This is a genomic window from Cupriavidus oxalaticus (assembly GCF_038900635.1).
In the GTDB taxonomy this organism is placed as follows: Bacteria; Pseudomonadota; Gammaproteobacteria; order Burkholderiales; family Burkholderiaceae; genus Cupriavidus; species Cupriavidus oxalaticus_B.
On the sequence record NZ_JAYMRX010000001.1, the window covers coordinates 622098 to 735347 of the forward strand.

Below are 113250 nucleotides of genomic sequence, written 5' to 3' on the forward strand. Positions count from 1 at the left end.
AGGATCCCAAGCCGGCGACCAAAATCGCGTACCGCACGCGCAATCGGCCGAGCCCAGTTCATGTTGTGCTTTTGGATCAGGTATTGATGGTGCAGGCTCTGGATGCGGGCTTCTGTCCTCTGAAGCACGTCCGATTGCGGCGATTGCATCGCAAGTCGTTCGCCGGCATCGCGCACGACCTGGCACATGCGTTCGATATCCGGCCGTTGGGACAGGCGATGCAGGGCCGAATGCGTCAGCGCCGCAACATCAAAGACGTCTTGCGATGGCTCGCGCTGGCCCAGTACGGCGGCAATATTCTCCGCACAGATCAGCACCAGGCGCTCCATGAACGGATTCGGCCCAGTACGTGACATGCTCGCCGGCACCTCGCGATATATCAGCAAGCGCTCGGCCAGGTTAGCCACTCGTCCGCGCCGTGCCATGCGCGACCAGAGTTCGTAGTCCTCGGGCGGTTGCCGCGCCGCATCGGTCGTGTATCCGCCAACTGCCTCGACGGTGGCTTTGCGCATCATGATCGAGCTATGCACAAACGGATTGTTGAACAACAACTCGAAGCTGAGTGCGCCATGCTCGGTCGGATGATCGTGGGCACGCTCCGTCGGCGTATCGCCAACCCAGATCTGTGCAGCAGTACCCAGCAACCCATGCTCGGGATTGTTCTCCAGGAACTCCACCTGGCGCGCAAAGCGCTCGGGATGAGACAGGTCATCCTGATCCTGCCGAGCAATATAGCGCCCGCGTGCCAGCTCGATGCCTCGGTTCAACGTACCGGCCAGGCCCAGGTTGTCCTGGTGGAACAACCTGATACGCGGATCGCGCAGGGATTCGAGCACGCTGGCCGAATCATCCTTCGAGCCATCATTGATGATGATGAGCTCGTAGTCGGTAAAGGTCTGCGTCAGAATGCTTTCGACAGCCTTCTCTACGTCGCCGGCACCGTTGTAGACTGGCAGTACCACGCTGATCAAGGGCGTCGTCATAGTCGGGTCCAGGTAGCCGGGATCAGGTCGCTCGTATCGTGAGAGGCACCGCTGAACCAGCGCTCGGGCGCTACCACGATCTTGTCTGCATGAGGATTGAGCCATGCGCCCCACCAGCTGAAGGAGCTGTTGGCGATGACGTGGTGGCGGCATGATTTCATCAGCGCCATGTCCCAGACGCCACGATCCGCTCCGTTCACGTCGACCAGCGTTACGGTATGGTCAAGCCGAAAATTCTCGCTCACCCATGCATGGTCATCGGAGAAGACAAAGAAGTGTGGGGACGAAACTCGTGCCGCGACGTAATCGACCGCGGCGCGGTAGTAGTCGAGCGAGCACACACCGTGGTATTGCGCGGTTTGCGGATTATTCACGTAGTCGCCGCGGCGGATATGCAGTGACACTGCGCTCGCGCCCGCCTCGCTGATCTGAGCACCGATACGAGAATTTGCCGCGTCGGCAGGCTCCTTCAGCATGAATTCCTGCCGCAGCAAGTCCGCAATCTGAACGAAATAGCGTTCGCTTTGCCAGTAGCCATCGAGGTAAACGGGCGGCGTCACCTGCTCGACGCGTGCGTCGTAGGTAAACGAAGCTTCCTTAAGCTGGTTTGCCGGCCGATCGATACCCAGCGCCTTGCTGACCCGCTTGAGCAGCGTTGGCGCACACGGCTTCACGCCGGCACGCGTGAGTTCATCCTCGGTCGCCACCGTAGCCCGGATCGAAAGTTCGCCCAGTTCATAACGGCGCAGATCGTAATGGGCGAATCCGCTAGCATCAAGCAACAACGGCACACCGTAGCGATGCGCGACGGCCCGGCCTGTGGCGTACTGGAACATCTGGTTTCCAAGGCCGCCGATGAGGTTGGCAATGATCATTGGTTCACGTTTAAGTTGGCTTCCTGAAGGTGACTCAGGATGCTTAGTCATTCACACGCTTGCGAGCCTCGACAAGATAGCCCACCGTGAACTGTTCAACAAAACACTTATCGTCCATTTCACTGAGCAATCGCGGCAGCCATTCCATCATCACGAATCGTTGCGCTGGTGACATTGCTTGCTGTGCCGCTTCCATCGTCCGCGCTACCCTATGGACTTCCTGAGCAACGTGGCGTAGCAATCCCCCGATGGGCTTTATTTCGACGACTTCACAGCCAAATTCGGCCAAATACTTTCGGTAAAAATACGGCGAGAATCCACCATAAAAATGGTATGGCTCCTGATGGATGCCGCTACCAAGCGGCGCGGATAGGAACAATCGCCCACTGGGGCCAGTGACACGACAGAGTTCGCGCAATGCTGCAATGGGATCCGGCACATGCTCGAGAACCTCGGTGCACACCACAGCATCGAAGCTGCCGTCTTCAATCGGAAGCTGCGTTATGTCGCAAATATAATCGAGCTTTGCATAGTTCCAGCTCTCCTGCAGCGGTCCTTGCTCCGTACCTTCGTACTGCGCGAAATCCTGCGCGTGATATTTTGCATGAGCAAACAGTGATTTGTACTGACACTGCCCAGCTCCTGCGTCAAGGACTTTTGCGCCGGCTGGCAAGGTTGCGGCCTTTTCGGCAATCCATTTATTGCGCCAATATGCTGAGAAATTTACAATCTCGTCGATATCGTTGTGCGAAGTAGGAGAACCCTTGGAGTCCCCAAGCAAATGTTGAAGTACTGCAGTGCAGTCTTCGGGATGGGTCTTGACGAGTATATCCACAACAGGCGCAGCGTCCGCATAACGAATTCGCGTTTCTTCACTCAGCGACTTCGTCAGCAATTTCAACAGGAAATGCTGAAATAGCCCGCGTGATCTCCGGAACATCGAGCTTCTCTCTCTATTCAATTTGATCCCGATCATATAAATCAAGTACACCCAACGCTTTTATCCTATGCTTCCAGCATAGATTAGAGCGACATAAACCATCGTGGCACCAAGGCCCGGCGCCAAAACCGCCAAACCTGCCTTACGAGGAGGGGACGAGGATCGCCACAATTCTCATGATGCCTGATGAGTCCATATATGGTCTGATTAAAAGCCTTTAGGGCTTCCAGCCTTTCTCGCAACGGCAAGCTTCGCGTCAACAGCATCAGCGCAGCAGTCCGCAGATAGAAAGGAGCATAATCAAATTTCTTAGCGTGGGCGTCGACATACTTGATCTCATAAGAAACTGCATCCACCCCCGCAGTGTATAGCACATCAGGAATCGTCTTGACACCCGGCCCTAGAATCTGTCGGAATACAAAATAACAGTCCACGAAGTCGAACGTGGGCAGTTTATTGAAATACTCTAATGAAGCCCGCTTATGCAAGCCGTAAATCAAACTGGGCTGCATGCATTGGAGAAATTCCTTGACGTTAGCGAGCGCACTGCAGGCCGGATTCAGTGTCGGCACGGGATTGCTTTCGCGCCGATCGGCGACTCGAAAGAGCGTGTCGAACTTACAGGCAACGGTCTCCCCTTGCGCGGACGCCGAAAGACATTTCTCGATAAACAGAGGCGACCACTCGTCATCGTCCGCAGCCCACATGAAATAGTCGCCAGTCGCACTTTGCAATACATACTTAAAGTTTGGCATTGCACCGATATTTGCTGGCTGACGGATATATCGAACCCGACCGTCCTTCGCCGCGAACTCCATTCCGACTAGTTCGACCTCCGGGTTAGTCGACGCGTTGTCCGAGACGATTACCTCGAGATTCCTGTGTGTTTGAGCGAGGATCTGACATAAGGTCCGCCGCAGGCCTTCCGGACGATTGAAAGTCGGAATTCCCACGCTCACCAATGGCCGGTGTGCATGCTCAGGCGAACCTTCTCCGATAGACATACTAGTTGACGACCTTTTCTTTGCAAAAGTTGGAATATCTCAGACCCTCTACACAAAAGCGATCCGCATGCATCAACGTCCCGACACCGCCGGGGGATGGAAACCCACCGACTCTATCGAGCGATCCGCTTCAGAAAACCGTCAGGTGCCACAGTAATAAGCAGTTTGTTTTCAACGCCCTTGTCAATCTCAAACGCTAGCGGCGCTCCGTCTTTGCCCATCTCCTTCCCTAAATCAAGTCGACGCAGATACTCGTAGACGGCAGTCTTCGGGTTATTGCCCTTGCCCCACGGTCGGTTGACAGAGGCCATGTCCGGCAAGTCTTCAACCACGGTATCGAACACCACGCAATAGCTGCCCATACTGGTCAGCGGCGCGTAGGCCTCCAACTCCTGCAGCACATGATCATGAGTGTGGTTCGAATCGAGGCACACCAGCACCCGCTCGTATCCCTTGGCCATATCGTGCACCTGACGCACGATGGCCGGATCCACCGACGACCCCTGGATCATGTCGATGCGATGAGCCATCGGATGGGCTTCCATGGCCTGCCGGTTATGCTGGCGAATATCGATGTCGATGCCAATGACACGCCGACGGCTGGCCTTTGGATCAAGTACCGTGCCCTTCTCCACTGCTTCGCAATAGTCAAGCAACGCGAGCATGGATGCGCTCATGATCAACGAGCCGCCGTGCGCAATGCCGGTCTCGATGATCAGGTCCGGCTTGACCTGCCAGATGATCTCCTGCATTGCAACGATATCCTGCGGATACTGGATGATAGGGCGCGACATCCAGGCATAGTGGTACGAATACTCGTACGTATTCGCCAGATCGAACCACTGCCGCGTCAGCCGCTGCAGCGACTCATCCGCCGCGCCCTTTTCGATCAGCTCTGCATTGCGTCGCTGGAATTCTTCAATCGGCCCCATCTTTCACCTCTTTGATTGATATACGCACTTCATATTTCTTTCCCCCCTCATGGAAATAACAGGAGGGATTACCTGCGAAGGTCCGCGCCCGCAGAAGGTTCAGCAACTCGCGCCCCTGGTAGCTCCTGTCGAGAAATATCTCGCTTGCCGGATCCAACTCCCTGGCCAGGTGAAAACTCCCGCACTTCAGGTCTTGCGGTCGTGCGACGTAGTTACCGGTAACCAAGTCTTCGTAGTGCGATTCGAACAGTGTCACCATCGCCTGCTTGGCGGCGCGATAAAGCGAGCCGCCATCATCCTCCCACGTCTTCTCGATCCGGCTCTGGAAGAGGATATCGCCCTGGTCCACGCCTTCATTTACCAGATGCAGCGACACGCCAAACGGAGTTTCTTCTACGATCGTCCAGAAGTTGTAATGCTTGCCGCGGTTGTACGGCAGCAAGCTGGGATGGAAGTTCACGACGCCGCGGCGAGGGATTTCTATAAGTTTTCTCGTCAGAATTCTGGGCCACCAGGCAAGGACCAGCAGATCGACATCGCCTAGCTGCTCCACTGCCGTCGCGTCCGTAATCTCGTCAACGTAGATCACCTTGCACCGGTGCATCCTGCACAATGCCGCGATGTCGTTGTCACCAATCGTGACTACATAGCGGATGTCTCGCGGGTGCGTCTCCAGCACGTAACGGACGGCTGCTAGGCCAACGTCCTGGTCTGCGAAAAAACCCACCGAACCGTTACGTGTGAGATTATCTGGCATAGAAATTCTTCAGCACCGTTGCGACGCGGTCCACCTCGGCTTCCCCCATGTCGTGGTAGCTGGGCAGGTTAATGGCGCGTGGGGAGATGCTATGCGCGAGCGGCGTCGAGACATCGGTAGGGACGCCCTCTACACCCAGCTTGCTTAACGGCCAGAAGAAGACCCGGCCATCAATATTCTCCGCCTTGAACTTACGCAGCAACGCGTCGCGATCCAGATCGGCATGTTGATCGAACACCAGCGTCGGCATCCAGTAGCAGTTGGTCGTACCGGCATGCTCTACGTTCATCTGGGTCAGCGGTACCAGAGACGCCAGGGCAGCCTTGTACAGCGCAAAAATGCGCCGCTTCTTCTCCACCAGTTCGTCGACGCGCTCGAGCTGCGCGCAGCCTATGGCGGCCTGGATGTTCGACATCTTGTATTTGAAGCCAACACGCTCAGACCAGAACTGCCGGGACTCGCCCCTGGCCCGCCCGTGATTGCTGAGAGTGAGCACGCGCTCGTACAGCGCGGGATCGTTCGTCACGAACATCCCGCCTTCACCGGTCGTCATGGTCTTGGTGCCGTGGAACGAGAACGTGCCAAAGGCGCCGATTGAGCCGGCACGCTTTCCGCGATAGACCGATCCAAGTGCCTCTGCGGCGTCTTCAATCACCGGAATCCCATGGCGACAACCGATCTCCAGCAGCCGATCCATGTCGCAAAGGCTGCCGTAGATGTGTGTGGCAATGATGGCTTTCGTCCTGGGCGTAATGGCTGCCTCGACCTTCTCCGGATCCAGACACCACGTATCCGGCAGGATGTCGACAAGGACCGGCTTCGCGCCCAGGTGCACGACCGGCGACACTGTCGCAATCCAGTTGATGTCCGCAAGAATGACTTCGTCGCCAACCCCAATACCGAGAGCCGCCAGCCCCATGTGCATTGCTCCCGTACAGCTCGACGTAGCAATGGCGTAATCCACGCCGAGGTACCCGGCAAAATTGCGCTCGAACCGCTCGATATACGCATAGCACTGATCGCCCCAGCCATTGGCAGCGGCATCGCTTGCATATTTCACCTCGAGTTCGGTAATCGAAGGCTTGGTGTAGTAAATACGGGACACGAGATTCCTTTCAGAAAACGTGAATCGCAGGAACCGCCACCGCGAACTTCCCGCCCCAGTTGCGGATAAACGCAAGCTGGGCGGCCACTTCATCGGCGATGTTCCACGGCAGGATCAGTACGAGGTCCGGCTTTGCTTCGGCCAGTGCGTCGGGGGATACGATCGGTATGTGGCTACCCGGCAGGAACTTGCCTTGCTTTGACGGTGCCGCATCACAGACGAAGGGCAACAGGTCCGGCTTGACGCCGGCATAGTTCAGCAGCGTATTGCCCTTGGCGGCCGCCCCATAGGCGGCCACCTTCTTGCCTGCTCGCTTTTGCTCGATCAGGAAAGTCAGCAAGCCGTCCTTGACCACGTTGGCACGAGTCTGAAAAGATCGGTAGGCTTCGCCCCCGAACTGATCAATGCCACTACGGACTTCCGCTGCAAGGATGCGAGCCGGCGCATCGGTATCCTGCCGCGGGTCATCAGCATGGCAACCGTAGATGCGCAGGCTGCCACCATGCGTGGGCAGTTCTTCCACATCGCAGATGCGCAAACCCGCAGCCCGGAAGATCGTGGCGACGGTACCAAGAGACAAGTACGAGAAATGCTCGTGGTAGACCGTGTCGAACTGCACCTCCTCGACCAGGCGCATCAGGTGGGGAAACTCCAGCGTAATCGTGCCGCCAGGCTTCAGCGCCAGTCTAAGGCCGGTCGTGAAGTCATTGATATCCGGCACATGCGCATAGACATTATTGCCGATGATCAGATCAGCACGCCGTCCCTGCTCTGCCAGCTGACGGGCAACGTCGGCGCCAAAGAACTCGCGCAGCACCGGGATGCCGAGTTGCTCGGCGGCTTCAGCAGTACTTGCAGTCGGCTCGATACCCAGACAGGGGATACCCGCCGCCACGAAATTGCGCAGCAGATAGCCGTCATTGGCAGCGACTTCGATCACCAGGCTTTTGTCGTTCAGCTTCAGCTGGCCGGTAATCATGTCGGCATACTTTTCCGCATGTGCAAGCCAGCTGCGGGAGACAGAAGAAAAATACGCATAGTCACCGCTGAACAACTGGTCGGCGCTGGCGTAATCCTCAGTCTGAACGAGGCCGCACTGGTTGCAGACAAACAGCTTTAGGGGAAAGCTCGTTTCAGGCGCGCAAAGCGCAGCTTCGCTCAGGTAAGCATTGCTGGGCGGTGCAAAGCCAAGGTCCAGAAAGACGTTGGTCAGGGAACTTGCGCAATGGCGGCACTTCATAGCTTGATTCCGGAGAATTCGCTGTTCAAAAGAGGATGCGAGCGGTCGCGCTGCGAAAGATCGGCAACAGGCAGCGGCCAGTCGATACCCAGACGCGGATCGTCATGGCGCAGACCGCCCTCTGCCTGCGGCGCGTAGTGCGAGGTATGCAGATACAAGAGCTCCGATTCGGGCTCAAGCGTCTGGAAGCCGTGAGCGCAGCCCTCGGGTATGACCAGCAAGCGGCCATTCTGTGGCGACAGTTCCACGGCGTGCCAGTGCAAAAACGTGGGTGATCCCTCGCGCAAGTCGACCGCCACATCCCACACCCTGCCGCGCAGGCATCGCACCAGCTTCATTTCTGCATGGGGAGGAAACTGATAATGCATGCCGCGCACGGCCCCTGTCAGGACGGTCCGCGAGTGATTGACCTGCACGACGCGCCGGCCGCCCAGCACGCCGGCCAGCTCTTTGTCACAGTAAAGGCGTTGAAAGGCACCGCGGTGATCTGAAAAAGCCTGGCCACTCGCGACCATCACACCATCGATCGATGTCGCTTCGATATTCATGGCTGACACCACGCCAGGCCAGCATTGCCAGCCGCCTGTACATACTGGTCCAACTGATGCTCACTAAGCACCGTGCCGTCGGCCAGGAATGACCGATACCACGTCGCCGTTGCCGCCAGCGCCGCGTCGAAGCGCCATACCGGACGCCAGTTCAGCCCTGCGCGTGCCTTGGCGCTATCGAGGTAAAGCAGCTGTGCTTCATGCGCGCCGTCATTGCGGGCGACATGCCAACGCAACTCCGGCCAGAGCGCAGCAATGCGTTCCATGACAGCCTGCACGGGACGGTTTCCTTCTGCTTCCGGCCCGAAATTCCATGCCGCTGCGACATCTTTCTGCCCGCCTAGCAGACGCTGGCCAAGCAACAGGTAACCGCTTAGGGATTCAAGGACGTGCTGCCACGGGCGCGTAGCGCGGGGCGAACGGATCTCTACCTCGGCATGATTACCGACGGCGCGGACGATGTCCGGAATCAGGCGATCTTCGGACCAGTCCCCGCCGCCGATCACGTTACCGGCTCTCGCCGATGCCAGGGCAGCAGCTCCGTCTGCTTGGAAAAACGAGTCACGGTAGCTTGAAACGACCAGTTCCGTGGCTGCCTTCGAAGCACTATACGGGTCGTGGCCGCCCAACCGGTCATTCTCACGATAGCCCCAGGCCCATTCCTGGTTCTCGTAGCACTTGTCTGATGTGACGACGAGAATGCCCCGCACTGACGAGATCTGCCTGCAGCACTCGAGCACATTAGCCGTCCCCATGACGTTAACTGCCCAGGTGTCGATGGGTTCACGATAGGAACGCCGCACCAGCGGCTGCGCTGCAAGATGAAGCACCAGTTCCGGTTGCGTTTGCGCCATCACACGTGCCAGAGCTTCCTTGTCACGAATGTCAATGAGGTGAGAGGCCATGTCCAGGCCGAGCAAGTCCCAGTGATTCGGGACAGTCTCCGGCGCCAGCGCAATGCCAGTGACGTCCGCGCCAAGCCGCGAAAGCCATAGCGCCAGCCAGCTTCCCTTGAATCCCGTATGCCCGGTCAGCAGGACACGCCGGCCACGATAGACATCACCAAACTGGATCATGCCCACACCTTCCATGGCGGGTTCGACGCCCACAGGTCTTCCAAGTGGTTCTTGTCCCGCAAGGTATCCATGGCCTGCCAAAACCCGCTGTGCTGATATGCCATCAACTCGCCCTCTCCGGCGAGCCATTGCAACGGTGTGGATTCCCAACTGGTTCGATCGCTCTCGATGTAGTCGAACACCTTTGGCTCGAGTACAAAAAAGCCACCATTGATCCACGCACCGTCGCCGGCAGGCTTCTCCTGGAAATTGCTGACCGCGGCGCCGTTCAGGTTGAGCGCGCCATAACGGCCGGGCGGCTGGATAGCCGTCACGGTCGCCAGCTTGCCGTGGTCACGGTGAAATTCGATCAATGCGCCGATATCGAGGTTGGTAACACCATCGCCATAGGTGAAGCAGAACGTCTCATCGCCGATATAGTCGCGCACGCGCTTCAGGCGCCCGCCGGTCAAAGTCTCGGCTCCGGTATCGATCAACGTCACCCGCCAGGGCTCGGCATAGCGCTCATGCACCTCCATGTGATTGCGCGCCATGTCAAATGTCACATTGGACATGTGCAGGAAGTAATTGGCGAAGTACTCCTTGATAACGTAGCCCTTGTAACCGAGGCAGATCACGAAGTCGTTGATCCCATAGTGGGAATAGATTTTCATGATGTGCCACAGGATCGGCTTGCCACCGATTTCAATCATGGGCTTCGGCTTCAGGTGCGATTCCTCGCTGATACGTGTGCCCAAGCCGCCGGCCAGGATGACGACTTTCATGCCGAAGCTCCGATGTGCCATTGCAGGCGGGGGCGGACAACGCCTGGTATCGCCTGCAAATAACCGTTGCGATAAGACACATCCGAAAGATCGTCGACCACCTCAAAAGTCAGCGCATTTGGCAAGTTCGCATGTACCGTCTGTCCGCAATTGAACGACGTGATGGCAGCCTGGACGGTAAATACTCCGTTATTGAGCAAGTTTGCCGGCAGCGTGCAATCCGCAAAATAAGTGCCCGGATCTAGTGGGCGAACCTCACTACTGGGAGGCGTTACGACCGAAACGTACGTACCATCGATCGTGCGCACGTGAAGATTGGGAACCAATATGTGTTCCGATTTCTCAAGAACGCGAAACGATAGGCGGATTGAAACCGGAGCATCAATCGGCACAGTGCCATTGGCACGCTCTCCGGGCGTCACAACTTCAATTGCCTCAATTTGCACCAATTCATCCCCCGCTGGCTGCTCCAGCACTCGGCTGCCAACAAGTTCGGGCCCGGCTTCCTCCATGCCCGAAGTACTTTGCTGCGTGTACTCTTCGACAACCTCCTGAGCAGGCCCCATCTGTTTGATTCGCCCTTTTTCAAGATAAATTGCCGTGCTGCAAAATTGACTGATCGCCGCAGCGCTATGGCTTACGAACAAAATCGTGCGACCATCCTCACTGAACCGACGCATCTTGTTCATGCACTTCTTCTGAAAGCGTGCGTCGCCGACAGCAAGAACCTCATCAAGAATCAATACCTCCGGATCGAGGTGAGCTGATACGGAAAACGCTAGCCGAACATACATGCCACTCGAATAGTGTTTGACCGGCGTATCCAGAAAGCGCTCAACTTCCGAAAAGTCGACAATCTCGTCGAACTTCTTCCGGATTTCGCTACGAGGCATGCCCAGGATCGCACCGTTCAGGAAGATGTTCTCGCGCCCTGTCAGCTCCGGATGAAACCCGGTGCCAACCTCCAGCAAGCTGGAAACTCGGCCGCGGATCGTGATGCGTCCCCTGGTCGGTTCGGTAATACGACTAAGAATTTTCAGTAGCGTCGATTTGCCGGCGCCATTGGCACCGATGATGCCCACGCGCTCGCCCGTCTTCACCTCGAACGAGATGTTGTTCAAGGCATAGAAGTCTTCGGTTGGCTCGACTTCGCTATCCGGTAGCAGAACTGACGTCTTTCCGTTGCGCCCCAGCATTCGTGCGCCGATGGCGCGCACGCTGCGCTCGAGCGCCACACGCAGCGACTCATCGCGATTCGTGCGCTGGTGCGCAATCGTGTAGCACTTGGAGACGTTTTCGACGTGTATTGCAATAGTCATGGTTCAAATCACATCCGCAAATGTGGATTCCGTTTTGCGGAAATACCAGATGCCAGTCGCGACCAGCGTCACGCTTGTTACCGCGGACACCAGCAGCCCGGGCCAGTAGAGTGTGTATTCACCACCAAGTATTGCCCAGCGGAAGCCGTCGATTACCCCGACCATGGGATTCAGCGAATACACCAGTCTCCATTTTTCGGGGAGGATCTGGCTGCTGTAGCCCACGGGCGAAACATAGACGCCAAGCTGAAGCACGAAGGGAATAAGGTGGCGGAAATCGCGAAATCGCACATTAAGCGCCGCTGTCCACAAGCCGAGCCCGAACGAGACCAGGATCGCCAACAGGATAAAGAGCGGCACGAACACAATATGCCAGGGCGGCAGGAAGCGATGCCATGCCATCACCACGAACAGCAGTACGAACGTGATCAGAAAGTCCACAATCGACACCGCGATCGACCCTACGGGCACGATCAGCCGCGGAAAATAGATCTTCGAGATCAGATGCGAATTGCCAACCAGACTATTGCTGCACTCACTCAGGGCATTCGCAAAGAAGAACCACGGCAGCAGGCCAGTAAAGACGACCAGCGAGTACGGTACGTTGCCCGACGCCAGATTCGCGACTTTGCCAAAGACAAAGGTAAATACCAGCATCGTCAGGAACGGCCGGATCAACACCCAGCTGGTGCCCACCACGGTCTGCTTGTAGCGGACAATAATGTCGCGCCAAACCATGAACATCAGCAGTTCGCGATGGCGCCAGAAATCCCGCCAGTAATCCTTGGCAGCGCGTCCGCTTTCAAGATAGGTAACGTTTTCTACCGTACTCATATTGCTCGTTTTTCAGCGTCGGGAGCCGAACCGGGCGTTCCCGGCCAGCATCAGGCTTTGCCGTAGTGTTCGACAAACCAGGCGTAGGTTTGCGCCACGCCTTCACGGAGGTCGACGCGCGCCTGCCAGCCAAGGCTATGCAGCCTGCCGACGTCCATCAACTTGCGCGGCGTACCGTCCGGCTTGCTCAGATCCTGGACGATGCGGCCCTGGTAGCCCGTAACTTCCTTGACGATATCGGCGAGTTCACGAATGGACACGTCGCTGCCCACCCCTACATTGACGAATGCCTCGTCGGAATATGTCTCCATCAGGAAAACAGCGGCAGCGCCAAGATCGTCCACGTGCATGAACTCGCGACGCGGCGTGCCGGTACCCCACACCACCACCTCCTCGTCGCCACGCACCCTGGCCTCATGAAACTTGCGCAGCAATGCCGGCAGGACATGCGAGTTCTGCAGGTCGAAGTTGTCGCCGGGTCCATACAGATTCGTCGGCATCAAGGAGATCGCATCAAATCCGTACTGGCGGCGGTAGGCCTGGCACATCTTGATGCCGGCAATCTTGGCAATGGCATACCACTCATTGGTCGGCTCGAGTTCCCCAGTCAGCAGGCAGCTTTCCGGCATCGGTTGCGGGGCAAACTTCGGGTATATGCACGACGAGCCGAGGAAAAGCAGCTTGCGCGCGCCATGCGTCCATGCCGAATGGATGACGTTGGTCTGAATCGCCAGGTTGTCTCGAATGAATTCGGCCGGATATGCGTTATTGGCGTGGATTCCGCCCACCTTGGCGGCAGCAAGGAACACATAATCGGGCCGTTCGCTCGCGAAGAAGCTGTCCACGGCAGCCTGATCGGTCAGGTCCAACTCCGCATGGGTACGTTGCACCAGGTTGTCATAGCCGCTCGCGCGCAGACGGCGCACAATGGCGGAGCCTGCCAGGCCGCGGTGCCCCGCCACATAGATCTTGGCTTGAGGATTCATGGCGTCTTATTCGTGGTAGTTGAATGCCTTGAAGCCAGCTTCCTTGACCAGGCTGTCGCGGCGCGCCAGGTCAAAATCGGCCTCCACCATTTCACGCACCAATTCCGCAAAGCTTGTACGAGGTGTCCAGCCAAGCTTTTCGCGAGCCTTGGTGGGATCTCCCAGCAGCGTCTCCACTTCCGCTGGGCGGAAATAGCGCGGATCGACGCGGACAATCTCCTGGCCTACGGCCACCTTCAGGCCCGCGGCGCTTGCCTTTGGCGCGTCCACGCTGTCGACGATGCCGATTTCATCGACGCCTTCGCCTTCGAAGCGAACACCGATACCCAACTCGGCTGCGGCAGTACGAACGAAATCCCGCACCGAATACTGAACGCCCGTTGCGATGACGAAGTCTTCCGGCGTCTGCTGCTGAAGCATCATCCACTGCATTTCTACGTAGTCCCGGGCATGCCCCCAGTCGCGCAGGCTGTTCAGGTTGCCGAGGTACAGGCAGTCCTGCAAACCCAGTGCAATACGGCTGATGGCGCGAGTGATCTTGCGGGTGACAAAAGTCTCGCCACGCAGCGGCGACTCGTGGTTGAACAGGATGCCATTGCAGGCGTACATGCCGTACGACTCGCGGTAGTTGACGGTAATCCAGTAGCCATAGAGCTTGGCTACGGCGTATGGCGAACGCGGATAGAAAGGCGTGGTTTCCTTTTGGGGAATCTCCTGCACCAGGCCATACAGCTCAGACGTGGACGCCTGGTAAAAACGCGTCTTCTTTTCCAGCCCGAGAATGCGGATCGCCTCGAGCAGGCGCAACGCACCCAGCGCATCGCTGTTGGCCGTGTATTCCGGGCTGTCAAACGACACCGCCACGTGCGATTGCGCACCGAGGTTGTAAAGCTCGTCAGGCTGAACCTGCTGGATGATCCGGATCAGGTTCGTCGAATCGGTCAGATCACCGTAATGCAGGATGAAATTGCGGTGATCGATATGCGGATCCTGATACAGGTGGTCGATACGATCGGTGTTGAAGAGCGAGGCACGGCGCTTGATGCCATGCACTTCGTAACCCTTGTCCAGCAGAAACTCTGCAAGGTAGGCACCGTCCTGACCGGTAATGCCCGTAATAAGCGCGACCTTCTTCATTGCGTATCCTGTTCTTAGGTTCTGCCATAGGAGTCCTCGAAGCGGACGATATCGTCTTCTTCGAGATAGTCTCCGCACTGGACTTCGATCATGACTAGCGGCAATTTGCCGGGGTTCTCAAGCCGATGGCGGTTGCCGGCCGGAATGTAGGTGGACTCGTTGGTATTGACCAGCAATTCCTTTTCGCCATTGATGACCTTCGCCATGCCGCTTACCACGATCCAGTGCTCGCTGCGGTGGTAATGCATCTGTAGCGACAGGGACGCACCCGGCTTGACTTCGATGCGCTTGATCTTGAAGCGCGTTCCACCTTCGAGCACCGTGTATGTGCCCCAGGGGCGATGCACCTTGCGGTGGATCTTGCTCGCCGCGTGGCCCTGGGAGTTCAGCTGGCGGACAATTTCCTTTACCTCCTGCGCTCGCGCCTTGTCAGCCACCAGCAAGGCATCGGCCGTGTCGACCACGATCAGGTCATTGGTGCCGACAAGGGTGACGAGCCGGTCTTCGCTTCGCACATAGCAATTCGCCGAATCGTGAAGCAGCGCCTCGCCTTCGACCTTGTTGCCGCACGAATCCGCATCGGACATATCGCTGATGGCAGACCATGACCCCACGTCGCTCCAACCGATTTCGCAAGGCACCACCGCTACAACGGCTGACTTCTCCATCAATGCGTAGTCGATCGAAATATTCGGCGTCGGCTCGAAGGTGTGCGGGTCCAAAGTACGTTGGACCCGCTTGTCCCCGCGCAATTGCTGTGAAGCTGACATGCAGGTCCGCATCGCTTCCAGCACGTCGGGGGCATGCTTTTCAAGCTCGGACAGGACGGTCCCAGCGCGAAAGCAAAAGATGCCCGCGTTCCAGAAATATCGGCCGCTTGCGCAATACTCTGTAGCCTTTTCCAGCGATGGCTTCTCAACAAAGCGACAAACCGTCGAGCCATCGGCCTCAATGTAGCCATAACCGGTCTCAGGACCCTCCGGCTGGATTCCCAGCGTAACGAGGTGCCCACGATCGGCCAGCAAGCGGGCCTGCGCAATTGCATTGGCAAACGCTGCCTGATCCTTGATGACATGGTCGGCCGCCAGGATCAGCAGCGTCGCATCGTCGCCATGACGCTCGGCGACGTCAAGCGCCGCAGCTGCAATAGCGGCAGCGGTATTCCGCCCAAACGGTTCGAGGAGATAAGACGTGGCAATGCCGGAGTCATTCACCTCGCGATACTCATCTTCGGTCTTGAAGAACAGTTCACGGTTGGTCACCGTCAGTACTTCAGTGACGTCGGGCAATGCCGCCGCCCGCAGGAATGTCTTCTGCAAAAGACTATGAGCCCCAGAGAGCCGAAGAAAGGGCTTGGGATGAAGCTCACGAGACACCGGCCAAAGTCTGGTACCCGCTCCACCCGAGAGAATCACAGGAACAAAAATCATAGAGGTTGCAAGCTCCGGTGTCCGGCTAGTATCCAAATCCAACATGTGTCCATGCCATACCACTGGTCAAATTCGCGGTCATACTGTCGCGCCCTTGCACTAGACCAGTGCATGAATCACACTCCGATAATGCTCAATGATAAATTTCTCGTCGAAATTCGATTGCATCTTGGCACGAGCCGCGGCACCCATCCGACGCCATCCTTCCCAGTCGCGCTGTACCATCGCCTCCATTTTCGCGGCGAGGTCTCGTGCGTCCCGTTCCCGGCACAGCAATCCCGTCTCTTCGTGATCGACTACATCCACACACCCCGGCACCGCAGTCGCTACCACCGGCCGCTCCATGGCAGCGGCCTCAAGCAGTGCCCGGGGAATGCCCTCGCGATAGGAGGGCAACACCACACAACTTGCCGCACCAATAACCGGGCGAATATCGCTGACGGTGCCTAGGTATTCGACTATGCCTTCTCTTATCCACGCTTCGACCTGGCTTTGCGGGATCGCGCTGGGACTGTCTCCACCCGCCGGGCCCACCATCTGAAATCGCACATGGTTGTACTTGGCCTTCAACGCACGCGCAGCGGCTACGTATTCGCCAACGCCCTTATCCCACAGCATTCTGGCGATCAGGACGAAACAGAATTGAACGGGCGCGGTTTCATTTGCCCCGACAATCGGAGCGTAGAATTCAAGATCGATTCCCTCACCCGGCAAAACCGTGCACTTCTTGCCGTCTACGAGGCCTGCCGATACAAAGGCCAGACGGTCATCCTGGTTGAGGAACCAGACCTGCCCCGAAAACCGTAGCGCGATGCGATACAGCATTTTGCTGACGATCGACACCACCCCCTTGTTGATGAAAACGTATCCCAGTCCGGTCGTGACCGCTATCGAGCGAATGCCTGCCAGACGCGCGGCCATCGAGCCATAGATGTTCGGCTTGATGGTGTAGTGAAAAATCAGCGCCGGCTTGACACGTCGATAGAGTGCCAGAAGCCTGGCGACCAGGCCGATGTCCTGGAAAGGATTGCGCCCCTGGGCGGACATCGTCATCGTATGGACGACACACCCCATTGCCTTAAGCGCGGCAACCTCGGGGTCCTCAGGCGCAACCACATGAACTTCGTAACCGTCGCGGATCAACGCGGCAAGCAGGCCCCGGCGGAAGCGGTACATCGACCAGGCCGTGTTGGCGCAGAACAGGATTACGCGGCGCGCCTGCACGTCACGAGTCGCACCATGCGCAAGTGCTCGATGTCCATCGCCGGGTTGTCGCAGGCAATCTTGCGTCACGACGTCACCTTAGTAAGGACTCGCGACATCGCGCAGCAGCGGCGCCGCGGCATCACGATCGTGCAGGATCAGTTCTTCGGTCGCTGGCCAGACTATGCCGATATCAGGATCGTTCCATGCAATCGCACGTTCGTACTCCGGATCATAATAGTCCGTCATCTTGTACAGCACGTCGGCATAGTCGGACGTCACCATGAAGCCGTGTGCGAAACCCTCCGGAATCCAGAGCTGGCGGAAATTCAGCGCCGACAATTTGACACCTACCCACCTTCCAAATGTCGGCGAAGCCTTGCGCAGGTCCACCGCAACATCCAATATCTCGCCGGCGATTACATGCACCAGCTTGCCTTGCGGCTTGCGAGACTGATAGTGCAGCCCCCTGAGCACGTTGCGCACGGACCTGGATTCATTGTCCTGGACGAACTTACGGCGGATACCGGTTGCGCGCTCGAAGACGCGCTCGTTGAAGCTTTCGAGGAAGTGACCGCGTTCGTCCCTGAACACGCAAGGTTCAAGGACCAGCACATCGGGAATCGAGGTAGGCGTAGCCGTCAGGCCGGGCCGCTGTGCCATTACCTGTACCTCTCCGCCAGCAGGCTGTGCAGATACTGGCCATACGAGTTTTTCGCCAGGGAATTGGCCATCTGCTCGACTGCTTCCGCGTCAATCCACTTGTTTCGGAAAGCAATCTCCTCCGGGCACGCAACCATCAGTCCTTGCCGCTTCTGCACAGTGGCAATGAAACTTGCTGCCTCCAGCAAAGAGTCATAGGTGCCCGTATCCAGCCAGGCGTAGCCGCGGCCCAGGACTTCCACGTCGAGTTGAGCCATCTCGAGATAGCACTTGTTGACGTCAGTAATCTCCAGTTCACCGCGCGGCGACGGGCAAATATCGGCCGCGATATCGCAAACCTGGTTATCGTAAAAGTACAGTCCGGTGACCGCGTAGTTGGAACGGGGTTCGGTGGGCTTTTCCTCGAGCGAGATGGCACGGAATTCGTCGTCAAACTCGACCACTCCATAACGCTCCGGGTCGTGCACGTGATACGCAAACACAGTGGCACCCGACTGCCGCGACGACACTTCCTTCAGTTGCCGGATCAGGGCATGACCATGGAAAATGTTGTCGCCGAGAATCAGCGTCGACGGATCGTTGCCCACGAAGTCGCGACCAATGATGAAGGCCTGTGCCAGGCCATCTGGCGACGGCTGGACCGCGTACTGGAGATTGAGCCCCCATTTGGAGCCGTCCCCGAGCATCTCGGTAAAGCGTGGCGTGTCTTCCGGCGTGGAGATGATGAGGATGTCGCGAATACCCGCCAGCATCAGCGTCGACAGCGGGTAGTAGATCATTGGCTTGTCGTATACCGGCAGCAGTTGCTTCGAGACCGATCGCGTGATCGGGTAGAGACGCGTGCCGGAGCCCCCGGCCAGAATAATTCCTTTGCGCATGGGTAGTATCAGGAAAGAATCTGATCGATGAGGTAATGAACGCCCGCCTGCCACTCCGGAAGGTGAATGTCGAACGTGTCGTGCAGCTTGCGTGTATTCAGGCGCGAATTCGCGGGCCGCTGCGCGGCACGTGGAAGCGCCATGGCAGGGATCGCCTCGATTCGATCCGGATCAACTCGCAGTACTACGCCTTTGCGCGCCGCGTAGCGCAACACTTCGGTGGCATAGCCATGCCACGATGTCTCGCCTGCGGCTGCCAGGTGGTAGATGCCCGACGGAAACGCGGCGCGGCTTCCGTGGATCCACGCCCGGTCGATGATGCGTGCCGTCACGTCGGCAATCAGCGACGCCGTTGTGGGCGCGCCGAACTGGTCGTTCACCACGCGCAACGTATCGCGCTCGCGTCCCTGCTCAAGGATTGTGCGCGCAAAATTGGTGCCGTGCGCGCCGGCAACCCAGCAAGTGCGCAACACGACTGCCGAAGCATTCGTGCCGGCAATGGCCCGCTCACCCGCGAGTTTGCTCTTGCCGTAAACAGACAGCGGGCCGACTTCGTCAGTCTCCTGATGCGGTGTGTCGCCGGAGCCTGCAAACACGTAATCTGTGGAATAGTGGACCAACAGGCTGCCCAGCGAGCATGCTTCCTCGGCGAGGACACCGGGAGCAACACCGTTGACCGCAAAGGCCAACTCGCTCTCGAACTCAGCCTGATCCACCGCGGTATAGGCTGCCGCATTGACAATCACATCAGGCCGTAGCCTGCGCACCACGGCACGGACGATATCCGGCGCGCCAAGATCACAATCGGCGTGGCCCAGGGCAAACACCTGGCCCAACGTGGCCAAGCTGCGCCGCAACTCGAAACCGATTTGCCCGTTGCTTCCCGTTACAAGAATGCTCGGCGCCTCAGGTCGTTTATGCAGCATATTGCTTGGCCACCCAGGTCCGATATTCGCCGGAGATCACATCTTGTACCCATGGCTGGTTCTCGAGGTACCACACCACGGTCTTGCGCAAGCCCGATTCGAACGTCTCTGCGGGTCGCCAGTTCAGTTCGCGCTCGAGCTTGCGGGCATCGATTGCATAACGACGGTCATGGCCCGGCCGGTCCTTGACGAACGTGATCTGATCGCGATAGGAGCCAACCGCCTTGGGCTTCAGCTCGTCGAGCAGATCGCACAAGGTATGCACCACCTCAAGGTTCGTTTTTTCGTTCCAGCCGCCAACGTTGTATGTTTCCCCGAGCCGGCCTCTAGCAAGCACTTCGCGAATGGCGCTGCAGTGATCCCCGACGTAAAGCCAGTCGCGCACATTCTGCCCGTCGCCATACACAGGCAACCCCTTGCCCGCCAGGGCATTGGTGATCATCAGCGGGATCAGCTTCTCAGGGAAGTGATACGGGCCGTAGTTGTTGGAGCAATTCGTGGTTACGACTGGCAACCCGTAGGTGTGGTGATAGGCACGGACGAGATGGTCCGAAGCTGCCTTCGACGCGGAGTAAGGGCTGTTCGGTGCATACGGCGTCGTTTCGGAAAACTGGGGATCCTGCGGTCCCAAGGATCCGAAAACCTCGTCCGTGGACACATGCAAAAAGCGGAAGCGGGCTTGTTCGCCCTTATCAAGACTGCTCCAGTAGGCGCGCACGGCCTCCAATAGGGTAAAGGTCCCTACGACATTGGTCTGGATGAACTCAGCTGGACCATGGATAGACCGGTCAACATGGCTTTCGGCAGCGAAATGGACGACGGCACGCGGCTCGTATTCAGTCAGCAAGCGATCAAGGGCAGCACGGTCGCAAATATCCGCTTGGGCAAAGACGTGGCGCGGATCTCCGGTCAGTGAGGCCAGCGTCTTGAGATTCCCGGCATATGTCAGCTTGTCAACATTGACAAGGCTGTCTGCCTCAGGCCGGGCCAGCCAGCTGAGAACAAAATTGGCGCCGATAAACCCCGCCCCTCCCGTGACCAAAATGTGCGACAAAACGCTTGCTCCCTGTCCTTCGATATGTTTCGAGTAGCCGACAAAAGCCGACCGTCCGCCAGTGCCTGTGGAAGCTGGCGGAATCCTTAAGTCCTTGTGGAAGTGGCGGTATTCTATCTGAGCCGAGCCGCCTGACCCGGATCAATACCTAACTTTTTGTAGCGTCTTGTAACGCTTCGCCGAATCGATTATGCGATGCTATGTGCATTTCCTGCCGAACTTTCCCGACCATCTGCATATATCGGCGACTTCCCAATGTTCGTTAATCGACTCCACTCCGAATCAGAATCAGAATCAGAATCGCCCTTCGCCATTGGGGATCTTCAGGGCTGCTCCCCCTCCCTCCGCGACCTCCTCGGCCATCTGCCATCCGAGGCACCGCTTCGCTTCGTTGGCGATGTCGTCAACCGCGGCCCGGCCTCAATGGAGACATTGCGTACCGTTCACGCCATGCGCATACGCGCCGAAACTGTCCTCGGCAACCACGACATCCACCTCCTTGCCGTAGCCGCCGGCGTCCGCAAGAGAGGCAAATCGGACACCCTGGACGACATCCTCGCCGCATCCGACTGTGAGGAACTCCTGACCTGGCTCCGCCACCGCCCCCTTGCCCTCAAGGAAAACAACTTCCTCCTAGTCCACGCCGGCGTCCTCCCCCAATGGACCGCCACCCAGGTCATCGATCTCGCCCAAGAAGTCGAAGCCCAACTCCAAGGCCCCAACTGGCAAGGCTTCCTCGCCGACATCTTCGGCAACACCCCTGACCGCTGGCACGACGGCCTGCGCGGCATCGAACGGCATCGCGTGGTGGTCAATGCCCTTACCCGACTGCGCTATTGCACCGTCGATGGCGTGATGGACTTCAAGACCAAGGAAGGGCTCGGCAAGGCGCGGGATGGCTTTATGCCATGGTTCGATGTGCCGGGACGGCGCACCGGGGATGTCACCGTGGCGTGCGGTCACTGGTCGACGCTGGGCCTGGTGATGCGGCCGGACCTGATGGCGCTGGATACCGGCTGCGTCTGGGGCGGCAAGCTGACGGCGGCGCGCATGGCGGCGGATCCGGCCGAGCGGACCGTGGTCCAGGTCGATTGCCCGCAATATTGTGATCCGCTGGCCTGAGGCGCAATCCCGAGTTGGCGGGGAGGACAACCGCGCTAGCTGATGGCAGCGGAGGCTGCCGTGGGTTCGGCGGCAGGGGTGGCCGGCCGATTCACCCGCTCGGCCGTTGCCACTGCCTCGTCACCGGCACCCTGCGCGAGATGCTCCACGACATCGCGGGCGGCGCTTGCCAGCTCCCGGCGGTCGGCCGACGCCGGCGCCAGCGCCGGGCCGATGACCACCCGCGCCTTGATGCGGGGGGCGCGCAGCACGGCGTTCAGCGACTGCAGCAGCGTGGTGTCGTCGATGTAGGCGGCGGCCAGCGTCGGCTTGCCGGTGGCCGCGTCCAGGTAGTTCAGTCCGATCGGCTGCACTGGCAGGCCGCCGGAGATCGGGGCCTGCATCAGGTTGGCGTGGAACGGCAGCACCCCGGTACCGTCGGTGGTGGTGCCTTCGGGGAACACGCCGACGAGGTCGCCCTGCAGCATGACGTCGGTGATGTCGTGCAGGACCCGGTGGGCGTCGCGCTTGCGCGCGCGTTCGATGAAGATGGTGCCGGTCTTGTCACACAGCCAGCCGATCAGTGGCCAACTGCGGATCTCGGACTTGGCAACGAACCGTACGGGCTGCCAGCTATGGATCACATAGATATCCAGCCACGAGATATGGTTGGACACGACCAGCGCGCCCTGGCGCGCAGCACCGTGGGGGGCCGCGCCGCGGACGTCGACGACTTCGATCTCCACCCCGCAGATGCGCAGCAAACGCCGCGACCAGCGCCGGATGTGCCATGCGCGCGAGCGTGCGCCCAGCCACGGAAACAGCACCGCGCAGGTCAGCACCCCGCGCAGCAGGTGCAGCACCAGCGCGGTCTTGCGCAGCCAGATCATGCGTTCGCGTGGTGGTTGCCGTTACCGTTGCCGTAGACGATCTGGCCGCCGACCAGCGTCATCCGCACCTTGCCTTCCATCTCGTAGCCGAGCCACGGCGTGTTCTTGCCCTGGCTCTTGATCGAGCGGCGATCGACCTTCCACAACTGCTTGGGATCGAACACGCAGACATCGGCGGCGGCGCCGGCGGCCAGCGTGCCGGCCTTCAGGCCGCTCACGCGCGCGGGCTCCGAGGTGATCCGGGCCAGCGCCTGCGCCAGCGATACCTTGTGCTCGGCGGCCCAGCGCAGGGTCAGCGGCAGCAGCAGTTCCAGGCCGGTGGCGCCGGGGGTGGCTTCGGCGAAGGGCAGCAGCTTCTCGTCGTCGTCCACTGGGGTGTGGTCAGAGCACAGCGCATCGATGGTGCCGTCGGCCAGCGCGGCGACGATGGCGTCGCGGTCGCGGGTGCTGCGCAGCGGCGGCGAAAAGCGCATCTGCGAGTTGAAGTAGCCGATATCCATGTCGGTCAGCGAGACGTGATGGATATTGACGTCGCAGCTGACCGGCAGGCCTTCGCGCTTGGCCTGGCGCACCAGTTCCAGCCCGGCGGCGGAGGACAGGCGGCACAGGTGCACGCGGGCGCCGGTGGAGCGCATCAGTTCGAAGATGGTGTGCAGGCGCACGGTCTCGGCAATCACGGATACGCCGGACAGGCCGAGGCGCGACGCCACGGGGCCGCTGGCGGCGACGCCGCCACCCAGGAACGGGTCTTCCGGGCGCAGCCAGACCGTGAAGCCGAAGGTCTGCGCGTACTGCAGCGCGCGCAGCAGCACCTGGGTGTTGCGCACCGGCTGCTCAGCCTGGCTGAAGCCGACGCAGCCGGCTTCGGTCAGCTGGTTCATTTCGGTCAGCACTTCGCCTTTCAGCCCCAGTGTCAGCGCGCCCAGCGGGTAGACGTGGGTCTGGTTCAGCGTGCGGGCGCGGAACTTGAGCATCTCGACCAGGCCCGGCTCGTCCAGCACGGGATCGGTGTCGGGCGGGCAGATCAGGCTGGTGACGCCGCCGGCGGCGGCCGCGGCGACTTCGGATTCGAGGGTGGCCTTGTATTCGTAGCCGGGCTCGCGCAGGCGCGCGGAAAGGTCGACCAGGCCCGGGCAGACGATCAACCCTTTGGCATCGATGACCTTGTTGGCGGTGAAGTCCGCCGGGGCGCTGCCGACGCCGACGATCTTGCCGGCGGCGACATAGAGGTCCTGCACGGCATCGGTGTTGCTGGCGGGGTCGATCAGCCGGCCGCCCTGGATGTGAATCTTCATAGCTTGGCTTGTCGTATCGGTCGTATCGCTTGGCGTGTTCAGTAGGTCTTGGCTATGCCGCATCGTTTCAGTCGTTGTTCCCTGCCACGATGCCCATCACGGCCATGCGCACGGCGATGCCGAAGGTCACCTGGTTCAGGATCACGGACTGCGAGCCGTCGGCCACGGCGGAGTCGATCTCCACGCCGCGGTTCATCGGGCCCGGGTGCATCACGATGGCGTCGGGCCTGGCCAGCGCCAGGCGCTCCGGCGTCAGGCCGTACGCCTTGAAGTATTCCTGTGCCGACGGCAGCAGCGCGCCGCTCATGCGCTCGTTCTGCAGCCGCAGCATGATGACCACGTCGACGCCCTTCAGGCCTTCTTCCATGTTGTGGAAGACGCGCACGCCCATCTGCTCCAGGCCGGACGGCAGCAGCGTGCGCGGGCCGATGGCGCGCACTTCGGGCACGCCCAGCGTGGTCAGGGCGTGGATGTCGGAACGCGCCACGCGCGAATGCAGGATGTCGCCAACGATCGCTACTGTCAGGTTGGTGAAGTCCTTCTTGAAGTGCCGGATCGTGTACATATCCAGCAGGCCTTGCGTCGGGTGCGCATGGCGGCCGTCGCCAGCGTTGATCACATGCACGTGCGGCGCGACGTGCTCGGCGATCAGGTAGGGCGCGCCCGAGCTGGCATGGCGTACCACGAACATGTCGGCGGACATGGCCGACAGGTTGTTGATCGTGTCGAGCAGCGACTCGCCCTTGCTGGTCGACGACGCATTGATATTCAGGTTGAGCACGTCCGCCGACAGCCGCTTGGCCGCGATCTCGAAGGTGGTGCGGGTGCGGGTGGAGTTCTCGAAGAACAGGTTGAACACGCTCTTGCCGCGCAACAGCGGCACCTTCTTGACATCGCGGTCTGAGTCGGACAGCGATACGAACTGGCTGGCGGTATCGAGGATGTGCGTGATCATGTCACGCGACAACCCCTCGATCGACAGCAAATGCTTCAGTTCGCCGTTCTTGGTGAGCTGCGGGTTGCGGAACGTCTTGGTCATGGCAGGTCGGGCGCGGGCAAAAAACGGGGTGGTCTTGGTCGTCTCGTGGCAGGCGGCAGGCGCGCGCTACAGTGCATTGCGGCGCCTGCATGCAACGCCGGGTCAGCCGGCGGCGGTATCGGCAGGTTCGGTGGCGAAGGCGAAGCGCGCGTCGGCGCCCTCGCCCTGGCGCGACAGCACCAGCGTGGTGCCGCGCGGCAGTTCGATCTCGGCGGCCACCAGGTCGGCGGCGATCGGCAGCTGGCGCCCGCCGCGGTCTGCCAGCACGCCCAGCGCCACGCGCGCCGGGCGGCCGTAGTCGAACAGTTCGTTGACGGCGGCGCGGATGGTGCGGCCGGTGGCCAGCACGTCGTCGATCAGCAGGATGTTGCGGTCTTCCACGGCAAACGGCAGCGTGGTCGACTGGGCCTGGCTGTGCAGGCCTTTCTTGGCATAGTCGTCGCGATGGAAGGCAACGTTGATCACGCCATGCTCGGGCAGGTTCAGGTCCCGGGCCAGGCGCACGGCGATCCACGCACCGCCGGAATGGATGCCTGCCACCGACCAGCGTTCACGCTCGGCGTCGGGGATCAGGGCGCGGGCCTGGTCCAGCAGCTTGCGGTACAGCGCCTCGGCGTCGGGTGCGGAAATCTGCGTCATAGCGGGAATTGGTCGAAATACTGTTGCAGGATGATGCGCGCGGCTTCGGCGTCGAGTTCACCGCGGCGCGCGCCGGCCATCGAGGCGGCGCGCGAGGAATAGCGCTCGTCCACCCATTCCACCGGCAGGTTGAAGCGGCCGTTGAGCTGGTTGCCGAAGCGCCGCGCCAGCCGCATCATCGGCTGCTCGTCGCCATCCGGGTTGACCGGCATGCCAACGATCAGCTGCACCGGATTCCACTCGTGGATCAGCGCTCCAACGGCCTCGAAGCGGCCTTCAACGGTGATATTGGGAAGGATGGTCAGCGCGCGCGCCTCGCGCGTAATGAAGTTGCCGAGGGCAACGCCGATCTTTTTCTCGCCGTAGTCGAATGCCAGGACCGTGCCGTCGCGGGGCAGTTCACGCCCCACGGCGTCAGGCATGCCCGGCCTCGCCCGACAGCATGTTGACGTCGACGCCCAGCAGGCCGATGGCCGCGGCAAAGCGTCCTTCGGGCGGCACGCTGAAGATGATCTCGGGATCGGCCTGGACCGTCAGCCAGCCGTTGCGGCTGAGTTCTTCTTCCAGCTGGCCGGCACCCCAGCCGGAATAGCCCAGCGTCAGCAGGAAGCGGTGCGGGCCGCTGCCGTTGGCCACGGCCTCCAGCACGTCCTTGGAGGTGGTCATTTCCAGCCCGCCCGGCACCGCCAGCGACGAGACATAGACGCCGACCGGGTCGTGCAGCACGAAGCCGCGCTCGGTCTGCACCGGGCCGCCGAAGTAGACCGGCTGGTGCGCCACTGGCTGGATTTCAAGCTTGAGGTCGATCTTGTCGAACAGCGTGGCCATGTCGATGTCGATAGGCCGGTTGATCACCAGCCCGAGCGCGCCACGCTCATTGTGTTCGCACATATAGACGACGGAACCCGAAAAGGTCGGATCGGCCATGCCAGGCATGGCAATCAGGAACTGATTGGTCAGATTGATGGGTGCTTCGGGCTTCGCCATGCCTTGCATTTTATCAAATCGCCGGGGGTCTTCCGGAAAAGATTAGCGGGCGTTGCAGTGCAGCAATGGGCGCCCGCGCAGGCCGCTTGCCGGATGTTACCGGCCGATGATACGGCCTTTGTTCATGCCTTGCGGGTCAGCGCTGCGAGCTCGTCCGCTGTCAGCCAGCGCCATTCCCCTTCAGCCAGCTCCGGGTCCAGCTGCAGGCTGCCGAGCGCGCTGCGGTGCAGGGCGCTGACGTGGTTACCAGCCGCGGCCACCATACGCTTGACCTGATGGTACTTGCCCTGCAGCAGGGTCAGGCGCAGGCTGTGTTCGCCGGTGATCTCGCAGGCTTCTGCGGCGATCGGCGCCGGTTCGTCCAGCAGTTGCACGCCAGTAACCAGTGCCTGCGCCTGTTCCGGCGTGACCGGCTCCGCAGTCGTCACTTCATAGACCTTGGGCACCTTGCGCTTGGGCGAGGTCTGGGCGTGGATAAACTGGCCGTCATCGGTCAGCAACAGCAGGCCGGTGGTGTCGTGGTCGAGCCGGCCCACGGCCTGGACGTCGCGCTGGCGCAGCGGGACCGGCAGCAGGTTGTAGACGCTGGGATGGTGGCGCGGGCGCTGCGAGCACTCATAGCCGGCGGGCTTGTTCAACATCAGGTAGGCCTTGGTGCAGGCGATCCACTCCTCGCCGTCGACGGTCAGGTGCAGGCCGTCCACCTCGAACTGGGCGCGCGGATCCTCGCACGGCTCGCCGTTGACTTCGACCAGCCCGGCGGCGACCAGGTCGCCGCAGTAGCGGCGGGTGCCGAAGCCCTGGGATTGGAGAATGCGGTCGAGTGTCATGTGCTTTGTTGCTGTATTCGTTGTTTGGATGGCGGATCGGTGCCAACCGCTATGTTAGGGTATTGGCGCGACGCAACCCCGCGACAGCCGTTTCCTTCGACGCCATCACGCAGCGAGCATGCAGCCAGCAGACCCTTCGCCATCGGGCCGCAAACCTTACCGTATCGGACAGGATTTCGAGCGCGGGCTGGTCTGGTTCCGGCGCGACCTGCGCGCCAGCGACCACGCGGCGCTGCATTATGCCCTCAGGCACTGTGCCCGGGTATGGTGTGTCTTCGTGTTCGACCGCGACATCCTGGATCCGCTGCTGGCGCGCGGCCTGCAGGCCGACCGGCGCGTCGAATTCATCCTCGATTCATTACGGGAGCTGGCCGAGACGCTGGCCGCGGCCGGAGGCGGGCTGATCGTGCTGGACGACCGCGCCGTCGACGCCGTTCCCGCGCTGGCGCAGGCACTGGACGTCCAGGCGGTCTTTGCCAACCATGACTACGAACCTGCCGCCATGGCACGCGATGACACCGTGCGCCAGGCTCTGGCGGCACAGGCGCGCTTGCTGTTCACGTTCAAGGACCAGGCCATTTTCGAATGCGACGAGATCCTGAACGGCCAGCGCAAGCCCTTCTCGGTGTTCACGCCCTACAAGAATGCCTGGCTGCGGATAGTGCAGCCGTTCGACCTGCGTCCGTATCCGATCGACCCGTACCTGCAAGCGCTGGCGCCGGTACCGGAGGCGTATCGCCAGCCGTTGCCCACGCTCGAGCAACTCGGCTTTCGCACTAGCAACCTTGCCGAGATCGCCATGCCGACCGGGGCCGCCGGTGCGCAAGCCCTGTTCGAGGAATTCACCGAGCGCATCGGCGACTACGGCCGCCGCCGCGACTACCCTGCCCTGCGCGGCCCCAGCTACCTGTCGGTGCACCTGCGCTTCGGCACCATTTCGATCCGCACGCTCGCACGCGCCGCGCATGAAGCCGTGCTGCGCGGCGGCGCCGACAGCGCGGGCGCGGCGGTGTGGCTGTCGGAGCTGATCTGGCGCGATTTCTATTTCATGATCCTGCACCACCATCCGCGCGTGGCCGACGGTGCGGCCTTCCACCCGGCTTACGAAAAGATCCGCTGGCAGGACGGCGCAACCGGCGAGCGCTATTTCCGCGCCTGGTGCGACGCGGCCACCGGCTATCCGCTGGTCGATGCCGCCATGCTGCAGATCCGGCAGAGCGGCTACATGCACAACCGGCTGCGCATGGTCACGGCCAGCTTCCTGGTCAAGGACCTGGGCGTGGACTGGCACCGCGGCGAGCAGTACTTTGCCGACCAGCTCAATGATTTCGACTTGTCCGCCAACAACGGCGGCTGGCAATGGGCAGCGTCAACCGGCTGCGATGCGCAGCCGTGGTTCCGCATCTTCAACCCCGTGACCCAGTCGGAGAAGTTTGACCCGCAAGGGCGCTTTATCCGCAAGTACCTGCCCCAGCTGGCGGCGTTGCCGGACAAGTACCTGCATGCGCCATGGACCGCCCCCGACCATGTGCTGGCGGATGCCGGCGTGCGCCTGGGCGAGGACTACCCGCGTCCGCTGGTGCAGCACGATGTGGCACGCAAGGAAACGCTGGCGCGCTATGCGGTGGTGAAGGAAGCCGGCAAGCGCGGCGCCGCCGGCATGGAACAGGACGGCCCGGACGAATGAACGCCGGTGGCGGCTGCTCAGGCCGCCAGCATCGCGCTTTCGCGATAGTGCCGCTGCGCCTCCTCGAAACGCTCGGTTTCCTCGAACATCCGCGCCAGCGCCAGGTGGGTGCGCACGCGCAGCCGGCGCTGCTGGTCGATATCGGCATACTTCAGCGCGCGCTCGAAGCTGGACTGGGCCTTGCCCCACAGCTTCTCGCCCAGGCACAGTACGCCCAGCGTGTAGTAGAGGTCGGCATCGGCGGGATGCTCCGCCAGCCATTTCTCTGCCTGCTGGATCTGCGGCAGTGCGTGGCCTGGCACCGCGCAGTCGGCGTAGCGCAGCACCAGCCGGCTGTCCCAGTTGGCCTTGAGCGCGTCCTCGACGATGCGGCGGGCTTCGTTCTGACGGCCCAGCGCGGCAAAGTAGCGCGCGGCGGGCTCGGCGATGCGTGTGGCCCGGCGCTCGTCGGCGGACAGCGAGCGCCAGAATTCGCCCAGCGCGTCGGCATCGTGGCGGCGTTCGTCGAGCATGGCCTCGACCGCCATCTGCTTGAGCCGCAGCGCCAGCACCGGATGCAGCGCGTTGCGCTTCTCCAGCGAGCGCGCCAGGCGCAGCACTTCGGACCAGTTCTTCAGGTGCTGGTGCGCGCGCAGCGCGATGCGCTGCACATGGATCTGGCGCGCGCCCTGCGCCTGCAGCTGGGCGATGGTTTCCAGCGCGCCGTCGGCGTCGCGGGCGTCGACCAGCAGCTCGGCCATCGACACCAGCCGGGCCTGCTCGCGCTCGGGATCGGTGACCTGCGACATCCAGGCATCGCGCCGGTCGGTCTCCTGCATCCGGTGCGCGGCGCGCGCGCCGATCAGCGCGGCGGTCTGGGCCTGGTCTTCCCACGACTGGGCCTCGCGCGCGCAGCGCTCGGCGCGGGCGAAGCGGCCGGCGAACAGGTTTTCGATCGACTCGCGGAGCGCCGCCTGCGCCTTGTTCATGCGGCTGCGCTCGCGGTACGCGGCGGCACGGCGGGGCATGTCGCCCAGATGGCGGATGGTGGACATCACCGTCCAGACCACGAAGAACAGCAGCAGCAGCAGGGCCAGCGCCAGGTTCAGCGACAGCTCGACGCGGTACGGCGGATAGAACAGCACCACATTGCTGTGGTTGAACTGCGTGAACAGCGCCAGCCCGACGGCGCCGCCGAACAGGACCGCAACCCAGAACAGAAGGCGCATGGGCTTACTCCTTCTTCAGGGCGTGCAGCGCGCCCAGGCTCTCGGACATGGTCGGCAGCTGCACCGTCACCGCGCCTGCCTGTGCCTGCCTGAGCAGCGTCAGCACGCCCTGCACGCGGCGCGACTTGGTGTCGAAATAGCGCCCGATCATTGCCTGCGCCGCGGCCAGGTCATTGCGGAACACCGGCTCGTTGCGCGACAGCAGCGCCAGCCGCGCATTGAGCAGGCGCAGCTTGACGTTCTCGCGCAGGAACCAGCCCTGGTCGCCGGACAGCAGCAGCGCTTCGGCATCATCGACCTTGCGGATGCGGACGACCTGGGCCATTTCTTCGCGCAAATAGTTCCACAGGCGCGAGAACCAGCCGTTGCTGGCAGCGGCCGCCGCCGGGGCGCCGGCGCCGCCCTTGCCGGCCGCGCCATCCTTGCGGGCATCGGCCTCGGTGCGTTCGAGCATGCGTTCGCTGGACAGCAGCGGCAGCGCGTCGACCTGATTGATGGCTTCGTCCAGCTTGATCGCGGCGCCGGTCAGGTCGGTGTCGGGCACGGCCTTCATGCGCGCGATGTCGCGGGCGATGGCACGGCGCAGCAGGTTGTATTGCGGCTTGTCGGTGCGCGCCAGGCGGGCGTCGGCGCTTTGCAGCGCGGCCAGCGCGACTTGCACGTTGCCGGTCAGTTGCAGCTGCTGGCCGGCGTTGGTCAGCAGTTGCTGGATCTCGGCGATTTCCCAGTCGTCGCGGTTGCGCATCAGGTCCTGGTAGACCTGCTCCAGCGCCACCTGCTTGTCGCGGGTCTCGCCGACCTGGTTCTCGAGCGCGCCGACCTTGGCCTGCAGTTCCTTGACGGTGTCCTGCGCGTTGCGCGTCAGCACGCGCGACTCCTGCACCAGCGCGTCATTGCTTTGCTGGCGCCGGGCCAGTTCGCCGGTCAGGTGGTCCACGCGCTGCTGCAGCCACCAGAAGCCGCCGGCGGTGGCGACCACCAGCACGGCCACCAGCGCCCACAGCGCAGCGGGCTTGCGCGCGGCGGCATGGTGGCCGGCGGAGACAGCGGAAGCGCCGGAGCCCGGAGCGGGCGCGGAGGCCGCCGAGGGCGGCGATGTAGCGGAGGAGGACGTGGTTTCTTGCGTCACGCGTTCGACCTTCGTTGACGTTGCGGGGACTGCGACGGCCGGCGCGGGCGCCGGTGCCTCGGCGCGCGCCGGGCTGGTGTCTGTTATCGCACTGGCGCGGCCAGATGTACCGGGAGCACCGGGAGCACCGGGAGCACCGGGAGCACCGGCAGCTCCCGACACAGCGGGCACCGGGCCCGGCACCGGCACCGGACCGGCGTGGGCATCGGCCCATTGCAGGCACGCCGCGAGCAGGCCGGCATCGCCCGGCGCGGCGCGCAGGATGTGGCTGAACCCCAGTGCCAGCGCTTGTTCGGCGATTCTCGCATGCGGCGCGATGCACTGCACCTGCCGCAGGCCGGCATTTTCCTGCGGCGAAAGATGTTGACGCGCGAGCGTGTCGAGGTTACGCACGGCCTCGGAGCTGGTCAGCAGCCATACATGGGGCGGCGCGCCGGCCTGCAGGCTGTCGCGCACGGCCTGCCATTGCATCGCCCCGGGCTCGGGCAGCGTGCGCCGGTAGGCCTCGACGGCCTCGACCTCGGCGCCGGCTTCGCGCAGGCGGTCGCCGAGCCAGTCGCGGCCGCCGTTGCCGCGGACGATCAGGACGGGCTTGCCGGCAAGCGTGGCGGGATCGAGCCGGGCCCAGAGTGCCTCGGAATCGAAGCGCGGGCCATCGACGTCGTGGTTCGAGTCGTGATTGAGACCGTGATGGCCATTGTCGCCGACGTCATCGGCGCCCTGCCCGTTCGCGGCGGCGCCGGCAGGCGCGATCACCCGGCAGGTCGGCGGCGCGATGCCGCGCTCGGCCAACGCCGCCACGCTGGCCGGACCGACCACGGCGGCCGGCACCTGCGCCGGCCATTGCGCCGTGGCGGCGCCCTGCACGCCCGCCAGCGCATCCAGCGCATAGGCAATGGCGTTGGGACTGACAAAGACCACCAGCGCAAACTGATCGAGCCGCGCCAGGGCCGCTCGCAGCGGCGCGTCGTCGGCGGCCGGGCCGATCGCCAGCAGCGGAAAGCTGAGCACGTCGAGACCGGCGGCCTGCAGCGCCTCGGTCAGTTGCCGGGACTGCCCGGCGGGTCGTGTGACAACGACGGTCGGGCGGGGCATCGGTCAGCCTCAGGCGGGTGCTTGCGTGCCGGGCGAGCCGGCTGCCCGATCGTCGAGCGCGGCGAGAATCGCTTCGGCCCCTTGCGCCAGCAGGTCGCGCGCGCAGGCCTGGCCCAGCGCCTCGGCGGCGGCCAGATCCGCGGCCGGGCCCGCGGCCGCGGCGCGCAGGCCGCGCGTGCCGTCGGGCATGCCGACAAAGGCGTCGAGTTTGAGCTGGTCGCCTTCCCAGTATGCGTGGGCCGCCAGCGGCACCTGGCACGAACCGCCCAGCATGCGTGCCACGGCACGCTCTGCAGTCACGGCCAGCAGCGTCGGCTGGTGGTTGAGCTTAGCCAGCCATGCGGCGAGCTCGGGGCGGTTGGCAGGGATCTCGATGCCGAGCGCGCCCTGCCCCGCAGCAGGCAGCGACGATTCAACGGGAATCAGCGCGCGGATGCGGTCGTTCAGTCCCAGTCGCTTGAGCCCCGCGGCGGCCAGGATGATGGCGCCGTATTCGCCACGGTCGAGCTTGCCGAGCCGCGTGTCGAGGTTGCCGCGCAGCGGCTTGACCACCAGGTGAGGATAGCGCGTGCGCAGCAAGGCCTCGCGGCGCAGGCTGGAGGTGCCGACCACGGTGCCCGGCGGCATCTCGTCGAGCGAGGCGAAGCTGTTCGAAACCAGCGCGTCGCGGGGGTCTTCGCGCTCCATTACGGCGGTCAGCGCGAAGCCGGCGGGCAGTTCCATCGGCACATCCTTGAGCGAATGCACTGCCAGGTCCGCGCGGCCTTCGTCCATCGCGAACTCCAGTTCTTTGACAAACAAACCCTTGCCGCCGACTTTCGACAGCGTACGGTCTAGAATCTGGTCTCCGCGCGTGGTCATGCCCAGAATGGACACGTCGCACGCGGGATAGTATTGTTGCAATGCAGCACGCACATGTTCAGCCTGCCACATGGCCAGACGGCTCTCGCGGGAGGCAATGACGAGCTTTTGCGGAAGGTTGCTAGACACGACAGCAGTTGAAGAAGACGGGGTGGCGGATGCTTGCATCCGTCAATGGTAGCACGCGCCCCAATAGCCGCTCCGCACCATATCAGATAAGCAGACGAGGAGATTGCATGACGCAGCACGCCGCGCGCCCCACTGGCCGCAAGACCGCCGCTTCTGGCGCTTCGGGTACCTCCGCCGGCGCTTCGGCCGCGAAGGATCCGGCCGCCGGCCTTGGTGAAGCAAACGGCGCATCCGCCACCAAACCGACCCGCGCGGCCCGCCGCGGCGGCACCGAAGGCACCAGCGGCACGTCACGCACTGCGAAGCGCGTCACCAAACCCCAGCTTGCCATCGTGTCGAGCAACGGAACCACCGTCGCGGCCGCCGCCGGCCGCCGCACCCCTGACAAGGACCTGCCGCTGCGCGAGGACATCCGCTTCCTGGGCCGCCTGCTTGGCGATTGCCTGCGCGAGCAGGAAGGCGACGCCGCCTTCGAGGTGGTCGAGACCATCCGCCAGACCGCGGTGCGCTTCCGCCGCGAGAACGACCGCGCCGCCGGCGCCGAGCTGGACCGCCTGCTCAAGCGCCTGTCGCGCGACCAGACCAACCAGGTGGTGCGCGCGTTCAGCTATTTCTCGCACCTGGCCAATATCGCCGAGGACCAGCACCACAACCGCCGCCGCCGCGTGCATGCGCTGGCCGGCTCGCCGCCGCAGGCCGGCAGCCTGCAGCACGCGCTGGAGAAGATCGACGCCGCCGGCGTCACCGGCAAGCAGCTGCGCAAGTTCCTGGACGAGGCGCTGATCGTGCCGGTGCTGACCGCGCACCCGACCGAAGTCCAGCGCAAGAGCATCCTGGACGCCGAGCGCGAGATCGCCCGCCTGCTGGCCGAGCGCGACCTGCCGATGACCGCGCGCGAGCGCGAGCACAACACCGCCCAGCTGCGCGCCAAGGTCACCACGCTGTGGCAGACCCGCATGCTGCGCGACGCGCGCCTGACGGTGGCTGACGAGATCGACAACGCGCTGTCGTACTACCGCACCTGCTTCCTGCGCGGCATTCCGCAACTGATGACGGAGCTGGAAGAAGACATCGCCGCGGTGTTCCCGGCCACGCGCAAGCGCAAGGGCACCCCGGGCACGCAGCCGGCGCCCCTGGCGCCGTTCCTGCAGATGGGCTCGTGGATCGGTGGCGACCGCGACGGCAATCCCAACGTGACCGCCGAGACCCTGGAGCATGCCTCCAGCCAGCAGGCCCAGATGATCCTGGACTGGTACCTGGACGAAGTCCATGCGCTGGGCGCCGAGCTGTCGATGTCGACGCTGATGGTCGATGCCAGCCCCGAGCTGCTGGCACTGGCCGAGCGCTCGCCCGATGTTTCCGAGCACCGCGCCGACGAACCGTATCGCCGCGCGCTGATCGGCATCTACGCGCGCCTGGCCGCCACCTGCACGACGCTGACCGGCCACGCCGCGCCGCGCCGCCCGGTGGCGCCGGCCGAGCCCTATGACAACGCCGAAGCCTTCGCCGCCGACGTGCAGGTGGTGATCGACTCGCTGCGCCAAAACCACGGCCAGGCGCTGGCAGGCGCGCGCATCGACGCGCTGGCGCGTGCCATCGGCGTATTCGGCTTCCACCTGGCCTCGGTCGACATGCGCCAGGTGTCGGACGTACATGAGGCGGTGATCGCCGAGCTGTTCGCCGCCGCCGGCATCGCCGCCGACTACGCCGCCCTGCCCGAGCAGCGCAAGCTGGAGCTGCTGCTGGCCGAGCTGCGCCAGCCGCGCCTGCTGACGCTGCCGTGGCATGAGTATTCCGAGCAGACCCGCAAGGAACTGGCGATCTTTGCCGCCGCGCGCGAGCTGCGCAAGCGCTACGGCAAGCGCATCGCGCGCAACTACATCATCTCGCACACCGAGACCCTGTCGGACCTGGTCGAAGTCATGCTGCTGCAGAAGGAGTCCGGCATGCTGCAGGGCACGCTGGGCAGCAAGACCGACCCGGCGCGCATGGAACTGATGGTGATCCCGCTGTTCGAGACCATCGAGGACTTGCGCAACGCCGCCGGCATCATGCAGTCGCTGCTGGACCTGCCGGGCTTCGATTCGGTGATTGCGCACCATGGCGTCGAGCAGGAAGTGATGCTCGGCTATTCGGACTCCAACAAGGACGGCGGCTTCCTGACCTCCACCTGGGAGCTGTACAAGGCCGAGCTGGCGCTGGTTCAGCTCTTTGAAGAGCGCCAGGTCAAGCTGCGCCTGTTCCACGGCCGCGGCGGCACCGTCGGCCGCGGCGGCGGCCCGACCTACGACGCGATCCTGTCGCAGCCGCCGGGCACGGTCAACGGCCAGATCCGGCTGACCGAGCAGGGTGAGATCATCAACAGCAAGTTCGCCAACGCCGAGATCGGCCGGCGCAACCTGGAGACGGTGGTCGCCGCCACGCTGGAAGCGTCGCTGCTGCCGCAGCAGAACGCGCCCAGGGACCTCGACATGTTCGAGGCGGTGATGCAGCAGCTGTCCGACCGCGCCTTCTCGGCCTACCGCGACCTGGTCTACGAGACCCCGGGGTTCAAGGACTACTTCTTCGCCACCACGCCGATCACCGAGATCGCCGACCTGAACCTGGGCTCGCGCCCGGCGTCGCGCAAGCTGATGGACAAGAAGCACCGCCGCATCGAAGACCTGCGCGCGATCCCCTGGGGCTTCTCGTGGGGCCAGTGCCGGCTGCTGCTGCCGGGCTGGTACGGCTTTGGCAGCGCCGTGAAGGCGCTGCTGGACCGCGCCCCGGACGACAAGGCACGCAAGTCCGCCGTCACCACGCTGCGCCGCATGGTCAAGACCTGGCCGTTCTTCTCCACGCTGCTGTCCAACATGGACATGGTGCTGGCCAAGACCGACCTGGCGGTGGCTTCGCGCTACGCGCAGCTGTGCGATGACGCGGCGCTGCGCCGCAATGTGTTCAACCGCATCAGCAAGGAATGGCACCTGACCTGCGAGATGCTGGCGCTGATCACCGGGCACCAGGACCGGCTGGCGGACAACCCGCTGCTGGCGCGGTCGATCAAGAACCGGTTTGCCTACCTGGATCCGCTGAACCACTTGCAGGTGGAGTTGCTGAAGCGCTACCGGGCGGGCAAGGACGGGGACGATATCCGCGTACGGCGGGGTATCCACCTGACCATCAACGGGGTGGCGGCGGGTCTGCGCAATACTGGATGACGACCGCTCGCAGAAGACAAAAGCGGGCCGCCGGTTTGCTCCCCTCTCCCGCGCAAGTGGGAGAGGGGCCGGGGGTGAGGGCTGGCGCCTGCAACGGGCGGCGGCCTCCCCGTTACCAGACCCCGATCTGCCGGCAAATCGACCCCCTGCAGTCCTGCCAGCGCCTGCCCTCACCCCCCTGCCCCTCTCCCGCTAGCGGGAGAGGGGAGCAAACAATCGGCAAGTCCTTGTCGTTTCAGCCCACAAACGCCCCCGGCACCGGGTCCTCGCCCAGCGCATGCAGCAGGATGGCCCAGTGCATTGCCTCGTCCCCGAGGATGCTGCCGGCGGCCCGGGTCAGCTCGCGGTTGTGGAAGTTCGGCAGCACGCCCAGGTAAGCGGCGGTCGCGCCCTTCTCCAGCCCCGCGGCAAAGCGCAGCACATCGGCCTGGTTCTTCAGGCTTTCTGTCGGGAACTTGTATTCCGACGCTTTCTTCGCCATCACCGGCGTGCCGCCCAGCTTCGACACCGTCCCGGCCAGCACCTGCGCATGGGCCTTGTGGTGATCCTGGAACTTCACGGCGGTGGCCAGCACCGGCTTCTGCAGCAGCCCGCTTTCGGCGCCGACCTGATAGGCGGCGATCGCCTGGTACTCCAGCCCCAGCGCGGTATTCAGGATATTGATGTCGTCTTTGGTGCTGCCCGACTGCGTCTGCGCCCACGCCGGCATCGACTCGCCGAGCGTGATGACGGCCAGCGAGCCGAGCGCGAACAGGCCGGGCGCCTTGAGCAAGCCCCGCCGGCGGGCATCCGGCAGCGTGACGATGGTTCCCGCCTCGTGCGCGGGTGTCTCTGACATGCGGTCCATGGTGTTCTCCTGTGAGGGATGACAACGTGGCGCCCCGTTGGCCGGGGTGCCTGGCTTGCGCCTGTCACTTCTACGCACGCGCCGCGCGTTTGGATGCAGCGCTACCTATAATCCGGCAAAGCTCCCTTGCAAGGACCTGTCCCGGTGCCGTCCTCCACCCAGCCGTCCTATGCCGCGCCTGCCGGTCCCGATCGGCTGGAGGCACTGCTGCAAGCCGTGGCCGTGGGCGACCGCCAGGCACTGCGCGGCCTCTATGACCTCACCGCGACGAAACTGTTTGGCCTCGCGCTGCGTATCACTGGCAGGCGCGATTGGGCGGAGGATGTCGTGCAGGAGAGCTTTGTCAGCATCTGGCACCACGCCGGCGACTACCGGCCGCACTTGGCCGCGCCGATGACCTGGATGACCGCGATCGTGCGCAACCGGGCGCTCGACAGCCTGCGCCGCGCCGCTGCCGCGCGCGTTGCGCAGACCGTCGAGCTGGAAGAAGACCTGGGCGAATGGCTGGCCGACGACGCCGCCGGTCCCGCCGAACTGGCCGATGCCAGCCAGCAGGCGCGCGCGCTGAACCGCTGCCTGCAACGGCTGGAGCAGGCGCAGCGGCAGGCCATCGTGCTGGCGTACCTGCACGACCTGAGCCATGCCGAGCTGGCGGCGCGGCTGCGCGTGCCGCTGGGCACGGTCAAGTCCTGGGTGCGCCGCGGCCTGGAACGGCTGCGCCACTGCATGGAGGCGGCGACATGAAGCTGGCCGCCCATCCCGAGCTGCTCGACCGCCTCGCCGCCCAGTACGCGCTGGGCGTGCTGCGCGGTGGCGCGCGCCGGCGCATGGAACGCCTCGCGCGCGAAGAGCCGGCGGTGCACGCCGCCATTCTGCGCTGGCAGGACCGGCTGGCCGGCGTGTCAGAGCTGCAGGCCACGGCGGAACCGGTCGACAAGGTCTGGTGCGGCATCGAAACCCGGCTGGGCTGGAAGCCGCCCGTTGAGGCCGAGCCTGCCAGACCCGCTGAACAGCCGGCGGCCGGCTGGTGGCAGCGGATGTGGTCGACACCAGTGTTCTGGCGCGGCGCGGCGGCGGCCATGGCCGTGGTGACGGTGCTGTCGATCGGAATCGGCATGCAGATGGGACAGCAGCGCGAGGCCGCGCCGGCCGCGGTCATCGCCGTGCTCAACGACGACCGCGCCCAGCCCGCCATGCTGGTGTCCTGGGATGCGAACGCACGCAGCCTGATCGTGCGGCGCCTGGACCACATGAAACTGAGCGAGCAGCAGGTGCTGCAGCTGTGGGCGCTGCCGGCCGACGGCAAGCCGCGCTCGCTCGGCGTGATCGGCCGGGCGCCGCAGGCCCGCCTGGCGATGGCCGAGCCCCCCGCCGCGGTGCCGGCCCTGGCGGTCAGCATCGAGCCGGCCGGCGGCTCGCCCAATGCCGACGGGCCGAGCGGCCCGGTGGTCTTCAAGGGGCCTGTGCTCCACAACCCGCTGTAACCGGCGCCCGGCCGGCGCCGCCATGCCCCCGGCGGACGATATAATCGCCCTTTTCCCCAATCTCCAATTCGCTTGCGCCCGCCGCCGCTCATTGCGCCGGCCGCCCGCGGCGAGCCACTGCAGCCGACGTCCATGTCCACCTCCCAACTTGCCAAGAAAGGCGAAGCCTGGTCCGCACGCTTCTCCGAACCGATGTCCGACCTGGTGAAGCGCTACACCGCCTCGGTGTTCTTCGACAAGCGCCTGGCCCTGTTCGACATCCAGGGATCGCTGGCCCACGCGGCCATGCTGGCCAGGCAGGGCATCATCGCCGAGGCCGACCGCGCCGAGATCGAGCGCGGCATGACGCAGATCCGCGGCGAGATCGAGGCCGGCAGCTTCGAATGGAAGCTGGACCTGGAAGACGTCCACCTGAATATCGAGGCGCGCCTGACCGCGCTGGTCGGCGATGCCGGCAAGCGCCTGCACACCGGCCGCTCGCGCAATGACCAGGTCGCGACCGACATCCGCCTGTGGCTGCGCAGCGAGATCGACAACATCATCGCCCTGCTCGGCGCACTGCGCACTTCGCTGCTCGACCTGGCCGACCAGAACGCCGACACCATCCTGCCGGGCTTCACCCACCTGCAGGTGGCGCAGCCGGTGACCTTCGGCCACCACCTGCTGGCCTACGTGGAAATGTTCACGCGCGACGCCGAGCGCATGGCCGACTGCCGCAAGCGCGTCAACCGCCTGCCGCTGGGCGCCGCCGCGCTGGCCGGCACCAGCTATCCGATCGACCGCGAGTTCGTGGCGCAGCAGCTGGGCTTTGACGGCGTCTGCCGCAATTCGCTGGACGCCGTCTCGGACCGCGACTTCGCCATCGAATTCTGCGCCGCCGCCGCGCTGGTGATGACGCACGTGTCGCGCTTCTCGGAAGAGCTGGTGCTGTGGATGAGCCCGCGCGTCGGCTTTATCGACATCGCCGACCGCTTCTGCACGGGCAGCTCGATCATGCCGCAGAAGAAGAATCCCGACGTGCCAGAGCTGGCGCGCGGCAAGACCGGCCGCGTCAATGGCCACCTGATCGGCCTGCTGACGCTGATGAAGGGCCAGCCGCTGGCGTACAACAAGGACAACCAGGAAGACAAGGAGCCGCTGTTCGACACGGTCGACACCGTCGTGGACACGCTGCGCATCTTCGCCGACATGGTGCCGGGCATCACCGTCAAGCCGGAAGCGATGCGCGCCGCCGCGCTGCAGGGCTACGCCACCGCCACCGACCTGGCCGACTACCTGGTCAAGAAGGGCCTGCCGTTCCGCGATGCCCACGAAGCCGTGGCCCACGCTGTCCGTGCCTGCGACAGCCGCCAGTGCGATCTGGCCGACCTGACCGTGGCCGAGCTGCGCGACGTGTCCGGCCTGGGCGACAAGGCCGCGCTGATCGGCGACGACGTGCATGGCGTGCTGACGCTGGAAGGCTCCGTTGCCGCGCGCAGCCATATCGGCGGCACCGCGCCGGACCAGGTGCGCGCTGCCATCGCGGCGGCACGCCAGGCGCTCAACGGCTGATCCAGTCAACCCCATCGCGGGTTAGCCAGTCCGGAAAAACGGGAGCCTCGGGGCTCCCGTTGTTTTATTCGGTACGCCCAACGTACCGCCATCTGTTGTGAATTGCACGAAGGTGCAGCGGTGCCGGGCACGTGGTTGCGCATAAAAATACCGAATCTGACCAAAAATCCGCGCCATTGCCGCGAATTCAGTGCGGCAACGCCTGCAAATGTGACGCACTGGGGATTCACCCTAAAGATGCCACGGGGGCGAGGCCGTAGACTAACGCGCCACCCTGTATCCCCCACATCCTAGGACGATCACATGTCTTTCCTCATGAGAATCTCACGGCTTATCGATGCCGTGAACGATTTCATCGGGCAGTGGGCGAAATGGCTGATCCTGCTGGCCGTGCTGGTCTGCGCGGGCAACGCCATCATTCGCTACACCTTCAGCATCAGCTCCAACGCCTGGCTCGAACTGCAGTGGTATATGTTTGCCGCCGTATTCCTGCTGGGCGCGCCCTTTACCTTGCGGCGCGACGAGCATGTGCGCATCGACGTGATTGCCGGGCGCTTTTCCGAACGCACCCAGGTCTGGATCGATATCTTCGGCATCCTGTTCTTCCTGCTTCCGATCTCCGCGATCATCCTCTGGCTGGCGATCCCCTACTTCTGGCTGTCATATGCCGGTCATGAGATGTCCGGCAATGCCGGCGGGCTGATCCGCTGGCCCGCCAAGTTCCTGATCGTCGCGGGCTTCCTGATGATGATCCTGCAGGGCCTTTCCGAGCTGATCAAGCGCTTTGCGTACCTGAAGGGCGAACTGCCATTCTCGGCATTCCGCAAGCACGCCGTCGACCCCGCGCTGGAGATCGCCGCGATCGCGGAGGCCAACCAGCCCGGCCCGTCCGGAAAACAATAAGGGGCGCGCACGATGACGCAATTCCTGATCGCGAACATGGCCCCGATCATGTTCGCTTCGCTGGTCGTATTTCTGCTGTCGGGCTTCCCGATCGCGTTCGCGCTGGCCGCCAACGGCCTGCTGTTCGCCTTTATCGGCATCGAGCTGGGCATGCTGCCGCCCGAACTGCTGCAGGCCCTGCCCAGCCGGCTGTTCGGCATCATGGAGAACGACACGCTGCTGGCGATCCCGTTCTTCACCTTCATGGGCCTGATACTCGAGCGCTCCGGGATGGCCGAAGACCTGCTCGACACCATCGGCCAACTGTTCGGCCCGATCCGCGGCGGCCTGGCCTATGCGGTGATCTTCGTCGGCGCGCTGCTGGCGGCGACCACCGGCGTGGTGGCAGCCTCGGTGATTTCGATGGGCCTGATCTCACTGCCGCTGATGCTCAAGTACAAGTACGACAAGCGGCTGGCATCGGGCGTGATCGCCGCCTCGGGCACGCTGGCGCAGATCATCCCACCGTCGCTGGTGCTGATCGTGCTCGCCGACCAGCTGGGCCGCTCGGTGGGTGACATGTACAAGGGCGCCTTCGTCCCGGGCCTGGTGCTGACCGGCATGTACATGGGCTACGTCCTGCTGGTCACGCTGATCAAGCCGGCCGCGGCCCCCGCCCTGCCGCTCGAGGCGCGCACCTTCCGCGAAGCCAGCGGAAAGAGCGGTTCAACCTCGGTGCTCGTGCTGACCGCGCTCGCGATCGCGGTGGGCGTCGCAGTGGACAAGATGTACAAGCCGGAGGCGCCGCTGGACGAGCGCCTGGTGATCTCGGTGGGCGCAGCCATCCTGTTCGCCTTTGTGCTTGCTGTGCTCAACCGGCTGCTCAAGCTGAACCTGCTGTCGCAGATGGCGGAGAAGGTCACATTCGTACTGATCCCGCCGCTGGCGCTGATCTTCCTGGTGCTGGGCACGATCTTTGTCGGCGTGGCCACGCCCACCGAAGGCGGCGGCATGGGGGCACTGGGCGCGCTGGTGTTGGCGCTGATCAAGCGCCGCCTGGACCTGAAGCTGACCAAGCAGGCAATGGAAGCGACGCTGAAGCTGTCGGCCTTCGTGATCTTCATCCTGATCGGCGCTCGCGTGTTCTCGCTGACCTTCTACGGCGTGGACGGTCATATCTGGGTGGAGCACCTGCTGACCGCCCTGCCTGGCGGCCAGACCGGCTTCCTGGTCGCAGTAAACGTATTGTTCTTCCTGCTGGCGTTCTTCCTGGACTTCTTCGAGCTGGCCTTTATCCTGGTGCCGCTGGTGGGGCCGGTGGCGGACAAGCTGGGCATCGACCTGATCTGGTTCGGCGTACTGCTGGCGGTGAACATGCAAACCTCGTTCATGCACCCGCCGTTCGGCTTCTCGCTGTTCTACCTTCGCTCGGTGGCGCCGCGTGAAGTGAAGACTTCGGACATCTACTGGGGAGCAGTCCCGTTCGTGGTTATCCAGTTGGTAATGGTGGCGCTGATCATCGTCTTCCCAGGCCTGGTCAGCACGGGCGGGCACAAGGCGCAGGACCGCAGCATTACACGCGACCTGTCGATCGACATGGAGGGCAGCAGTGCCAAGCCGCAGACGCCCTCCTTGCAGGCACCGGCATCCGGGCCAGCCGAGAGCGGCACGCTTGAGTTGCCAGGCCAGCCGGCAGCCGAGAGCGAACCGGCCGGACCGCAATTCGAGTTCGAGAAGAAGTGATAAGCAACGGCTGATGAATCGAGCCCCGCAGCGATGCGGGGCTTTTTTTACGTGTTTCATTTCGCTGCCGCTGCCATTGCTGCTTTGGGCTGCAGGCATTGCACCAGGAACTCCACCGTGGCCCTCACGCCGGGCAACTGCCCACGGCGCGCCGGCATCAGCAGCGTCGTGGTCACGCTGCCCGCGGTCCAGCCAGGCAGCACGCGAACCAGCTGGCCGGCCGCCAGCGCCGCGCGGCACGTCTGCTCAGGCAGCGGTACGATCCCGAGCCCTCCCATGGCAGCGCCCAGCAGCACCATGGATTCGTTCACGGTCATGCGTGCCCGTGGCATAACCTCCCGGTGCGCACCGTCCGGGCCGTTGAGGCGCCATGTACCGGCGGAGGCGCCGGTCAGCAGGCCATCATGCTCAGCCAGTTGGTCAGGCAGGGCCGGCACGCCGCGTGCCGCCAGGTAGTCCGGCGACGCGACCAGCACGATGGCTTCGACCGCCAGCGGACGTTGCACCAGGCCGGAGTCGGGCAGCGGCGCGAAATGGCTGCGCACGGCGATGTCGAAGCCTTCCTGCACCAGGTCGACCATGCGGTCCGACACCTCCAGCTGCACGTGCAGGCGCGGGTAGGCGCTTGCCAGCGCCGGCAGATGCGCCGCCAGGAATAGCTGCGCGGTCGGCACCGAAGCCGTGATCCGCACCGTGCCGCTGGGCTCGGCCACGCGCCGCTGCACCGCCTCCTGCGCCGCCTCGGCCTCGATCAGTGCCGCGCGCGCGTGTTCAAAAAAATCGCGGCCGGCATCGGTCAGCGTGAAGCTGCGCGAACTGCGGTAGACCAGCCGCGCCTGCAGCGCCTGCTCCAGCTCGGCCACCCGCTTGCTGACGGTGGACTTGGGCACGCCGAGCGCCCGTCCCGCGGCGGCAAAACCGCCGTTGGCCACGGCGGCAACGAAGAAGCGCAGGTCGTTGAGATTCAGCATCGGCGTAAAGTCTACAAATATGGACGATATGTCGGATTTTTGCCCACTACTCAGCCAAAGTCCACATCACTACATTTCTACTGTGCCCGGCTGGCGGGCCAGAAACCTTATCCTGGAGAACAACACATGCATCCCACCCTCTTCTACGGCGTGCCTTCCGGCTGCTCGTTCGGTTCCATCGTTGCGCTCGAATGGCTGGGCGAGCCGTACCGGCTGTGCCGCATCGGCATGCCCGAAGAAGTCACCGGCGACGACTATCGCCGCATCAACCCAATCGGCGAGACGCCCACGCTGCTGGACGCGCAAGGCAATGCCATCAGCGAAAGCCTGGCCATCCTGAACCACATCGGTGCGCGCGGCATCGGGCGTGGCCTCGGCTTTGCCCAGGGTACGCGCGACTTCGACCGGCTCAACCAGATGCTGGCCTACCTCAACACCAGCTTCTTCAGTGCTTTTGGCCCGCTCTGGTATGCGCTCGAGCATGGCGCAAATGGCACCGACCTGGAGGCATTGACCCGCTATGGCGCGGCTGAAGTGCGCAACGTGCATGCCGAACTGGAAGCCATGCTGGGCGACAAGCCCTGGCTGCTGGGTGAGCAGCGCACGCTGGCGGATGCGTACTTCATCGGTATCGCCCGCTGGACCCGCTACCACAAGGTGCTGGATCGCAAGGACTATCCCGGCCTGCAGCGCCTGTTCGACAAGCTCGAAGCCGATCCGGCGGTGCGCTTCGCGCACGCGATCGAGCGCCAGGAGGCCGCGCACAGCAATGGCGGCTTCACGGGACACGTGACGCTGGCCGAAGCGATGGCGCAGGGCTGACGGAAACGCTCGGCGGCGGCGTAGCGCGGAAAATGCGAATCGCCTCATCGACCGGCATCCGGCCGCGGCGCACACTGGGCGCCTCTTCCCGCCAACTCACGGAGCCGCGCCATGCATGCCGTCACGCCACTGCCCTTTCCTCCCGCCGCGAGGCCGCGCCACAAGTTGCATGTATCCGGGCATACACCCGAGCGGCACGACGCTATCAATGCTAGCATCCGGGCATCCGATAGTGAGGAGCGCAAGATGGCAACCCTGCTCGTTCGTGGCATCGATGAATCCCTGGTCCAGCGCCTGCGCGAGCAGGCGGCCGCCAATGGCCGCAGCGCCGAGGCCGAGCACAGGGCCATCCTGGCGCTGGCACTGGGCGGCACGCGTCGACGCAGTTTTGCCGAAGTGCTGGCCAGCATGCCGGACGTCGGCGAGGATGCCGATTTTCAACGCGGTCAGGATTCTGGCGAGGCGCCGCGTGTATTTGATTGATACCAATGTCATCAGCGAGGCACGCAAGCGCGAACGCGCCAATCCCGGCGTGCGCGCGTTCTTCCGGCAGGCGGCGCGCGATGGTTCGACGCTCTACCTGTCCGCGCTGACCATAGGGGAGTTGCGGCGCGGCATTGCGCTGATCCGCCATCGCGGCGACACGGCGCAGGCCGAGGCGCTAGAGCAATGGCTGACGGCCGTGCTGCAGGATTTCAGCCGGCATGTGTTGCCGGTTGATGCCGATGTCGCCCAGATATGGGGACGGCTGCGCGTGCCGCGTCCGGAGCATGCGCTGGACAAGTTCATTGCCGCGACGGCGCTGATCCATGACCTGACGATAGTCACCCGGAATGTGGAGGATTTCAGCGGGACGGGGGTGGAGTTGCTGAATCCGTTCAGCTAGAAAGAAAAAAAGCCCCGCATGCGCGGGGCTCCTTCCAGTGCCGGCTGGTGCCGGATTCGCTGGCAGGCTCAGGCTACCTGCTTCACGCAGTCGACGAAATAAGCCTTCTTGCCGTCCACCTCGTCCTCCACCAGCCCGTGGATATCGGTCTCGAAGCCAGGGAACAGCTTGTTGAACTCTCGTGCGAACTTCAGGTACTGCACGATGGTGCGGTTGAAGCGCTCGCCCGGGATCAGCAGCGGGATGCCCGGCGGGTACGGCGTCAGCAAGATTGCGGTGACGCGGCCTTCGAGTTCGTCGACCGGCACGCGCTCGATCTCGCGGTGCGCCATCATGGCCCACGCATCCGACGGCTTCATCGCCGGCTCCATGTCCGACAGGTACATCTCGGTGGTCACGCGCGCCACATCGTTGGCCTTGTACACGCTGTGGATGGCATCGCACAGGTCACGCAGGCCCATGCGCTCGTACTGCGGATACTTGCCGACGAACTCCGGCAGCACGCGCCACAGCGGCTGGTTCTGATCGTAGTCGTCCTTGAACTGCTGCAGTTCGGTCACCAGCGAGTTCCAGCGGCCCTTGGTGATGCCGATGGTGAACATGATGAAGAACGAGTACAGGCCCGTCTTCTCGATGATGATGCCGTGCTCGGCCAGGTACTTGGTGACGATCGCCGCCGGGATGCCGCGCTCGCTGAACTCGCCATCCACGTCCAGGCCGGGGGTGATGATGGTGGCCTTGATCGGGTCGAGCAGGTTGAAGCCGTCGGCCAGGTCGCCGAAGCCGTGCCAGCGCTCGTTGGCCTTCAGCATCCACTCTTCGCGATCGCCGATGCCATCTTCGATCAGCGCCTCCGGACCCCAGACCTTGAACCACCAGTCGCCGTTATGGCCGGCGTCGTACTCGCCCTCCACCTTGCGCATGGCGCGGCGGAAGTCCATGGCCTCCTGGATGCTCTCTTCCACCAGCGCGGTGCCGCCTGGGGCTTCCATCATTGCCGCGGCCACGTCGCACGAGGCGATGATCGAGTACTGCGGGCTGGTCGAGGTGTGCATCAGGTACGCCTCGTTGAACCGGTAGCGGTCCAGCTTGCGCGTCTCGGAGTCCTGCACCAGGATCTGCGAGGCCTGCGACAGGCCGGCCAGCAGCTTGTGCGTGGACTGCGTGGCGAACACCAGCGCGTCCTTGCTGCGCGGGCGGTCCTTACCGATCGCGTGCATGTTGTGATAGAAGTCGTGGAACGCCGCGTGCGGCAGCCACGCCTCATCGAAATGCAGCGTGTCGATCTCGGCCGCCAGCATTTCCTTGATCTGCTCGGCGTTGTACAGCACGCCGTCGTAGGTGCCCTGCGTGATCGTCAGGATGCGCGGCTTCTGGTTCTTGGCCTTGCTGGCGAACGGGTGGTTGGCGATCTTGCGGCGGATGGTCTCGGGATCGAACTCGCTCTTCGGGATCGGGCCGATGATGCCGTAGTGGTTGCGCGTGGGCATCAGGAAGACTGGGATCGCGCCCGTCATCATGATCGCGTGCAGGATCGACTTGTGGCAGTTGCGGTCCACCACCACGATATCGCCCGGCGCCACGTTGGCGTGCCACACCATCTTGTTCGACGTCGAGGTACCGTTGGTGACGAAGAACATGTGGTCCGAGTTGAAGATGCGCGCGGCATTGCGCTCCGACGCGGCCACCGGACCGGTGTGGTCGAGCAGTTGGCCGAGTTCGTCCACGGCATTGCAGACATCGGCGCGCAGCATGTTTTCGCCGAAGAACTGGTGGAACACCTGGCCCACCGGGCTTTTCAGGAACGCCACGCCGCCAGAGTGGCCGGGGCAGTGCCACGAATACGAGCTGTCCTGCGCGTAGTCGATCAGCGCCTTGAAGAACGGCGGCGCCAGCGTGTCCAGGTAGACCTTCGCCTCGCGGATGATATGGCGCGCCACGAACTCCGGCGTGTCCTCGAACATATGGATGAAGCCGTGCAGCTCGCGCAGGATATCGTTGGGGATATGGCGCGAGGTGCGGGTCTCGCCGTACAGGAAGATCGGCAGGTCCGAATTGCGGCGGCGCACTTCGGCAACGAACGCGCGCAGCTTCTCGATCGCGGCGGCTTCGGGCTGGTCGTCGTCGCGCACGAATTCATCGTCGTCGATCGACACGATAAAGGTCGACGCGCGGCTGGACTGCTGCGCAAACGACGTCAGGTCACCGTAGCTGGTCAGCCCCATGACCTCCATGCCCTCTTTCTCGATCGCCTCGGCCAGCGCGCGGATGCCCGAGCCGGAGATGTTCTCGGAGCGGAAGTCTTCGTCAATGATGATGACGGGGAAGCGGAATTTCATCGGACATCCTTGATGGAAAGCAGGACATAAAGGACTTGAGCCACATGGCCGGCAGGGGTTCCCCTGCGACGGCGACATGTGGCTCTCACGTCAGGTCTGGTCGCCCCCGCGCGGTCATCGCGGAGCGGCCGTTCCGGCAAACGCCGGCATTGTAATGCGATCAGGTCTTCGGCAGTGTGACACCGTGCTGGCCCTGGTACTTGCCGCCCCGGTCAGCGTACGAGGTCTCGCAGACTTCGTCGCTTTCGAAGAACAGCACCTGGGCGCAGCCTTCGCCGGCGTAGATCTTGGCGGGCAGCGGCGTGGTGTTGGAGAACTCCAGCGTCACATACCCTTCCCATTCCGGCTCGAATGGGGTTACGTTGACGATGATGCCGCAGCGCGCATAGGTGCTCTTGCCGAGACAGATAGTCAAGACGCTGCGCGGGATGCGGAAATACTCCATCGTCCGCGCCAGCGCAAAGGAATTCGGCGGAATGATGCAGACATCACCCTTGAAGTCCACGAAGGATTTTTCGTCAAAATTCTTCGGGTCGACGATGGTGCTGTTGATATTGGTGAAGATCTTGAATTCGTCGGCACAGCGGATGTCGTAGCCGTAGCTCGAAGTGCCGTACGACACGATCTTGCGCCCGTCGGCCTCCCGGACCTGGCCTGGCTCGAACGGCTCGATCATGCCGTGCTGCTCCGCCATGCGGCGGATCCATTTGTCGGATTTGATGCTCATAGAGGTTGGGAGGTGGACACACTGGCTCGGAGTGCGCCGCATTGTACAACCATTCCGCCCGCATTCCGTTGAGACAGCGCCGCATCCGCCGCCAGGCAATGAAGTGGCACTTGAGCCACAATCAAGCCACCGCGTCTTCGGGAATCCGATGACGGAACCGCTCGCGGCCCGTATAGAGCAGGAAATGCTTGCCGGTGCAGCGCGCAAACAGGGTCAGGTTGACCCGTCTGGCCATCTGGTACCCCATCTGCGTCACGCCCGAGCGCGACAGCAGGAACGGGATGCCCATCTGCGCGCCCTTGATGACCATTTCCGAAGTCAGGCGGCCGGTGGTGTAGAAAATCTTGTCGTCCCCGGTCATGCCTTCCAGCCACATGCGGCCGGCAATGGCGTCCACCGCGTTGTGGCGGCCGACGTCCTCGACAAACATCAGCATCTCGGTCCCCTTGAACAGCGCACAGCCGTGGACCGAGCCGGCCTGCTTGTAGACCGACTGCTGCAGCCGGATGGTGTCGATAATGCCGTAAAGGGTGTCCTGGTCGAGCATGGCATCCACCGGCAGGCGGATATTGTCGACCTCGTCCAGCAGCGAGCCGAACACCGTGCCCTGGCCGCACCCGGTGGTCACCACGCGGCGAGCGGTGCGTTCTTCGATGCGATCGACGCCGGTGCGGGTAGTGACGGCGGCGGATTCTGTTTCCCAGTCGACCTGTACCGCGGCGATGTCCTCGACCGATTCGACCAGGCGCTGGTTGCGCAGGTAGCCCAGCACCAGGTGCTCGGGCGCGCCGCCCAGCGTCATCAGCGTGACAAGTTCGCGCTTGTCCAGATAGACCGTCAGCGGGCGCTCGCCCGGCAGGTAAGCCGCGCGCACGCGGCCCTGCTCGTCGACGACTTCGACCTCTTCGATCAGCGGAACGGCTGCCTGGGTAAGCTCGGGACGCAGGGTCATGACAGGAAGGCTCAGGGCTGCTGGAAGGTGCCCCGTGCCGTCCAGGCGAGCATCGGGGCTGCGGTTACGGTGCCTTTGCGGAGGATTGTACCGCGCCGGGCGCAACCGGTCTGGCATCGGCACCGGTGCTCGCGACCGCGGGCGCCGGCGCTGCCGGGGGCGCCGCCGCCACAGGTGCAACGAATGGTCCCGGATCGGCGCACGGCGCGGTCTGCACCGCCGCGCGCGCGTCCTTGCCCTGTGCCTGGCGCTCGGCGTAGTAGCGTGTCGCGATCTTGTCCTGCGCACGGCACAGCTGGAAGGCGGCGACCTTGTCCGCCCAGGCGGCGCGGGCCTTGGTCTCGACAGCCTTGGCCTGCTGGACTTCGCTGGGCGGCGGCAGCTTGGCCAGCGCGCCGGCGCTCACGGTGGCGCCGGCGGCCAGGGCGATCAGCGTCAGGGTGCGTGTCATGGTCGATGCTTCCCGAAGTGTTGGGTGTCCTGCCTGATCAGGCTTCGCCGGGAGTATGCCGCGCGGCCCGGCCCGCCGCCGCATCCGGACTGGCCGGACCGGGCGAACGCTGCGCGGGAATCTTGCCGGACTGGATGTCGTCGTACCAGAGCTCGTGATGCTCCTTTGCCCACGCTTCGTCGACCCAGCCGTCGCGCATGGCGCGGTACGCGCCTTCCATGCCAACCGTGCCCATGTAGATATGGCCGCACGCCATGGCGATCATCAGCACGGCGGAAATGCCGTGGATCACGTTGGCGATCTGCATGGTCGCGCGGTAGTAGTCCATGCCCGGCACGATCATGTCGAGCACCCAGCCCGAGGCCGATAGCACGATGCCGAAGATAAACACCCCGACCCAGAACCACATCTTCTCGCCGGCGTTGAAGCGCCCGCTCGGCACGTGCTTGCCCGAAGTGAGCCCGCCGAGGCGCGTGACCCAGCGCACGTCGTCGCGGCTGGGCAGGTTGTCGCGCACGAACACCACGAAGGCGACGATCACCGACAGCGTAAAGATCGGCCCGACCACGTTGTGGAGGTTTTTCAGGATGTAGCTGAGCCAGCCGAACAGCATGTGTCCCATCAGCGGTAGCAGGAAATGCTTGCCGAGCAGCATGACGATGCCCGACACCGCCAGCACGACGAACGAGATCGCCATGGTCCAGTGGACGATGCGCTCCAGCGGCGTGAAGCGTTCGATCATGCGGCCGGTGCGCGGCTCGCGCAGCGGGATGGTGCCGCGCCACACGTAGAAGGCGAGGATGGCCAGCGGCACCACCAGCAGCAGCCAGCCGCCCCAGACGGTGATCACGCCATTGCGGAACAGGCGCCATTGCTGGCCGGTACGCTGGATCAGCACGCCCGCTTCCTTGTCGGGAAGGCTGCTGTAGTGGCGCTGGTCGGAGTTGATCTCGCGCCAGACCGGCGCGTTGTTGCCGGGCTGCGTGACGGTGCGTTGCTGCTGCGACTGGGCCTCGGCGGCGATGTCGCGGCGCGGCACGTTGAAGATGTTTTCCGAAGCAATGCCGGCCAGCGGTTGCGCCGGATGTGTGGCCGGATTGTTGGCGCCGGCGTTGTCCGACGCCGTGGCCGGGCCGGTCGACGGCCCCGGTGCGGGAGCCTGCGCCGCGGCGCTGCCGGCCACGGCCATCAGTGCCAGCGCGCCGGCCGCCAGCCAGCGGCGCCATCCGGTGCCCTGCCCGCTGCGGCATGCATTGTGCGACGGCGTCATACGCCCTCCTTCGGGTCATCGGGAGCAGGCACGCGGATGGCGCCGCCTCCCCACTGCGGCGCATTCATTGCACGCGGTTGTACTCGTTCTGGTACTGGTTGCGCTGGCGGATCTGGTTATGCCAGCTGGTCTTGTCGCCCGCGGTCCAGCCCTTGGCGACGAAGGGGTCGTCGGGCGCGCCCTGGTAGGCCTGGGCGTCGGCCTTGCGGTGCGACTGGTTGATGGTCTGCGGCTTTTCGCCGCACGCGGCCAGCAGCGCGCCGCACAGTGTCAGCAGGAGGATGGCGCTGGTGCGGTTCATGATGACTGGCCTCCCGGAGCGCCGGTTGCGGCAGGGGTAGTCGGTGCAGCCGGCGCGGCAGCCGGGGCTGGCGCGGCTGGTGCGGTGCGAGCCCCGGGCGCGTCCGGCCCGGCGGGGCCAGCCGGCGCTGCCGGCGCCCCTGGCGCGGCCTTGGGCACGCCATACGCCGTGCCCCAGCCGAACACGTCGCCGCCGGTACCGCGCTTGATCACGCGGTTGCGCAGGATGTCGGCGATCACATCGCCGTCGCCGCCCAGCAGCGCCTTGGTCGAGCACATCTCCGCGCACAACGGCAGCTTGCCTTCGGCCAGCCGGTTGCGCCCGTACTTCTCGAACTCGGCCTCGCTGCCGTTTTTCTCCGGGCCGCCGGCGCAGAACGTGCACTTGTCCATCTTGCCGCGCACGCCGAAGGTGCCGGTCGACGGGAACTGCGGCGCGCCGAACGGGCAGGCATACGAGCAGTAGCCGCAGCCGATGCAGACGTCCTTGTCGTGCAGCACCACGCCGTCGTCGGTGCGGTAGAAGCAGTCGACCGGGCACACCGCCATGCACGGTGCATCGGAGCAATGCATGCAGGCCACCGAGATCGATTTCTCCGCGCCGACCACGCCATCGTTGACGGTGACCACGCGGCGCCGGTTCACACCCCAGGGCACCTCGTGCTCGTTCTTGCAGGCCGTGACGCAGCTGTTGCACTCGATGCAGCGCTCGGCGTCACAGATGAATTTCATGCGTGCCATGATGTTCCTCTGCTCTGTCCTGTGGCTTATGCAAACCGCTCGATCTGGCAAACGGTGGTCTTGGTCTCCTGCATCATCGTCACCGAGTCATAGCCATACGTGGTGGCGGTGTTGACGGCCTCGCCCCGCACTACCGGCATCGCCCCTTCTGGGTAGTAGTCCTTCAGGTCCTTGCCCTGCCACCAGCCCGAGAAGTGGAACGGGATAAATGCGGTATCCGGCCCGACCCGCTCGGTCACCAGCGCGCGCACTTTCAGCGCGGCGCCGGTCGGCGTCCTGACCCAGCAGAAGTCGCCGTTGCGGATGCCGCGATCAGAGGCCGCGCGCGGGTTGATCTCGACGAAGTTCTCCTGCTGCAGCTCGGCCAGCCACGGGTTGGAGCGGGTTTCCTCGCCGCCGCCCTCGTACTCGACCAGCCGCCCGGAGGTCAGGATGATCGGGAACTTCTCGTAGACCTTGTTTTCGATATTGCGCTGCTGCACCGACTTGTACAGCGTCGGCAGCCTCCAGAACGCCATCTTGTCGTCGTGGGTCGGGTACTTGGCCACCATGTCAGGCCGCGTGGAGTACAGCGGCTCGCGGTGCTGCGGGATCGGGTCGGGGAAGTTCCACACCACCGCGCGCGCCTTGGCGTTGCCGAACGGGTGGCAGCCATGGTTCTTCAGCACCACGCGCTGGATGCCGCCGGAAAGGTCGGTCTTCCAGTTCTTGCCTTCGGCCTTGGCCTTCTCGGCGTCGGTCAGGTCATCCCACCAGCCCAGCTTCTTCAGCAGCACGTGGTCGAACTCCGGATAGCCGGTGGTGATCTCCGCGCCCAGGGAGTACGAACCGTCCTCGGCCAGCAGGTTGACGCCGTCGCGCTCCACGCCGAAGTTGGCGCGGAAGTTGCCCCCGCCGTCCATCACGTGCTTGCTGGTGTCGTAGAGGTTGGGCGAGCCCGGGTGCTTGAGTTCCGGCGTGCCATAGCACGGCCACGGCAGGCCGAAGTAATCACCGGTCAGGTCGTAGCCCGTGACCGGGTCCTTGCCTGCCTTGCAGCGCAGCGTCTTGACGTCGAACATCTGCATATTGCGCATATGCGACTTCAACCGCTCCGGTGACTGGCCGGTGTAGCCGATGGTCCAGTTGCTGGCGTTGATCTCGCGCAGGATCGACTCGGGCTCCGGCTCCATCCAGGTGCGGCCGGCGCGCTTGACCTCGATCAGCTTCATGTTCTTCGACAGCTCCTTGCCAAAGCCAAGCTTGTCGGCGAACGCCTGCATGATGGTTTGGTCGGGCATCGACTCGAACAGCGGTTCAATGACCTTCTCGCGCCATTGCAGCGAGCGGTTGGAGGCCGTGCACGAACCCGAGGTCTCGAACTGCGTGGCCGCTGGCAGCAGGTACACGGCACGGTTCGGGTTGACCTTGTCGCCCTCGGCAGGCGGCATATTGGCCATGGCCGCGGTCGCCGACGGATATGGGTCGACCACCACCAGCAGGTCGAGCTTGTCCAGCGCCTTCTTCATCTCCAGCCCGCGCGTCTGCGAGTTGGGCGCATGGCCCCAGAAGAACACGCCGCGCACGTTGTTGTCCTGGTCGATCAGCTCGTTCTTCTCGGTGACGATATCGATCCAGCGCGACACCGTGGTGCCGGATTTCTCCATCATCGTCTGCGAGGCAAACTGCTTCTTGATCCATTCGTAGTCGACGCCCCACACCGCCGCGTAGTGCTTCCACGCGCCGGTAGCCAGGCCGTAGTAGCCCGGCAGCGAGTCGGGGTTGGGGCCGACGTCGGTGGCGCCCTGCACGTTGTCATGGCCGCGGAAGATATTGGCGCCGCCGCCCGACACACCGATATTGCCCAGCGCCAGTTGCACCAGGCACGACGCGCGCACGATCGCATTGCCGATGGTGTGCTGGGTCTGGCCCATGCACCACACCAGCGTGCTGGGGCGGTTCTTGGCCATGGTCTCGGCGACAAGGTAGACCTGCGCCTCGGGCACGCCGGTCACTTCCTCGACCTTGTCGGGAGTCCACTTGGCCAGCACCTCTTCCTTGACCTTGTCCATACCGTAGACGCGGTCGTGCAGGTACTTCTGGTCTTCCCAGCCGTTCTTGAAGATGTGGTACAGCATACCGAACAGGAACGCAATGTCGGTGCCCGAGCGGATGCGCACATAGTGATGCGCCTTGGCCGCGGTGCGCGTGTAGCGCGGATCGACCACGATCACCTTGCAGCCGTTCTCCTTGGCGTGCAGCAGGTGCAGCATCGATACCGGGTGCGCTTCGGCAGCGTTCGAACCGATATACAGCGCAGCCTTCGAGTTCTGCATATCGTTGTACGAGTTCGTCATCGCACCGTAGCCCCAGGTATTGGCCACGCCCGCCACAGTGGTCGAATGGCAGATGCGCGCCTGGTGGTCGGTGTTGTTGGTGCCGAAGAATGACACCCACTTGCGCAGCAGGTAGGACTGCTCGTTGCTGTGCTTGGACGAACCGACGAAGAACAGCGAGTCCGGGCCGGTCTGCTGGCGGATCTCCTTCATCTTGGCGGTGATCTCGTCGAGCGCCTGGTTCCAGCCGATGCGCTGGTACTTGCCGTTGACCAGCTTCATCGGGTACTTCAGCCGGTATTCGCCATGGCCGTGCTCGCGCAGCGCAGCGCCCTTGGCGCAGTGCGCGCCCAAGTTGATGGGCGAGTCGAACACCGGTTCCTGGCGGATCCACACGCCGTTCTGCACCACCGCGTCGACTGCGCAGCCGACCGAGCAGTGGCCGCATACGGTACGGCGCACGACGATGCCGTTCTTGCCGTCGGCAGCGCCCTTCTTGTCGTCGGCGGCATCGGCCTTGCGCAGCAGCGTCAATTGCGAAGCCGCCAGGCCGGCACCGACGCCGATGCCCGAGCGCTTGAGAAAACTGCGGCGGTCCATGGTCGGCATGGCGCCGGCCAGGCTTGCGGCGAGCCGCTGTGAGAGGCGTCCGGTTCCGGCTTGCGCAGCGGCAGGGTCATGCCGGTTGGCGAGGCCGTCAGCGAGGCGGGCGGATGCGCCCTGCGCCGCGCGTTTGCGGGTCAAGATCATGTCTCACCTCAGATGCGGACGAGAGCCGTCCGGTTGCAGGCGGCGCGGCGAACCACGCCGCCCTGGCATTTACACCAGTGTGGTCCGGTAGTACTTGCGAATGTGTTCCGTGACCCGGTAGCCCTTGCTGTCCGACGGGGTGTCGGCGGGTTCCGGCAGAGCCGCGGCCTGGTCCGGTAGTGCCGGCCCACGCGCTGTCAGCGCTGCCGCGCCAGTTGCGGCAGCCACAACTCCAGCGCCCGCGAGAAACGAGCGGCGCGCGACCCGGGTTGGCTTCTCTCTCATGTGGGGGCTCCTCGGCTGTCAAAGCCCGATGGTTTTCGCCGTTATGCGTTGTTATGCATATTCTAGGAGCATCTCGCACGAAAGACCATGATATGCAAGGGTTTTTCCTGACCTGCGGTCCTCAGTTCATCTCCAGCGCCAGCGCCTCGACATTGGCAAAAGCGGCCAGCAACCCGGCGACACCGCGATAGAAACGCGCCTGCGGGTGCGCGATCACTGCATCGCACAATTTCTCGACCCAGGGCTGCAAGTGCTGCGCATAGAAGCGCTGCTGCTCGCCGAGGTTGGACACCGACAAATCATCGCCTGCCACCAGGAAGCGCATCACCTCGCACACCGTGGCGATGTGGTCTTCGGTCTCGCTGACGCCGTCATGGCGCTCCAGGCCATAGCGAGCCAGGTCTTCGCGCAGCGCCACCAGCGGGCGCTCGTTGAGAAAACCGGTCAGGTAAAACGAGCCATACAGGAACACATCCTGCCGGCCCACGCCGACGAATAGTTGCCGGTATTCCTCTTCAGCCTCTGCCGCGGTGGTCTCGGCTGCTGCGTCGCACAACGCATTCCACGCCTTGCCCAGTACCGTATCGGCGTCTTCGCCGACGGCGCGGTTGGCCGCGATGTGGTGCAGCAGCGCGGCATCGGGGGCACGATAGAACAGCGTGGCCAGCAGGCCGTACAGGTCGGCGCGGGCGGTGTCCTCGGCATCGTCGGCGGGCAGTGCGGCGGTGAGCTGGATCGGCTGGAAATCTGTCATGTCGTGATGAATTGTGTCGCTGGCGGCTCAGCGCAGCGTGGCACCGCTTGCCGTGCCGGTATCGTGCTCCATCATGTCGATCACGCGGCAATCCGGGCACATCTTCAGCCGTTCGGCGGCGGCGCCGGCAAACGCCGGATGGCCGGCCAGCCGGACCAGCATGGATTCCACCATCTGCGCCGTGCCGAACGGCTTGGCGCAGCGCACGCAATGGAACGGCTGGGTCTCGTTGAGCGTGACCGGGCGGCGCGCGGCCTCACCGGCCAGCAGGCGCGGCACCAGCGTAATCGCATCTTCCGGGCAGGTTTTCTCGCACAGGCCGCACTGCACGCAGTTGCGTTCGATCAGGCTGAGCACGGGCCGCTCGGGGTTGTCGCGCAGGGCTTGCGCCGGGCAGGCGCCGACGCACGCCATGCACAAGGTGCACTTGCCGGTATCGACGGTAATCGCGCCAATCGGCGCGGCCGCCGGCAGCGGCACGATGTCGGCGGGCACCGGCGCGTGGCGCACCAGATGCTCAAGCACGAAGTCCAGCATCTCGCGCTTGGCCGCAACGGCGCCGAACGGCGCCGGCGGCAGCGCATTGCGGCCCGGACGCAACGCGGACAGGCCCGCATCCAGCTTCGGCGCATCGGCTGCCTCGAGCAGCGACAGAACTTCGGCGTCATAGCCCAGTCCCGCCAGCAATGCGCGCCCGACTTCCATCTGCTCGCGCAGTGCGGCGCGGTATTGCGGCGCCTCATCGCCGGTTAGCAGCACCGCCACGCGGCTGGCGCCCCAGCATAGCGCGGCCAGCCACAGCTCCAGCCCGGCCGCGGCCGGGTGGAACAGCGACAGCGGCATCACATTGGCAGGCACGCCGTCGGCACGACCTGCGCGCGCGGCGCGGCCCAGCGCCAGCAAGGCGGGCGTGCCATATTCCTCGCCGCGCAGCAACACGACCGGGTCGCGTGCGCCGGCCTTCCGGTAAGCGGCGAGCAGCGTACGCAGACGCGCTCCGGTCGTTTCCGGACCGGGGTAGCCATAGCTGATCGCGCCGCTCGGGCACACCGTGGTGCAGGCCCCGCAGCCCATGCACAGGTTGGGTGTGACTTCGATGCGGCCCTTGCCGTCATGCCAGCGCGACTGGATCGCCCGGGTCGAACAAATGTCGATACAAGCCGTGCAGCCGGTGGTCTGGTTGCGGCCATGCGCGCACAGGCTGTCCTTGTAGCGAAAGAACTTCGGCTTCTCGAACTCGCCTACCAGGCCCGCCAGCGTCAGCGCCAGCGCTTGCTGCCGCGCCGGGTCGGCGCCTGCGTGCAGGTAGCCTTGCGGCGGCTGGTGCATGGTGAAGGCCGGTTGGTCGCACAGGTCGAAGACCAGGTCGAAACGGCCTTGTATGGTGCCCTGCGGCCGGTCGAAATCGATGGCCGCGGCCGCGCCGCAGGCGCGCACGCAGTCGCGGTGCGAGCGGCAGCGCGACAGGTCGATCTGATAGCTGAAATCGATCGCATTTTCGGGGCAGGCGTCGATGCAGGCATTGCAGCGGGTGCACAGGTCCAGGTCGATCGGATTGCTGCGTCCCGCGCCGGTTTCCCAGCTGGCCTCGAACGCGCCAAGCCAGCCGGCAAGCGCGGACAGCCGTCCACTATGGACCGGATAGGTACGCCCGAATGGCTGCGCGGCAGCGCCCTCGCCCGGCGCGCTGCCCGTCAGCAGTACCGTGACCTCGAACTGCATGGACGCAAGCCGTTCGGCCCAGGGCAGCGCGCGCTGCGCGGGGCCCAGCACCAGCACCGAACCGTCGGAGCGGTAGTCCACCACGGGCACGGGCTCAGGCTCGGGCAGCGCGGCCACCGCCAGCAGCGCGGCGATCTTGGCATTGGCGGTACGCGGATCGCGCCGCGCACCCTGCGACCATCCACCGGTCTCGCGGATATTGACGAAGCGGACCGGCGCGGTCACCACCGGCCGGCCATCCTGGCCTTGCGCGGTCTGCGCGGCGACCTCGGTAAACAGCGCGCGCTCCTGCGTGCAGGCCACGATGACATCGTCGGTGCCGTCCAGCGCAGCCGTGAAGGCGCCAATTTCGCGCCGGCACAGCAGATGGTGGACCTTGAGCGGGCCTTGTTGCGGACCTTGTTGCTGGCCCTGGCTGGCTTCCGACAGCGCCGCCCCGTCAAGCGGCATGGTGTCGTTGCAATTGCAGATCAGCGTCGGCATGGCGAATGCGGCTGACCGGTCCGGACGTCCTTCTTGCGAGGATCTGCGGCCCGGCGGATTGTGGGATGCCTATTGTAGGCTTGCGCTGCCCGGTCGGGCTACGCGCACTTATCCAGATCTTGCGGGTCTTGCCGGCCCTGTTTTGCGCTTTGACTGGCCACCGGCGGCGGCGTTTCGGAGGATGCGGGTATGTCCGTAGGACCGGCCGGGTCGCTGGCCAGGGCAGGCGTCGCTGGCGGTACATCGTCCGCTTGATCGTCCAATTTAGCGTCCGCTTGAGCAACCGGTCGTGCATCCCCTGTTGCGTCCGCCTGTGCGGTGGCGGCCTCCGCCCGGGCCGCCGCGCGCTCCTCGTCGGTCGGCTCGAACAGCCCCAGCGATTCAGCCTGGCGCAGCTGGCGCAGGATTTCGGGCGGGATCGGGTTGGGCTTGCTGTAGTCGTCGATGTAGGTATCGAGGCCGTCCATCACATTGAAGTGCGGATCGGCAAACAGCGTCTTGAGCGCGGCGCGCTTGACCGATTCATCGACGCCGCGCGCCACGAAGCGGGCAATGTTGTCGCCGGGGCGCAGCGCCGCCACGTCGGCCAGGGTCGGCGGCGGAACTTCCGGCTCGGCCTCCGGCACCCCGGTCGCAGCCTTCGGTGGCACGGGCAACGGTGGCACCTCTGCAGGCTGCAGCGGCTCCGCCGGCACGGCCACGCCCTCCCGCACCGCGGCCTTGCGGCGCGACCAGCGTGACAGGAAGGACGAATCGCTCATCGGCGTATGCGAAACAGCAGGTCAGTAGCGCGCGCGGTCCTGCGGCGCCTTGAAGGATTCGGGCCGTCGCCGCTGCTTGGGCTCGGGCCGGTAATGCTCGCTGACGTAGGCCTGCAGCCAGTCGCGCTGCTCCGGCGCCAGCGGCACGTTCTCGACGATCTCGCCGGCGTCGAGCCAGCGGCCGGCCTCGTTGTACGACAGCGTGACCGTCATCGGCACCGGATGGGCGTCTTCACCGGTGCCGCCGCCGTCCTCGTCGTCGGGCATGCGCCACAGCACGAACCAGCATGGCGTGGTCGAGGTCAGGTTGAGGTAATAGCCCTCGCCCTGGTCGCGGAACAGTTCGACCTCGAAGCCGGGATACAGCCAGCGCGCGCCATGCTCATCGCGTTCCAGGCAGACCGCGTGCGTGCCGAACTCGCCCAGGTCCGGCAGCACCGCGTCGAGCTGCCACTTCCATGGCTGCCAGCGGCTGGCCAGCGCGACCTTGCGCATCACCACCGCCATGGTGACGGCGGGACGGGCGCCGGGTGGCGGCGACTTCGGCACGGGCGTGGTTTCGGCTTCCATGGCTGCTGGCGCGGCAAGCCGCGCGCTCAGGTGTTCTGCACGACGATGCTCGGGAACTTGCTGGTCATGTCGCGCGCCTTGTCGGCGACCTTGATCGCCACCTTGCGCGCGATGCCGCGGTACAGCTCGGCCACCGGGCTGTCAGGCTCGGCCACCACGGTGGGGCGTCCCGAATCGGCCTGCTCGCGGATCTGCAGGTTCAGCGGCAGGCTGCCCAGCAGGTCCACGCCATAGTCGGCGCACATCTTCTCGCCGCCTCCCTGGCCGAAGATATGCTCGACGTGGCCGCAGTTCGGGCAGCAATACACCGCCATGTTCTCGACGATGCCGAGGATGGGGATGCCCACCTTCTCGAACATCTTCAGGCCCTTCTTGGCGTCGAGCAGCGCGATGTCCTGCGGCGTGGTGACGATCACCGCGCCGGTGACCGGCACCTTCTGCGACAACGTCAGCTGGATATCGCCGGTGCCCGGCGGCATGTCGACGATCAGGTAGTCGAGGTCGTGCCAGTTGGTCTGGCGCAGCAATTGCTCCAGCGCCGAGGTGACCATCGGACCGCGCCACACCATCGGGTTGTCCTGCTCGATCAGGAAGCCGATCGAGTTGGCCTGCACGCCGTGGCCCTCCAGCGGCTCCATGGTCTGGCCGTCGGCGGATTCGGGGCGGCCGTCGATGCCAAGCATCATCGGCAGGCTGGGGCCGTAGATATCGGCATCGAGCATGCCCACGCGCGCACCCTCGGCGGCCAGCGCCAGCGCCAGGTTGACTGCGGTGGTCGACTTGCCCACCCCGCCCTTGCCCGAGGCGACGGCAATCACGTTCTTCACGCCCGGCAGCAGCTTGACGCCCCGCTGCACCGCGTGCGCGACGATCTTCATGGTCACGGCCACGCTGACATTGGTGACGCCCGGCACTTGCCGCACCGCGGCAACCACCAGCTTGCGAATCGGGTCCAGCTGGCTCCTGGCCGGATAGCCGAGTTCGACTTCCAGCGAAACCTCGCCGCCGTCGACCCGGATGTTCCGGGCCGAGCGCGTGGACACCAGGTCCTTGCCCGTGTTGGGGTCGATGACGGTGCGCAGGGCTTCGGTGACCTGCTCAGTGCTGACGCTCAAGACAAACTCCGCTTGGTTTTTCTGAATGTGGGGGATGGCCCGTACGGCCGGCGCCACCGGCTGGACTGGCACCTAATGTATCAAAGTATGAAGCACCGGCCATGGGCAGCCGGAGAAGCGCGGGCAAACCCCTGTGCCAAGTGTGGAATTACAGACATTTACAAATCTCACAACCTTGCACTTGTGCGCGCGCCGCCATATCCATATTGTAGTGCGGTTGGGCGGACAGGCACCCGGCATTGGCCACCGCGCCGGCCGCACCGCCGCCAACGCGTACAAAGGGTTATCTGCGGTATCGCCTTGGGGTTACCATCCCGCATGCGGTACCAGGAACATTTACGGGAACATCAGAAGGAGAAAGCATGAAGATCAAGCTCGTCACTGTCTCGCTCGCCGCCGCCACCCTGCTGGCTGCGGGTTGCGCCACCGAACAGCAGACCCATACGGCGGTTGGTACCGGCGTAGGCGCCGCAGTCGGCGCCGGGCTTGGCAACCTGATCGGCGGCAATACCACCGGCACGCTGGTCGGCGCGGCCGTGGGCGGTGCCGTCGGCGGTGCGACCGGCTACAACTGGAATGCCATCCGCGGCAAGCTGAACAAGGATACTGCCGGCACCGGCACCCAGATCACCGAGCAGCCGGACGGCTCGCTGAAGGTGAACATCCCCAGCCAGGTGACCTTTGATACCGATAGCGCCAGCATCAAGCCGTCGTTCCGCTCCGTGCTCGACCAGGTCGCCCAGACGCTGGGCCAGCACCAGGATGTCAGCGCCAGCGTCGTGGGCCATACCGACAGCACCGGCAATCCCAACTACAACATGCAGCTGTCGCAGCGCCGGGCCCAGAGCGTGGCGAGCTACCTGGGTGACCGCGGCGTCTCCCGGAACCGCCTGACGGCCGAGGGCCGGGGCCAGGGCCAGCCCGTTGCAGACAACGCCACCGAGGCCGGCCGGCAACAAAATCGCCGCGTCGAAATTTTTTTGAAACCAATTCAGGGATGACCTAGTCATAGAAACAGGTACCGCTTGCCACCGTTGCTGGCTCGCGATGGGTGGCTGACCTCCCGGGCGGTACCTGATTTCTCCTCCTTTTCCGTTGTGGAAAGCTGCGCCGGCTCTGACCGGCGCTTTTTTTTGGCCGCTTGCGGCGAATCCAACCGCGCCGTTTCGGAGAATTCCGCCATGCGGAACCGGCGCATCCGCGGCACTACGTTGCTAAAATAGCCCCCTCCCCGGCACGCGCCTGCCCCCGCGCAGCGCCGTCGCCACTGATATTCCCTGCTCCTGACCGGCTCTTTGTCTATGACCGCACGTCGCATCCTCGTCACATCCGCCCTGCCTTATGCCAATGGCCAGATCCATATCGGCCACCTGGTGGAATACATCCAGACTGATATCTGGGTGCGGTTCCAGCGCATGATGGGCAACGAGGTCTACTACGTCGGCGCCGATGACACGCATGGCACCCCGGTGATGCTGCGCGCCGAGAAGGAAGGCATCACTCCGAAGGAGCTGATCGACCGCGTCTGGACCGAGCACAAGCGCGATTTCGACAGCTTCCTGGTGTCGTTCGACAACTACTACAGCACCGACGCGGAAGAAAACCGCGAGCTGTGCGAGAAGATCTACCTGGCCCTCAAGGCCGAGGACCTGATCGCCGAGCGCGATGTCGAGCAGTTCTTCGACCCGGTCAAGAACATGTTCCTGCCGGACCGCTTCATCAAGGGCGAATGCCCGAAGTGCGGCGCGAAGGACCAGTACGGCGACTCGTGTGAGGTCTGCGGCACGACTTACGTGCCGACCGACCTGAAGAACCCGTACTCGGTGGTGTCGGGCGCCACGCCGGTGCGCAAGTCGTCGACGCACTTCTTCTTCAAGCTGTCCGACCCGCGCTGCGAGACCTTCCTGCGCGAGTGGGTGGCCGACCTGGCGCAGCCCGAGGCCGCCAACAAGATGCAGGAATGGCTGGGCGGCGAGGGCGAGGCCTCGACCCTGTCCGACTGGGACATCTCGCGCGACGCGCCCTATTTCGGCTTCGAGATCCCTGGCGCGCCCGGCAAATATTTCTATGTGTGGCTGGACGCCCCGATCGGCTACTACGCCAGCTTCAGGAACCTGGCGCAGCAGCGCGGCATCGACTTCGACGCCTGGGTCGGCCCGCACTCGACCGCCGAGCAGTACCACTTCATCGGCAAGGACATCCTGTACTTCCACACGCTGTTCTGGCCGGCGATGCTGCGCTTCTCGGGCTACCGCACCCCGACCAACGTGTTCGCGCACGGCTTCCTGACGGTGGACGGCGCCAAGATGAGCAAGTCGCGCGGCACCTTCATCACCGCGCAGAGCTACATCGACACCGGCATGAACCCGGAATGGCTGCGCTACTACTTCGCCGCCAAGCTCAACGCGAGCATGGAAGACCTGGACCTGAACCTGGACGACTTCATCGCCCGGGTCAACAGCGACCTGATCGGCAAGTACGTCAATATCGCCAGCCGCGCGGCGGGCTTTTTGGTCAAGCGCTTCGAAGGCAAGGTCGACGAGGCCGCGCTGGCGCACCCGCTGCTGGAGCAGCTGCGCCAGGCCGCGCCGCAGATCGCGCAGCTGTATGAAGCGCGCGAGTACAGCAAGGCGCAGCGCCAGGTGATGGAGCTCACCGATACGGTCAACGCCTTTGTCGACACCGAGAAGCCGTGGGAACTGGCCAAGGATGAAAGCAAGCGCGCCGCCCTGCACGCCGCCTGCTCGGTGTCGCTGGAAGCCTTCCGCCTGCTGACGGTGTACCTGAAGCCGGTGGTGCCGAATGTGGCCGCCGGCGTCGAGCGCTTCCTGAACGTCGAGCCGCTCGACTGGCGCGCGATCGACAAGCAATTGTCCGCAGCCAACCCGGTGCAGGCCTACCAGCACCTGATGACGCGCGTCGATGCCAAGCAGGTCGACGCACTGCTGGCGGCCAACCGCGAATCGCTGCAGGCCGCTGCGGCGCCCGCCGCTGCGGCCCCATCGATCGAGCCGGTGGCCGAGACCATCACCATCGACGATTTCGCCAAGGTGGACCTGCGCGTGGCCAGGATTGTGGAATGCCAGAAGGTCGATGGCTCGAACAAGCTGCTGCAGCTGACGCTGGACCTGGGCGAAGGCAAGACCCGCAATGTGTTCTCGGGCATCCAGTCGGCCTACACGCCGGAGCAGCTGGTCGGCAAGCTGACCGTGGTGGTGGCCAACCTGGCACCGCGCAAGATGAAGTTCGGCATGTCCGAGGGCATGGTGCTGGCGGCATCGGCCGCTGACGAGAAGGCCGCGCCGGGCCTGTACATCCTGGAGCCGCACAGCGGCGCCGTGCCGGGCATGCGCATCCGCTGAACCGGATCGCCAGGGACAAACGGCGGCGCCTTCGGGCGGCCGCCGTTTTTTTTGCCCGAGACAGCCTCAACCGCCCTGCATCTTCGACGGATCGTCGCTGCGCGAAGTCGTCGTCACCGTGCCGTCGCTGTTGAAATGCACGTTGAAGAAGGCCTTGTCGGTCGAGGTCTCCATCCAGCGGTAGCCCCACACCTCTTCCTTCTTCAGCGCGAAGGCCTCGACCTTGGTCGGCTTGCCCAGCAGGCGCCGGATATCGTCCTTGCTCATGCCGGCGCGCACGCGCGCGAAGTTCTCCGGCGTCAAGACCTGCTCGATGCGCGCGACCTTGCCGTCTGCGCCGATGGTGACCATCCACGTGGTGGTGCCCTCGGGCCCGCGCGGGTATTCCAGCCGGCGGCCGCCGTCGGCCTCTTCCCAGACGATCTCGGGCTTGCCGGCCTGGCGCCGCAGCTCTTCCTCGGTGGACTGGCCGGGCACGATGCCCTTGAACAGCTCGCTGTCGGGCTTGATCGCGTTCCAGGTATTGCGCGCGGTCTCGCCCGCCTTCTTCATCGCTTCATCGACCTTGCGCTGGTCGCAGCCGAACAGCGCAAGCACAGAGGCAATCAGTCCCATGGCGGCAAGGCGTCGCGGCGACGCGTAGTTGGCAAAGAGGGGCTTGTCGCGCATGTCAGCGGCGCACGGGTTCGGCAATGACTGCCGAAGCGGCCGCCGCCGCGCTTTCCGGATCGAGTGTCTGGCCGTCATCCTGGCTCCTGCTGATGCCGCTGCGGTTCGAGGCGCCCGAGAACAGGATCGCCCAGCTGTCGAAGCGGCGGTTGAACAAGACCGACAATCCGTTGATGGAGCCGCCCTTGGCAATGAACGACCAGCGCCGCGAGAACTGCCAGGTCAGCTTCACCACGTTGGAGGCCGAGGTCAGGCTCTGTTCGTAGCCCACCGAGATCTGGTCGGTGATGGCCTTGCCCATGCTGACCACCTGCTGGTCGTTCAGGCCCGCGGTGCTGGGCCCGATCGAGAACTCGTCGATGCCGAAATGCGAGACGATGCCCTTGCCCGCCTTGCCTCCGATCAGGCCGAGCGCCGCGCCGCCCAGCGCGGCACCGCCCAGCTGGCGCTGCTGGCCGGCGGCGGCGCTTTCGGCGCCGTAACCGAACATCAGCCAGGACAGCTTGTCTTCGTCGGGCACGTTGGGCTCCGACACCAGCCGCACGCGCGGCAGCCGCACCGTGCCGGTGACCTCGACGCCCGCCTCCACTTCCTGGTTGCGGCGCATGGCGCGGATGTTCATGTTCGGGTTGTCGATCGGGCCGTTGAAATTGATGATACCGCGCTCGATGTCCAGCTTGCGGCCGAAGGCCTCGTAGGTGCCATCCGTCACGCGCACCGTGCCGACGGCCTTGAGCGGCACCAGCGGTTCGCTCTTGACTCCGAGCTGGCCGGCCAGCAGCAGGTCGGCGCCCGCGCCGCGGAAACGGAACTCGTTGCCCAGGTCAACGGTCAAGTCGATCACCGGGCTGAACTTGCTCGCCGGCTTGGTCTCGGGCACCACTGGTGTCGCGGCGGTCTTGACCGCGCGCTGGTCCTTGCGGCGGATCACCACCACGTCGTCGCCCAGCACCGGCGCGCCAGCCTTGGGCAGATCGAACAGGCCGCGGTCGACGCGGAACTTGCCGCGGATCACGATCTGCTTGTTCTCGTTGGCGATGCTGGCGTCGCCCGACACCACCAGCGTGCGTTCCGGGCTGGCGAACAGCTGCAGCTTGTCGGCGACGATCTTGCCGGTCAGGTTGGGATCGGCCTCGCCCAGCTTGACGTTGCCGGTGGCGGTGATCTTGCCGTCGCCGCCGTGGAACTCGACGTGCTTCAGTTCCACCGTGTTCTGGTCCAGCGCCACGCGCACGGTGCCATCGGTCAGGCGCAGGCCCAGGTCGTACAAGGTAACGGCGAGGTTGTCGCCATCGATGGTGCCGGCCAGCAGCGGCGCGCCGACCGTGCCGCCCAGCCGCAGCGCGGCGGCCAGGCGGCCGTCGAAGGCATACTGCGGCCCGGTCAGCGCCTCGAGCGATTTCAGTCGTGGCACGTCGACCGTGACAGTGCCCGCCAGCGTCGACGCCGGCCCCACCGTCTGCAGGCCCTGCTCCTGCACCAGCCCCGCCGAGGCATCCACCGCCACCTTGCCAATGCGCCCCGACACCATGCCTCCGCGCAGCGTGATGCGGTTGCCGCCCGCTTCGGCGCGCAGGCTGGTCTCGCCCAGGCCCATTGTGGTGAAGCCGCGGCCGGCATTGACCGACAGGTCGCCGCTGCGCCGGCGCACCTCGGCAAACCCGCTCGCGGTCTCGGCCAGCGCCAGGTTCCAGCGGCCGTCGATGACCAGGTCGGAGCGCACCGGCGGCTTTTCGCCGGTAATGGTTTCCATCAGTTCGAGCACGTGGCCGACTTGCAGGCCGTTCAGCGTGCCCTGGCTGCGGATGCGGCCATGGTCCCAGTCGAAGCTGTCGATGGCGAGCGTGGCGTTGTCCAGCACCAGCCGCGTGGCGCCGAGGCGCACGCGCTGGTCGGCCACCAGCAGCTGCGTCGGCGCGGCCAGCCGCAGGTTGACCGTGCTGCGCTCTTCGAGCGTGCGGATGGTGCCGTTCCAGCCATCCTTGCCTTTCCAGGCGCCCTGCCCCGCCAGCGCCAGCTGCAGTGGCCGGCGGTTCAGGGTGCCGGCCGCCTTGACGTCGAAGACGTGGTTGGCCTGGGTGCCGTTGAGGGTGGCGTTGAGCGTGCTGAGGCTGGCCTGCGGTCCGCGGTAGTCGCGCGCGGCAAGCTGCACCGACAGCGGTCCGTCCAGCCCCCCGCGCACTTCGGCGCGGCCGCTGGCGCTGGCCACCTTGTGCGGTCCGACTTCCAGCGCCTGCGCGTTGTAGTCCGCCACTACTTCGGGCTTCTTCAGCGTGCCGGTGATGGTGGCATCGAGCCTGAGCTTGCCGGCCACGCCGAACTTGAGCCGCTCCAGCTGCGGCGCGTCGACCGCCAGCCTGAGCTGGTCGCCGCGCGCGCCGAAGCTGCCGCGCAGGTTGGCCCGGTTGCCGGCCATGTCGAGCGCGGCTTCGCTGGGCAGCAGCCGCTCGCCGGCGAGCCGCACCTTGCCGCCGCCGGTCATCGGCAGGCCGGCGTATTCGCTTTCGTGCACGGCGAAATCTAGCGCCACGCCAAGCACCGGAGCAATCTCGCCGCTGACGCTGAAGTCAGCGTTGATGCGGCCCGCGGCTACCTTGGCCAGCCGCGACGGATCGAACGACGCCAGCTTGCCCTTGAAGCTGAAAGGCTGCTTGTCCTTCAGGCCGAGCTTGCCTTCCGCGCTCAGCACGCCGGGGCCGACGGTCGCGCGCAGCGTGCCCAGCGTGACGGTGTCGGCGTCCATGCTGGCATCGGCGAACAGCTTGAGCGCGGCGCCGGACAGGTCCAGCGCCACGCTCTGCCGGCCGGGCTCCATGCGCAGCACCACCGGGCCGGACAGGCTGGCGCTGGTGAGCGAGCCATGCAGCGCCGCGGGATCGAGCCGGTGCACGTCAAGGTCGAAACCGCCGCGGCCATCGCGCAGCGTGCCGCCGCCGGTGATTTCGGCCTTGCCGGTCAGCGCCACGCGCAGGTCGCTGATGGCCTGCGCCATTTCGCTCAGTTCGACGTGGGCGCGCACCGAATGCACGGGCAGGCGCTCCTTGTCGAGCGGGCCGGCTTCGAGGTTGCGGATCTCGATGTCGCCAGCGACGGCAAGCGGCGCGGGCGGCGGCACCGCGGCAGGCGCGGATGCCGGCGGGACGGATGCGGCGGGTGCGGATGCGGGCGGCGCCGGAGTCGCCGCCGCGCCAGCCACCGGACGCAGCTCGGCACGCACCGTCAGGTTGGCCTGCGGCGCGGTGGGGCTGAACAGCCGCGGGTTGATGCGCTCGCCATCGACCAGCAATTGTGTGAACGGCACCTTGCCGAACGGCGTCAGGTCGGCGCCGGCGCGCGCATGGATGCGGTCGCCTTTGGCCTGCAATTCGGCGCGCAAGGCTTCGAGCGTGCCCCTGGCGGTGGCGTTGACGGCAAAGGATTCCTTTTGCCAGCTCGCTTCCAGCAGCGCCTCGGCGCTGAGCGGGAATGGCGCGCGTGCGCCGATCTGGGCGTTGGTCGCAAGCTTGCCGTACGGCGTTTCCAGCTTGTCCACGCTGACGCGGTGGTGCTGGCCGTCGCTATGCAGCGCGCCGGACAGGTTGGCGAACACCATCGGCTCGGCGGCCGGCGCTGTGCCCTGCAGCAGCGCCAGCCGGTCCAGCGTCAGCGCGTCGACGTCGATCGCCAGCGGCAGTTCCAGCGACTTCGGCATCTGCGCCGGCTCGGTGCTCGGCTCCGACGGACCCAGCCGAACCTCGGCCTTGCCGATGCGCAGGTATTCGAAGTGCAGGCGGCGCGGCTGCCACGTCATGGCCCAGCTGCCATCGACGCGGTCCACCGTCACGCGGGTCTGGCCGCTGGCGAAGACCACGTCGCGCAAGCGCAAGCCATGCGCGACCGTGCCGCCTTCGAGCCGGCCGCTGAGCATGCCGGCCGACAGCCGCGTGGCCAGCGTCCACAGGTGGCGCGTGCCGGCCTCGGTGGTCAGTGCCGCCACGCCGGCGCCGATCAGCGCGATCACCAGCACCAGCAGCACGCCCAGCAACCAGGCGAGCGCGCGCCATACGCGCCGGCGCTTGCGCGGCGCGGGCGGATTCGGCTCCTCGGGCGTGCCCTCGCCGGGCACGTCGGGCAGGTCGTGGGCGCTCATGCCGGCATCCCGGGCGCGAGGGCGGCCATCAGAACGCGACCCCCAGCGAGATATGCGGCCGGAACTGCTGTTCCTGGATGCCGTAGCCGACGTCCAGCTGCAGCGGGCCGACCGGCGTGCGCCAGCGCACGCCGACGCCCACGCCGTTGTAGATCGTCACGCCGCGCAGGTTGTCGGCGGCCGTGCCCAGGTCCCAGAACACCGCCACGCCCCAATCCGGCTTGAACCAGTACTGGTACTCCAGGCTGCCGGTGCCGAGGTACTTGGCGGGCAGGATGCTGGAACCGCTGGGCGTGCCGATCGACTGGTAGGTGTAGCCGCGGATCGAATCGGTGCCGCCGGCACGGAAGCGCAGCGTCGCCGGGATCTGGCTCGAGCTGTCGCCGGTCAGGTCGGCGCCGAGTTCCAGCCGCGCCACCACCAGGTCGCGCTTGCCCACCGGGATGTACTGGCGGATACGGCCATACAGTCGCAGGAAGGTGGCATCGCTGAGGAAACCCCGCGCGGCCACGCCGATCTGGGTGCTGATCACATTGCCGCGGCGTGGGAACACCGGGTTGTCGACGTCGCGCCGGGTCCAGGCGAAGGCCGGCACCAGTGCCTTGCTGATCTGGGCGGCCTGGCCCTCGGGCAGCAGCTTGTCGTAGTAGAAGTCGAGCGACGTGGTGACGTCGTACTTCTCGCGCGAGCGCGAGCGCTTCAGGCCCGCGCGCAGGCTGGTGGTATCGGTGTTCTCGATGTCGATGGTGCGCTCGTAGCTGCTGTACACGCTGTTGCGGTAGGCCCCGCGGGACGGCGGCATCGCGGCCTCGGCGAACACGTAGGTACGCTTCTGTTCGATCCGCGCCTGCGAGTCGAAGGTCCAGGCGCGGTTGAACAGGTTGTAGTAGGAATAGCGCCCTTCCACCTGCGCGCCGGTATCGGTGGTAAAGCCGACGCCGCTGTTGAGCCGGTGCACCGGGTATTCGCGCACGCGCACCGACACCGGCGCGGTGACCACGCCATCGGGCGCCTTGTCGGCGTCCGGCGGCGGCTCCAGGTCGACCTGCACGTTGGAGAAATATGGCTGGTTCTGGATCGCGCGCTGCAGCTCGAGCAGCCGCTCCACGCGGTACGGCTCGCCCTCGCTGAGCGGATTGACGTTGTAGATGATCTGTTCCGGGTAGCGGCGCGTGCCCTTCACCGTGAGCGGCCCCAGCAGGTAGGCCGGACCGCTGGCGTAGTGCGCGGACAGGTCGGCGCGCAGGTCGTCGGGCTCAACCCGCGCCTGCGACGCGGCCAGGCGCGCCCCGTAGTAGTTGTGGCTCTGCAGCGTCACCAGCGCGTCTTCCTTGGCCTTGTCCCAGTCCGCCTGGCGGAACGGGTCGCCCACCGGCAGGCCCCACTTGGCCCGCATCTCGGCCACCTGCTCGGGCGAGCGCGTCGCCGCCGGCCCGGTCACCTGGACATCGACATTGCGGATCAGCGTGCGCGCGCCCGGGTCCACCGAGAGGTGGACCACGCGCTTGTCGCCCTCGCCCTCCACGCGGGTGGTGGTGGTCGGGTCGAAATAGCCTTCGGTCGAGGTGAACTGGCGCACCTGCTCGCCCACGGTCTCGACCATGTAGTCAAACTGGTCCTGCGACAGATCAGTGCGGTCCTTGTAGCGCGACAGGTCCAGGTGCTCTTCGAGCATCTCCTTGATCGGCTTGGGGGCTTCGACCTCGACCTTGTAGCCGCCATGAGCCGCGGCCGGCAGCAGCAGCATCGCGGCGAGCGCATACGCCGCCGCGCGCGCCCGCATAAGAAGCGGGGCGATCGGGGCTGGATGCGCCGCATCCGGCATGTCGGGGCGGCCCGGGCGGGCTGTTGTCCTGGCCAGGTCGGTCCTCATCCGTGGTTGTCGGCAGGCGCCGCGGGGGCAGAGTCAGCAGTAATAGCGGTGTCTTTCGGCATCGCCGTTTGTCCACATACGAAGTCGGTATTTGACCACACACCGCACTGCGGCCGGAATCTTCCTACCCGGGAAATCCCGCCGGGGGCCAAATGCGACCCCGCGCCGGGCCGATACTGTAAAATCCTGCCCCACTGTATCCATTACGCGCCCCGAGCGGCGCATACGGTTTCACCATGGCCATGTACGAGTCCGAGATCACCCAGTTCCTGAAGCAGCTCAAGCAAGAGCGCCCGACACTCGAAGCCGAGCAGCGCGACGGCCGCGCCCTGCTGTGGGACAAGGCGCCGATCGACCTGGAAGAGCGCGCCCGCGCCCAGGCTTCGCGCGTGGCCCAGAAGCCGTACGTCTACTCGCAGGACAACTGATCTCCGCCAGCGCGCCCTGTCACCGGCGATGAGCACTGCCGATCAGGACAAGCTGCCGCCGCCCGTCGCGGTCGCCGGCGCTGCCGACAACCTTGCGGGCCCCGCGGGTCCCGCCGACATGGTCGACGGGATGGCCTTCGCGCGCCTGTACGGCGAGCCGCTGTTCAAGCTGCCGCAGGACCTGTACATCCCGCCCGATGCGCTCGAAATCTTCCTGGAAGCGTTCGAAGGCCCGCTGGACCTGCTGCTGTACCTGATCCGCAAGCAGAACTTCAACGTTCTCGACATTCCGATGTCGCAGGTCACGCGGCAATACCTGTCGTACATCGAGCAGATCCGCAAGACCAACCTGGAGCTGGCGGCGGAGTACCTGCTGATGGCGGCCATGCTGATCGAGATCAAGTCGCGCATGCTGCTGCCGGTCAAGAAGGCCGACAGCGACGAAGACGCCGAAGACCCGCGCGCCGAACTGGTGCGCCGCCTGCTGGAGTACGAGCAGATGAAGCTGGCTGCGCAGCGGCTGGACACGGTGCCGCAACTTGGCCGCGACTTCCTGCGCTCGCAGGTCTATATCGAGCAGAGCCTGGCGCCGCGCTTCCCGGAAGTCGAGACCATCGACCTGCAGGCCGCCTGGGCCGACGTGCTCAAGCGCGCCAAGCTGAACCAGCACCACAAGATCTCGCGCGAGGAGCTGTCGGTGCGCGAGCACATGAGCCAGATCCTGCGCCGGCTGCAGCATGCGCGCTTCATGGAGTTCTCGGAACTGTTCGAGGACGCGGTCCGCTCGGGCAAGGGCGTGCCGGTGGTGGTGGTCAACTTTATCGCCATGCTGGAGCTGTCACGCGAGTCGCTGGTCGAGATCACCCAGGCCGAGCCGTTCGCGCCAATTTATGTGCGATTGGCGTACAGCCCTTCCTGACCCACCCGTAGGGCAGGGTCCGCCCCCGCCCCACTTGATCTACAATCCGCCGACAGCCGAAACGATACGCCCGGAAGGCAGAACGCCCCGAGGCCCGGCAAGTCACGGCGCCGCCCCCCGGAGACCGGCGCCACGGGTCACACCCTCACGACAGCACACCTAGCCAGATGAAAGTCATTTCCTCCATCCAAGAGCTGCGGGACCAGCTGCGCGGCCAGAACCGCGCTGCCTTCGTCCCCACCATGGGCAACCTGCACGAAGGCCATTTGTCGCTGATGCGCCTGGCGCGCCAGCACGGCGACCCGGTCGTGGCGTCGATCTTCGTGAACCGCTTGCAGTTCGGCCCCAACGAGGATTTCGACAAGTACCCGCGCACGCTGCAGGACGATATCGAGAAGCTGCAGAGGGAAGGCGTCTATGTGCTGTTCGCGCCCTCCGAGCGCGATATGTACCCGGTGCCGCAGGAATACCGCGTCGAGCCGCCGCATGACCTCGGCGACATCCTGGAAGGAGAATTCCGCCCCGGCTTCTTCAAGGGCGTGTGCACGGTGGTGATGAAGCTGTTCTCGTGCGCGCAGCCGCGCGTGGCCGTGTTCGGCAAGAAGGATTATCAGCAGCTGATGATCGTGCGGCGCATGGTGCAGCAGTTTGCGCTGCCGATCGACATCATTCCGGCCGAGACCATTCGCGACGAAGACGGCCTGGCGCTGTCGTCGCGCAACCGCTACCTGACCCCGGACGAACGCGCCGAGGCACCGGTGCTGTACCGCACGCTGCATGAGGTGCGCGACACCGTGCTGGGCAGCGACCGCGCTGGCGCCGACCTGCTGGCGGTGGAGGCCAATGCCGTGGCGGCGCTGGCCAAGCGCGGCTGGAAGCCGGATTACGTGTCGATCCGCAAGCGCAGCAACCTGCAGGCACCGACGCACGAGGAATTTGTCGCCGGCGAGCCGCTGGTGGTGCTGACCGCGGCCAAGCTGGGCGCGACCCGCCTAATCGACAACCTGGAAATCTGAGCCCGGGCGCGGGTTCGCGGGTTCGTAAAAAAAAAAGCAGGCCGCCGGCCTGCTTTTTTCATGCCCGGCGCATGGCCGCGCGCTGCGCCGCTTTCACGGCGTGGCGGCGGTGCCCGCGCCGCCGCTTCCACCAGATCAGCACGCCGGTCAGCGCAAAGGCCAGCGGCGCCAGCCCGAACAGCGTGATGAAGATCCGCCCCGGCAAGCCGAACGCCTCGCCGGTATGCAGCGGGAACAGCCAGTTCAGCAGCGTGTCGCCGGCGGGCGCATCGTGCGGGTCCTTCGCGCCCAGGCGCGTGCCGGTCCAGGCGTCAAGCCAGAGCCGGGTCGCGCCGCTGTCCTTGCGCACCTCGTCCGGCTGGCGCAGCCGGACTTCGAAGGCGTCGCCCGGCTTGCGCGGGAAGCTGATGCGGGTGACCCGCGCGTCGGGATATTGGGACTGCGCCGCCGCCATGATCTGGCCTGCGTCGAGCGGGCGGGCGTCGGGCGCGGGCGGGGCCGAGACATGCTTGGCCGGCGGTGTCACCGTCATCACCCCCGCCACGATCGGCGTCACCCATTTCGGCAGGTTCAGGTACCAGCCCGAAAAGGCGAGGATGGCCAGCACCGGCGCCGCCAGGATGCCGCCGGCCCGGTGCAGCGAATAGTTGAAGCGCGACCACGAGCCGCCATGGCTCACCCGGAACGCCTGCGCCCATGCACGCAGTCTTGTCTTGGGCCACCACACCACCACGCCCACCAGCGTGGTCAGCAGCAGCAGCATGCCCGCCACGCCGATGATGGTCTTGCCGGTCTCGCCGCTGAGCAGGTAGCGGTGCAGGTGGAACAGCGTCGGCAACAGCAGCCGGCGCGAGACGCCGGGCTCGCCCCATACGCGCTCGCCCTTCACTGCCAGCGTCACCGGATCGATCATCACCTGCCGCGAGCGGCCCTGCACCACGCCCTCCGGCCCCTTGACGGGATACCAGGCGGTGAAGACGCCGTCGTCGTGGGTCGGCAGCATCAGCAGGTTGGGCCTGCCGTACGGCGGCGCGGCCAGGCGCTCGGTTACCGCCTTGACGGTGGCCGGCGTAACGGGCCCGGTAGCCGGCGCCGAGGCGACCAGCAGGTCCGGGTTGAGCCAGGCATCGAGCTCATCGCGCCACGCAATGGCCATGCCCGTCAGGCCCAGCAGGACAAAAAGCAGGCCGAGAGTCAGCCCGATATAGAGATGCAGCTTGACGAGGACGACGCGCAGGCGGCCGGTGACCATGGCTTGTGTTGTGTATGTGGAGCGCTGCAGCGTGCGGCGATATGACCCGAAAGCCATACCGCGACGGAATGCAAATGGGAAAGATTCGCAATTCTAGCAGGGAGATGTTGCGTTGAGTCGGCACGATCCGCGCCATGGCGGATCGGCAACGTGCGCTCAGCGTTGCAGCGGCGCGAACATGGCCCCAAGGTCGAGGTGCGCCGCCAGGGTGTCGGCAAGCCGCTCGATCGATGCTTCGCGCAGGGCGTCGAGGTCCACTGCCTGCGCGCCATCCAGTCCTGCCCAGCGCAGCAGCGCCTGGCAGCCGGCCGGGTCGTCGAACAGGCCATGGACGTAGGTCGCCATGACTTGGCCATCGGCCGAGCAGGCGCCGTCGGGGCGCATGGTGCCGTCGCCGCGGTCGAGCCACACCGCGGGCCGGTCCAGCCCCGCGCCGGAGGTGACGCCGAGGTGGATCTCGTAGCCCCGCACTGGCGCGTCCGCATCCGCCAGCCGCCCGCTGACCTGGCGCAGCTGTTTCTCGGCGGCGAGCGTGGTCTCGTAGTCGAGCCATCCCAGGCCCGCGCTGCTGCCGGCAGGGCCTTCGCGGCCGTCGGGGTCATGCACCTGCCGGCCCAGCATCTGCATGCCGCCGCAGATGCCGACCAGCTTGCCGCCGTAGCGCAGGTGCCGCTGCAACGCCGCCTCCCAGCCGTTGGCGCGCAGGAAAGCCAGGTCGGCGCGCACGCTCTTGCTGCCGGGCAGCACCACCAGGTCGGCGGGCGGGACCGGCATGCCGGGACCGATGAACTGCAGGTCTACCTGCGGATGGGCGCGCAGCGCGTCGAAGTCGGTATGGTTGGCGATGCGCGGCAGGACCGGCACGATCACGCGCAGCCGCTGCGCGCCAGACCTGGGGGCCTGCGTGCCGATGATGGCGTCCTCCGCATCCAGGTGCAGGCCATGCAGGTACGGCAGCACGCCGAACACCGGCTTGCCGGTACGCGCGATGAGCCAGTCCAGCCCCGGCTCGAGCAGGCCGATGTCGCCGCGGAAGCGGTTGATGATGAAGCCGGTCACGCGCGCGCGTTCGCTGTCCGACAGGCAATCGAGCGTGCCGACCAGGTGCGCGAACACGCCGCCGCGGTCGATATCGGCGACCAGCACCACCGGGCAATCGACCCGCTCGGCAAAGCCCATGTTGGCGATATCGCGCTCGCGCAGGTTGATCTCGGCGGGGCTGCCGGCGCCTTCCACCAGCACCACGTCATAGGCCTGTTCCAGCCGCGCGTGCGAGGCCAGCACCGCCTTCATCGCCTCGGGCTTGTAGGCGTGGTAGGCGCGGGCATCGAGGTCGAGCCGCGCGCGGCCGTGGATGATCACCTGCGCGCCGGTGTCGCTGCTGGGCTTGAGCAGCACCGGGTTCATGTCGGTATGCGGCGCCAGCCGCGCGGCTTGCGCCTGCAGCGCCTGGGCCCGGCCGATCTCGCCGCCGTCCGCGGTCACCGCGCTGTTCAGCGCCATGTTCTGCGGCTTGAACGGCGCCACACGCGTGCCGGCGCGCGCCAGCACGCGGCACAGCCCGGCGACCACGGTGCTCTTGCCGGCATCAGAGGTGGTGCCCTGGACCATCAGCGTGCCGCGCAGGGCACCCGGCGGCAAGGAAAGCGGGGAATCGGTATGCATCGGCGGATTATCGCATCGGCCTTCATGCGAGGGTCAGATGCGGCGGCTACAATACGCGGATGGAAACCCCGGCAATCGCCCCTGAACCCGCAGCCGCCAGCGCGGCGAAGCCGCTTGCGGCCGGCGCATCCGGCGCGCGGCAGCTGACGCTGGTGCTGGGCGGCGCGCGCTCCGGCAAGAGCCACTACGCCGAACAGCTGGCTAGCGACCACGCCGGCATCACCGGCGGGCCGGTTACGTATATCGCGACCGCGCGCCAGGATCCGGCACTGGCCGACGAGGAACTCGAAGTCCGCATCGCGCTGCACCGCGCCCGCCGCCCCGTCGACTGGCGTCTGGTGGAAGAGCCGGTGCGGCTGGCCGATGCGCTCTATGCCAACGCGCACCACGACGGCTGCATCCTTGTGGACTGCATGACGCTGTGGATGAACAACCTGCTCTTCCCCGACGGCCGCAGCTATCCCGATCATGGCGTGATCACGCCGCCCGATGCCTTCACCGAAGAGATCGAGGCGCTGCTGACCGCGCTGCCCACGCTGCCCGGCCACGTGATCCTGGTCTCCAACGAGATCGGCTTCGGCGTGGTGCCGATGGGCGCGATCACCCGCTTCTACGTCGATGAACTGGGACGCCTGAACCAGAAGCTGGCCGCCGCCGCGGACCGCGTGCGGCTGCTGGTGGCGGGCATCCCGGTCCCGGTCAAGGGCGCCGATCCCGCATGCTGATGCAGGCCTGGCCGGCTTGCGTGGCCGCGGCACTGGCCGGCGTTCTGCTTGACCAGTGGCTGGGCGAGCCGCGCCGCTTTCATCCGCTGGTAGGCTTTGGCCGCCTCGCTTCGGCCCTCGAACGACGCTGCAACGATTCCGAGCGCCGCGGCGCGCCCTGGCGGCAGCGTGTGGGCGGCCTTGCCTGCTGGTGCGTACTGGTGCTGGTGCCGGCGGCGCTCGCATGGTGGCTGGTCGATGCGGCAGCACGCTGGCACCCGCTCGCGGCGCTGGGGCTGCATGCCATCGCGCTGTACGCCGCGCTTGGCGCGCGCAGCCTGCACCAGCATATCGCCCCGATTGCCGACGCGCTTGCCGCCGCGGACCTGCCTGCCGCGCGCACGCTGACCGCGCGCATCGTCTCGCGCGATACCGCCGATGCCGATGCCGAAGCGCTGGCGCGCGCTGCCTGCGAATCCGCGCTGGAGAACGGCAACGATGCTGTCTTCGGCGCACTGCTCTGGTTCCTGCTCGGCGGCGCGCCCGCGGTGATCATGTTCCGTCTGGCCAATACCCTGGATGCGATGTGGGGCTACCGCACGCCGCGGCTGCAGTATTTCGGCTGGGCGGCGGCGCGCATCGACGATGCGCTCAACCTGCTTCCCGCGCGCCTGACCGCGCTGTCGTACGCGCTGCTGGGCGCCACCACACAGGCGCTGCACTGCTGGCGCACGCAGGCGCCGGCGTGGTCCAGCCCCAATGCCGGTCCGGTGATGGCGGCGGGCGCCGGCGCGGTCGGCGTGCGGCTTGGCGGTCCGGCGCGCTATCACGGCGAGCTGGAACAACGCCCGCCGCTGGGTGCCGGCAGCGCGCCGCAGGCCGATCACGTGATGGCGTGCCTGCGGCTGGTCCATCGCACCTTGTGGCTGTGGCTGGCCCTTGCGGGCGCCAGCGCGCTGGCCGTTCTTACCGTATCCGCACCGACGTGAGCCCTGCCCTTTCCCCGATTCGCCATGGCGGCAACCTGCTGGCCGCGGTGCGCCGCTACGGCCGCGCCGAAGCCGACTGGCTCGACCTGTCCACAGGCATCCATCCCGACGGCTACCCCGTGCCGGCGCTGCCCGCTTCCGCGTGGCAGCGACTGCCGCAGGACGGGGATGGGCTTGCCGAGCTGGCCGCGCAGGCCTTCGGCGCGCCGCAGGCGTTGCCGGTGGCCGGTTCGCAGGCCGCGATTCGTACGCTGCCAGGCCTGCTGCGGCCGGGGCGCGTCGGGATTGCCGCGCTCGGCTACAGCGAGTATGCACCGGCCTTCGCCGCGGCCGGTCACACGGTGGTGCCGCTGGACGAGGCGGACTTCGCCCGCGCGGACCTGGCCGATGCGCTCGACCATCTGGTCGTCGTCAATCCCAATAACCCGACCGCCCGGCTGCTGCCGCCGGCAACGCTGCTGCGCTGGCATGCCGCGCTGGCCGGACGCGCCGGCACGCTGCTGGTCGATGAAGCATTCATCGATTGCCTGCCCGCGGCATCGGTCGCCGCCCACAGCGGCGCCGAAGGACTGGTAGTGCTGCGCTCGATCGGCAAGTTCTATGGTCTTGCCGGTATCCGCTGCGGCTTCGTGCTGGCGCACCAGCCATTGCTCGATGCGCTGCATGAGCGGCTGGGCCACTGGACCGTCTCGGGGCCGGCGCGCGCCGTCGCCCGGCATGCGCTGGCGGACCGCCAGTGGCAGGAAGCCAACCGTGCGCAGCTGGGCCTGTCCGGCGCGCGGCTCGGCACGCTGCTGGCGCGCCACGGGCTGACCGTCGTGGTGCATCCGTTGTTTTGCTGGGTGCCGCATGCCCAGGCGCTGGCGCTGCATGAAGCGCTGGCGCGCCATGGCGTCTGGACCCGATACTTCGAAGCCGCCGGCGGTTGCCTGCCAAGCCTGCGCCTGGGCCTGCCGCCTGACCGGCCGGCATGCTGGCAACGGCTCGATGCCGCGCTGGCTGCCGTGGCCGCTGTGATCGCCTGACCCTCACCATGCACGCCTTGAAGTCCGCCATAGCCCCGGCGCTGGCCGCCACCGCCCTGTTTGCCGCACCCGCGGCGCATGCCGCCGTGTCGGTGGTCGACGATTCCGGCCAGACCATCACGCTGGCGCAGCCGGCGCGCCGCGTGGTCTCGCTGGCGCCGCACGTGACCGAGATGATCTTTGCCGCCGGCGGCGGCGACCGCATCGTCGGCACGGTCCACTACAGCGACTACCCGCCGCAGGCGCGCGACATCCCGCGCGTGGGCGACAACAAGGCGCTGGACCTGGAGCGCATCGCCGCGCTCAAGCCGGACCTGATCGTGGTCTGGCACCATGGCAACGCGCAGAAGCAGACCGACCGCCTGCGCGCCCTCGGCCTGCCCCTGTTCTACAGCGAGCCGCGCAAGCTGGCATCGATCCCGGAAAACGTGGAAAAGCTGGGCACGCTGCTGGGCACGGAAGCAACCGCGCGGCGCGCCGCCGACAGCTTTCGGCAGCAGGTGGAGACGTTGCGCAAGACCTACGCGGCGCGGCCGCCGGTGACCGTGTTCTACCAGGTCTGGCAGCAACCGCTGATGACGCTCAACGGCCAGCACCTGGTCAGCGACATGCTGGCGCTGTGCGGCGGGCGCAACCTGTTCGGGGCCGAGACGCCGCTGGTGCCGACCGTGTCGGTCGAGGCGGTGGTGGCGGGCAATCCGGAAGCCATGCTGACCGCGGGCATGGGCGCCACGCGCTCGGACCAGCCGCTGCCCGACTACGCGATGTGGCAGCGCTGGAAACAAGTCACCGCGGTGGCGCGCAACAACCTGTTCGTGATCGACGGCGACCTGGTCAACCGCGCCGGTCCGCGCGTGGTGCAAGGCATCGAGCAGATCTGCAAGGACCTCGACGTGGCGCGCAGCCGGCGCCCGGCGCGCTGATCGGCCGGCGCGGTTTCACCCGCGGTTCCACCGTTTCGCCCGCGGTTCTACCCGCGGTTCCACCATTCGAGCCGCGCCCCATCCGGCCCCAGCCGGAAGCGGCAACTCGCGCCGAAGCCCAGCGCCCAGTTGACCGTCACCGACAGCGGCACGCCGAGCCAGTGCGCTGCCAGCATGCGCATCGGCCCGGCATGGCCGACCACCCATACGCAGCGATCGTCCCGCACGTCGAGCGCGTCAGCCCAGCCGGCCACGCGCGCCATCGCCTGCGCCGGCGACTCGCCGCCATGCGGGCGCGCATGCAGCAGGTCCGCGGCCCACTGGTCCAGCGCGGCGCGGTCGATCGCGTCCCACGGTATGCCTTCCCAGCTGCCGAAGTCCAGCTCGCGCAACAGCGGTTCGGTGGCGATGGCCGGCACGCCGGCCGGCAAGGTTTGCACCAGCGCCTGCGCGGTCCCGAGCGCACGCGCCAGCGGACTGCTGACGATGCACGCCGGTGCCGGCAGGCCCGACGCGATCTGCGCGGCAACCGGCATCAATGGCGACACCAGCGGCAGATCGAGACAGCCGTAGCAGGTGCCCGCAGCCACCTCCGGCTGCGCATGCCGGATCAGGACCAGGTCCATGCCGATGCCACCAGGTAGATCAGGATCTCCGCGCACTGCTGGGCCATGCCGAGGCAGTCGCCGGTATAGCCGCCAATGCGGCGCACGAAGTAGCGGCCGAGCAGCACGCGCAACACCAGCAGCGCCACGACTGCCGCCGCAAGGAATGACGACGATACCAGCCACAGCGGCACCAACCCGCACAGCAGCGCGAACGCCAGCCCCGCGCCGGCGAGCCGCTGCGCCACCGGCTTGGCCTTGCCTTCCGCACGCACGTACTGCAGCGTGGCGAGATAGCTGACCGCCATTGCGCGGCTGGCGGCATGCGCGGCCACCAGCACCGCCAGCAATATCGCCGGCCCGCCCTGTGTGCCGATCGCCACCAGCAGTTGCCACTTGAGCAGCAGCGCCATCACCAGCGCGATGGCACCGAACGCGCCAACGCGCGAGTCGTGCATGATGCGCAGCACGTCTTCGCGCTGCCATGCGCCGCCGAAGGCATCGACGCAGTCGGCCAGGCCGTCTTCATGGAAGGCGCCGGTCAGCAGCAGCGTGGCCGCCATCCCCAGCAGCACCGCCACGCCGATCGGCCACCACTGCAGCGCGCCCCACGTGACCAGCGCACCGGCGCCACCGACCAGCAAGCCTACCAGCGGGAAATAACGCGCTGCGACATGCAGGTAATGCGGCTCGAATCCGACCCATCGCGCCAGCCAGCCAGGCAGCGGCAATCGCGTGAAATAGCCCAGCGCGGTAAAAAAGTAGCGCAATTCGTTGCCCATGCCGCCCGTATTGCCGGAGCCGGCGGGCGTGGGCGCGGGATCGGATGGCACGCTCATGCCGCGGCCGTGCTGACGCCGGCGCCGCTGAAGGTCGCCATCTCGTTGAGGAACGCCACCGCGGACACGAGCAGCGGCCACGCCAGCGCGGCGCCGGTGCCCTCGCCCAGGCGCAGGTCCAGCGCCAGCAGCGGCTCGGCGCCAAAGTGGTCCAGCAGCGCGCGGTGGCCGCGCTCGTGCGAGCAGTGCGTGAACACGCAGTACTGCAGCACGTTGGCATCGATGCGCTGCGCCACCAGCAGCGCGGCCGAGGCGATAAAGCCGTCGACCAGGATCACCATGCGGCTGGCCGCGGCGGCGAGAAACGCACCGGCCATCATCGCGATCTCGAAGCCGCCGAAAGTCGCCAGCACATCGAGCGGCGCCTGCGCGTCGGCGTGCAGCGCGAGCGCGCCTTCCAGCACCTCGCGCTTGCGAGCAAGGCCGGCATCGTCCAGCCCGGTACCGCGGCCGATGCAGTCCGACAGCGGCAGCCCGGTCAGCCGTTGCATCAGGCAGGCGGCGGCCGAGGTATTGGCAATGCCCATCTCGCCGAAGCCGATCACATTGCAGCCTTGCTGGGCATGCCGCAGCACGCGCGCCATGCCGGCGGTCATCGCCGCCGTGGCCTGTTCCGGCGTCATCGCCGGCTCCTGCGCGAAGTTGCGGGTGCCGTCGCCGATGCGGCAGTTGACCAGCCCGGATGCGGCCGGCAGCGGCACGCGCACGCCGGCGTCGACGATTTCCAGCGCAATGCCGTGCTGGCGCGAGAACACATTGATCGCCGCGCCACCGGCCAGGAAATTCCTGACCATCTGCGCGGTGACCTCGGCCGGATAGGCGCTGACGCCGGCGTCGGCCACGCCGTGATCGGCGGCGAAGACGATCACCGTGGGCCGCTGCAGCACCGGGCGCTGCGTACCGAGGATCAGGCCGAGCTGCAGCGCCAGCGATTCGAGCCGGCCGAGCGCGCCGAGCGGCTTGGTCTTGTCGTCGATGGCGGCCTGCAGCACGGGGCGCAGGTTATTGTCGAGGGGTGTGATTTCTGGAAACTGCATGATGCTGTGGCTCTGGAAGTCTGTATCAGGGGCTACCGGGTTCTACATTTCCACGCCGCGCTGCGCCTTGATGCCCTGCTGGAAGGCGTGCTTGACCGGCGTCATGTCGGTGACGGTATCGGCCGCCTCCACCAGCGCCGGCGGCGCGCCGCGGCCGGTGATGACCACGTGCTGCATCGGCGGGCGCGCGCGCAGGTCGGCAATGACCTGGTCCACATCAAGATAGTGCAGCTTGAGCGCAATGTTGAGTTCATCGAGCAGCACCAGCCCGATGGCCGGGTCGCGCAGCATACCGCTGGCCACTTCCCACGCGGCTTCGGCCTTGGCCACGTCGCGCGCGCGGTCCTGGGTGTCCCAGGTATAGCCCTCGCCCATTACGTGGAACGCACATGCCTCGGGGAAGCGGCGCAGAAACATCTCTTCGCCGGTCGGCTGCGCGCCCTTGATGAACTGGACCACGCCGGCGCGCATGCCGTGTCCGAGCGCGCGTACCACCATGCCGAAGCCGGAGCTGGACTTGCCCTTGCCGTTGCCGGTGGTGATGACGATCACGCCACGCTCGTCCTGCGCGGCAGCAATTTTGGCGTCGATCACTTCTTTCTTGCGCACCATGCGCGCCTTGTGGCGCGCGTCGCGCTCCGGGTCGTCGTTGGCGGGGGTGTGGGAATCGGTCATGGGTTCGGGCCTTGCGTAAAGAGTCGCGGCGCCGTGGCGCCATCGGGAATCAGTGCGGTATGCACGCCGTCGCTGACGCTGACGATGCGGGTGCGCAGCGCGCGGGAGCAATGTTCGGGAGTCAGTACCTGTGCCGCCGGGCCATGCAGCGCGGTGCCGTCTTCAGCCATCAGCAAGGCGTGGGTGGCGTAGCGCAGCGCCAGCGTCAGGTCGTGCAGGATCACCACGATGGCGTGGCGACCAGCGCGGGTCAGCGCGGCAAGTTGCTCCAGCACCAGGATCTGGTGGCGCAGGTCGAGGTGCGAGACCGGTTCGTCGAGCAGCAGCAGCGGTGCCTGCTGCGCCAGCGCCGCGGCGAGCGACGCGCGCTGCCGCTCGCCGCCGGACAGCGTCAGCACGTCGCGCGCCGCCAGTGCCTCGATATCCATGGCGCGGATCGCGTCGTGCACCACGCGGTCGTCCTCGCGCCCGGTCCAGCCCCAGCCGGACAGGTGCGGGTGGCGGCCTACGCGCACCGCATCGAGCACCGACATGGAGAACGTATCGTGCACCGCCTGCGGCAGGTAGGCGCGCTGGCGCGCCAGCGCCGACGGCGCCACCTGCATGGCAGGCTTGCCGTCGATTTCGACTGCGCCGCCGTCGACGTGGCGCAGGCCCGCCAGCGCGGTCATCAGCGTTGACTTGCCGGCGCCGTTGGGCCCGGCGATGCACCACAGCTGGCCGGGGCCGATGTCCAGCGTCAGCTCATCGACCAGCACACGCTGGCCGGTCCGCAGCCGCACCTCGCGCAGCGCCAGCACGGGGCAGGCCGCGAGCGGCTGCGACCAATCGGCGCTCGCATTCATCGCGGCCTCCGCAACAGCAGGTACAGGAAGGTCGGCACGCCCAGCAGCGCGGTGATTACGCCCACCGGCAACTGCGCCGGGGCGATCACGGTGCGCGCGATCAGGTCAGCCGCCATCAGCAGCGCACCGCCCAGCAGCACCGCGGCCGGCAGCAGCAGGCGCTGGTCGTTGCCCCACGCCAGCCGCACCAGGTGCGGCACGACCAGGCCGACAAAGCCGATCGAGCCGGCGGTGGTGATGGCCACGGCAATGCACACCGAGGCCAGCAGAAAGGTCAGCAGCCGCACCCGGCCCACGCGCACGCCCAGCGACTGCGCCACGGTCTCGCCCAGCAGCATCACGTTGAGTGCGCGCGCCATCGGCAGGGCCAGCAGCAGCGCGACGATCATCGTCGCCAGCGCGCCGCCGTAGCTGGCGGTGCCGCTCAGGTCGCCGGTCAGCCAGAACAGCATGCCGCGCAGCCGCGATTCCGGCGCCACGGCAAGAATCAGCGTGATCACCGCGCCCCACCCCGCGGCCAGGATCACGCCCGTCAGCAGCAAGCGCGCGCCAGCTTCGCGATGGCCGCCCTGCACCTGCGGGTGCAGCAGGTCGCGCCGCGCCAGCGTCGCCACCAGCAACATCGAGCACAGTGCGCCGATGGCGGCGGCCGTCTGCACGCCCCACCACGGCGCCAGCACCAGCATCGCCAGCAAGGCGCCGACCGACGCGCCGCCCGAGACGCCCAGCACGTAAGGCTCGGCCAGCGGGTTGCGCAGCAGCACCTGCATCAGCGCGCCGGACAGCGCCAGCAGCCCGCCGCAGGCAAAGGCCGCGGCCGCCCGCGGCAGGCGCAGTTCGCGCACGATGGCGCCGGCGGTGCCCGTGTCGGCTCCGCTGAGCGCCTGCCACAGCTCGCGCGCGTCGAGCGAGACACTGCCCAGCGCGAGCGAGGCCGCGAAGACTGCGGCTGACGCCAGGGCGAGCGCCAGCCACACCGCCAGGGCGCGCCGGAACTCAGACATGGCGCGCCCGTGCGCTCATCGCTGGCGCCAGCCCAGCGTGATGAAGCCCGCGCGCCCCTGCGTGTTGTAGGGGTAGGCGAGCTGGTAGTCCTTGTCGAACAGGTTTTCGACGCGGGCGGCAACGAACCATTGCTTGTCGATGTTGTAGCGGGCGTTGAGGTTGACGATACCGTATCCGCCCAGGCGGCGCGAGCCGGCATCCATGCGCGACGACGATACCAGCCATTCGCCGCCGAAGCGCCAGTTGCCGAAGTTGCGGCCCACGTCCAGCGCGGCATGGCGGCGGGCGCGGCGCAGCAGCTGGGTGTTGTTCTGCTCGTCGACCGGATTCTGGAAGGTCACGCTGGCGCCGAGGTCGGTGCCGTAGACGGTGGCGCGCCACGAGGCCTCGATGCCCTGCACCTTGGCCTTGTTGACGTTCTCGGCCAGGAACATGCCGTTGGGCTGCAGCGCCGACACGATCAGGTCGTCGTAACGGGTCTCGAACGCGGTCACGCGCAGCAGCCCCGCCGTGGCGGTGGTGTACTGCACGCCCGCCTCGACTGACTTGGCGCGCTCGGGCTGCAGGTTGGGCTGGCCGAAATTGGGAAAGTACAGCTCGTTGAAGGTCGGCGCGCGGAAGGCGTTGCTGACGTTGGCGATCAGCTTGAACGCATCGGTCACGTTATAGCCGTAGCCGGCGAAGAAGCTGCTTTGGTTGCCGAAGTCGGAATAGTGGTCGTTGCGCGCGTTGAGCTGCAGCTGGTGCTTGCCGATGCGCCCGTCGTAGCCGCCGAACACCGAGAACACGTTGCGCTTGGGCGCGCCGTAGGCGCTCGAAACCAGCTCCTGCTGCAGGTAGTCGGTGCCGAACAGCAGCGTGTGGTTGGCGGCGACCGCGTACTCGTTCTGCCAGTTGAACTGGCGGTTGCGGGTATTGAAGGTGCCGTTGGGGCGCCCGTTCAGGAAGGTGTCGCTGTTGTCCGCGCTCTGCGACAGCTTGAAGTGCGTGGTCCAGTCGGCGCCGACCTTGCCGTTGACGAAGGCCGACAGCGTGTACAGCTCGCTGTCGGTGCGGTTGTCGTCGGTCGGGCGGCCGAAGGCGCTGTCGAACGACAGCTTGCTCTTGGAGTAGTAGCCGCTGAAGCCCGCATCCCAGTCGGGCGTGAAGCGGTGCTTCACCTGGCCCGACACGCTCTGGTTCTCGTACGGGTTGTCGTTGGGGTTGGCGCGCGGCGCCTGCTGCGTATTGATCGACGAGAAGCCGTCGGTCTTGAACGCCGAACCGGTCAGGTTGAACGAGGTATCGCCCACCTGCCCGCCGTAGCCGACCGTGCCCTGGCGCGTATTGTTGCTGCCGTACTCTACCGACGCATTGGCCGCCGGGGCCTGGCCCGCGCCGCTCTTGGTAAAGATCTGCACCACGCCGCCGATCGCGTCCGAGCCGTACAGTGCCGACACGTTGCCGCGCACCACTTCGATCCGGTCGATCTGGTCGGGCAGGATGTTGGCCAGCTGCGCGGTGCCGCTGCTGGCCGACGACACGCGCACGCCATCGATCAGGATCAGCGTCTGGTTGGAATTGGCGCCGCGCATGAACAGCGTGGTGTTGCTGCCCATGCCGCCGTTGGCCGAGAACTCCACGCCGGCCTGGTTGCGCAGCAGCGTGCGCAGGTCGGGCGCCTGCGAATTGACGATATCTTCCTGCGTCACCACCGTCGTGTGCGGCAGCGCCTCGGTAATGGATTGCGCGGTGCGGGTAGAAGTCACCACCACCGGGGCCAGCTGTTGGGCCGTGCCGCTGTCGACGGCTTGCGCGAACGAGGTGGCCGGGACCAGGGTGAACGAGGCAATGGCTGCCGCAATCGCAGACGAGGTTGCGGGCACGAGCGGACGCACCGCCGGGGCTGCCGGGCGGGTCGACCTGTGGAGCGATGAACGCATGATGCAGGACTAGGTAGGAACGGCCGGGCCCGTTCCCCCGCGGACCATATGGCGATGAGGCGTGCCGCGCACGGGCGGCAGCCCGCGTTCAGGCCGGTATCCGGGCTGGCGACTCGGAACCGGCGCCTTCCCGAACCCGAGGTTCAGTGGCATATGGCCGGTCCTGCGTGGACATGTGGCCGGGATCGGATCCCGGCCCTTGCCGGCGGCCCTTCCGGCAGGCTGGCTGCGGAAATGGCTGGCGCTGGCGGATGCGCACGCGGTCGCTTACCGTTGCGGGGGCAGCACAGGTTGGCCCGTCCGGCGCGCGGCCGGCAAGGCTCCCTGTTTCCCGTTGAACTGCCCTTTCGCCAGGGACGAAAAGGGCGAGCACCTGGAACGTGCGCGAGTGTAGGGAGTTTCGCTACCTGCGTCAACGCGAAGCCCGTAGTGTTTTGTCACAACTCTGCCGGGATTTTGGGTGCAAAAGGCTGCAACTTCCATGCAGGTACCCGGTCAGAAACGCTTCCCTTCGCATTGTGCGCGCCGGCGCATCGGCTAGAATCGCGTTACCTGACTTTTATCCCATCATGACAGGCCCTATGCTCAACGAACTCGAACAACTGGCCGCGAAGATCGGGCGCGTGCTGCACCATGCGGACACCCTGGCGGCGGAAAACCAGCGGCTGCGCGACGAGATCGCCCGGCTGGAGGGTGAAGCCGCGCAGTTGCGCAGCGAGCGCGAGGCCATGGCCGCCGACCGCGAGTTGCTCAACATCAAGATCGAGGAAGCGCAGCTGCGCATCCAGTCCATCCTTGACAAGCTGCCGACGGCCAGCGACACGCGCCAGCTCGACCTGCTGGGCGAGGGCGCCACGGCAGGCGCAGAGCCGCACAAGGCCTCCGGAGAACACGCATGAGCAACAAGCAAGTCGAAGTCAATATCGCCGGCCAGCCGTACCGCTTTGCCATCGCGCCCGAGAACGAGGCCGCGCTGCTCGAGGCCGTGGCACTGGTCGACACGCAGATGAACAAGCTGCGCACCGGCATGGCCGCCAAGGGCGTCGAGCGCGTGGCGGTGATGGCCGCGATTTCGATCGCGTCCGATCTGCTGTCCCTGCAGCGCAAGCAACAGGCCGAGGGCACGATCCCGGTCGAGGCCATCCACGCTCGCATCCGCGAACTGAACGAACGCGCCGACGAAGCGTTGCGGCAATACGCGCACGTGGGTACCGGCACGCGGGGCTGAACGGGTCGCTTGCAGCCCGGCCTGGCAGCCCCATATACCGTGAAAATGGAGGGATGTGCAGCGGATGCCGCGCTGTCGCGCAAAATGTAACGATACGCGCGTGCGGACTTGGTAAGGCCTGCGACGCGGTGTATAGTGTAGCCAGACTGCACGAGGCATCACAGAAGTGCAGCTGACTGGCCAGGTTATCGCGCCCGGCCGCCGTTTTCATCCCATCCTAGTTAGAAACGGCAAACGTCTGACATCCCGCAGGCAGGTCCCCTACCCGACCAGTCGAAGCGGTTGTAGCGTCAGACGTTTGACAGTTTCCCTGCCTGGTTCGTGAGGGTCATAAACTCCTTGAACCGATATGCATTGCATGGTGCGGGATCATGTCGCGTGGGCGAGCGCGTCGTCGCATTCATAGTCCGGGCCTGGCTTGGACTCCCTGAGTGGATGATGTACCCGAAATGCGACTTCCGCAGCCACTCTGAACCTCACTTGGGTTCAGGATGCCGACCCAGCGGCCGAGGCGGGGACCCCCTAAAAAGGCGGTGGTTTTCTGAACCATCGCCTTTTTTCTTTGCGCACGCGCGTGGCCCTGCCCGCGCACCCCGACCCCTTCATCCACGAACCGCGCCGTGAGCCCGAACCAGAACAAACGCGCCCGCCAGTACTGGCTGATGAAATCGGAACCGGACGAGGCAAGCATCGACGATCTCGCCCGCGAGGGGACGCTGCCGTGGACCGGCGTGCGCAACTACCAGGCGCGCAACTTCATGCGCGACACCATGCAGATCGGCGACGGCGTGCTGTTCTACCACTCGTCGTGCCCCGAGCCCGGCATTGCCGGCCTGGCCGAGGTCTGCTCCACGCCCTACCCCGACCCGACCCAGTTCGATTCCAGGAGCCCGTACTACGACGCCGACTCGAAACCCGATGCGCCGCGCTGGCTGCTGGTCGACGTGCGCTTCGAGCGCAAGAGCGCGCTGATTCCGCTGGCGGCGCTGCGCGAGCATGAAGAACTGGCCGATATGGTGGTGCTGCGCCGTGGCAACCGGCTCTCGATCACGCCGGTCACGCCCGCGGAATGGCGCTTCATTACCGGAAAGCTGATGCGCTGAGACCGGCGCGCTGACCCATGCAGCTTGCTACCCTGCCGGTGCTGGTTCCCGCGCTGCTCGCCCTCGGCGCCTTTACCGGCTTCTGCGCCGGGCTGCTCGGCGTCGGCGGCGGCATGATGATGGTGCCGTTCCTGACGCTGCTGTTCACCGCGCTGGGCTTTCCCACCGAAGCCATCGTCCATATGGCGATCGCCACGTCGATGGGCACCATCCTGTTCACGTCGCTGTCGTCGGTGCGCGCGCACCACCAGCGCGGCGCGGTGCGCTGGCCGGTGGTGCTGTCCCTGGCACCAGGCATCGTGCTGGGCGGCATGATCGGAGGCGGCAAGGTCTTTGCCGCGCTCAAGACCAGCTGGCTGTCGCTTGCCTTTGCCGTGTTTGTCGGGTTTTCCGCGCTGCAGATGCTGCGCAGCCACCGCCCAACTCCGAGCCGGCAACTGCCGGGCGCGGCGGGCATGCTGGGCACGGGCGGCGTGATCGGGTTCCTGTCGAGCCTGGTCGGCGCGGGCGGCGCCTTCGTCTCGGTACCGTTCATGACCTGGTGCAACGTGCCGATCCACAATGCGGTGGCGACATCGGCGGCACTGGGCTTCCCGATCGCTGCCGCCAGCGTGGCGGGCTATGTCTGGAGCGGCTGGCAGATGCCGGGATTGCCGTCGGGGTCGATCGGCTACATCTACCTGCCGGCGATGCTCGTCATTGTCGCGGCCAGCATGCTGACCGCGCCGATGGGGGCGCGCACCGCGCACCGGATGGATGTCGGGCAGCTGCGCAAGGCATTTGCGGTGCTGCTGCTGTGCCTGGCGTCCTACATGCTGTGGAAGGCCTGGCAGGCGTTCTGACGGCACCGGGTCCGCAACATTCGTTTGCAATCTCGCGGAACGTTTCAGGCGCCGGTTCCGTCTGATAGCCACTACGTTTTTTCGGGAGAACAAGATGAAACAATGGCTTGCCGCCACCCTGCTGGGCACCACCGCCATCGTCGCTTCGGCGCATGGCGGGCCGACCGAGACGCCGTCCGGCGTGCTGTCGCTGTCGGCACAGGCAGTCAGCGAAGTGCCGACCGACATCGTGCACCTGACGCTCGCCGCCGAACAGGAAGGCGCAGAGCCCGCGGCGATCTCGACGGCGCTGTCCACCCGCACCCAGGCCGTGCTGGCACAGGCCAAGCGCACGCAGGGCGTGACCGCGGAATCGGGCGGCTTCACCATCCACCCGAGCACCGACCGCAACGGCCGCATCAGCACGTGGCGCGGGCGTTCCGAGGTCATCCTGAAGTCGCGCGATTTCTCTGCGGTGTCGAAGCTGGCGGGCGAGCTGGCCAGCCAGATGCAGGTGCAGAACATCGCCTTCTCGCTGTCGCGTGAAGCGCGCGAAGCGGCCGAGGCCAAGCTGGCCGAACAGGCGGTGGCGTCGTTCCGCAACAAGGCGCAGTCGACCACCAAGCTGTTTGGCTACAACAGCTACACCATCCGGGAAGTCAACGTGAGCGAAAGCGGCGTGGTGCCGCCGCCGATGCCGCGCATGTATGGCGCAGCCAAGGCGATGATGGCCGATGCCGCGGTGCCGGTGCCGGTGGAAGGCGGCAAGACGCAGGTGACGGTATCAGTAAACGGGTCGGTGCAGATGCTGAAGTGAAGGGCAATCAAGAAGGCTGGCGGTGTTGGGTGCGCCCAAGCCGCTCGAACTAGCCTAAGCAAGGTGTTCTCCCTCTCCCCTCAGGGGAGAGGGTCGGGGTGAGGGGTGGTCTAGCTAGGTACCACATCAAGCAAGGCCTTCGGTTTTGACCCACGGGCGTCAGCCCTGGACCCTCCCACCCTCACCCCCTGCCCCTCTCCCGCAAGCGGGAGAGGGGAGCAACCACAAGCGTGTCAAAGCGTCGCGAACTGCTGCCGCAATACGTTCTTCTGCACCTTCCCCATCGTATTGCGCGGCAGCTCGTCCACCACGTGCACGCGCTTGGGCACCTTGAAGTTGGCGATGCGCCCCTTCAGCGTACCGATCATCTCCGACTCATCGATCTGCGCGCCCGGCTTCGTCACCACCACCGCCACCACTGCCTCGCCGAAGTCCGCGTGCGGCACGCCGATCACCGCGCTCTCGGCCACGCCCGGCATCTCGTCGATAAAGCTCTCGATTTCCTTCGGGTAGACGTTGTAGCCGCCCGAGATGATCAGGTCCTTGCTGCGGCCGACGATGGTCAGGTAGCTGTCCGGCACCTGGCGCTCGCCGGCCTGGCTGACGATGGCGCCGCCGAAGCGGCCAACGTCGCCGGTCTTGAACCAGCCGTCCCCGGTGAACTCTTCCCTGGTCTTCTCCGGCATGAGCCAGTAGCCGTGGAACACGTTCGGGCCCTTCACCTCGACATTGCCGATCTCGCCGGGCGCGCACGCCTTGCCTTCGCCATCGACCACGCGCACCGACACGCCCGGCAGCGGCATCCCGACGGTGCCGCCGATGCGCTCGCCAAGCGCCAGGTCATACGGGTTGGACACCAGCATCACCGTCTCGCTCATGCCGTAGCGCTCCAGGATGGTATGGCCGGTGCGTTCGCGGAAGGCGTCGAAGGTTTCCAGCAGCAGCGGCGCCGAGCCTGACACGAACAGCCGCGTGCGGCGGCAGGTGTCGTCGTCAAAGCGCGGCTCCTGCAGCATGCGCACGTAGTAGGTCGGCACACCCATCATCACGGTCGAGCGCGGCAGGAATTTCAGCACCTGCGCCATGTCGAGCCGGGGCGCCCAGATCATCTTGGCGCCGGCCAGCAGTGCGCCGTGCGAGGCCACGAACAGGCCGTGCACATGGAAGATCGGCAGCATGTGCAGCAGCACGTCGTCGCTGCGCCAGCCCCAGTACTCGTGCAGCGTCTGCGCGTTGGACGCGAGGTTGCGGTGCGTCAGCATCGCGCCCTTGCTGCGCCCGGTGGTGCCCGAGGTGTAGAGGATGGCGGCGAGATCATCGTCCGCGCGCGCGACCGTGGCAAAGGTGTCGTCCTTGCCGGCGGCGCGTGCCAGCAGCGAGCCGCTGCGGTCGTCGTCCAGCGTAAAGACGTGGTTGACGCCGTGGCGGAACGCCACCTTGGAGACCCAGGCGAAATTCTTGCTGCTGCACACCACCACCGACGGCTCGGCGTTGCCGACGAAATAGTCGATCTCCGCCTCCTGGTAGGCGGTATTCAGCGGCAGGTAGACGTAGCCCGCGCGCAGCGTGGCCAGGTACAGGAACAGGGCCTCGGGCGATTTCTCGACCTGCACGGCCACGCGCGCGCCTTCGGGCAGGTTCAGCGAGGCCAGCAGGTTGGCCAGCTTGGCGGTGGCGCGGTCGAGGTCGTCCCAGCTGTAGTACAGGCCGTCATGGGTCTCGATGCAGCAGGCGGTGCGGTCGGCGGGAAAGCGGGTTTCGAACAGGGCGAACAGGTTGGCGTTCATGGTGTGGATCGAACGAAAGGCTTGGAACGGTATGGGTCACGCAGGGGCAAAGCCCCACGATGCCAGTTGGTGCGGGCACGGCAATCCCGCATTCTGGCAGATTTGCCGGACTACTCTCCCCGGAATTGCGGCGGCCGGCGCGCCAGGAAGGCGGCCACGCCCTCGGCATGGTCGGCGCCCTCCGCATAGGCGAAGTGCGCGTCGAGCTCGGTCGGCGACAGCGGCGCGGGCATCGGCGCCAGGCGGCGGATGGTGGCCTTGTTGATACGCGCCGCGGCGGGTGCGCCGGCGGTAATGCGTCGCACCGTGGCGTCGACTTCGGCGGCCAGCGCGCCTGGCTCCACCACGCGCGTCAGCAACCCCTTGGCACGCGCCTCGGCGGCGTCGAAGACGCGGCCTTCCAGCAGGATCTCGAGCGTGGCGGCGCGCCCAGCCAGGGCCAGCAGGCCTTGCAGCTCACCCGGCGCCATCGGGAAGCCGAGCCGGTTGATCGGCACTCCGAAGCGGCTGTCCGAGGCGGCGATGCGCAGGTCGCAATGGCACGCGATCTCCAGGCCGCCGCCTACGCATACGCCCTCGATCATCGCCACGGTCGGGTGGGGGCATTGCGCCACCGCGGCCAGCGCCGGTGCGATGGTGGCCATGTGGTAGTGCCGCACCGCGGTCTCGTCGCCGCGTTCGGCGGGAAACTCGGCGATGTCGGCGCCGGCGGCAAAGTTGCCGTCGGCGCCGCGCACCACCACGCAGCGCAGCGCGGGATCTGCGGCCAGCCGGGCGAAGCCCGCGGCCAGCTCGCGCCACATCTGCGCGGAAATGGCATTGAGCTTGCCGGCGTGCGACAGCGTCACGGTCGCCGTGGTGCCCTGCGTGGCAAAGACGACGGTGCCGCTCATCGCGGCGCCCCGGTGCATCGGATCAGCATGGCCTGGTCGCTCCGTCAGTCCATCTTGGCGCCGGACTGCTGCACCACCTGCGCCCAGCGGCGGATCTCGGCACGCTGGAACTGCGCGAACTGCTCCTGCGTGAAGGCCGGCGTCTCGGAGCCGTTGTTGAGCCAGACCTGTTTCAGTTCCGGCGTGTTCAGCGCCTTCTCGGTCTCGGCGTACAGGCGGTCGACGATCTCCTTGGGCGTACCCTTGGGCACCCACATCGCATACCAGGTCGAGACCTCGTAGTTCGGCACCCCGGCCTCGGCCGCGGTCGGCACATTGGGGAAGGCTGCCGAGCGCTTGCTCGATGCCACCGCCAGCGCCTTGATGCGGCCGGCACGGATATGCTGCGCCGACGAGCCCAGGCCGTCGAACATCAGGTCGACCTGGCCCGCGATCAGGTCGGACAGCGCGGGGCCGGCGCCCTTGTACGGGATGTGGGTGATGAAGGTCTTGGTCTGGATCTTGAACAGCTCGCCCGCCAGGTGGTGGGCCGAGCCGTTGCCGGCCGAGCCGTAGTTGAGCTTGCCGGGATTGGCCTTGGCGTAGGCGATCAGCTCCTGCAGCGTATTGGCCTTGACGCGGTTGGGATTGACCACCACCACCTGCGGCGGCTGCGCGATCACCGTCACCGGGATGAAATCCTTCTCGATGTCGTAGTCCAGCTTCTTGTAGAACGACGGCGCGATCGCATGGTGCGCACCGCCGATGAACACGGTGTAGCCGTCCGGCGCGGCCTTGGCCGCCACGCTGGCACCGACCGTGCCGCCGGCGCCGCCGCGGTTGTCGATCACGAACTGCTTGCCCAGCTGCTTGGACAGCTGCGCGGTCAGCGGGCGCGCAAAGGCATCGGTGCCGCCGCCGGCCGGGAACGGCACGATCACGGTAACGGGCTTGGACGGCCAGGCATCGGCATGGGCGGCGGGTGCCGCGAACAGCGTGGCGGCGCCGATGCCGGCCACACCCAGTGCCATGCCCACTGCGCGCGCGCAGGCGGCCAGGCTGAACTGACGACGATTCATGTTGCTGTCTCCTCTCTCTCTTTTCTTCGGAAAGTCGATCAAAATTGCCACGAGCAGGCGCCGTGGCATGGGTCTACTGCGAAGTCCCGATAAGGTAACGCGGCGCGCGGCGCCGCGCTTGCGGGTGCCATCCCCGTGACCGGACCAGGGTCACAGCAGCTTCCCGACGCTACGGCCGATGCGCGGGTTGCCTGCACCCAAGCGTGCCAGATTGTCATCCAGCGCCTCGGGCACGTAAAGGTAATTCACCATCATGCCGCAGCTCTGGCTTCGGCCTTTTCGCGACAGGTCGGCGGCCCAGTTGATCCGCTCGACACAGGCGCCGTTGCCGAGATGGAAGCGTGCCACCGGGTCCGCCGGCAGCGCCTGGTGGCGCTCGCGCACCAGGTAGTGCGCGGCCAGCGCCATCGCGGTATCGCGCGTCAGCGGGTCGGCATCGGCGGGCGCTTCAGGCGACAGCGCCGCCAGCCACGCTGCCCCGTCCGCCGGCGCATCGCCATGGTGGTCGCGCCAGCGCGCCAGGCGCTTGTCGCCGAGCGCGCGCGACACCGCATCGGCGTCCTGCTTGCGCAGCCAGTCGGCAAACCCGGGAATCGGCGACAGCGTGGCGAACTGCTTGACCTTGGGGAATTCGCGCTGCAGTTCCTCGATCACGCGCTTGAGCAGGAAATTGCCGAAGCTGACGCCGCGCAGGCCGGCCTGCGTGTTGCTGATCGAATAGAAGATGGCCCACTTCACGCGGCGCAGGTCTTCCAGCGGCGCGGCCTCGTCCAGCAATGCCTGCACATTGGCGGCCATCTCGGCAACGAACGCGACCTCGACGAAGATCAGCGGCTCGCGCGGGATGCGTGGATGGAAGAAGGCGTAGCAGCGGCGGTCGGAGTCGAGCCGGTTGCGCAGGTCGGTCCACGAGGCGATCTCGTGCACGGCCTCGTAGCGGATCAGCTTCTCCAGCAGCGAGGCGGGCGAGTCCCAGGTGATCGGCTGCAATTCCAGCAGGCCCACGTCGAACCAGTTGGAGAACAGCGCCTCGAGGTCGTCGTCGAGCACGCGCAGCCCCGGCACCCGCCGCTGCCAGCGCAGCATGTCGGCGCGCAGCTGGATCAGGAAGTGCAGCCCGCAGGCGCTGCTGCCGCGCTGGCCGTGGTGCGCGGCCAAACGCTTGAAGAAGCGGATGCGGGCGCTGGACAGCGCGTGGCTCAGTCCGGAATGGCCCTTTCCGTCGGGCTTCGTGTCACCCCTGGCTTCACCCTTGGTTTCGCCCTTTCCATCACCCCTGCCCTCGCCTTTGGTGTCGGCGGCCTTTTCGCCGCTGCTGCCGGCAACCTCCGCGAGCAACTCCAGCATGGCACGCCGGGTGGCCTCGCCCGCGGCCTCGTATTCGGCCTGCCATGCCTGCGCGGCGGCATTGGCGGCACCGTCGGTCAGGCGGGCATCGAAGCACAGCCGCAGCTGCTCGCGCTGGCGCCGCGCCACGCGCGTTGCCAGCGGCGCCTCGCCGTCGGCCGCCTTGGTCGCGGCCTCGGCCTCGCCTTTGCGGCCCCACCAGCGGCCCAGCCGCGACAGGAAATTACTGCCGGCCGGCTCGCTCTCGCCCAGCGGCGCGCTGATTTTCTGGTCACCCGTGTCGAAGGAGTTCATGCGGTACCTGCCTTGTGCATCGATCGGAATGTAGAGGACTTGCCATGCTGCGGCGTGAAGCGTGGAGCGCGGGCAGCTAGTCGTCGCCGCTGGCCACGCGCAGCGCAGGCGGCGCACGGGTCGGCTGCGCTGCGCCGGCGGCGTGGTCGAGCACCTGCAGTGCCGCGCGCTGGCGCAGCAGATGGGTCTTCATCATCGCCTCGGCGCCTTCAGGGTCGCGCGCCTTGAGCGCGGCGAACACCGACAGGTGCTCGGCGCAGGACTCGCGGATGCGGCCCGGCAGCTTCAGGCTCTTGTGGCGCGACAGCCGCAGCACCTTGCGCAGGTCGCTGATCAATCCCGACAGCCAGCGGTTACCGGCCAGGCGCTGGATCGCCTCGTGGATCTGCGCGTTGGTCTCGTAATAGGCGTCGATATCGCCGGCCTGCGCATAGCGAGCCAGGTCGGCGTGCAGGCCTTCCAGCGCGTCCAGGTCGGCGCGCGTGGCGTTGCGCGCGGCCTCGTAGGCGCAGCGTCCTTCGAGCAGCGCCATCAGCGGGAAGATCTCGTCCAGGTCCTGCTCGGACAACTCATTGACAAAGCAACCGCGGCGCGGCTCGAGCCGGACCAGCCCTTCCGCAGCCAGCACCTTCAGCGCTTCGCGCAGCGGCGTGCGCGAGATGCCGAGCGACTCGGCCATCGCACTTTCGTCGATCCAGGCGCCGGGCGTCAGCGTGTGGGCATCGATCATTGCGCGCAGACGGTCTGCGACTTCGAGGTACAGGGCCTGCTGGACGATGCGCATTGCCACCCCCGGTTGAAGAATCCATGGCCGGAACCGTGCGCCCCGGTCGCCATAATTCATAATTATGGATTAGGGCGGCGACGAGACAAGGGATTTCGATGCTGCAATGCGGAATTGGGATCGAAGCGGAATCAAGCGTTGGAATGGCCGCGCTGGTACGTACGCGAGAGACGCCAGCATGGCGCGAAGGAGGTGCGGCGGGCGTTTCCATGCCTCCCTGCAAAGAAACGCCCGCGCCTGAAATGACTGCTGAACTGCTTACATCGCCTGGGGATACGCTTTGTATCCACCCGCGTGGGTCATCATGGAAACCTGGCGCTGGCCCGGCGCCCCCTTGAAACGCGCTTGCGCGCGGATTTTCCCGTTGCCCTGTTCTATAGCGTGAAGCATCCGACCCCAGTGGTCCTGACGGACCCTCCCTGCATGCTTCCGTGGCGGCAGTGGCTTGCCACTCATCTTGTAACAGTATCGTTAGCGATTACCGTGCCAGTGGATCTAAGTCCTTGAATTCATTGATGACACGCATCCGAAACTTGTTACAGATTACGATCAGTGTAACAGGATGTTACTCGATTGTTACGAGGGTTTTCCCATGTCGCCTACGAGACAAACCCGACTGTCGGCAATTGCATATGCAAAATGTGCCGCGATCTTAATTTATCGATGCGAGAATGTGCTGGGCGCACCGCAATAACCTGATTTCAATCGGTTGCATTTCTGATACAAGCACGCGGGCTTATTTGCCGCGTTCCGTTCGCCAAACCGCATTTCCATTTTCCCGGGAGCCTCCCCCATGCACGCCGGCAGCAGCGATTTCACGTTCTCTACGTCCGCGGCCTTTGACACGGCGCCGGCGTCGCCGCAACCTTTGCGGCTCTCCTTTACCGGTTCGGGATCGGAGTATTTCCGTATCTGGATTGTTAACGTACTGCTGACCATCGTCACCTTCGGCATCTATTCCGCCTGGGCCAAGGTGCGCACGCTGCAATATTTCTATCGCAATACCCGGCTCGATGGCGCCAGCTTCGATTACCACGGCAAGGCCTCCGCGATCCTGAAGGGCCGCGCCATCGTGTTCGGCCTTGCGCTTGCGTTCCAGCTGGCCTCGAACATATCGCCCTTCCTCGCGCTGGCGATGCTGGTGGCCCTGCTGGCGGTGTTTCCGCTGCTGCTGGTGCGCTCGCTGCGCTTCCGCATGGCCAATTCCAGCTACCGCGGCCTGCGCTTTGCCTTCACCGGCGGCGATGCCGGGGCCTACAAGGTATTCGTGCTGTGGCCGCTGGCAGCGGTGTTCACGCTGGGGCTGCTCGGGCCGCTGGCGCACCAGCGCTTCAAGCAGTACCAGCACAGCAACACGCGCTTCGGCACGGCGCCGTTCGGCTTTGCCGCCGGCGCCGGCGAATTCTATGGCGTCTACCTGCGGGCGTTCGGCGTGGTGCTGGCCACGGCGGTGGCCGGCATCGTGCTCAGCTTTGTCCTGGGCGCGGTGGTGGCACCCGGGGCCAAGGGCCTCGCCGCCGCGGTGATCCTCGGCTTCGCGATTGCCGGCTTCTACCTGGGCCTGCTGGCGGTCAGCCCCTACCTGATGGCGCGCCTGCAGAACGTCGTGTGGAGCCATACCACGCTCGCCCCGCACGCGTTCCGCAGCCAGGTCGGCGCGGGCCGCATGATCTTTATCTTCGTCACCAACCTGATCGCCATCGCGCTCACGCTGGGCCTGTACCTGCCGTTCGCGCGGGTGCGCGCCGCGCGTTACCGGGTCGAAAGCGTGACCATGCTGGCCGCCGGCCCGCTCGACAGCTTTGTCGCCGGCGAGGTGCAGCAGGTCGGTGCGCTGGGCGATGCCGCAGTAGACTGGTACGACATCGACATCGCGCTGTGATTGCCGCGCCCGGCAGCCCTGGCACCATGATCCCAGTCATCTACTTCGATGGCCGCACCTCGCGTGCGCATCCCGCGACCCTGGCCGTGGAAGCGCGGCAGGCCGTGCTGCGCGACCACGACGGCGCCGAACTGCGCCGCGCCGCGCTGTCCGACGTGCGCGTATCCGAACGCGTGCGGCGCGCGCCGCGGCTGGTCACGTTCGCCGACGGCGCCTTTTGCGAAATCAACGACCACGCCGCCTTCGACCACATGCTGGCGGCCACCGGCCACCGCGAAGGGCTGGTGTCGCGCGCGCAGAACAGCTGGCGCCTGGCGGGGATGGCAATGGCGGCGCTGGTGGCGGTGCTGGTGCTGGGCTACTACGTGCTGCTGCCATGGGGCGCGGGCGTGATGGCGCGCACGGTGCCCGCGGAAGTGGAGGCCCATCTGGGCAGGCTGACGCTGGCGAGCCTGGACAACGGCGTGGTCAAGCCGACGCAGCTGCCGCAGGCCGAACAGGAACGCATCCGCCAGGGATTTGCCGCGCTCAGGCGGCCGCCCGACGCGGGACACGACTACCAGATCCTGTTCCGCCAGGGCGGTGAAATCGGCGCCAATGCCCTGGCGCTGCCCGGCGGCACCATCGTGGTCACCGACGAACTGGTCAGCCTGGCCGGTACCGGCTCGGGCATGATGGGGGTGCTGGCGCACGAAGCCGGCCACGTGGCGCGCCGCCACGGCCTGCAGCAGGTGATCCAGGCCTCGGCGCTGGGCGCGCTGTCGGCCTACCTGTTCGGCGACATCTCGACGGTCCTGGCGGGCGTGCCGGCCGCCATGCTGACGCTGCGCTACTCGCGCGACCACGAGCGCGAGGCCGACGACTTCGCCATCGAGGTCATGCAGCGCAATGGCCTGCCGCCGGCGGCGCTGGCCGATGTGCTGGTCAAGCTGGAACAGCGTGCGGGCGCCGGTGCGACATCCCCAGCATCGGAAGCGCCACCGGAGCGCGGCCAGGACTTCCTGTCGACGCACCCGCATACGCAGGCGCGCATCGACGCGCTGCGCCGCGCCGGAAGATAGTCCGCCGCGGCGGCCGTGCTCAGGCCGCCGGCTGCGGCTCGCCCGCCCCCGGCTGGCGCCGGTAGGCCCAGATCACCATGGCGATGCCGGCCAGGATCATCGGCAGGCTCAGCCACTGCCCCATCGACATCTTCAGCGCCAGCAGGCCGAGAAAGCTGTCCGGCTCGCGCGCGAATTCGGCGGCGAAGCGAAACGCGCCATAACCGATCAGGAACACCCCCGAGACCGCGCCCATCGGCCGCGGCTTGCGCGCGAACAGCCACAGGATGATGAACAGCGCCACGCCTTCGCCGGCGAACTGGTACAGCTGCGACGGATGGCGCGGAATGTTGTCGCCCGCCTGCGGGAAGATCATGCCCCAGGGCAGGTCGGTGGCGCGGCCCCACAGCTCGCCGTTGATGAAATTGCCGATGCGGCCGGCGGCGAGCCCGCACGGGATCATCGGCGCGATGAAGTCGGTCACCTCCATCCAGTGGCGGTGGCGCAGCTTGCCGAACAGCCACATGGCCACGATCACGCCGAGAAAGCCGCCGTGGAAGGCCATGCCGCCCTCCCACACCTTGAAGATCTCCATCGGGTGCGCCAGGTAGTACGTCGGCTTGTAGAACAGCACGTAGCCCAGCCGCCCGCCCAGGATCACGCCCAGCACGCCGAAGAACAGCATGTCGTCGAGGTCGCGCGTGGTCCAGCCCTTGGCCGCCATATGCGGCTGGCGGATGCGCAGGCGCCCGAACCACAGGAACATGATGAACCCGGCCAGGTACATCAGCCCGTACCAGCGGATGGCAAGCGGGCCCAGGTGGATGGCAACCGGGTCGAACTGGGGATGGATCAGCATGTTGGCGTGAATGAAGTTGTCTGTATGGGCCGGCCGCGCGCTCAGCGCGGCGCCGCGGCGGCCTCGTTGGCGTCGTTGGCCCCGTCGGCCAGTGCGCCGGCAATCTCGATAAAGGACCGCAGCACCGGCGCGACGCCGGCGCTGCCGCCGTCGCGCCAGGCCAGCCCGGTTTCGATCTGCGGGCCGGACTCGCGCAATGCCAGGTACGACACGCCGGTGCGCCGGAGGTTACACAGCGATGCCGGCACCAGCGCCACGCCCATGCCGGCCGACACCAGGCTGACAATGGTCTGCATCTGGATGGCTTCCTGCGCGATCGCCGGCACCAGGCCCTCGCGCGCATAGTAGCCCGTAATGATGTCATAAAACGCCGGCGCGCTTCGGCGCGGGAAGATGATCAGCGGTTCGGATGCCGCATCGCGCAGCGATACCTTGCCGTCTTGCAGCGATACCTTGCCGTCTTGCAGCGATACCTTGCCGTCCTGCGCGAGCCCGCCTGGCGGCCGCCAGCCGTCGGCAACGGCCAGCACCAGCGGTTCGCTGACCAGTGGCAGGTAGGCCAGTCCGTGCGGCATCGCCGGCAGCTGGGGCCGGATCACCAGGCCCGCGTCGATCGTGCCTTCCAGCAGCGCTTCGAGCTGGACGTCGCTGGTGGCTTCGCGCAGTTGCAGCTGCACCTCCGGATGACGCGCCCGGAAGCGCCGTAGCAGGTCGGGCAGGATGCCGTAGTCGGCCGTGCTGACGAAGGCCAGCGACAGCGAACCCAGCTCGCCCCGCGCCAGCCGCTGCGCCAGCCCGGGCAGGGCCGCAGCATCGGCCAGCACTCGCCGCACTTCGGGCAGCCACTGCGCGCCGGCAGGCGTCAGCGCCACCGAGCGGCGCGTGCGCACGAACAGCGGCACGCCAAGCTCCTCCTCCAGCGCCTGGATCTGCTGCGACAGCGGCGGCTGCGTCATCGACAGCCGTTGCGCGGCGCGGCCGAAATGCAGCTCTTCCGCCACGGTGACGAAGTATCTCAGCTGACGCAGGTCCAATCGGGCTCCTGATATGTTTTTCGACTCAATAAAGGGCAAATAATATATTTGACACCCCAAAATGCAAGGGGCATGCTTTCCGGCACAACATCGGCGGCCCGCGTGACAGCGCGCGACCCGAGGTGCCAGACATCCCCCGGAGACCCACCATGGCATTCAACAAACGCTCGCAGAACATCACGCAAGGCGTGGCGCGTTCCCCCAACCGCTCGATGTACTACGCCCTCGGCTACAAGAAGGAAGACTTCGACAAGCCGATGGTGGGCATCGCCAACGGTCACTCGACGATCACGCCCTGCAACGCCGGCCTGCAGCGCCTGGCCGACGCGGCCATCGACGCGATCAAGGCGTCCGGCGCCAATCCGCAGGTGTTCGGCACGCCGACCATCTCGGACGGGATGTCGATGGGCACCGAAGGGATGAAGTTCTCGCTGATCTCGCGCGAAGTCATCGCCGACTGCATCGAGACCGCGGCGCAGGGCCAGTGGATGGACGGCGTGGTGGTGATCGGTGGTTGCGACAAGAACATGCCGGGCGGCATGATCGCGCTGGCGCGCACCAACGTGCCGGGCATCTATGTCTACGGCGGCACCATCAAGCCGGGCAACTGGAAGGGCAAGGACCTGACCATCGTGTCGTCGTTCGAGGCCGTGGGCGAATTCACCGCCGGGCGCATGAGCCAGGAAGACTTCGAGGGCGTGGAACAGAACGCCTGCCCGTCGACCGGATCGTGCGGCGGCATGTACACCGCCAACACCATGAGCTCGTCGTTCGAGGCGCTGGGCATGTCGCTGCTGTACTCGTCGACCATGGCCAACCCGGACCACGAGAAGGTCGACAGCGCGGCCGAATCGGCGCGCGTGCTGGTCGAGGCGATCAAGCAGGACATCAAGCCGCGCGACATCATCACGCGCCGGTCGATCGAGAACGCCGTGGCGCTGATCATGGCCACCGGCGGCTCGACCAATGCGGTGCTGCACTACCTCGCCATCGCGCACTCGGCGGAAGTCGAATGGACCATCGAGGACTTCGAGCGCATCCGCCGCAAGGTGCCGGTGATCTGCAACCTGAAGCCTTCCGGGCAGTACGTGGCCACCGACCTGCACAAGGCGGGCGGCATCCCGCAGGTCATGAAGATCCTGCTCAAGGCCGGACTGCTGCACGGCGACTGCCTGACGATTACCGGCCGCACGCTGGCCGAAGAACTGGAACACGTGCCGGACACCCCGCGCGCCGACCAGGATGTGATCCTGCCAATCGAAAAGGCGCTCTACAAGGAAGGCCACCTCGCCATCCTGAAGGGCAACCTGGCCGAGGAAGGCGCGGTCGCCAAGATCAGCGGGCTGAAGAACCCGGTCATCACTGGCCCGGCGCGCGTGTTCGAGGACGAGCAGAGCGCGATGGAAGCCATCCTGGCCGACAAGATCAACGCCGGCGACGTGCTGGTGCTGCGCTACCTCGGCCCCAAGGGCGGCCCGGGCATGCCGGAAATGCTGGCGCCGACCTCGGCCATCATCGGCAAGGGGCTGGGCGAGTCGGTCGGATTTATTACTGACGGCCGCTTCTCGGGCGGTACCTGGGGCATGGTGGTCGGCCATGTCGCCCCTGAGGCGGCAGTGGGCGGTACGATCGCGCTGGTGCAGGAAGGCGACTCGATCACCATCGACGCGCACAAGCTGCTGCTGCAGCTCAATGTGGCGGATGATGAGCTGGCAAGACGGCGTGCCAACTGGAAAGCGCCGGCGCCGCGCTATACGCGCGGGGTGCTGGCGAAGTTTGCGCGCTTGGCGTCGACGGCCAGCAAGGGCGCGGTGACGGACTGAGGTGCCTTTGCCGTATGTAAAAAAGCCCGCAAGATCGCGGGCTTTTTTGTTGGCGAAACGTGCATGCGGTACCGGCGCCCCTGGCAAACGCTCCCCTCTCCCGCGAAGTGGGAGAGGGGTGGGGGTGAGGGCCGGAGCCTCAACGAAGTAAAGGCGGTCGCTATTGCCAGCGCCCGCCCTCACCCCCGGCCCCACTCCCGCACGCGGGAGAGGGGAGCAAACCGGCGGGGACGCGATTGCCTCAGCAGTCCCTCAATCCCCGCCCGGCGTCCGCTCGATCTCCTCCAGCGTCGCATCCAGCCACTCCACCAGCCTGGCCTCCAGCGACTGTGTCAGCTCGCTGGCCAGCTGCGCCGTCAGCGGCGCCAGCCTTGCCTGCAGCGTGGCCTCGGTATGGGCCTCGACCACCTGCGGCCATTCGGTGCGGAAGCGCAGCATCACGCGCGACAGCAGCTCGCTGCGCATGGCGCGCAGGTCGTCCTCGCCGGGATCGGCCGCCGCCGGGGCTTGCGGCGGCGGTGCTTCAGCCAGCGGCTCCCCGGTATCCCCAACATGCATGACCATGCCGGATTCGGCCATGCCGAAGGTATCGATGACGCCTTCCTGCGTGGCGGCCGGCGGCTGCGCCACCGATTCCGTATCCGGCAGTTCGACCACCTCCGTCAGCAGCGGAATGCTGTCGTTGGGCCCGGGCCGCGGGATCACCCGCGATGTGGTGCGTTCGCTCATTCTGCGTCTCCCTTGGGCTGGCCGATATCGTGATGCGTCAGCGGATAGCCGCGTTCGCGGTAGAAGCGGTAGCGCTGGCGGCCGGCTTCGCGGGCGGCGTCGCCGGACCCCACCACTTCGATCAGGCGCTCGAAACTGGCGAATTGCGCCGGCGGCTGGTCAGACAGGTTGATCAGCAGCTGGTGGTGCGGCACGCCTTCAGTGGTGGCGGCCAGCAAAATCGGCGTGACCGCGGCATTGGGATGTTCCAGCCCGCAATGCGGCAGGAAATCCAGCGCCGAGAAGGTCCACAGGCGCGCATCCAGGTCCGCCAGCTGCGCCGGCGCGCCGTGGATCACGACCTTCTGGCCGGCGCCGTAGGCCTTGCGGACCAGCCGGCAGACATAGCCGAGCAGGTCCGGCACGTTGCTGTGGAAGTCGATGCGCGTCATAAACTTTTGCTGCTTGCGTGGCCGGGGTAGCCGACTGCGGCCGTCAGGCCGCGCGGTCCATCAGGAACTGCGTCAGCAGCGGCACCGGGCGGCCGGTGGCGCCCTTGGCCGCGCCGCTCTTCCAGGCCGTGCCGGCGATGTCCAGGTGGGCCCAGTCGTACTTCTCGGTAAAGCGCGACAGGAAGCAGGCCGCGGTCACGCTGCCGGCCGGGCGTCCGCCGATATTGGCCATGTCGGCGAAGTTGGACTTGAGCTGGTCCTGGTACTCGTCATCGAGTGGCATGCGCCAGGCAGTATCCATGGCATGGCGGCCGGCCTGCAGCAACTGGTCGGCCAGCATGTCGGAGCGCGAGTACAGGCCGCTGTTCTGGTGGCCCAGCGCGATGATGCAGGCGCCGGTCAGCGTGGCCACGTCGATCACCGCGGCCGGCTTGAAGCGCTCGACATAGGTCAGCGCGTCGCACAGGATCAGCCGGCCCTCGGCGTCCGTGTTCAGGATCTCGATGGTCTGGCCGGACATGCTGGTGACGACATCGCCCGGCTTGGTGGCGATGCCGCTGGGCATGTTCTCGCAGGTCGGCACCACGGCCACGACATTGAGCTTCAGGCCCATCTCGGCCACGGCCTGGATGGTGCCCAGCACCGAGGCGGCGCCGCACATGTCGTACTTCATCTCGTCCATGCCCTCGCCCGGCTTGAGCGAAATGCCGCCGGTGTCGAAGGTGATGCCCTTGCCGACCAGCACCACCGGCGCCTGCTTGGCGCCGGCGCCGTCGTAGCGCAGCACGATGAACTGCGGCGGCTCCTCGCTGCCCTTGGTCACGGCCAGGAAGGCACCCATGTTGAGCGCCTCGATCTGCTTGCGGCCCAGCACTTCGGCCTTGAGCTTGTGGCGCTTGGCGATGCTGCGCGCCGCATTGGCCAGGTAGGTCGGGGTGCAGATATTGGACGGCAGGTTGCCCAGGTCGCGCGTGACCTCCATGCCGTTGGCGATGGCCGTGCCGCGCACCGCGGCCTGGGTGGCGGCGCGGGCGTCGCTGCTGTCCACCGCGATCACGACCTTGCGCAGCGACGACTTGTCGGCGCCGTTGGGCTTGCCGTTGGCGTTGGCACGCTTCAGGCCGGGGTGGCGCTCGAGCAGCCGGTAGCCGGCGTCGCGCACCAGCGTGATGGTGCCGATGATGGCCCAGGAAACGTCGCGCTGCTGCGGCACCTGCTGCGCCAGGCACCACAGCGCGGTGGTGGCGCGCGTGGACGACAAGGCACGCACCGCGGTGCGCACGGCGTCGGCAAAGGCCTTGTCCGAGAACTCGGCTTCCTTGCCCAGGCCTACCAGCAGCACGCGGGCGGCGCCGACGCCGGCCACTTCGTGCAGCATCAGGTGGGTGCCGCGCTTGCCTTCGAAGTCGCCCTGCTTGACCAGGCGCGCCACCAAGCCCTTGGTGGCCGTGTCCAGCGCCTTGGCGACGCCGGCAAGGTTCTGGCCCTCGAACAGGCCGACCACGAGGCAGTCGGTCTTGGTCGCCAGGAAACCATTTTGGCCGGCTTTGCTCAAATCCAGGGCTTTTGTGCTAAATTCCATCGCGCTTCCTTCCAGGGGCTCGTTAGACACGAAAGCCTCCATTATCCGCGATTTTTACCCCGCGACCTGCCGCCGCTGATACGCCCCGGTCACGCTGACAGCCAGTTGTGCTGCCAGCCCGCTGTTCTGCCAGGCACCTCGCACGGCACATCGCCCGCTCCGGCCGGCAGCCCGGAACCGAACCCGCATGATCCTTCAACAAGCCCTGCGACGCGAGCTCGCCTACACCGCCGGGGCGGTGTTCCTGGTGATGCTGACCTTCATGCTCACGTCGCTCGTGATCCGCATCCTGGGACTGGCCGCCAACGGCAAGGCCAGCCCCAACGACGTGCTGATGCTGATCGGCCTGGCCACTATCGGCTACCTGTCCATCCTGCTGTCGGCCACCCTGTTTATCTCGACCCTGATCGTGCTCACGCGCTGGTACAAGGATTCGGAGATGGTGGTGTGGTTCTCGGCCGGCATCTCGCTGCGCGACCTGGTCAAGCCGGTGCTGCAGTTCGCCGCGCCGTTCATCCTGCTGGCGCTGCTGCTGGGCATGTTCGCGTGGCCGTGGGCCAACCAGCAGAGCGCGCTGTTCCGCGACCGCTTCGAGCAGCGCGGGGTGATGTCGATGATCGCCGCCGGCCGCTTCATCGAGCCCTCCAAGGCCAACTACGTGCTGTTCATCGAGGGCATGGACCCCGACATGAAGTATGCGCGCAATGTCTTCGTCGCCAATGCCGAGGCCGACAAGATCGGCGTGGCGCTGGCGCACCAGGGCAAGTTCGAGACCATGCCCAATGGCGACCGCCTGGTGGTGATGGAGAACGGCCGCCGCTATTCCGGCACGCCCGGCCAGATCGACTACCGCATCGTCGAGTTCGAACGCTACGCGGTCAAGGTGGACAACAAGCCGCCCGAATCCGAATCCAAGCTGCCGCCCAAAAGCCGCGACACCATCGAGCTGATCCGCAACCCGACGCGCGAGAACCTGGGCGAGCTGATCTGGCGCATCTCGCTGCCGATCCTGGCCTTTAACTTCGTGATGATCGCGATCCCGCTGGCCTACGTGAACCCTCGCCTGGGCCGCTATACCCCGCTGGTGTTCGCGGTGCTGATCTACCTGACGTACAGCAACCTCGTCAACCTGACGCAGTCCTGGGTGCGCAATGGCTCGGTACCGTTCTGGCTGGCCTGGTGGCCGATCCACCTGACGGTGTTCCTGGCAGCGCTGATGCTGTTCCGCTACCGGCAGAACCGCAGCCTCGGCGGCTGGCGCGCCGTGTTCGGCCTGAAACGGCGCAATGCCGCCACCAGCGGGAGCCAGCCATGAGGATCCTGCGCGTCTATGAACGCTACTTCGGGCGGCTGGTCTATGGCGTGTTCGCCTTCATCCTGTTCGCGGTGCTGTCGCTGTTCGTGTTCTTCGACATGCTCAACGAGCTGGAGAACGTCAACGCCCAGTACACCTCGCTGGTGGCGCTGTTCCACGTGCTGCTGCAGGCCCCTACCCGAGTCTACGAGGTGCTGCCGATCGCGGTGCTGATCAGTGCGATCTACGTATTCTCGCAATTGGCCAGCCAGTCCGAGTTCACCATCTTCCGCGTGGCCGGCCTGAATACGCGGCAGGCGCTGTTCTCGCTGTTCAAGCTGGCGGTGCCGCTGGCGATCGTGACCTTTATCTTCGGCGAGTTCATCGGCCCGCGCGCGGAGCAGTACGCGCAGAAGATCAAGCTAGAGGCGATCGGCGCGACGGTGTCGGCGGGCTTCCGTTCCGGCGTCTGGGTCAAGGACCGCGACCAGGACCCGGCCGGCGGCGGCGAGATCACCCGCTTCGTCAACGTGGCGGGGCTGCGCCCGGACCAGACCATCACCGGCATCACGATCTACGAGTTCGACCCGCAATACCGTCTGCGCGTGATCCGCGTGGCCAAGGAAGGCCGCTACCAGGGCGGCCAGGCGTGGGAACTGCAAGGGGTCAGCGAGACGCGCTTTACCGAGCTGATGCCGCAGGCCGATCCGGCCAAGCCCGCGCCGCCGCGCGATGCGCTGGCGCCGGATTTCCGCGCCGAGCAGCTGAAATTCCCGCGCGTGGCGATGCACTCGGAGCTGACGCCGCAGATCCTGTCGGTGCTGCTGGTGACGCCGGAGCGGATGTCGACGCTGGACCTGTTCCGCTACATCCGCCACCTGCGCGACAACAAGCAGGACACGCAGCGCTACGAAATCGCGTTCTGGAAGAAGGTGATCTACCCGTTGACGCTGTTCGTGATGGTAGCGCTGGCCCTGCCCTTCGCCTACCTGCATGCGCGTGCCGGGGCGGTGGGCGTGAAGGTGTTCGGCGGCATCATGCTGGGGATGTCTTTCCACCTGTCGAATACGCTGTTCTCGCACGTCGGCCTGCTGCACACCTGGCCGCCCATCATCTCCGCGCTGGTGCCAGGCACGCTCTACCTGACAGTGGCGTTGCTGGCGCTGCGCTGGGTCGATCGCCACTGATGGCCGCCATGGACGTCGCCACCCGGGCCCTGGTCCTGTTCGCGCACGGCGCGCGCGATGCACGCTGGCGCGAGCCGTTCGACCGGCTGCAGCAGAAGCTGGCCACGGCCCTGCCCCGGTGCGAGGTGCGGCTGGCGTTCCTGGAGCTGATGTCGCCGCTGCTGCCCGATGCGCTGGCGGAACTCGCCGCGCGCGGTGTGGGCGAGGTCACGGTGGTGCCGGTGTTCTTCGGCCAGGGCGGCCATATCCGGCGCGATCTGCCTGCCCTGCTCGACCAGTGCCGGCAGGCCCATCCCGGCCTGAGCATTCATTGCGCTGCCGCGGTGGGCGAATCTGATGCGGTGCTGGATGCGATTGCGGCTTACTGTATCGCGTCGCTGCCGGGGGCTGCTGCGCAGTCCTGAAGACTTCAAAACCCTAACGAAAAAACCCCGTGCCGGAATCCCGGCACGGGGTCACTGTTGTTGACGGCACGCTGATGGTGCTGGTTGTCTCCCCTCTCCCGCTCGCGGGAGAGGGGCCAGGGGTGAGGGCGGGCGCTGGCAAGCACCATGACGCCTCACTTCGTAGAGACTCCCGCCCTCACCCCCGCCCCTCTCCCATAAATGGGAGAGGGGAGAAAACACTCGCGGTGCCAGCGCAGGGCCGAAGATCAGGCAGCGCGCGGCGTACAGACTTCAGTCGCGCCCGCATCTTCCCGCGGCGCCTCGGTCGCGCGCGCGGCCAGCGCGGCGCCGATCATCAGCAGGCTGGGCTGCACCGGGTCGATCCATGCCGCCGCTTCCCCGGCCGCCATCTGGCCGAGCGTGAATTCGCGGCTGCGCTGGCGCGGCGTGGTGGCGGCTTCCACCACCCATGCCGGCGTCGACGCGGGCTTGCCGTGCGCGATCAGCTGCGCGGCAATCGAAGCGGCCTGGTCGCGGCCCATGTAGTAGACCAGCGTGTCGGCCTTGACCGCGGCTTCGATATCCGGCGAGCCCTCGCCGTCCGCCGCCTTGGCCTGCGTGGCAAACGCCACGCTGCGCGACACGCCGCGCTTGGTCAGCGGCTTGCCGATGGCCGACGCCGCCGCCAAGGCTGCGGTGATGCCCGGCACCACCTCGTACTCGATGCCGGCCGCTTCCAGTGCCTGCAGTTCCTCGTCGGCGCGGCCGAACAGCATCGGGTCGCCGCCCTTCAGGCGCACCACGCGTTCATACTTGCTGGCCAGGTCGACGATCTGGCGGTTGATGAACAGCTGCGCGGTGGAGCGCTGGCCGCAGCGCTTGCCGACCTCGACCAGCTCCGCCTGCGGACACCAGGCCAGCATCTCCGGCGACACCAGCGCATCGTGCAGCACCACCTGGGCTTCGCCCAAAAGCCGTGCACCACGCACCGTAATGAGGTCTGCCGCACCGGGGCCCGCCCCGATCAGGGTCACCTTGCCGTAAGTCTTGCGCGCCTGCTTGTCCATCTGTTGCCCCTTGTCCGCTCGTTCCCGTTCGTTACCGATCAGGAGAACGCACGGATCATGCCTGCGGCCACCGTGTGGTTGGTCGCCTCGTCGATCAGCACGAAGGCGCCTGTTGCCGGATTGTCGCCATAGGCATCGCACACGATCGGCTTCTGCAGCGAGATCTGCACCGAACCGATGTCGTTCAGGCGGATGTCGTGGCGGCCGGTCTCGTGCGACAGCGTGTGCACGTCCAGCACGCGGTCCACCGCCGACACGCGCGCGAACACGCTGGCGGTGGTGTGCTTGAGCACGTACTTGCGCGACGGGTTCAGCGACTCGTCGTCGAACCAGCACAGGTCGGCCTGTAGCTTCTTGGCGGATGCCGCCGTCGCATTGGCGGCAACGAACATGTCACCGCGCGATACATCGACGTCCTCGGCCAGGCGCACGGTGACGGTATCGCCGACGTTGGCCGATTCAGCGGCGCCGTTCGGGGTCAGCACTTCAGCCACCACGGCCTCGCGGTTGGCGGGCAGCACGCGCAGCTTCTGGCCGACGCGCACGGTGCCGGCTTCCACGCGGCCGGCATAGCCGCGGAAATCGTCCGACTGCGAACCGTCCTGGCGGATCACCAGCTGGACCGGGAAGCGCAGCGCCGCGTCATCCTCGGGCGCGGCTTCTTCCACCGGCAGCTCTTCCAGCAGCGGCAGCAGCGGCTCGCCCTGGTACCACGGCATGACGTCGCTCTCGTGCACGATATTGTCGCCGCGCAGCGCGGAGACCGGCACGTAGCGCACGTCCTTCAGGCCCAGCTGCTCGGCCAGCTCGGCGTAGGCGGTGCGAATCTCGTTGAAGGTCTGCTCGCTGTAGTCGACCAGGTCCATCTTGTTGACAGCGACGATCACGTGCTGGATTTCCAGCAGTTTCAGGATCGCCGAGTGGCGCTTGGTCTGCGCCAGCAGTTCGGCGCGGCCGTCCGTGACGGTCACGCGGGTGGCATCGACCAGCACGATGGCCGCGTGCGCGGTCGACGCGCCCGTGACCATGTTGCGGGTGTACTGCTCGTGGCCCGGCGTATCCGCGATGATGAACTTGCGGCGCGCGGTCGAGAAGTAGCGGTAGGCCACGTCGATGGTGATGCCCTGCTCGCGCTCGGCTTCCAGGCCGTCGGTCAGCAGCGAGAAGTCGATCTGCTCGCCGGCGGTGCGCTTGTTCTTGGCATTGGCCAGCGCGGTCAGCTGGTCGGACAGCACGGCCTTGCTGTCGTACAGCAGGCGGCCGATCAGCGTGCTCTTGCCGTCGTCGACGGAGCCGGCGGTGATGAAGCGCAGCAGGCCTTGATGGGTAGCTTGGTGAGTCATGTCTGGATCCTTTGCTGCGTGCGGCTTAGAAGTAGCCTTCCTTCTTGCGGCGCTCCATCGAAGCTTCGCTGGTCTGGTCGTCCATGCGGGTGGCGCCGCGCTCGGTGATCTCGGTCACCGCGGTCTCGGCGATGATCGCTTCCGGCGAATCGGCAACGCTGGCCACCGGGCAGGTGCAGCTGATGTCGCCGACGGTACGGAAGCGCACCGACAGCACTTCGCTGACGTCGCCGTCCTGCTTGGGCGTGATCGGGGTGACCGGCACCAGCAGGCCGTTCTTGCGCACCACCTCGCGCTGGTGCGCGTAGTAGATCGGCGGCAGCGCCAGGTTTTCGCGGGCGATGTACTGCCACACATCCAGCTCGGTCCAGTTGGAGATCGGGAACACGCGCATCTGCTCGCCCTGCGCCATGCGGGCGTTATACAGGCTCCACAGCTCGGGACGCTGGGCCTTCGGGTCCCACTGGCCGAACTCGTCGCGGAACGAGAAGATGCGCTCCTTGGCGCGGGCCTTCTCTTCGTCGCGGCGGGCGCCGCCCATCAGCGCGTCGAACTTGTGCGCCTCGATGGTTTCCAGCAGCGTCACGGCCTGCGCGGCGTTGCGCGAATCGGTTTCCTTGCGCAGGCGCACGGTGCCGCGCTTGATCGAATCCTCGACATGGCCCACCACCAGGCGCGCACCCAGTTCCGCCACGCGCTGGTCGCGGAAGGCAATCACTTCCGGGTAGTTGTGGCCGGTGTCGATATGCACCAGCGGGAACGGCAGCTCGATCTTGCGGTCGCCCAGGCGGAAGGCCTTCAGCGCCAGGTGCAGCATCACGATCGAATCCTTGCCGCCCGAAAACAGCAGCGCCGGGTTGCGGCACTCGGCCACCACTTCGCGGATGATGTAGATCGATTCGGCTTCGAGCCGGTCGAGATGGTCGTTCTGTACCTGCAACAGGTGCGCCACGCTGGAGGTGGCTTCTGCGATGTCGTTCATGATGCCCATTTTTTTACCGGCCTCAATGCTTGATGTTCTGTTCGTGGAGCCCGCACTCTTTCGAGTCCTTGCTCTCCCACCACCAGCGTCCTGCGCGCACGTCCTCGCCCGCGCGCACCGCACGCGTACAGG

Annotated in this window: 104 protein-coding genes and 1 other RNA gene (2 of these 105 running past the window's edge); 32 read left to right on the plus strand and 73 right to left on the minus strand. The window is 65.8% G+C overall.

The window, feature by feature from the left end; all coding sequences use genetic code 11:
• From VSR71_RS02905 to rfbB, 21 genes are all read right to left on the minus strand, one after another.
• Positions 1 to 983, minus strand: partial view of a glycosyltransferase family A protein gene (locus tag VSR71_RS02905; protein ID WP_342912418.1) — the 5' portion only. The gene continues 10 nt to the left of window position 1, outside the view; 983 of the gene's 993 nt are visible here — the first part of the coding sequence; its start codon is at positions 981 to 983; its stop codon lies beyond the left edge, outside the window.
• Positions 980 to 1858 carry an alpha-1,2-fucosyltransferase gene (locus tag VSR71_RS02910; RefSeq protein WP_342912419.1) on the minus strand — a complete coding sequence of 293 codons (879 nt, stop codon included), beginning with the start codon at positions 1856 to 1858 and terminating at the stop codon, positions 980 to 982. Before VSR71_RS02910 ends, VSR71_RS02905 begins: the two co-directional genes overlap by 4 nt.
• 43 nt (positions 1859 to 1901) lie before the next feature.
• On the minus strand, positions 1902 to 2759 hold the full coding sequence (locus tag VSR71_RS02915; protein ID WP_342912420.1) for a class I SAM-dependent methyltransferase: 858 nt from the start codon (positions 2757 to 2759) through the stop codon (positions 1902 to 1904).
• A gap of 122 nt (positions 2760 to 2881) precedes the next feature.
• Complete coding sequence (locus VSR71_RS02920; RefSeq protein ID WP_342912421.1) at positions 2882 to 3802, minus strand: glycosyltransferase family 2 protein; 921 nt, start codon at positions 3800 to 3802, stop codon at positions 2882 to 2884.
• A 113-nt stretch (positions 3803 to 3915) separates the two neighbouring features.
• A complete protein-coding gene (locus VSR71_RS02925) occupies positions 3916 to 4734 on the minus strand; it encodes a cephalosporin hydroxylase family protein (RefSeq protein ID WP_342912422.1) in 819 nt (272 codons plus the stop codon).
• A complete protein-coding gene (locus tag VSR71_RS02930; RefSeq protein WP_342912423.1) occupies positions 4721 to 5491 on the minus strand; it encodes a formyltransferase family protein in 771 nt (256 codons plus the stop codon). The genes VSR71_RS02925 and VSR71_RS02930 overlap by 14 nt, the downstream gene beginning before the upstream one ends.
• Complete coding sequence (locus tag VSR71_RS02935; protein WP_342912424.1) at positions 5481 to 6596, minus strand: DegT/DnrJ/EryC1/StrS family aminotransferase; 1116 nt, start codon at positions 6594 to 6596, stop codon at positions 5481 to 5483. The genes VSR71_RS02930 and VSR71_RS02935 overlap by 11 nt, the downstream gene beginning before the upstream one ends.
• Before the next feature lie 10 nt (positions 6597 to 6606).
• Complete coding sequence (locus tag VSR71_RS02940) at positions 6607 to 7836, minus strand: class I SAM-dependent methyltransferase (protein WP_342912425.1); 1230 nt, start codon at positions 7834 to 7836, stop codon at positions 6607 to 6609.
• Positions 7833 to 8384 carry a dTDP-4-dehydrorhamnose 3,5-epimerase gene (gene rfbC, locus VSR71_RS02945; protein ID WP_342912426.1) on the minus strand — a complete coding sequence of 184 codons (552 nt, stop codon included), beginning with the start codon at positions 8382 to 8384 and terminating at the stop codon, positions 7833 to 7835. The genes VSR71_RS02940 and rfbC (VSR71_RS02945) overlap by 4 nt, the downstream gene beginning before the upstream one ends.
• Positions 8381 to 9460 carry a CDP-glucose 4,6-dehydratase gene (gene rfbG, locus VSR71_RS02950; protein WP_342912427.1) on the minus strand — a complete coding sequence of 360 codons (1080 nt, stop codon included), beginning with the start codon at positions 9458 to 9460 and terminating at the stop codon, positions 8381 to 8383. Before rfbG ends, rfbC (VSR71_RS02945) begins: the two co-directional genes overlap by 4 nt.
• Positions 9457 to 10224 (minus strand): glucose-1-phosphate cytidylyltransferase, encoded by a 768-nt coding sequence (gene rfbF, locus VSR71_RS02955; protein WP_342912428.1) that lies wholly within the window; start codon positions 10222 to 10224, stop codon positions 9457 to 9459. Before rfbF ends, rfbG begins: the two co-directional genes overlap by 4 nt.
• On the minus strand, positions 10221 to 11543 hold the full coding sequence (locus VSR71_RS02960; RefSeq protein ID WP_342912429.1) for an ABC transporter ATP-binding protein: 1323 nt from the start codon (positions 11541 to 11543) through the stop codon (positions 10221 to 10223). The genes rfbF and VSR71_RS02960 overlap by 4 nt, the downstream gene beginning before the upstream one ends.
• Before the next feature lie 3 nt (positions 11544 to 11546).
• A complete protein-coding gene (locus VSR71_RS02965) occupies positions 11547 to 12377 on the minus strand; it encodes an ABC transporter permease (RefSeq protein ID WP_209759137.1) in 831 nt (276 codons plus the stop codon).
• A 50-nt stretch (positions 12378 to 12427) separates the two neighbouring features.
• Positions 12428 to 13363 carry a GDP-L-fucose synthase gene (gene fcl / locus VSR71_RS02970; protein WP_342912430.1) on the minus strand — a complete coding sequence of 312 codons (936 nt, stop codon included), beginning with the start codon at positions 13361 to 13363 and terminating at the stop codon, positions 12428 to 12430.
• Between the two features lie 6 nt (positions 13364 to 13369).
• Positions 13370 to 14500 carry a GDP-mannose 4,6-dehydratase gene (gene gmd, locus VSR71_RS02975; protein WP_342912431.1) on the minus strand — a complete coding sequence of 377 codons (1131 nt, stop codon included), beginning with the start codon at positions 14498 to 14500 and terminating at the stop codon, positions 13370 to 13372.
• A gap of 14 nt (positions 14501 to 14514) precedes the next feature.
• Positions 14515 to 15930 carry a mannose-1-phosphate guanylyltransferase/mannose-6-phosphate isomerase gene (locus tag VSR71_RS02980; protein ID WP_342912432.1) on the minus strand — a complete coding sequence of 472 codons (1416 nt, stop codon included), beginning with the start codon at positions 15928 to 15930 and terminating at the stop codon, positions 14515 to 14517.
• Between the two features lie 99 nt (positions 15931 to 16029).
• The gene (locus tag VSR71_RS02985; protein WP_342912677.1) at positions 16030 to 17154 is read right to left on the minus strand and encodes a glycosyltransferase family 4 protein; all 1125 of its coding nucleotides are present in this window, start codon (positions 17152 to 17154) and stop codon (positions 16030 to 16032) included.
• 78 nt (positions 17155 to 17232) lie between these two features.
• Positions 17233 to 17796: a dTDP-4-dehydrorhamnose 3,5-epimerase gene (rfbC, locus tag VSR71_RS02990; protein WP_342912433.1), complete on the minus strand. Its 564-nt coding sequence runs from the start codon at positions 17794 to 17796 to the stop codon at positions 17233 to 17235.
• Positions 17796 to 18674 carry a glucose-1-phosphate thymidylyltransferase RfbA gene (gene rfbA / locus VSR71_RS02995; RefSeq protein ID WP_342912434.1) on the minus strand — a complete coding sequence of 293 codons (879 nt, stop codon included), beginning with the start codon at positions 18672 to 18674 and terminating at the stop codon, positions 17796 to 17798. The genes rfbC (VSR71_RS02990) and rfbA overlap by 1 nt, the downstream gene beginning before the upstream one ends.
• Positions 18675 to 18682: 8 nt before the next feature.
• The gene (gene rfbD, locus VSR71_RS03000) at positions 18683 to 19600 is read right to left on the minus strand and encodes a dTDP-4-dehydrorhamnose reductase (RefSeq protein WP_342912435.1); all 918 of its coding nucleotides are present in this window, start codon (positions 19598 to 19600) and stop codon (positions 18683 to 18685) included.
• A complete protein-coding gene (gene rfbB, locus VSR71_RS03005; RefSeq protein ID WP_342912436.1) occupies positions 19590 to 20654 on the minus strand; it encodes a dTDP-glucose 4,6-dehydratase in 1065 nt (354 codons plus the stop codon). Before rfbB ends, rfbD begins: the two co-directional genes overlap by 11 nt.
• A 255-nt stretch (positions 20655 to 20909) precedes the next feature.
• On the opposite strand from rfbB, the gene VSR71_RS03010 reads away from it, so the two are divergent.
• The gene (locus tag VSR71_RS03010) at positions 20910 to 21776 is read left to right on the plus strand and encodes a symmetrical bis(5'-nucleosyl)-tetraphosphatase (RefSeq protein WP_342912437.1); all 867 of its coding nucleotides are present in this window, start codon (positions 20910 to 20912) and stop codon (positions 21774 to 21776) included.
• Between the two features lie 35 nt (positions 21777 to 21811).
• On the opposite strand, the gene VSR71_RS03015 is transcribed toward VSR71_RS03010, so the two are convergent.
• The 7 genes from VSR71_RS03015 to VSR71_RS03045 all read right to left on the minus strand — a co-directional run bounded on the left by VSR71_RS03015 (position 21812) and on the right by VSR71_RS03045 (position 27435).
• Positions 21812 to 22645 carry a lysophospholipid acyltransferase family protein gene (locus VSR71_RS03015; protein WP_342912438.1) on the minus strand — a complete coding sequence of 278 codons (834 nt, stop codon included), beginning with the start codon at positions 22643 to 22645 and terminating at the stop codon, positions 21812 to 21814.
• On the minus strand, positions 22642 to 23940 hold the full coding sequence (locus VSR71_RS03020; RefSeq protein WP_342912439.1) for a dihydroorotase: 1299 nt from the start codon (positions 23938 to 23940) through the stop codon (positions 22642 to 22644). The genes VSR71_RS03015 and VSR71_RS03020 overlap by 4 nt, the downstream gene beginning before the upstream one ends.
• A 67-nt stretch (positions 23941 to 24007) precedes the next feature.
• Positions 24008 to 24979 carry an aspartate carbamoyltransferase catalytic subunit gene (locus VSR71_RS03025; protein ID WP_115704367.1) on the minus strand — a complete coding sequence of 324 codons (972 nt, stop codon included), beginning with the start codon at positions 24977 to 24979 and terminating at the stop codon, positions 24008 to 24010.
• Between the two features lie 102 nt (positions 24980 to 25081).
• Complete coding sequence (gene pyrR / locus VSR71_RS03030; protein WP_342912440.1) at positions 25082 to 25618, minus strand: bifunctional pyr operon transcriptional regulator/uracil phosphoribosyltransferase PyrR; 537 nt, start codon at positions 25616 to 25618, stop codon at positions 25082 to 25084.
• Positions 25615 to 26040, minus strand: a complete 426-nt coding sequence (ruvX, locus tag VSR71_RS03035) for a Holliday junction resolvase RuvX (RefSeq protein ID WP_342912441.1) — start codon at positions 26038 to 26040, stop codon at positions 25615 to 25617. Before ruvX ends, pyrR begins: the two co-directional genes overlap by 4 nt.
• On the minus strand, positions 26033 to 26605 hold the full coding sequence (locus tag VSR71_RS03040; protein ID WP_342912442.1) for a YqgE/AlgH family protein: 573 nt from the start codon (positions 26603 to 26605) through the stop codon (positions 26033 to 26035). The genes ruvX and VSR71_RS03040 overlap by 8 nt, the downstream gene beginning before the upstream one ends.
• A gap of 122 nt (positions 26606 to 26727) precedes the next feature.
• Positions 26728 to 27435, minus strand: coding sequence for a pseudouridine synthase (locus VSR71_RS03045; protein ID WP_342912443.1), 708 nt, complete (start codon positions 27433 to 27435; stop codon positions 26728 to 26730).
• A gap of 118 nt (positions 27436 to 27553) precedes the next feature.
• Here VSR71_RS03045 and VSR71_RS03050 point away from each other — a divergent pair, with 118 nt between their 5' ends.
• Positions 27554 to 29122 (plus strand): deoxyribodipyrimidine photo-lyase, encoded by a 1569-nt coding sequence (locus tag VSR71_RS03050; RefSeq protein WP_342912444.1) that lies wholly within the window; start codon positions 27554 to 27556, stop codon positions 29120 to 29122.
• A 17-nt stretch (positions 29123 to 29139) separates the two neighbouring features.
• Here the strand turns inward: VSR71_RS03050 and VSR71_RS03055 are convergent, their stop codons facing one another.
• Genes VSR71_RS03055 through hemC form a run of 3 tightly spaced genes read right to left on the minus strand, consistent with a single transcriptional unit; the run spans position 29140 to position 33583 of the window.
• Positions 29140 to 30330, minus strand: a complete 1191-nt coding sequence (locus VSR71_RS03055) for a heme biosynthesis protein HemY (RefSeq protein WP_342912445.1) — start codon at positions 30328 to 30330, stop codon at positions 29140 to 29142.
• A 4-nt stretch (positions 30331 to 30334) separates the two neighbouring features.
• Complete coding sequence (gene hemDX, locus VSR71_RS03060; protein ID WP_342912446.1) at positions 30335 to 32554, minus strand: fused uroporphyrinogen-III synthase HemD/membrane protein HemX; 2220 nt, start codon at positions 32552 to 32554, stop codon at positions 30335 to 30337.
• 9 nt (positions 32555 to 32563) lie between these two features.
• Positions 32564 to 33583, minus strand: coding sequence for a hydroxymethylbilane synthase (hemC, locus tag VSR71_RS03065; protein WP_342912447.1), 1020 nt, complete (start codon positions 33581 to 33583; stop codon positions 32564 to 32566).
• A gap of 68 nt (positions 33584 to 33651) precedes the next feature.
• Here hemC and ppc point away from each other — a divergent pair, with 68 nt between their 5' ends.
• Positions 33652 to 36744 carry a phosphoenolpyruvate carboxylase gene (ppc, locus tag VSR71_RS03070; protein WP_342912448.1) on the plus strand — a complete coding sequence of 1031 codons (3093 nt, stop codon included), beginning with the start codon at positions 33652 to 33654 and terminating at the stop codon, positions 36742 to 36744.
• Between the two features lie 235 nt (positions 36745 to 36979).
• Here the strand turns inward: ppc and VSR71_RS03075 are convergent, their stop codons facing one another.
• Positions 36980 to 37591: a ferritin-like domain-containing protein gene (locus tag VSR71_RS03075; protein WP_428979337.1), complete on the minus strand. Its 612-nt coding sequence runs from the start codon at positions 37589 to 37591 to the stop codon at positions 36980 to 36982.
• Between the two features lie 144 nt (positions 37592 to 37735).
• Here VSR71_RS03075 and VSR71_RS03080 point away from each other — a divergent pair, with 144 nt between their 5' ends.
• From VSR71_RS03080 to VSR71_RS03100, 5 genes are all read left to right on the plus strand, one after another.
• Positions 37736 to 38335, plus strand: coding sequence for an RNA polymerase sigma factor (locus VSR71_RS03080; protein ID WP_342912449.1), 600 nt, complete (start codon positions 37736 to 37738; stop codon positions 38333 to 38335).
• The gene (locus VSR71_RS03085; RefSeq protein WP_342912450.1) at positions 38332 to 39075 is read left to right on the plus strand and encodes an anti-sigma factor; all 744 of its coding nucleotides are present in this window, start codon (positions 38332 to 38334) and stop codon (positions 39073 to 39075) included. Before VSR71_RS03080 ends, VSR71_RS03085 begins: the two co-directional genes overlap by 4 nt.
• A gap of 132 nt (positions 39076 to 39207) precedes the next feature.
• The gene (gene argH, locus VSR71_RS03090) at positions 39208 to 40626 is read left to right on the plus strand and encodes an argininosuccinate lyase (RefSeq protein WP_342912451.1); all 1419 of its coding nucleotides are present in this window, start codon (positions 39208 to 39210) and stop codon (positions 40624 to 40626) included.
• Positions 40627 to 40929: 303 nt separating this feature from the next.
• Complete coding sequence (locus VSR71_RS03095) at positions 40930 to 41529, plus strand: TRAP transporter small permease subunit (protein WP_342912452.1); 600 nt, start codon at positions 40930 to 40932, stop codon at positions 41527 to 41529.
• Positions 41530 to 41541: 12 nt separating this feature from the next.
• A complete protein-coding gene (locus tag VSR71_RS03100) occupies positions 41542 to 43251 on the plus strand; it encodes a TRAP transporter large permease subunit (protein ID WP_342912453.1) in 1710 nt (569 codons plus the stop codon).
• A 56-nt stretch (positions 43252 to 43307) separates the two neighbouring features.
• On the opposite strand, the gene VSR71_RS03105 is transcribed toward VSR71_RS03100, so the two are convergent.
• Positions 43308 to 44222, minus strand: coding sequence for a LysR substrate-binding domain-containing protein (locus VSR71_RS03105; protein WP_342912454.1), 915 nt, complete (start codon positions 44220 to 44222; stop codon positions 43308 to 43310).
• 126 nt (positions 44223 to 44348) lie between these two features.
• Here VSR71_RS03105 and VSR71_RS03110 point away from each other — a divergent pair, with 126 nt between their 5' ends.
• The 3 genes from VSR71_RS03110 (at position 44349) to VSR71_RS03120 (ending at position 45930) form a co-directional block, all read left to right on the plus strand.
• Positions 44349 to 45044 carry a glutathione S-transferase family protein gene (locus tag VSR71_RS03110; protein WP_342912455.1) on the plus strand — a complete coding sequence of 232 codons (696 nt, stop codon included), beginning with the start codon at positions 44349 to 44351 and terminating at the stop codon, positions 45042 to 45044.
• Positions 45045 to 45290: 246 nt separating this feature from the next.
• Entirely contained in the window at positions 45291 to 45527 is a 237-nt protein-coding gene (locus VSR71_RS03115) for a FitA-like ribbon-helix-helix domain-containing protein (RefSeq protein WP_342912456.1), read from the plus strand.
• Positions 45472 to 45930 carry a type II toxin-antitoxin system VapC family toxin gene (locus VSR71_RS03120; RefSeq protein WP_342912457.1) on the plus strand — a complete coding sequence of 153 codons (459 nt, stop codon included), beginning with the start codon at positions 45472 to 45474 and terminating at the stop codon, positions 45928 to 45930. The genes VSR71_RS03115 and VSR71_RS03120 overlap by 56 nt, the downstream gene beginning before the upstream one ends.
• A 68-nt stretch (positions 45931 to 45998) precedes the next feature.
• On the opposite strand, the gene VSR71_RS03125 is transcribed toward VSR71_RS03120, so the two are convergent.
• The 14 genes from VSR71_RS03125 to apbC all read right to left on the minus strand — a co-directional run bounded on the left by VSR71_RS03125 (position 45999) and on the right by apbC (position 61465).
• A complete protein-coding gene (locus VSR71_RS03125; RefSeq protein WP_342912458.1) occupies positions 45999 to 48269 on the minus strand; it encodes an arginine/lysine/ornithine decarboxylase in 2271 nt (756 codons plus the stop codon).
• A gap of 160 nt (positions 48270 to 48429) precedes the next feature.
• Positions 48430 to 48996 carry a dCTP deaminase gene (dcd, locus tag VSR71_RS03130; RefSeq protein ID WP_029046089.1) on the minus strand — a complete coding sequence of 189 codons (567 nt, stop codon included), beginning with the start codon at positions 48994 to 48996 and terminating at the stop codon, positions 48430 to 48432.
• Positions 48997 to 49117: 121 nt separating this feature from the next.
• Positions 49118 to 49948, minus strand: a complete 831-nt coding sequence (locus tag VSR71_RS03135; protein WP_342912459.1) for a formate dehydrogenase accessory sulfurtransferase FdhD — start codon at positions 49946 to 49948, stop codon at positions 49118 to 49120.
• Positions 49949 to 50012: 64 nt separating this feature from the next.
• Entirely contained in the window at positions 50013 to 50399 is a 387-nt protein-coding gene (locus VSR71_RS03140; protein WP_342912460.1) for a hypothetical protein, read from the minus strand.
• Positions 50400 to 50436: 37 nt separating this feature from the next.
• Positions 50437 to 51669 (minus strand): formate dehydrogenase subunit gamma, encoded by a 1233-nt coding sequence (locus VSR71_RS03145; protein ID WP_342912461.1) that lies wholly within the window; start codon positions 51667 to 51669, stop codon positions 50437 to 50439.
• A gap of 64 nt (positions 51670 to 51733) precedes the next feature.
• Positions 51734 to 51970: a hypothetical protein gene (locus tag VSR71_RS03150; protein WP_029046085.1), complete on the minus strand. Its 237-nt coding sequence runs from the start codon at positions 51968 to 51970 to the stop codon at positions 51734 to 51736.
• The gene (gene fdh3B, locus VSR71_RS03155; RefSeq protein ID WP_342912462.1) at positions 51967 to 52710 is read right to left on the minus strand and encodes a formate dehydrogenase FDH3 subunit beta; all 744 of its coding nucleotides are present in this window, start codon (positions 52708 to 52710) and stop codon (positions 51967 to 51969) included. The genes VSR71_RS03150 and fdh3B overlap by 4 nt, the downstream gene beginning before the upstream one ends.
• Positions 52711 to 52736: 26 nt before the next feature.
• Complete coding sequence (locus VSR71_RS03160) at positions 52737 to 55775, minus strand: molybdopterin-dependent oxidoreductase (protein ID WP_342912463.1); 3039 nt, start codon at positions 55773 to 55775, stop codon at positions 52737 to 52739.
• 69 nt (positions 55776 to 55844) lie between these two features.
• Positions 55845 to 56060: a formate dehydrogenase gene (locus VSR71_RS03165; protein ID WP_342912464.1), complete on the minus strand. Its 216-nt coding sequence runs from the start codon at positions 56058 to 56060 to the stop codon at positions 55845 to 55847.
• A gap of 121 nt (positions 56061 to 56181) precedes the next feature.
• The gene (locus tag VSR71_RS03170; RefSeq protein ID WP_342912465.1) at positions 56182 to 56814 is read right to left on the minus strand and encodes a TorD/DmsD family molecular chaperone; all 633 of its coding nucleotides are present in this window, start codon (positions 56812 to 56814) and stop codon (positions 56182 to 56184) included.
• A 27-nt stretch (positions 56815 to 56841) separates the two neighbouring features.
• Complete coding sequence (locus VSR71_RS03175; RefSeq protein ID WP_342912466.1) at positions 56842 to 59019, minus strand: 4Fe-4S binding protein; 2178 nt, start codon at positions 59017 to 59019, stop codon at positions 56842 to 56844.
• 98 nt (positions 59020 to 59117) lie between these two features.
• Positions 59118 to 59780: a DUF3306 domain-containing protein gene (locus VSR71_RS03180; RefSeq protein ID WP_342912467.1), complete on the minus strand. Its 663-nt coding sequence runs from the start codon at positions 59778 to 59780 to the stop codon at positions 59118 to 59120.
• 21 nt (positions 59781 to 59801) lie between these two features.
• Positions 59802 to 60350 (minus strand): DUF3305 domain-containing protein, encoded by a 549-nt coding sequence (locus VSR71_RS03185; RefSeq protein WP_342912468.1) that lies wholly within the window; start codon positions 60348 to 60350, stop codon positions 59802 to 59804.
• Between the two features lie 26 nt (positions 60351 to 60376).
• Positions 60377 to 61465, minus strand: coding sequence for an iron-sulfur cluster carrier protein ApbC (gene apbC / locus VSR71_RS03190; protein WP_342912469.1), 1089 nt, complete (start codon positions 61463 to 61465; stop codon positions 60377 to 60379).
• 362 nt (positions 61466 to 61827) lie between these two features.
• Between apbC and VSR71_RS03195 the strand changes: the two genes are divergently transcribed.
• Together VSR71_RS03195 and metG are read left to right on the plus strand one after the other, a co-directional pair.
• On the plus strand, positions 61828 to 62466 hold the full coding sequence (locus tag VSR71_RS03195) for an OmpA family protein (RefSeq protein ID WP_342912470.1): 639 nt from the start codon (positions 61828 to 61830) through the stop codon (positions 62464 to 62466).
• Positions 62467 to 62766: 300 nt separating this feature from the next.
• Complete coding sequence (gene metG, locus VSR71_RS03200; protein ID WP_342912471.1) at positions 62767 to 64827, plus strand: methionine--tRNA ligase; 2061 nt, start codon at positions 62767 to 62769, stop codon at positions 64825 to 64827.
• A gap of 66 nt (positions 64828 to 64893) precedes the next feature.
• On the opposite strand, the gene bamE is transcribed toward metG, so the two are convergent.
• Genes bamE through VSR71_RS03215 form a run of 3 tightly spaced genes read right to left on the minus strand, consistent with a single transcriptional unit; the run spans position 64894 to position 71450 of the window.
• Entirely contained in the window at positions 64894 to 65442 is a 549-nt protein-coding gene (gene bamE, locus VSR71_RS03205) for an outer membrane protein assembly factor BamE domain-containing protein (RefSeq protein WP_116317957.1), read from the minus strand.
• 55 nt (positions 65443 to 65497) lie between these two features.
• Positions 65498 to 69625 (minus strand): translocation/assembly module TamB domain-containing protein, encoded by a 4128-nt coding sequence (locus VSR71_RS03210; protein WP_342912472.1) that lies wholly within the window; start codon positions 69623 to 69625, stop codon positions 65498 to 65500.
• 28 nt (positions 69626 to 69653) lie between these two features.
• A complete protein-coding gene (locus tag VSR71_RS03215; protein ID WP_428979343.1) occupies positions 69654 to 71450 on the minus strand; it encodes an autotransporter assembly complex protein TamA in 1797 nt (598 codons plus the stop codon).
• Positions 71451 to 71734: 284 nt separating this feature from the next.
• On the opposite strand from VSR71_RS03215, the gene VSR71_RS03220 reads away from it, so the two are divergent.
• From VSR71_RS03220 to panC, 3 genes are all read left to right on the plus strand, one after another.
• Positions 71735 to 71926, plus strand: a complete 192-nt coding sequence (locus VSR71_RS03220; protein ID WP_029046065.1) for a DUF3460 family protein — start codon at positions 71735 to 71737, stop codon at positions 71924 to 71926.
• Between the two features lie 28 nt (positions 71927 to 71954).
• Entirely contained in the window at positions 71955 to 72845 is an 891-nt protein-coding gene (locus tag VSR71_RS03225; RefSeq protein WP_342912474.1) for a ScpA family protein, read from the plus strand.
• A 167-nt stretch (positions 72846 to 73012) separates the two neighbouring features.
• The gene (gene panC / locus VSR71_RS03230) at positions 73013 to 73861 is read left to right on the plus strand and encodes a pantoate--beta-alanine ligase (protein WP_342912475.1); all 849 of its coding nucleotides are present in this window, start codon (positions 73013 to 73015) and stop codon (positions 73859 to 73861) included.
• A gap of 58 nt (positions 73862 to 73919) precedes the next feature.
• On the opposite strand, the gene VSR71_RS03235 is transcribed toward panC, so the two are convergent.
• Positions 73920 to 75113, minus strand: a complete 1194-nt coding sequence (locus VSR71_RS03235; RefSeq protein ID WP_342912476.1) for a PepSY-associated TM helix domain-containing protein — start codon at positions 75111 to 75113, stop codon at positions 73920 to 73922.
• Between the two features lie 156 nt (positions 75114 to 75269).
• Positions 75270 to 76778 (minus strand): cobyric acid synthase, encoded by a 1509-nt coding sequence (locus VSR71_RS03240; RefSeq protein WP_342912477.1) that lies wholly within the window; start codon positions 76776 to 76778, stop codon positions 75270 to 75272.
• Between the two features lie 59 nt (positions 76779 to 76837).
• Here VSR71_RS03240 and cobU point away from each other — a divergent pair, with 59 nt between their 5' ends.
• From cobU to VSR71_RS03260, 4 genes are read left to right on the plus strand one after another with little or no spacing between them, the layout of a single operon-like run.
• Entirely contained in the window at positions 76838 to 77503 is a 666-nt protein-coding gene (gene cobU, locus VSR71_RS03245) for a bifunctional adenosylcobinamide kinase/adenosylcobinamide-phosphate guanylyltransferase (protein WP_342912478.1), read from the plus strand.
• Positions 77497 to 78471, plus strand: a complete 975-nt coding sequence (locus VSR71_RS03250; RefSeq protein WP_342912479.1) for a CobD/CbiB family cobalamin biosynthesis protein — start codon at positions 77497 to 77499, stop codon at positions 78469 to 78471. The genes cobU and VSR71_RS03250 overlap by 7 nt, the downstream gene beginning before the upstream one ends.
• On the plus strand, positions 78468 to 79496 hold the full coding sequence (gene cobD, locus VSR71_RS03255; RefSeq protein WP_342912480.1) for a threonine-phosphate decarboxylase CobD: 1029 nt from the start codon (positions 78468 to 78470) through the stop codon (positions 79494 to 79496). Before VSR71_RS03250 ends, cobD begins: the two co-directional genes overlap by 4 nt.
• An 8-nt stretch (positions 79497 to 79504) precedes the next feature.
• Complete coding sequence (locus tag VSR71_RS03260; protein ID WP_428979338.1) at positions 79505 to 80419, plus strand: cobalamin-binding protein; 915 nt, start codon at positions 79505 to 79507, stop codon at positions 80417 to 80419.
• Between the two features lie 47 nt (positions 80420 to 80466).
• Here VSR71_RS03260 and VSR71_RS03265 read toward each other — a convergent pair whose 3' ends face one another.
• Genes VSR71_RS03265 through VSR71_RS03295 form a run of 7 tightly spaced genes read right to left on the minus strand, consistent with a single transcriptional unit; the run spans position 80467 to position 87347 of the window.
• The gene (locus VSR71_RS03265; RefSeq protein ID WP_342912481.1) at positions 80467 to 81045 is read right to left on the minus strand and encodes a histidine phosphatase family protein; all 579 of its coding nucleotides are present in this window, start codon (positions 81043 to 81045) and stop codon (positions 80467 to 80469) included.
• The gene (locus VSR71_RS03270) at positions 81030 to 81863 is read right to left on the minus strand and encodes an adenosylcobinamide-GDP ribazoletransferase (protein ID WP_342912482.1); all 834 of its coding nucleotides are present in this window, start codon (positions 81861 to 81863) and stop codon (positions 81030 to 81032) included. The genes VSR71_RS03265 and VSR71_RS03270 overlap by 16 nt, the downstream gene beginning before the upstream one ends.
• Positions 81860 to 82900, minus strand: coding sequence for a nicotinate-nucleotide--dimethylbenzimidazole phosphoribosyltransferase (gene cobT / locus VSR71_RS03275; protein ID WP_342912483.1), 1041 nt, complete (start codon positions 82898 to 82900; stop codon positions 81860 to 81862). Before cobT ends, VSR71_RS03270 begins: the two co-directional genes overlap by 4 nt.
• A 42-nt stretch (positions 82901 to 82942) precedes the next feature.
• Positions 82943 to 83575: a cob(I)yrinic acid a,c-diamide adenosyltransferase gene (cobO, locus tag VSR71_RS03280; RefSeq protein WP_342912484.1), complete on the minus strand. Its 633-nt coding sequence runs from the start codon at positions 83573 to 83575 to the stop codon at positions 82943 to 82945.
• Positions 83572 to 84420 (minus strand): ABC transporter ATP-binding protein, encoded by an 849-nt coding sequence (locus VSR71_RS03285; protein WP_342912485.1) that lies wholly within the window; start codon positions 84418 to 84420, stop codon positions 83572 to 83574. Before VSR71_RS03285 ends, cobO begins: the two co-directional genes overlap by 4 nt.
• Positions 84417 to 85424: an iron ABC transporter permease gene (locus VSR71_RS03290; protein WP_342912486.1), complete on the minus strand. Its 1008-nt coding sequence runs from the start codon at positions 85422 to 85424 to the stop codon at positions 84417 to 84419. Before VSR71_RS03290 ends, VSR71_RS03285 begins: the two co-directional genes overlap by 4 nt.
• Positions 85425 to 85439: 15 nt before the next feature.
• Positions 85440 to 87347, minus strand: coding sequence for a TonB-dependent receptor domain-containing protein (locus VSR71_RS03295; protein WP_342912487.1), 1908 nt, complete (start codon positions 87345 to 87347; stop codon positions 85440 to 85442).
• 581 nt (positions 87348 to 87928) lie between these two features.
• Between VSR71_RS03295 and VSR71_RS03300 the strand changes: the two genes are divergently transcribed.
• The 6 genes from VSR71_RS03300 (at position 87929) to VSR71_RS03325 (ending at position 91316) form a co-directional block, all read left to right on the plus strand.
• The gene (locus tag VSR71_RS03300; RefSeq protein ID WP_342912488.1) at positions 87929 to 88246 is read left to right on the plus strand and encodes a hypothetical protein; all 318 of its coding nucleotides are present in this window, start codon (positions 87929 to 87931) and stop codon (positions 88244 to 88246) included.
• Complete coding sequence (locus VSR71_RS03305) at positions 88243 to 88575, plus strand: cell division protein ZapA (RefSeq protein ID WP_342912489.1); 333 nt, start codon at positions 88243 to 88245, stop codon at positions 88573 to 88575. Before VSR71_RS03300 ends, VSR71_RS03305 begins: the two co-directional genes overlap by 4 nt.
• Positions 88576 to 88879: 304 nt before the next feature.
• A non-coding RNA gene (gene ssrS, locus VSR71_RS03310) (6S RNA) lies at positions 88880 to 89097 on the plus strand.
• A 140-nt stretch (positions 89098 to 89237) separates the two neighbouring features.
• The gene (locus VSR71_RS03315; RefSeq protein ID WP_342912680.1) at positions 89238 to 89678 is read left to right on the plus strand and encodes an EVE domain-containing protein; all 441 of its coding nucleotides are present in this window, start codon (positions 89238 to 89240) and stop codon (positions 89676 to 89678) included.
• Positions 89679 to 89695: 17 nt separating this feature from the next.
• Positions 89696 to 90520, plus strand: a complete 825-nt coding sequence (locus VSR71_RS03320; RefSeq protein WP_342912490.1) for a sulfite exporter TauE/SafE family protein — start codon at positions 89696 to 89698, stop codon at positions 90518 to 90520.
• Between the two features lie 94 nt (positions 90521 to 90614).
• Complete coding sequence (locus tag VSR71_RS03325) at positions 90615 to 91316, plus strand: SIMPL domain-containing protein (protein ID WP_342912491.1); 702 nt, start codon at positions 90615 to 90617, stop codon at positions 91314 to 91316.
• 233 nt (positions 91317 to 91549) lie between these two features.
• Here VSR71_RS03325 and VSR71_RS03330 read toward each other — a convergent pair whose 3' ends face one another.
• From VSR71_RS03330 to VSR71_RS03350, 5 genes are all read right to left on the minus strand, one after another.
• The gene (locus VSR71_RS03330) at positions 91550 to 93103 is read right to left on the minus strand and encodes a malonyl-CoA synthase (RefSeq protein ID WP_342912492.1); all 1554 of its coding nucleotides are present in this window, start codon (positions 93101 to 93103) and stop codon (positions 91550 to 91552) included.
• 110 nt (positions 93104 to 93213) lie between these two features.
• Positions 93214 to 93996: an enoyl-CoA hydratase/isomerase family protein gene (locus VSR71_RS03335; RefSeq protein WP_342912493.1), complete on the minus strand. Its 783-nt coding sequence runs from the start codon at positions 93994 to 93996 to the stop codon at positions 93214 to 93216.
• Positions 93997 to 94040: 44 nt separating this feature from the next.
• A complete protein-coding gene (locus tag VSR71_RS03340) occupies positions 94041 to 95054 on the minus strand; it encodes a tripartite tricarboxylate transporter substrate binding protein (RefSeq protein WP_342912494.1) in 1014 nt (337 codons plus the stop codon).
• 150 nt (positions 95055 to 95204) lie between these two features.
• Positions 95205 to 96695: a malonyl-CoA decarboxylase domain-containing protein gene (locus VSR71_RS03345; RefSeq protein ID WP_342912495.1), complete on the minus strand. Its 1491-nt coding sequence runs from the start codon at positions 96693 to 96695 to the stop codon at positions 95205 to 95207.
• A gap of 76 nt (positions 96696 to 96771) precedes the next feature.
• On the minus strand, positions 96772 to 97479 hold the full coding sequence (locus VSR71_RS03350) for a GntR family transcriptional regulator (protein ID WP_342912496.1): 708 nt from the start codon (positions 97477 to 97479) through the stop codon (positions 96772 to 96774).
• Between the two features lie 793 nt (positions 97480 to 98272).
• Here VSR71_RS03350 and VSR71_RS03355 point away from each other — a divergent pair.
• Complete coding sequence (locus tag VSR71_RS03355) at positions 98273 to 99361, plus strand: YjgN family protein (protein ID WP_342912497.1); 1089 nt, start codon at positions 98273 to 98275, stop codon at positions 99359 to 99361.
• Positions 99362 to 99387: 26 nt separating this feature from the next.
• Entirely contained in the window at positions 99388 to 100422 is a 1035-nt protein-coding gene (locus VSR71_RS03360; RefSeq protein ID WP_342912498.1) for a M48 family metallopeptidase, read from the plus strand.
• A 19-nt stretch (positions 100423 to 100441) separates the two neighbouring features.
• Here VSR71_RS03360 and lgt read toward each other — a convergent pair whose 3' ends face one another.
• Both lgt and VSR71_RS03370 read right to left on the minus strand, forming a co-directional pair.
• Positions 100442 to 101260 (minus strand): prolipoprotein diacylglyceryl transferase, encoded by an 819-nt coding sequence (lgt, locus tag VSR71_RS03365; RefSeq protein ID WP_342912499.1) that lies wholly within the window; start codon positions 101258 to 101260, stop codon positions 100442 to 100444.
• A gap of 41 nt (positions 101261 to 101301) precedes the next feature.
• Entirely contained in the window at positions 101302 to 102294 is a 993-nt protein-coding gene (locus VSR71_RS03370; protein WP_342912500.1) for a LysR family transcriptional regulator, read from the minus strand.
• A 149-nt stretch (positions 102295 to 102443) separates the two neighbouring features.
• On the opposite strand from VSR71_RS03370, the gene ilvD reads away from it, so the two are divergent.
• Positions 102444 to 104117 carry a dihydroxy-acid dehydratase gene (gene ilvD / locus VSR71_RS03375; RefSeq protein ID WP_342912501.1) on the plus strand — a complete coding sequence of 558 codons (1674 nt, stop codon included), beginning with the start codon at positions 102444 to 102446 and terminating at the stop codon, positions 104115 to 104117.
• Between the two features lie 252 nt (positions 104118 to 104369).
• Here ilvD and VSR71_RS03380 read toward each other — a convergent pair whose 3' ends face one another.
• Genes VSR71_RS03380 through VSR71_RS03390 form a run of 3 tightly spaced genes read right to left on the minus strand, consistent with a single transcriptional unit; the run spans position 104370 to position 106859 of the window.
• A complete protein-coding gene (locus tag VSR71_RS03380; protein ID WP_342912502.1) occupies positions 104370 to 104846 on the minus strand; it encodes a hypothetical protein in 477 nt (158 codons plus the stop codon).
• Positions 104843 to 105277 (minus strand): DNA polymerase III subunit chi, encoded by a 435-nt coding sequence (locus VSR71_RS03385; protein WP_342912503.1) that lies wholly within the window; start codon positions 105275 to 105277, stop codon positions 104843 to 104845. Before VSR71_RS03385 ends, VSR71_RS03380 begins: the two co-directional genes overlap by 4 nt.
• Before the next feature lie 43 nt (positions 105278 to 105320).
• Positions 105321 to 106859, minus strand: a complete 1539-nt coding sequence (locus VSR71_RS03390; protein ID WP_342912504.1) for a leucyl aminopeptidase — start codon at positions 106857 to 106859, stop codon at positions 105321 to 105323.
• A gap of 187 nt (positions 106860 to 107046) precedes the next feature.
• On the opposite strand from VSR71_RS03390, the gene lptF reads away from it, so the two are divergent.
• Genes lptF through VSR71_RS03405 form a run of 3 tightly spaced genes read left to right on the plus strand, consistent with a single transcriptional unit; the run spans position 107047 to position 109744 of the window.
• Positions 107047 to 108174 carry an LPS export ABC transporter permease LptF gene (gene lptF, locus VSR71_RS03395; RefSeq protein WP_342912505.1) on the plus strand — a complete coding sequence of 376 codons (1128 nt, stop codon included), beginning with the start codon at positions 107047 to 107049 and terminating at the stop codon, positions 108172 to 108174.
• Positions 108171 to 109340 (plus strand): LPS export ABC transporter permease LptG, encoded by a 1170-nt coding sequence (gene lptG / locus VSR71_RS03400; RefSeq protein ID WP_342912506.1) that lies wholly within the window; start codon positions 108171 to 108173, stop codon positions 109338 to 109340. Before lptF ends, lptG begins: the two co-directional genes overlap by 4 nt.
• Before the next feature lie 8 nt (positions 109341 to 109348).
• Complete coding sequence (locus tag VSR71_RS03405) at positions 109349 to 109744, plus strand: CbiX/SirB N-terminal domain-containing protein (protein ID WP_342912507.1); 396 nt, start codon at positions 109349 to 109351, stop codon at positions 109742 to 109744.
• A gap of 248 nt (positions 109745 to 109992) precedes the next feature.
• On the opposite strand, the gene cobA is transcribed toward VSR71_RS03405, so the two are convergent.
• The 4 genes in view from cobA to VSR71_RS03425 are tightly spaced (at most 38 nt apart) and all read right to left on the minus strand, a layout consistent with a single transcriptional unit that may run on beyond the window.
• A complete protein-coding gene (gene cobA / locus VSR71_RS03410; protein WP_342912508.1) occupies positions 109993 to 110793 on the minus strand; it encodes a uroporphyrinogen-III C-methyltransferase in 801 nt (266 codons plus the stop codon).
• A gap of 38 nt (positions 110794 to 110831) precedes the next feature.
• Complete coding sequence (locus VSR71_RS03415) at positions 110832 to 112136, minus strand: sulfate adenylyltransferase subunit 1 (RefSeq protein ID WP_342912509.1); 1305 nt, start codon at positions 112134 to 112136, stop codon at positions 110832 to 110834.
• A gap of 25 nt (positions 112137 to 112161) precedes the next feature.
• Complete coding sequence (gene cysD / locus VSR71_RS03420) at positions 112162 to 113127, minus strand: sulfate adenylyltransferase subunit CysD (RefSeq protein ID WP_025583934.1); 966 nt, start codon at positions 113125 to 113127, stop codon at positions 112162 to 112164.
• 13 nt (positions 113128 to 113140) lie between these two features.
• On the minus strand, positions 113141 to 113250 hold the 3' end of the coding sequence (locus tag VSR71_RS03425) for a phosphoadenylyl-sulfate reductase (RefSeq protein WP_342912510.1). The gene runs 694 nt beyond the window's last position; the window shows 110 of its 804 coding nt (coding positions 695-804); the start codon falls outside the window, past its right edge; its stop codon occupies positions 113141 to 113143.

Bases quoted from the DNA above. Each gene is read 5' to 3' on its own strand.
- VSR71_RS03210 (WP_342912472.1), bottom strand. From the start codon at position 69,625: ATGAGCGCCCACGACCTGCCCGACGTGCCCGGCGAGGGCACGCCCGAG.
- rfbC (WP_342912433.1), bottom strand. From the start codon at position 17,796: ATGGCACAGCGGCCCGGCCTGACGGCTACGCCTACCTCGATTCCCGAT.
- VSR71_RS03150 (WP_029046085.1), bottom strand. From the start codon at position 51,970: ATGAACCGCACCAGCGCCATCCTCCTGCTGACACTGTGCGGCGCGCTG.
- lptG (WP_342912506.1), top strand. From the start codon at position 108,171: ATGAGGATCCTGCGCGTCTATGAACGCTACTTCGGGCGGCTGGTCTAT.
- VSR71_RS03305 (WP_342912489.1), top strand. From the start codon at position 88,243: ATGAGCAACAAGCAAGTCGAAGTCAATATCGCCGGCCAGCCGTACCGC.
- pyrR (WP_342912440.1), bottom strand. From the start codon at position 25,618: ATGACGCAGATTTCCGCACCCGACGCCGAGGCGCTGTACCGCAAGCTG.
- hemDX (WP_342912446.1), bottom strand. From the start codon at position 32,554: ATGCCCCGCCCGACCGTCGTTGTCACACGACCCGCCGGGCAGTCCCGG.
- ilvD (WP_342912501.1), top strand. From the start codon at position 102,444: ATGGCATTCAACAAACGCTCGCAGAACATCACGCAAGGCGTGGCGCGT.
- bamE (WP_116317957.1), bottom strand. From the start codon at position 65,442: ATGGGACTGATTGCCTCTGTGCTTGCGCTGTTCGGCTGCGACCAGCGC.
- VSR71_RS03240 (WP_342912477.1), bottom strand. From the start codon at position 76,778: ATGCATACCGATTCCCCGCTTTCCTTGCCGCCGGGTGCCCTGCGCGGC.
- VSR71_RS03405 (WP_342912507.1), top strand. From the start codon at position 109,349: ATGGACGTCGCCACCCGGGCCCTGGTCCTGTTCGCGCACGGCGCGCGC.
- VSR71_RS03145 (WP_342912461.1), bottom strand. From the start codon at position 51,669: ATGACGCCGTCGCACAATGCATGCCGCAGCGGGCAGGGCACCGGATGG.
- VSR71_RS02920 (WP_342912421.1), bottom strand. From the start codon at position 3,802: ATGTCTATCGGAGAAGGTTCGCCTGAGCATGCACACCGGCCATTGGTG.
- VSR71_RS03265 (WP_342912481.1), bottom strand. From the start codon at position 81,045: ATGGACCTGGTCCTGATCCGGCATGCGCAGCCGGAGGTGGCTGCGGGC.
- VSR71_RS02960 (WP_342912429.1), bottom strand. From the start codon at position 11,543: ATGACTATTGCAATACACGTCGAAAACGTCTCCAAGTGCTACACGATT.
- cobA (WP_342912508.1), bottom strand. From the start codon at position 110,793: ATGGACAAGCAGGCGCGCAAGACTTACGGCAAGGTGACCCTGATCGGG.
- VSR71_RS03100 (WP_342912453.1), top strand. From the start codon at position 41,542: ATGACGCAATTCCTGATCGCGAACATGGCCCCGATCATGTTCGCTTCG.
- VSR71_RS03025 (WP_115704367.1), bottom strand. From the start codon at position 24,979: ATGACCAAGACGTTCCGCAACCCGCAGCTCACCAAGAACGGCGAACTG.
- VSR71_RS03020 (WP_342912439.1), bottom strand. From the start codon at position 23,940: ATGAAGATTCACATCCAGGGCGGCCGGCTGATCGACCCCGCCAGCAAC.
- VSR71_RS03345 (WP_342912495.1), bottom strand. From the start codon at position 96,695: ATGAACTCCTTCGACACGGGTGACCAGAAAATCAGCGCGCCGCTGGGC.
- VSR71_RS03170 (WP_342912465.1), bottom strand. From the start codon at position 56,814: ATGACAGATTTCCAGCCGATCCAGCTCACCGCCGCACTGCCCGCCGAC.
- argH (WP_342912451.1), top strand. From the start codon at position 39,208: ATGTCCACCTCCCAACTTGCCAAGAAAGGCGAAGCCTGGTCCGCACGC.
- VSR71_RS03415 (WP_342912509.1), bottom strand. From the start codon at position 112,136: ATGACTCACCAAGCTACCCATCAAGGCCTGCTGCGCTTCATCACCGCC.
- VSR71_RS03315 (WP_342912680.1), top strand. From the start codon at position 89,238: ATGAAATCGGAACCGGACGAGGCAAGCATCGACGATCTCGCCCGCGAG.
- cobO (WP_342912484.1), bottom strand. From the start codon at position 83,575: ATGACCGATTCCCACACCCCCGCCAACGACGACCCGGAGCGCGACGCG.
- fdh3B (WP_342912462.1), bottom strand. From the start codon at position 52,710: ATGGCACGCATGAAATTCATCTGTGACGCCGAGCGCTGCATCGAGTGC.
- VSR71_RS03010 (WP_342912437.1), top strand. From the start codon at position 20,910: ATGTTCGTTAATCGACTCCACTCCGAATCAGAATCAGAATCAGAATCG.
- rfbG (WP_342912427.1), bottom strand. From the start codon at position 9,460: ATGATCCAGTTTGGTGATGTCTATCGTGGCCGGCGTGTCCTGCTGACC.
- lptF (WP_342912505.1), top strand. From the start codon at position 107,047: ATGATCCTTCAACAAGCCCTGCGACGCGAGCTCGCCTACACCGCCGGG.
- VSR71_RS03250 (WP_342912479.1), top strand. From the start codon at position 77,497: ATGCTGATGCAGGCCTGGCCGGCTTGCGTGGCCGCGGCACTGGCCGGC.
- VSR71_RS03360 (WP_342912498.1), top strand. From the start codon at position 99,388: ATGATCCCAGTCATCTACTTCGATGGCCGCACCTCGCGTGCGCATCCC.
- VSR71_RS03195 (WP_342912470.1), top strand. From the start codon at position 61,828: ATGAAGATCAAGCTCGTCACTGTCTCGCTCGCCGCCGCCACCCTGCTG.
- VSR71_RS03185 (WP_342912468.1), bottom strand. From the start codon at position 60,350: ATGGAAGCCGAAACCACGCCCGTGCCGAAGTCGCCGCCACCCGGCGCC.
- dcd (WP_029046089.1), bottom strand. From the start codon at position 48,996: ATGAGCATCAAATCCGACAAATGGATCCGCCGCATGGCGGAGCAGCAC.
- VSR71_RS03135 (WP_342912459.1), bottom strand. From the start codon at position 49,948: ATGACCCTGCGTCCCGAGCTTACCCAGGCAGCCGTTCCGCTGATCGAA.
- VSR71_RS03355 (WP_342912497.1), top strand. From the start codon at position 98,273: ATGCACGCCGGCAGCAGCGATTTCACGTTCTCTACGTCCGCGGCCTTT.
- VSR71_RS03110 (WP_342912455.1), top strand. From the start codon at position 44,349: ATGCATCCCACCCTCTTCTACGGCGTGCCTTCCGGCTGCTCGTTCGGT.
- VSR71_RS03140 (WP_342912460.1), bottom strand. From the start codon at position 50,399: ATGACACGCACCCTGACGCTGATCGCCCTGGCCGCCGGCGCCACCGTG.
- VSR71_RS02930 (WP_342912423.1), bottom strand. From the start codon at position 5,491: ATGCCAGATAATCTCACACGTAACGGTTCGGTGGGTTTTTTCGCAGAC.
- VSR71_RS03300 (WP_342912488.1), top strand. From the start codon at position 87,929: ATGCTCAACGAACTCGAACAACTGGCCGCGAAGATCGGGCGCGTGCTG.
- VSR71_RS03290 (WP_342912486.1), bottom strand. From the start codon at position 85,424: ATGTCTGAGTTCCGGCGCGCCCTGGCGGTGTGGCTGGCGCTCGCCCTG.
- VSR71_RS03325 (WP_342912491.1), top strand. From the start codon at position 90,615: ATGAAACAATGGCTTGCCGCCACCCTGCTGGGCACCACCGCCATCGTC.
- VSR71_RS02910 (WP_342912419.1), bottom strand. From the start codon at position 1,858: ATGATCATTGCCAACCTCATCGGCGGCCTTGGAAACCAGATGTTCCAG.
- lgt (WP_342912499.1), bottom strand. From the start codon at position 101,260: ATGCTGATCCATCCCCAGTTCGACCCGGTTGCCATCCACCTGGGCCCG.
- VSR71_RS03335 (WP_342912493.1), bottom strand. From the start codon at position 93,996: ATGAGCGGCACCGTCGTCTTTGCCACGCAGGGCACCACGGCGACCGTG.
- cysD (WP_025583934.1), bottom strand. From the start codon at position 113,127: ATGGGCATCATGAACGACATCGCAGAAGCCACCTCCAGCGTGGCGCAC.
- VSR71_RS03180 (WP_342912467.1), bottom strand. From the start codon at position 59,780: ATGAGCGATTCGTCCTTCCTGTCACGCTGGTCGCGCCGCAAGGCCGCG.
- fcl (WP_342912430.1), bottom strand. From the start codon at position 13,363: ATGAATCCTCAAGCCAAGATCTATGTGGCGGGGCACCGCGGCCTGGCA.
- rfbF (WP_342912428.1), bottom strand. From the start codon at position 10,224: ATGAAAGTCGTCATCCTGGCCGGCGGCTTGGGCACACGTATCAGCGAG.
- VSR71_RS03055 (WP_342912445.1), bottom strand. From the start codon at position 30,330: ATGCGCCTTCTGTTCTGGGTTGCGGTCCTGTTCGGCGGCGCCGTCGGG.
- VSR71_RS03385 (WP_342912503.1), bottom strand. From the start codon at position 105,277: ATGACGCGCATCGACTTCCACAGCAACGTGCCGGACCTGCTCGGCTAT.
- cobU (WP_342912478.1), top strand. From the start codon at position 76,838: ATGGAAACCCCGGCAATCGCCCCTGAACCCGCAGCCGCCAGCGCGGCG.
- cobT (WP_342912483.1), bottom strand. From the start codon at position 82,900: ATGCAGTTTCCAGAAATCACACCCCTCGACAATAACCTGCGCCCCGTG.
- VSR71_RS03015 (WP_342912438.1), bottom strand. From the start codon at position 22,645: ATGATCTGGCTGCGCAAGACCGCGCTGGTGCTGCACCTGCTGCGCGGG.
- VSR71_RS03225 (WP_342912474.1), top strand. From the start codon at position 71,955: ATGAGCACTGCCGATCAGGACAAGCTGCCGCCGCCCGTCGCGGTCGCC.
- VSR71_RS03115 (WP_342912456.1), top strand. From the start codon at position 45,291: ATGGCAACCCTGCTCGTTCGTGGCATCGATGAATCCCTGGTCCAGCGC.
- rfbA (WP_342912434.1), bottom strand. From the start codon at position 18,674: ATGCGCAAAGGAATTATTCTGGCCGGGGGCTCCGGCACGCGTCTCTAC.
- VSR71_RS03160 (WP_342912463.1), bottom strand. From the start codon at position 55,775: ATGATCTTGACCCGCAAACGCGCGGCGCAGGGCGCATCCGCCCGCCTC.
- VSR71_RS03330 (WP_342912492.1), bottom strand. From the start codon at position 93,103: ATGAACGCCAACCTGTTCGCCCTGTTCGAAACCCGCTTTCCCGCCGAC.
- VSR71_RS03220 (WP_029046065.1), top strand. From the start codon at position 71,735: ATGGCCATGTACGAGTCCGAGATCACCCAGTTCCTGAAGCAGCTCAAG.
- VSR71_RS03175 (WP_342912466.1), bottom strand. From the start codon at position 59,019: ATGCCGACGCTGATCTGCAATTGCAACGACACCATGCCGCTTGACGGG.
- panC (WP_342912475.1), top strand. From the start codon at position 73,013: ATGAAAGTCATTTCCTCCATCCAAGAGCTGCGGGACCAGCTGCGCGGC.
- VSR71_RS03340 (WP_342912494.1), bottom strand. From the start codon at position 95,054: ATGAATCGTCGTCAGTTCAGCCTGGCCGCCTGCGCGCGCGCAGTGGGC.
- VSR71_RS03125 (WP_342912458.1), bottom strand. From the start codon at position 48,269: ATGAAATTCCGCTTCCCCGTCATCATCATTGACGAAGACTTCCGCTCC.
- VSR71_RS03270 (WP_342912482.1), bottom strand. From the start codon at position 81,863: ATGAGCGTGCCATCCGATCCCGCGCCCACGCCCGCCGGCTCCGGCAAT.
- ppc (WP_342912448.1), top strand. From the start codon at position 33,652: ATGACGCAGCACGCCGCGCGCCCCACTGGCCGCAAGACCGCCGCTTCT.
- VSR71_RS02925 (WP_342912422.1), bottom strand. From the start codon at position 4,734: ATGGGGCCGATTGAAGAATTCCAGCGACGCAATGCAGAGCTGATCGAA.
- VSR71_RS03320 (WP_342912490.1), top strand. From the start codon at position 89,696: ATGCAGCTTGCTACCCTGCCGGTGCTGGTTCCCGCGCTGCTCGCCCTC.
- VSR71_RS03040 (WP_342912442.1), bottom strand. From the start codon at position 26,605: ATGGCGAAGCCCGAAGCACCCATCAATCTGACCAATCAGTTCCTGATT.
- VSR71_RS03095 (WP_342912452.1), top strand. From the start codon at position 40,930: ATGTCTTTCCTCATGAGAATCTCACGGCTTATCGATGCCGTGAACGAT.
- VSR71_RS03085 (WP_342912450.1), top strand. From the start codon at position 38,332: ATGAAGCTGGCCGCCCATCCCGAGCTGCTCGACCGCCTCGCCGCCCAG.
- VSR71_RS03285 (WP_342912485.1), bottom strand. From the start codon at position 84,420: ATGAATGCGAGCGCCGATTGGTCGCAGCCGCTCGCGGCCTGCCCCGTG.
- rfbD (WP_342912435.1), bottom strand. From the start codon at position 19,600: ATGCTGCATAAACGACCTGAGGCGCCGAGCATTCTTGTAACGGGAAGC.
- VSR71_RS03075 (WP_428979337.1), bottom strand. From the start codon at position 37,591: ATGGACCGCATGTCAGAGACACCCGCGCACGAGGCGGGAACCATCGTC.
- rfbC (WP_342912426.1), bottom strand. From the start codon at position 8,384: ATGAATATCGAAGCGACATCGATCGATGGTGTGATGGTCGCGAGTGGC.
- VSR71_RS03120 (WP_342912457.1), top strand. From the start codon at position 45,472: ATGCCGATTTTCAACGCGGTCAGGATTCTGGCGAGGCGCCGCGTGTAT.
- VSR71_RS02965 (WP_209759137.1), bottom strand. From the start codon at position 12,377: ATGAGTACGGTAGAAAACGTTACCTATCTTGAAAGCGGACGCGCTGCC.
- VSR71_RS03045 (WP_342912443.1), bottom strand. From the start codon at position 27,435: ATGACACTCGACCGCATTCTCCAATCCCAGGGCTTCGGCACCCGCCGC.
- VSR71_RS02980 (WP_342912432.1), bottom strand. From the start codon at position 15,930: ATGATTTTTGTTCCTGTGATTCTCTCGGGTGGAGCGGGTACCAGACTT.
- VSR71_RS03105 (WP_342912454.1), bottom strand. From the start codon at position 44,222: ATGCTGAATCTCAACGACCTGCGCTTCTTCGTTGCCGCCGTGGCCAAC.
- VSR71_RS02940 (WP_342912425.1), bottom strand. From the start codon at position 7,836: ATGAAGTGCCGCCATTGCGCAAGTTCCCTGACCAACGTCTTTCTGGAC.
- ruvX (WP_342912441.1), bottom strand. From the start codon at position 26,040: ATGCCTGACGCCGTGGGGCGTGAACTGCCCCGCGACGGCACGGTCCTG.
- metG (WP_342912471.1), top strand. From the start codon at position 62,767: ATGACCGCACGTCGCATCCTCGTCACATCCGCCCTGCCTTATGCCAAT.
- VSR71_RS03260 (WP_428979338.1), top strand. From the start codon at position 79,505: ATGCACGCCTTGAAGTCCGCCATAGCCCCGGCGCTGGCCGCCACCGCC.
- VSR71_RS03235 (WP_342912476.1), bottom strand. From the start codon at position 75,113: ATGGTCACCGGCCGCCTGCGCGTCGTCCTCGTCAAGCTGCATCTCTAT.
- VSR71_RS03050 (WP_342912444.1), top strand. From the start codon at position 27,554: ATGCAGCCAGCAGACCCTTCGCCATCGGGCCGCAAACCTTACCGTATC.
- VSR71_RS03380 (WP_342912502.1), bottom strand. From the start codon at position 104,846: ATGAGCGAACGCACCACATCGCGGGTGATCCCGCGGCCCGGGCCCAAC.
- VSR71_RS03390 (WP_342912504.1), bottom strand. From the start codon at position 106,859: ATGGAATTTAGCACAAAAGCCCTGGATTTGAGCAAAGCCGGCCAAAAT.
- VSR71_RS03295 (WP_342912487.1), bottom strand. From the start codon at position 87,347: ATGCGTTCATCGCTCCACAGGTCGACCCGCCCGGCAGCCCCGGCGGTG.
- VSR71_RS03350 (WP_342912496.1), bottom strand. From the start codon at position 97,479: ATGCGCATCGTCCAGCAGGCCCTGTACCTCGAAGTCGCAGACCGTCTG.
- hemC (WP_342912447.1), bottom strand. From the start codon at position 33,583: ATGCAAGCATCCGCCACCCCGTCTTCTTCAACTGCTGTCGTGTCTAGC.
- gmd (WP_342912431.1), bottom strand. From the start codon at position 14,500: ATGAAGAAGGTCGCGCTTATTACGGGCATTACCGGTCAGGACGGTGCC.
- VSR71_RS03215 (WP_428979343.1), bottom strand. From the start codon at position 71,450: ATGCCGGATGCGGCGCATCCAGCCCCGATCGCCCCGCTTCTTATGCGG.
- VSR71_RS03165 (WP_342912464.1), bottom strand. From the start codon at position 56,060: ATGAGAGAGAAGCCAACCCGGGTCGCGCGCCGCTCGTTTCTCGCGGGC.